This is a genomic window from Janibacter limosus (genome assembly GCF_004295485.1).
Classification (GTDB): Bacteria; Actinomycetota; Actinomycetes; order Actinomycetales; family Dermatophilaceae; genus Janibacter; species Janibacter limosus_A.
In genome coordinates this window covers 1,190,417-1,305,759 of the sequence record NZ_CP036164.1, presented here as the reverse complement: position 1 = coordinate 1,305,759, position 115,343 = coordinate 1,190,417, and the positions used below count along the sequence as shown (strand labels likewise).

The following is a 115,343-nucleotide window of genomic DNA, read 5'->3' as shown; positions in this document are numbered from 1 at the left end:
CGGGTGATCCGCCCGACGAAGAGGACCGACGGTCGGTCCGGGTCGACGCCGTGCCGGCGGACCACGTCGAGGTCCGCCGCCGGCTGCCACAGCCGGGAGTCGATGCCGTTGTGCACGACGTGGACGCGCGCGGGGTCGATCGTCGGGTAGCTGCGCAGGATGTCCGCCCGCATGCCGTGGCTGACGGCGATGACTCCCGCCGCGGCCTCGTAGGCGGTGCGCTCGACCCACGAGCTGAGGGCGTAGCCGCCGCCGAGCTGCTCGGCCTTCCACGGGCGCAGCGGCTCGAGGCTGTGCGCGGACACCACGTGCGGGATCCCGTGCAGGAGCGACGCGGTGTGGCCGGCGAAGTTTGCGTACCAGGTGTGGCTGTGGACCAGGTCCGCTCCCCCGCAGTCGGCCGCCATCGCCAGGTCGACGCCCATCGTCGTGAGCGCAGGGTTGGCCCCGGCCAGGCCGGGCGGGTCCGCATAGCCGGTGGTCCCCCCTTCGTCCCGGGGGTCGCCGAAGCAGCGCACGCGCACGTCGGTGTCACCACGCTCGCGCAGTGCGCGGGTCAGCTCGGCGACGTGGACCCCCGCCCCGCCGTACACCGCGGGTGGGTACTCCTTGCTGAGGATGTCGACGCGCATGGCGTCACCCTATGGCCGGCGTGCTCTTGCGACTAGGTTTGGGCAGGACGAAGGCGCCGGCCCCGGCCGGACGTCAGAGAGCGACGTGAGGGAGCGGATCGTGCGCAGCCAACCCAAGGTCCTGACCATCGTGCTCGCCGGCGGCGAGGGCAAGCGCCTCATGCCGCTCACGGCTGATCGGGCCAAGCCGGCAGTCCCCTTCGGCGGGATCTACCGGCTCGTCGACTTCGCCCTGAGCAATGTCGTCAACTCGGGCTACGCCAAGATCATCGTGCTCACCCAGTACAAGTCGCACAGCCTCGACCGGCACGTCAGCCAGGCCTGGCGGCTGGCCTCGCCCCTGGGCCACTACGTGGCACCCATCCCGGCCCAGCAGCGGCGCGGCAAGAGCTGGTACACGGGCAGCGCGGACGCGATCTACCAGTCCCTCAACGCGATCGTCGACGAGCGGCCCGACATCGTCGTTGTCGTGGGTGCCGACCACGTGTACCGGATGGACTTCTCCGACATGGTCACCCAGCACGTCGAGACACGCGCCGACTGCACCGTCGCGGCCATCCGGCAGCCGATCGGCATGGCCGACCAGTTCGGCGTCATGGAGGTGGCCGACGACGGACGTCGGATCACCGCCTTCCGGGAGAAGCCGACCGACCCGGCGGGCCTGCCGGACGCGCCCCACGAGGTCTACGCGTCGATGGGCAACTACGTCTTCACCGCGGAGGCGCTCATGGACGCGGTCAAGCGCGATGCCGAGCACGAGAGCAAGCACGACATGGGTGGGGACATCGTCCCGGACTTCGTCTCCCGGGGGTCGGCGTACGCCTACGACTTCGCCGACAACACCGTGCCGGGGTCGAGTGACCGCGACCGCGGCTACTGGCGCGACGTCGGGACGCTGGACAGCTACTTCGACGCGCACATGGACCTGACGTCGATCCACCCCATCTTCAACCTCTACAACTACAGCTGGCCGATCAACACCAACCACGGCCCCTACCCGCCGGCGAAGTTCGTCCACGCCGACGGCGAGCGGGCCGGCGGGGCCAACAACTCGATCGTCTCCCCCGGCGTGGTCGTCTCCGGCGGGCACGTGCACAACAGCGTCCTGTCGCCCGGCGTCTTCGTCCACAGCTACAGCGACGTGCTGGACAGCGTCCTGCTCGACGGTGTGGACGTGGGCCGGTACGTACATCTGAACAGGGTCATCGTCGACAAGGGGGTGCACCTGCCAGAGGGGATCCGCCTCGGGCACGACCACGACGAGGACCGGGCTCGCGGCCTGCACGTGACCGAGTCGGGTATCACCGTGGTGGGCAAGGGATACGTCTTCGACCAGACCTAGACTCCTGCCCATGGCACGCACCCCGGGCAGCACCGACCAGGCACCGGCACCCGCTCTCCCGGGCGAGGGACCACTGGTCCTCGTGATGGACGTCGACAGCACGCTCATCCGTGACGAGGTCATCGAGCTCATCGCCGAGCACGCGGGAACCCGTGAGCAGGTCGCGGCCGTCACCGAGGCCGCGATGCGGGGCGAGCTGGACTTCGCGCAGAGCCTGCACGCACGGGTGGCCACCCTCGAGGGACTGCCCGTCGAGGTCCTCGACCGGGTCCGCGCCGCCGTTCGGCTGACGCCCGGCGCCCGCACCCTCGTCACGACCCTCGTCGAGTCCGGCCACACCGTGGGTCTCGTCAGCGGTGGGTTCACCGAGGTCGTCGACGACCTGGCCAGCGAGCTGGGCATCGCCCAGGCTCGGGCCAACCACCTGGAGATCATCGACGGTCACCTCACCGGCAAGGTGCTCGGCGATGTGGTCGACCGTGCTGCCAAGGCGGAGTTCGTCATCCGCCTCGCCGCTGCCTCCGGCATCGAGATGGACCGGACCGTGGCCGTCGGTGACGGGGCGAACGACCTCGACATGATGGCCGCCGCCCAGCTCGGGATCGCCTTCTGCGCCAAGCCCGCCGTGCGCGAGCAGGCCGACGTCTCGATCGACGAGCCGGACCTGCGCCGCGTCCTGGACATCCTCGGCATCGACCCGCTCCCCCAGCCCGACGACGAGGGCGGCCACCCCCTGACCTGACCCGCCGCCCAGAGCCGAGCGGACGGCGAGGAGGGTCGGCGCAGCATCAAGCCGAAGTCGAGAACGACAACCACGCCCGACGAGGACGAAGGACTTCGGCAGCGCGCCGGCCGTCCACACCGGGGGCGGACCCTTCGAGACGGCCGCGGGGCGGCCTCCTCAGGGACCGGAGCGGACGGTGAGGAGGGTCGGCGCAGCATCAAGCCGAAGTCGAGAACGACAACCCCACCCGACGAGGACGAAGGACTTCGGCAGCGCGCCGGCCGTCCTCACCGGGAGCGAGAGCGAGAGCCGACCCTTCGAGACGGCCGCGGCGCGGCCTCCTCAGGGACCTCAGGGAGCGGGAGGGCTCAGATCCCCATCGCGTGCACGCCACCGTCGACGTGCAGGATCTCGCCGGTCGTGGCGGGGAACCAGTCGGACAGGAGCATCGTGCAGGCCTTGGCGGTCGGTACCGGGTCGTTGACGTCCCAGCCGATGGGCGAGCGGGTGTCCCAGGACTCCTCGAACTGCTCGAACCCGGGGATCGACTTGGCCGCGGTGGTGCGGATCGGTCCGGCGGCGACGAGGTTGCAGCGGACTCCCTTCGGGCCGAGGTCACGCGCGAGGTAGCGGTTGGTGGACTCGAAGGCCGCCTTGGCGACCCCCATCCAGTCGTAGACCGGCCAGGCATAGGAGGCGTCGAAGGTCAGTCCGACGATCGAGCCGCCTTCGCTCATCCGCGGGAGCGCGGCGACGCCGAGGGCCTTGAGCGAGTAGGCCGAGACGTGGACGGCGGTGGCGACGTCCTCCCACTTCGCCTCGAGGAAGTTGAAGGCACCCTCGGGGGCGAAGCCGATGGAGTGCAGGACCCCGTCGAGGCGCTCGGCGTGCTCACCGATGCGGTCGGACAGTGCGGCGAGGTCCTCCTCGCTGGTGACGTCGAGCTCGATGACCGGGGCTTCCTGCGGCAGCCGCTTGGCGATGGTCCTGGTGATCTTCATCGTCCGGCCGAAGCTGGTGAGGATCACCTTGGCCCCCTGCTCCTGCGCCAGCTTGGCGACGTGGAAGGCGATCGAGGACTCCATGAGGACGCCCGTGATGAGGAAGGTCTTTCCGGTGAGCATCTGCTGCCTTTCGTTCTGCGGGAGGAAGAAGGGGTGGGTCAGTGGCCCATGCCGAGGCCGCCGTCGACGGGGATGACCGCGCCGGAGATGTAGGCCGCGTCGTCGGAGGCGAGGAAGGAGACGGCCGCAGCCACCTCGGCGGCGCCGCCGTAGCGACGGGCCGGGATGGCGGCCTGGTACTCGGCCTTGGTCTTGTCGGGCAGCTCGGCCGTCATGTCGGTCTCGATGAACCCGGGCGCCACGACATTGGCGGTGATGCCCCGGGCGCCGAGCTCACGCGTCATCGAGCGGGCGAGGCCGACCAGACCGGCCTTGGACGCGGCGTAGTTGGCCTGACCGGGTGACCCGTAGAGACCGACGACGCTCGAGATGAGCACGACCCGACCGAAGCGGGCCTTGACCATCGGGGTCGCCGCACGGCGCACGCACCGGAAGGTGCCGTGCAGGTTGGTGTCGACGACCGAGGCGAACTCGTCGTCGGTCATCCGCATCAGCAGGGTGTCCTTGGTGATGCCCGCGTTGGCGACGAGCACCTCCACGTCGCCACCCAGTCGCTCCTTGGCCTCCACGAAGGCGGCATCGACCGAGTCGCTGTCGGTGATCTCGCAGGCGACGGCGTCGATCCCGTCGACTGGATCGCCCGACCGGGACGTGACCACGACCGTGTGGCCGTCTTCCTTCAGGCGGCGGGCGATGGCCTCGCCGATGCCTCGATTGCCTCCGGTGACGAGCACTCGGCGCGGTGTCATCCTGCTCCTTCGTCGTGGGTCATGTGCGTCAGATCACGTCTGCGCACGACGCTAGAGCACTACCGCTCGGTACGTCGCACCGGGACCGCCCCGTGGAACTCCCGACAGGTGGTGCGGCGTAGGCTGAAGAGGTGCAACACACGTCCGTCCCGTCAGTCACGACCGCCCCGATCTCGCTCCACGACGAGCAGGCCGGACGCATGCGTCAGTACCTGGCGACGATGGCTTTGCGGACGGCCTGCTTCATCGGTGCCTACTTCTTCGAGGGGTGGCTGCGGTGGGTGTGCGTCGCCCTGGCGGTCGTCCTGCCCTACATCGCGGTCGTGCTCGTCAACGCCGTGCGACCCCGGTCCGACGACACGTCGATGACCCCCGTGGACGACCCGCGACGACAGGTGGTCCACCAGTGAGCAGCGACGACCTGGTCTGCAGCCGCAAGGCGTGCCGGCAGCAGGCGACCCGGGCTGTCCTGTGGCGCAACCCGCGCATCCACGACGAGTCCCGCCGCAAGGTGTGGCTGGCGTGCGACGACCACGAGGAGGTCCTGCGCGACCACCTGGCCGTCCGCGGCTTCCCCGTGACGACCTGCGCGGTCGACGAGATCCCTGCTGACGCCGGCTGATGCTGCGTCGTGCCCTCACCCCGAGGTGGCTCGGGTGGTTCGCCGTCGCCCTCGTGGTCTCGATCGCCTTCGTCTGGCTGGGCCAGTGGCAGTGGGGCAGGTACGAGGACAAGGCCGCCCGCGCCGACCGGATCGACAGCCACTACACGGCCACACCGGTCCCGGTCACCGAGGTCCTGTCGGACTCGCCGGCGCCCGTCACCGACGAGTGGACCCGGGTCACCGCCACCGGTGAGTACCTGGCCGACGAGCAGCTGCTCGTGCGCAACCGACCGCTCGACGGGGCCTACGGCTACGAGGTGCTCGTCCCCCTTCGCCTCACGGGTGGGCAGGTCCTGCTCGTCGATCGGGGGTGGGTCGACAACAGCCCGAAGGGAGCCGACGTCGCCCCCGAGGTCCCGCCGGCACCCGAGGGCGAGGTCACGGCCACCGGCTGGGTCCGTCTGGGTGAGAAGAGCCTGGGTCGACGCATGCAGCCGGGCCAGCTCGCGAGCATCAACCTGCAGGAGGCCGCCGCGGAGGTCGACGGCCAGCTGCTCGGCGGTTATCTCTCGCTGCAGTCGGAGGACCCCACGGTCCCCCGGCCGGCCCCGCTCGAGGTCCCCGACACCGGCACCGGGCCGCACATGGCCTACGCCGTCCAGTGGTGGCTGGCCATCCCCGCGTTCTGGATCTTCCTGGTCATGGCGCTGCGGCGCGAGGTGCAGGACGGCTCCGAGCGCTCGCCCCGCCCCAAGAAGGTGCGCATCTGGGACGAGGAGGACGGCTGACCGGCCGCCCGGAGGCCCGGCTGACTGGCCGCCCAGAGGCCCGGCCGAGGCGTCAGCCCGCGACCTCGGCCGTGTCCTGCGAGACCCCGCCGTCGTACTGCGTGGCGTAGAGGGTGGCGTAGAGGCCGGCGGCCGCGAGCAGCTCCTCGTGGGTGCCGCGCTCGACGACCCGGCCGTCGTCCACCACGAGGATTTGGTCGGCGGCGCGGATCGTGGACAGGCGGTGGGCGATGACGATCGCGGTACGGCCCTCGAGCGCGGTGTCGAGCGCACGCTGGACGGCCACCTCCGACTCGCTGTCCAGGTGGGCGGTGGCCTCGTCGAGGATGAGTACGGCGGGTGACTTCAGCAGCAGGCGCGCGATGGCGAAGCGCTGCTTCTCGCCACCGGAGAGCCGGTGACCGCGATCGCCGACCACGGTGTCCAGTCCCGCCGGCAGCGTGTGGACGAGATGGCCGATGCGGGCCGCCTCGAGCGCCTCCCACATCTCGGCCTCGGTCGCGTCCGGGCGTGCGTAGGCCAGGTTGGCGCGCAGGGTGTCGTGGAAGAGGTGCGCCTCCTGGGTCACCATCCCCACGGTCGCTCCGACCGACTCCAGCGTCGCGCTGCGCAGGTCATGGCCGCCGATGCGCACTGCGCCGCTCGTCGGGTCGTAGAAGCGCGTGACGAGCGAGGTGATCGTGCTCTTGCCGGCGCCGCTCGGCCCGACCAGGGCGATGAGCTGCCCGGGCTCGGCCCGCAGGCTGACTCCCTGCAGGACGGGACCGCCCTGGTCGCGGTCGCCGGTGGTCGCACCCTCGAGGGAGCGCAGCGAGATCGAGTCGGCTCCCGGGTAGGTGAAGTGGACGTCGTCCATCTCGACGGACAGCGCCTCACCCGAGGGGAGCGGCCGGGCGTCGGGCGCCTCCTGGATGCTCGAGGGCTTGTCGAGCAGCTCGAAGAGACGGGCGAAGGAGACGAGCGCGGTGAGGATGTCGACGTGGACGTTGGAGATCGCGGTCAGCGGACCGTAGAGCCGGGCCAGCAGCGCCGCGAGGGCCAGCAGCGTGCCGACCGTCAGGGTCCCCTCGACGGCCATGACGCCGCCGAAGCCGTAGACCATCGCGGTGGCGATCGAGGCCAGCAGGGTGAGCATGATGAAGAAGACGGCCCGGTTGACCGCGATCCGCACGCCGATGTCGCGTACCCGGGCGGCGCGCTGGTCGTACAGGGCGACCTCTCGCGCGGGCTGGCCGAAGATCTTGACGAGCAGGGCACCGGCAACGTTGAAGCGCTCGGTCATCTGGTTGCCCAGGTCCGCGTTGAGGTTCATCTGCTCGGCCGACAGCGAAGCCAGGCGTCGGCCCATCCACTTCGCCGGGAGGATGAAGAAGGGCACCAGCACGAGCGCGGCGAGCGTCAGCTGCCACGACAGGGCGAACATCGCACCGAGGATGAGCACGAGCGAGATGACATTGCTGACGACGGAGGACAGCACGGTCGTGAAGGCCTGCTGAGCGCCGATCACGTCGTTGTTGAGCCGGCTGACCAGCGCCCCGGTCTGGGCCCGGGTGAAGAAGGCGATCGGCTGACGTAGCACGTGCGCGAAGACCTCGGTGCGCAGGTGGTGGATCAGCCCCTCACCGATGCGGGCGGAGAGCCATCGCTGCACGAGCGTGGTGCCAGCCTCGACGAGCGCGATGAGCGCGACGAGGAGGGCGATCGTGACGACGACGCGGCGGTCCTGCGGGATGACGCCGTCGTCGATGAGTCGCTGCAGCAGCAGCGGCACGGCGACCACGGTGAGCGAGCCAACAGCGACGAGCACGAGGAACCCGGCGATGATCCGGCTGAAGGGCCGGGCATAGCCCATCACCCGCCGAGCGGTCCCGGGCGGCAGGGGTGCGCGCGTCGTCTCGTCGCTGCTCATCGAGCGCATCAGGCCCCATGCGTTGTTCATCGTCATCCGTGTGTGCTCCTCGTCGGTCCGGTGGCGACAACCCCGCCGGTCCCCTCAGGATTCCCTACGGGTGTGTCAGCCGAGTGCCCGGCGCAGCACGAGCGACGCGACAGCGGCGGTGTCCGCCAGCCCTCCGGCGACGAAGGGGGACCCCGCGGCCTGCGCGAGGGCGGCCACCTTGTCGTGGAGGACGCCCTCCGCGAGGGTCGCCGGGACCACGACCCGGCCGGTCGTGGCGCCGGCGCGTGGCGCGGCGAGGGTCATGGTCAGCCAGCCCGCCCGGGGGTGCGTGTCGAGCAGGGTCCGGATGCTCTGGCCGGCCTGGCCGGAGCTCGAACCCCCGGCGACGAGCAGCACCGGCTGGTCGACGGCGTGCCCCGCGGCCACCAGGCGCTCGTCGACGGCGACGAGCAGCAGCGGGTCTCCCCCGAGCGCGGGAGCGACCCGGACCGGCGCACCTGCCGCGCCGAGGGCTCGCACCGCAGCGGGCACGTCGACACGCGCGTGGAAGGCCGGGGTGACGAGCATCGGCACGACGGTGACCTCGTCGGTCAGGGTCGGGCCGAGATCGTGCGGGCGCGGGTGGTCGTGCTCGATGTAGACGAGGCGGGTCTCCCCCTTCGCCGCGTCGCGCAGCGGTCCGGCCACCCGCTCCCGCAGACGCTCGAGAGTCGCTGCGTGCCTCGGGTCCGGGGACCCGTGGGCAAGCAGCACGGTCGTCACGGCCGCATCTCCTCAAGGTCGTGCGCCCGAGGCCGCATCTCCTCAAGGTCGTGCGCTCGACGGCGCATCTCCTCAAGGTCGTGCATCACGTGTGGAGTCCGCACTCCACCTTGTCCGTGCCCGACCAGCGTCCGGCCCGTGCGTCCTCGCCCTCGGCGACGGGTCGGGTGCAGGGGGCGCACCCGATGGAGGCGTAGCCACTCTGGCGAAGGGGGTTGAGGAAGACCGACTTCTCGGCCGCGTACTGGTCGACATCGTCCTGGGTCCAGCCCGCGATCGGGTTGAGCTTGACCATGCCGCGGCGCTCGTCCCAGCCGACGATGGTGATGTCGGTGCGGGTCGGCGCGTCCTCGCGACGCATGCCGGTCACCCAGGCGTCGTGCTCATCGAGCGCGCGGTTGAGCGGCTCGACCTTGCGCATGGCGCAGCACAGGTTGGGGTCACGGTCGTGCAGCTGCGGACCGTGCTCCGCGTCCTGCTCGGCCACCGTCAGGCGCGGGTAGATCGTCCGGATGGTGATCGGCAGCATCGCGTCGTACGCGTCCCGCGTGCCGAGCGTCTCGGCGAAGTGATAGCCGGTGTCGAGGAAGAAGACGTCGGCACCCTCGAGGGTCGTGCCGACGAGGTGCACGAGCACCTCGTCGCCCATCGAGCTGGCCACGGTGAGCCCGTCGCCGAAGGTCTCCTGCGCCCAGGCCAGCGCGCGACGACCGAGCTCGATCCGCCCTTCGTGCGTGTCCCCGAGCTCGGCCTCGAGCGCGGCGAACTGCTGCTCACCGGCTCGGGCGATCTCCTGCAACCGATCCTGCGAGTGAGCGGCACTCATCGGATGTCGTCCTCGTCGGCCTGTCGCACCCAGCTGGCGAAGGACTCGCCGTCGGCGCGCTGGGCGAGGTAGGTGCGGGCCAGGCGCTCGATGTAGTCGGGCAGGTCGTCGCCGGCAACCTTGAGCGCTCGGGTCTTGCGGGCCAACGCGGTGTCCTCGGCGAGCGAGCCACCGAGCAGCACCTGGAAGACCTCGATGTAGGTGCCGTCCTCCTTCTGCTCCAACATGCCCTTGAGGCCGACGTCGGCGACCTGGCTGCGGGCGCAGGCGTTGGGGCAGCCGTTGAGGTGGATGCTGAAGGGGACGTCCATGTCCGGCAGGCGCTTCTCGAGCTCCTCCACGGTCCAGCGGGCGCGGTTCTTGGTGTCCGTCAGGGCCAGCTTGCAGAACTCCAGACCCGTGCAGGCCAGGACATTGCGACGCCACTCGCTCGGGTGGACCTCGAGGTCGAGCTCCTTGAGGTCGACGGCGAGCTGGTCGGCAGCTGCTCGCGGCACATCGAGGACGAGCACCTTCTGGTGCGGGGTGAATCGGATGCGCTGACTGCCGACGGCCTCTGCCAGCTCGGCCAGGCGGGTGAGCTTGGTGCCGGTCATGCGCCCGGCGATGGGGGCCGCACCGACCCAGACCCGACCGTCCTTCTGCTCGTGGATCCCCACGTGGTCGCGACGAGTGCCGGGAGCGACCGTCGCCTCCGGTCCGTCGGGCAGGCGACGGCCGAGGTAGTCGTTCTCGAGGATCTCGCGGAACTTCTCCGGGCCCCAGTCGGCCATGAGGAACTTCAGCCGGGCCTTGTTGCGCAGACGACGGTAGCCGTGGTCGCGGAAGATGCTCGTCACGCCCTCCCAGATCTCGGGCACCTCGTCGACCGAGACCCACACGCCCAGACGCTGGGCGAAGATCGGCTTGACCGAGAGGCCACCGCCCACCCACACGTCGAAGCCCGGACCGAGCTCGGGGTGGACCACGCCGACGAAGGAGATGTCGTTGATCTCGTGGGCGATGTCGTGTGTCGGGGATCCGGAGATCGCCGTCTTGTACTTGCGCGGCAGGTTGGAGAACTCGGGGTTGCCGATGAACTTGCGCTTGATCTCCTGCAGGGCGGGGGTGCCGTCGACGATCTCGTCCTTCTCGATGCCCGCCACCGGGGAGGCGATCATCGTGCGAGGGCAGTCACCGCAGGCCTCGGTCGTCGACAGACCGACCGACTCGAGCCGGCGCCAGATCTCGGGCACGTCCTCGATCTGCACGTAGTGCAGCTGGATGTTCTGCCGGTCGGAGATGTCAGCGGTGTCCTGGGCGAAGTCCGTGCTGATCCCGGCGATGGTGCGCACCTGCTCGGTGGTCAGCTGGCCGCCGTCGCTGCGGACGCGCATCATGAAGCGCGAGTCGGAGATGTCATCCTCGCCGGTGTGGGTTCCGTCGAGGCCGGGCTTGCGCTGCGTGTACAGACCCATCCAGCGGAAGCGCCCCGTGAGGTCGTCCTCGGCGATGGAGTCGAAGCCCTCGTGGGAGTAGGTGTCGATGATGCGCGCACGAACGTTGAGCGCGTCGTCCTCCTGCTTGAACGCCTCGTTGGGGTTCAGCGGGGTCCGGTCACCATCAGCCCAGGCTCCGTTGGACTTGGTGCGCGTGGGTCGGGTCGTCACAGTCACACGACCCATAGTAGGGACTCACTTATGGAACTCATAACTCACCGTTATGTGTCTCACGTGGTGGAGCGCGGGCCTCAGGCCAGGGTGACCAGGTCCCGGTAGTCCGGGCTGTAGAAGTCCTCGACGCCGTCGGGCAGGAGCAGGATCCGCTCGGGCTGCAGTGCGTCGACGGCGCCCTCGTCGTGGGTCACGAGGACGACGGCACCCTTGAAGGTCGACAGCGCGCCGAGGATCTCCTCGCGGCTGGCGGGGTCGAGGTTGTTGGTCGGCTCGTCGAGGAGCAGGACGTTGGCGCTGGAGACGACGAGCAGCGCGAGGGACAAACGGGTCTTCTCGCCACCGGAGAGCACACCGGCAGGCTTGTTGACGTCGTCGCCGCTGAAGAGGAAGGAGCCGAGCACCTTGCGGACCTCGGTCTCGCCCAGGTCGGGTGCGGCCGACTTCATGTTGGCCAGCACCGACCGGTCGACGTCGAGGTTCTCGTGCTCCTGGGCGTAGTACCCGAGCTTCAGCCCGTGCCCCGGCTCGACCTGCCCGGTGTCCGGTGCGTCGACCCCGGCGAGCATCCGCAGCAGCGTCGTCTTGCCGGCGCCGTTGAGCCCGAGGACGACGACCTTGGTCCCCCGGTCGATGGCCAGGTCGACGTCGGTGAAGATCTCCAGGCTCCCGTAGGAGCGGGACAGGCCAGAGGCACGAAGGGGGGTCCGCCCGCAGGGAGCCGGGTCCGGGAAGCGCAGCTTGGCCACCCGGTCCTGGGTGCGCTCCCCCTCGACTCCGGCGAGCATCCGCTCGGCGCGCTTGATCATCTGCTGCGCCGCAGTGGCCTTGGTGGCCTTGGCGCGCATCTTGTCGGCCTGCTCGAGCAGGACGGTCGCCTTCTTGGTGGCGTTCTGCACCTCACGCTTGCGGCGGCGCTCGTCGGTCTCGCGCTGCTGGAGGTAGTTCTTCCAGCCCATGTTGTAGATGTCCAGCTCGCACCGGTTGGCGTCGAGGTGGAAGACCCGGTTGACGACGACCTCGAGCAGCTCGACGTCGTGGCTGATGATGATCAGCCCGCCCTTGTAGTTCTTCAGGTGCTCGCGCAGCCAGCCGATCGAGTCGGCGTCGAGGTGGTTGGTCGGCTCGTCGAGCAGGAGGGTCTCGTTGCCGGAGAAGAGGATCCGGGCGAGCTCCACCCTTCGTCGTTGGCCACCCGAGAGCGTCTCGAGGCTCTGGTCCAGACGCCCCTCGTCGATCCCGAGGGCCGAGGCGATGCTCGCGGCCTCGGACTCGGCGGCGTACCCGCCGGCCGCGTCGAACTCCTCCTGCAGCCGACCGAAGCGCCCCATCGCCTTCTCCAGGGTCTCCGGGTCCGCGCTGGCCATCTTCTTCTCGGTGGCGCGCAGGTCGGTGACGATGCGGTCCAGACCGCGCGCGGAGAGGATGCGCTGACGGCCGGTGACGGAGAGGTCGCCGGTGCGCGGGTCCTGCGGCAGGTAGCCGATGCCCCCGGTGGAGGTGACCTGCCCCGAGGCGGCCTGCGCCTGACCGGCCAGCACCTTGGTGAGGGTGGTCTTGCCGGCGCCGTTGCGGCCCACGAGTCCGACCCGGTCTCCTGCCGCCATGCGGAAGGACGCGCCATCCAGGAGGATCCGCGAGCCTGCCCGCAGCTCGATGCTGCTTGCTGTGATCACGGGTGGTTCTCCTGCACGTACGAACGGTGGGTCGCCGGTTAGTGTAAGTCGCAGACCCTCGGGTCACCGCATCCGTCCCGGTCCCCCGGACCGAGCCCCATGGAGGAACCACCCATGAGCATCAACGACAACGCCTCGCTCGACACCTCGCGCATGGGCGGCGGCGGTGGCGGTGGCGGCCGAGGGCGGGGCCCTGTGATCGCCGGAGGTGGCGGAATCGTCGGCCTGATCATCGCCGTGATCCTCGTCCTGACCGGCAACGGCGACATGCTCGGCGGTGGTGGTGCGCCGCAGGACACCGGCCAGGGCCAGAGCGACCAGCGCCTGGCGGAGAAGTGCAAGACGGGCGCCGATGCCAAGAACGATCGCGAGTGCCTCATGGTCCTCGGCGAGAACAGCCTCCAGGACTTCTGGAGCGACCAGCCCGACCTGGCCAAGGCCCTCCAGGACGCCAACCAGCAGTTCCGCGGACCCGACAAGGTCGTCGTCTACACGGGGCAGACCCAGTCCCAGTGCGGCACCGCGAGCAACCAGGTCGGTCCCTTCTACTGCCCCGTCGACGAGCAGATCTTCATCGACACCGACTTCTTCGACATCATGGAGCGGCAGCTCGGGGCCCAGGACGGCGTGCTCGCCGAGCTGTACGTCCTCGCGCACGAGTACGGCCACCACATCCAGAATGTCTACGGTGTGCTCGGCGAGGCCCAGAAGGACCCGCAGGGCGCTGACTCCGGTGCCGTACGCGTGGAGCTGATGGCCGACTGCTTCGCCGGCATGTGGATCCAGCACGCCACCGAGACCAAGGACGCCCAGGGCCAGGCGCTGCTCACCGACATCAGCGACGCCGATGTCACCAACGCCATGGGTGCGGCCAAGTCCGTCGGCGACGACGAGATCCAGAAGAAGTCCGGTGGTGGCGTCCAGCCCGAGTCCTGGACCCACGGCTCGGCCAAGGCCCGTCAGGCCTGGCTGCTGCGCGGGATGAACGCCACCTCCGTCAACCAGTGCGACACCTTCGAGGTCAGCGACCCCAACAACATCTGACCCGGTCCCTGAGGAGCTTGCGCAGCAAGCGTCTCGAAGGGCCGTCTCGAAGGGCCGGCGTCGAAGGGCCGCTCCCGGCGATGACGGTCGGCGCGCTGCCGAAGTCCGGTCCCTGAGGAGTTTGCGCAGCAAGCGTCTCGAAGGGTCGTCGTCGTGTGGTCGCGTTGTCGTTCTCGACTTCGGCTTGATGCTGCGCCGACCCTCACCGCCCGTCGCTGGTGTCACGTGCCGGCCATCAACCTCGGTCGCTGGCGTCCTCGAGGGTGATGCGTATGGCGCGCGCCCTCCGGGCGGCTTCCTCGAGGACAGCAAACCTGGGGTCGGGGAGGTCCCACAGGGTCCGGCGCGGCAGGTCGCGCAGGTGGGCGAGGCGGTCGTCGTCGAGCACCTGCTCGGCCATGCGCCGGTCGCCTCCGAGCACCAGGGCGTCCACGCTCCCTGGCTCCAGATGCCGAAGGGCGAGCTCGCTCACCTTGTCGATCACGCCGTCGGCCTGGTTGCCGCGCCGCCGGGCGTAGCGCTGCTGTGACCAACCGCCCTTCTTGGTCCTGCCCTGCACATAGGCGGTGCCGCAGGTGTGGGCGACGAGGTCGCCCCCTTCGTCACGGCCGACCGCGTGACCTCCGCGGCGCACGAGGACCACGCCGATGCGGGCATGGTCGAAGGGCTCCCCCGTGGCCGTCGAGCCATCACCGCCGGTGAGCACGAAGGAGCCCGGCACGTCGGCGCGCGTGGCGCCGTCGTGCCGGGCTGCAAAGCCTTCGACCCACCGCTCGAGGCGGGCCGGGGCCACCTCGACGGTGCGGGACATGCTGGGGTGACTCAGATGTTGAAGCCGAGGGCGCGCAGCTGCTCGCGCCCGTCGTCGGTGATCTTGTCCGGTCCCCACGGCGGCATCCAGACCCAGTTGATCCGCGCGTCCGTGACCAGGTCGGTGAGCGCCTGGTTGACCTGGTCCTCGATGACGTCGGTGAGCGGGCAGGCCGCGGAGGTGAGGGTCATGTCGATGACCGCGTGGTTCTGCGGGTCGACGGTGATGCCGTAGACGAGGCCGAGGTCGACGACGTTGATCCCCAGCTCGGGGTCGACGACGTCGCGCAGCGCCTCCTCGACATCAGCGACATTGCTCGGGGTGGGTGCCTGGGCAGTCATGCGGTCTCTCCTTGGGATGTGGTCGCGATGTCGACGCCGGCCTGGGCCAGCGCGTCGGTGAGGGCCATCCAGCCCAGCAGAGCACACTTCACGCGTGCCGGGTACTGGGCGACGCCGGCCAGGGCGACGCCGTCGCCGATGACCTCTTCGTCTCCAGAGTTCTTGCCGCGGCTGGTGAGCATCTGACGCATCGCCTCGTGCACGACCATCGCGTCGTCGATGCTGTCACCGGTGACCTCCTCCGCGAGGATCGAGGTGCTCGCCATGGAGATCGAGCAGCCCAACGCCTCGTAGGAGATGTCGGTGATCGTCGCGTCGTGCCCGGTGCCGTCGAGGTGGACGCGCAGCGTCACCTCGTCACCACAGGTGGGGTTGACGTGGTGCACCTCGGCCAGGTGGCCCTCACGCAGGCCGTGACCGAACTGACGCTTGGAGTGGTCGAGGATGAGCTCTTGGTAGAGGTCCATCAGGCGGCTCCTGTCTCGACGCCGAAGATCGCCGGCACACGGTCGAGCGCAGCGACGAGCGTGTCGATCTCGGCCGGGGTGTTGTAGACGGCCAGCGAGGCGCGGGTGGTCGCAGCGACACCGAAGGCGCGGTGCAGCGGCCAGGCACAGTGGTGCCCCACGCGGACGGCGACGCCGTGGTCGTCGAGGACCTGGCCCACGTCGTGGGCGTGGACGCCGTCGACGACGAAGGAGACCGCGGCGCCGCGGTGGACGACGTCGGCCGGACCGATGAGCCGCAGCCACGGACGCTGCGCGATCGCCTCGAGCAGCTGGGCCGTGAGGGCCTGCTCGTGCGCGGCGATCCGCTCGACACCGATGTCCTGCATCCAGCGCACGGCGGCACCCAGGCCGATGGCCTGGCTGGTCATCGGCACGCCGGCCTCGAAGCGGGTGGGCGGCGGCGCATAGGTGCTGCCCTCCATCCGCACGATCTCGATCATCGAGCCTCCGGTGAGGAAGGCGGGCATCTGGTCGAGGAGGTCGTAGCGACCCCACAGGACACCGATACCGCTCGGGCCGTACATCTTGTGGCCGGAGAAGGCGAGCAGGTCGACGCCGAGCTCGGTGACGTCCACCGGCAGGTGCGGCACCGACTGGCAGGCGTCGAGGACCGTGATCGCCCCGACGGCCTTGGCCGCAGCCACGATGCGCGGGACGTCGCTGACGGCGCCCAGCACGTTGGACGCGTGGGTGAAGGCCACGACCTTGGTGCGCTCGGTGACCATCTCGTCGAGCTGGTCGAGGTCGAGGCGACCGTCGTCGGTCACGCCGATCCAGCGCAGGGTGGCGCCGGTGCGGCGGCACAGCTCCTGCCACGGGATGAGGTTGGCGTGGTGCTCGGCCTCGGTGATCAGGATCTCGTCACCTTCACCGACGCGAAGGGGGGATCCCACCTCCGCGTTGGAGAAGGCGTAGGCGGCGAGGTTGAGCGCCTCGGTGGCGTTCTTGGTGAAGACCACCTCGCGCTCCTGCGCACCAATGAGCCCGGCGATGGCCGCCCGGGCGCCCTCGTAGGCCTCGGTGGCTTCCTCGGACAGCGCGTGCGCCCCGCGGTGGGGCGCCGAGTTGGCCGTGAGCAGGAAGTCGCGCTCGGCGTCCAGGACGGCGAGCGGCTTCTGCGAGGTCGCACCGGAGTCGAGGTAGACGAGTGGCTTGCCCCCGCGCACGGTGCGCTCGAGGATGGGGAACTGACCGCGGATCGCGGCCAGCTCGCCCTCGGGGATCAGCTGTGGCGTCATGCTCAGGCTCCAGCGGTCGTGGCGGGCTCCCCCGTCGTCAGGAAGCGGTCGTATCCCTCGGCCTCGAGCCGGTCGGCCAGCTCGGCCCCGCCCTGCTCGGCGATCCGCCCGTCGACGAAGACGTGGACCTGGTCGGGGGTGATGTAGCGCAGGATGCGCGTGTAGTGCGTGATCAGCAGGACGCCGGCGTCGGTGCCCGCCTTGGCGCGGTTGACACCCTCGGAGACGATGCGCAGGGCATCGACGTCCAGACCGGAGTCGGTCTCGTCGAGGATGGCGAACTTGGGCTTGAGCAGCTCCATCTGGAGGATCTCGTGGCGCTTCTTCTCGCCACCGGAGAAGCCCTCGTTGACATTGCGCTCGGCGAAGGCGGGGTCCATCCGCAGCTCGTCCATCGCGTTGCGGACGTCCTTGACCCAGTGCCGCAGCTTGGGCGCCTCACCGTCGACGGCCGTCTTGGCCGTCCGCAGGAAGTTGCTCACCGTGACGCCCGGGACCTCGACGGGGTACTGCATCGCGAGGAAGAGGCCGGCGCGAGCCCGCTCGTCGACGGACATGGCGAGCACGTCCTCGCCGTCGAGGGTCACCGTGCCGGAGGTGACGGTGTACTTGGGGTGGCCGGCGATGGAGTAGGCCAGCGTGGACTTGCCCGACCCGTTGGGGCCCATGATCGCGTGCGTCTCACCGGAGTTGATGGTGAGCGTGACGCCCTTGAGGATCTCCTTGGGGCCGTCCTCGGTGGTGACGCTGACGTGCAGGTCGGTGATCTCTAGCGTTGCCATGTTCGTCGTCTTTCCTTCGTGAAGTGTGTGGTCAGTCGGCCAGCGCGACGAGGACGTCACCGTCGGCGCTCACCTGGACGGTGTGCACCCTGACGGGGACGGTCGCCGGGAGGCTGGTGGGCCGGCCGGAGAGCAGGTCGAAGCGGGAGCCGTGCAGCCAGCACTCGATGGTGCAGCCCTCGACCTCGCCCTCGGAGAGCGAGACCTTGCCGTGGGTGCACTCGTCGTCGATCGCGTGGACGGTGCCGTCCTCGGTGCGGACCACGGCGATGACCCGACCGGAGACCTCCGCCTTGGCGGCCTCCCCGGTCGTCAGCTCGTCGAGGTGGCAGACCCGGACGAAGTCCGGCTCGGCGACGGCACTCATGCCGCGCCGCCCTCGAGCTCGACGTCGATCGCCGCCATGATGCGCTCGCTGATCTCCGGGTCACCGACCCGCTGGACGATGCTGTTGAAGAAGCCGCGCACGACGAGGCGACGGGCCTCGTCCTCGGGGATGCCGCGCGACTGCAGGTAGAACAGCTGCTGGTCGTCGAAGCGGCCCGTCGTCGATGCGTGACCGGCGCCGATGATCTCGCCCGTCTCGATCTCGAGGTTGGGGACGGAGTCGGCACGGGCGCCGTCGGTCAGCACGAGGTTGCGGTTGAGCTCGTAGGTCTCGGTGCCCTCGGCCGCCGCGCGGATGAGGACGTCGCCGACCCACACGGTGTGCGCGGTCTCGCCCTGGAGCGCGCCCTTGTACTCGACATTGCTCGTGCAGTGCGGCGCCTCGTGGTCGACGAAGAGCCGGTGCTCGAGGTGCTGCCCGGCGTCGGCGAAGTAGACACCCAGGCCCTCGAAGGAGCCGCCGGGACCGGCGTAGGTCGCGTTGGTGTTGAGTCGCACGATGCCGCCACCGATGGTGATGGCGATGTGCCGCACGCTGGCGTCACGACCCACGACGACGTCGTGCTGGCCGAGGTGGTGGGCGTCGTCGGCCCAGTCCTGCAGCGAGACGATCGTCAGCTGTGAGCTGTCGCCGGAGACCACGGAGAGCAGCTCGGTGTAGTCGCTGGTGCCCGAGTGCTCGACGACGACCGTCGCCTTGGCGAAGGCACCGACGCGCACGACGTGGTGCGACCGCACGGTCTCTCGACTCGCACCGTCGAGCCGGATGCGCACCGGCTCGGTGAGCTCGGCCTCGGCCGGGACGTCGATGACGACCACCGAGTCGCCGCTCGCGGCGACGGCCGCGGCGCGGTCGGCCGGCAGCGGGACGCCCGCGCCCCGGAACTCGTCGGCCGAGACGCTCGTGCGGGTCACGCCCTCGGGCAGCTCGTGCGTGACGCTGAGCGAGGAGCTGTCCCCGGCGTCGCTGAAGAGGTCGGTCAGCTCACCGACCGGGGTGAAGCGCCAGTCCTCCTCGCGCCCGGTGGGCACGTCGAAGTCGGAGACCTGCCAGGAGCGGGTGCGCTCCGCGCGGGACTGGTCGGGGACAAGTGTGTCCGCGGAATGGGTATGGGCCTTGGGGCCCGAGTCAGCCAGCAGGCTCATCAGCCGACGGCTCCTTCCATCTGGAGTTCGATGAGACGGTTGAGCTCGAGGGCGTACTCCATCGGCAGCTCGCGCGCGATGGGCTCGACGAAGCCACGCACGATCGTCGCCATGGCCTCCTCCTCGTTGAGCCCGCGGGACATGAGGTAGAAGAGCTGGTCGGCGGACACCTTGGAGACCGTGGCCTCGTGACCCATCTGCACCTCGTCCTCGCGGACGTCGACGTAGGGGTAGGTGTCGGACCGGCTGATCGTGTCGACGAGCAGTGCGTCGCAGACGACATTGGACTTGCTGTTGGTCGCGCCCTCGAGGACCTGCACGAGGCCCCGGTAGGAGGTGCGACCGCCACCACGTGCCACCGACTTGGAGATGATCGAGCTGGAGGTGTTGGGGGCGGCGTGCACCATCTTGGCGCCCGCGTCCTGGTGCTGGCCCTCGCCGGCGAAGGCGATCGAGAGGGTCTCCCCCTTCGCGTACTCGCCCATGAGGAAGCACGCGGGGTACTTCATCGTCACCTTGGAGCCGATGTTGCCGTCGACCCACTCCATCGTCCCGCCCTCGGCGACCGTGGTGCGCTTGGTGACGAGGTTGTAGACGTTGTTGGACCAGTTCTGGATGGTCGTGTAGCGCACCCGGGCGTTCTTCTTCACGACGATCTCGACGACCGCGCTGTGCAGCGACGCGGTGCTGTAGATGGGCGCGGTGCACCCCTCGACGTAGTGGACCGAGGAGCCCTCGTCGGCGATGATCAGCGTCCGCTCGAACTGGCCCATGTTTTCGGTGTTGATCCGGAAGTAGGCCTGCAGCGGGATGTCGACGTGCACGCCCGGCGGGACGTAGATGAAGGACCCACCCGACCACACGGCGGTGTTGAGCGCGGCGAACTTGTTGTCACCGGCGGGGATGACGGTGCCGAAGTACTCGCGGAAGAGGTCCTCGTGCTCGCGCAGCCCGGTGTCGGTGTCGACGAAGATGACGCCCTGCTGCTCCAGGTCCTCGCGGATCTGGTGGTAGACGACCTCGGACTCGTACTGGGCGGCGACGCCGGCGACGAGGCGCTGCTTCTCCGCCTCCGGGATGCCCAGACGGTCGTAGGTGTTGCGGATGTCCTCCGGGAGCTCCTCCCACGAGGCGGCCTGGTTCTCGGTGGACTTCACAAAGTACTTGATGTTCTGGAAGTCGATCCCGGTGAGGTCGCTCCCCCAGCTCGGCATGGGCTTCTTGCCGAAGAGGCGCAGGGACTTCAGGCGCAGGTCGCGCATCCACTGCGGCTCGCTCTTGCGGTTGCTGATGTCGAGCACGACATCCTCGTTGAGGCCACGCTTGGCCGTCGCGCCCGCGGCGTCGCTGTCGGACCAGCCGTACTCGTACCGGCCGATGTCCTTGAGCCCGGGGTTGAGCTCTTCGATGTTGGTGCTCATCGGGTGGACCTCTCTGTGTGGGGACGCGCCCCCGGGGTGGGGACGAAGGTGGTGCAGACGTGGTCGCCCTGGGCCAGGGTGGCCAGGCGTTGGACGTGGACGCCGAGGAGACGGGAGAAGGCATCGGTCTCCGCCTCGCACAGCTCGGGGAACTCCGCGGCGACGTGCTGGACCGGGCAATGGCCCTGGCACAGCTGCAGACCGACGACGACGTCGTCGCCGACCGTGCGGGCGCTGGCAGCGTAGCCCTCGACACGCAGGGCCTCGACGAGGGCCTCGGTGCGGGCGTGCGGATCGTCGCCCGCCGCCGCGATCTGGCTCTCGCACCGCTCCTCGAGGGAGCGGATGCGTTGGTCGGCGAAGGCGCGCACGGCGTCCTCGCCGCCGGTCTGGCGCAGGAAGCGCATGGCATCAGCAGCCAGCTCGTCGTAGTCGGCGGTCAGGTGCTCGTGACCGGTGTCACCGACGACCCACTCCTTGGCGGGACGGCCCCGGCCACGCTTGCCCGCGTGGGGCGCGCGACTCGTCACGGCACTCGTCTCGGCGAGCTGGTCGAGGTGGCGGCGCACGCCGGTGGCGGTCAGCCCCAGCTGTGCGGCCAGCGCAGCCGCGGTGATCGGCCCCTGCTCGCTGATGACGGCCAGGACGCGGTCACGGGTTCGCGCATCACGACTGACGTCGTCGGGTACCGACGGCGCCTTGTCGACGTGCGAGGAATTAACCACACACCCATGTTACGTAATTACCCCGACAAGGCAACAAAGGGAGCCCTAACCCGGGTCCGTCGATCGTGCTGCCTAGACTCGCCTCTCGTGACACGTGCCGTCGTCGTGGAGGACCTGCGCCGCGTCTTCGGTGACACTCGCGCCGTCGACGGGGCCACATGGGCTGCCGAGACGGGCCAGATCACCTGCGTCCTCGGCCCCAACGGGGCCGGCAAGACGACGACCATCGAGTGCCTCGAGGGCCTCCAACGTCCCGACTCCGGGAGCTGCCGCGTCCTCGGCGTCGACCCGTGGCAGGCCGGCGCCGACCACCGCGCCCGGGTCGGGGTCATGCTCCAGGACGGCGGCCTGCCGCAGAGCGTCTCGGCGGCGCGTCTCCTCGGGCACCTGCAGCGGCTCTACCGGAGCCACCGCATCGACGAGCTGGTCGACCGCCTGGACATCACCCCCTTCGCCCGGACGCCGGTGCGCCGCCTGAGCGGCGGGCAGCGCCAGCGGGTCGCCCTGGCCGCCGCGCTGCTCGGCGACCCCGAGGTCGCCTTCCTCGACGAGCCGACCGCCGGGCTGGACCCGCACGCACGGCTCGCGGTCTGGGACCTGATCCGGGAGCGTCGGGACGAGGGCGTCGCCCTGGTCGTCACCACCCACGGCTTCGACGAGGCCGAGCGCCTGGCCGACCGGATCGTCATCCTCGACCGCGGCACGGTCGTTGCGGACGACACGCCCGCCGCCATCGCTGGCGGGGGCCGGCTCGAGGACGCCTACTTCGCCCTGACCGGAGGAACCCGTGGCTGAGACCACCCTCTCCCCCGCGGAGCCGCAGGGGCGCCGCATCCTCGCCCAGGCGCGCTTCGAGGCAGAGATCCTCGCCCGCAACGGCGAGCAGCTGCTCGTCTCGCTCGTGCTGCCCGCCCTGGCCATGGTCGCCCTGATCGCCTCGCCCTACCCGGACCTGGCGGAGCCCCGCGTGGCCCTCGTCGTCCCGGGCGTGCTCGCCCTGGCCGTCGTCTCGACGGCCTTCACCGGGCAGGCGATCCAGACCGCCTTCGACCGTCGCTACGGCGTGCTGCGGCTCCTCGCGACGACACCCGTCGGCAGCGACGGGCTGCTCGCCGGCAAGGCCGTGGCGGTGGCCGTGGTCGCGCTCGTCCAGCTCGTCGTCCTCGGTGCCCTCGGGGCGGCCCTCGGATGGCGGCCGGACCTGCTCGGCCTGCTTCTGGCACCCGTGTCCGCGGCGCTGGGCGTCTGGGTCTTCGTCTCCCTCGCGCTGCTCCTGGCCGGAGCGCTGCGGGCCGAGGCCGTCCTGGCCCTGGCCAACCTCGTCTGGGTCCTGCTCGCCGGCGTCGGTGGTCTGCTCCTGCCCGGCACGACGATCGGCGGCCTCGACGCGATCGTGCGGTGGCTGCCCTCCGGTGCGTTGGGCGATGCCTTCCGCGACGGGCTGACCGGCTCCGGCGTGCCCCTGCTGCCCTGGGCCGTGCTCGTCGTGTGGGGTGCCGTGCTCAGCCTCGCGGTGGTGCGGACCTTCCGCTGGCGGGACTGACCCCCTTCGCCACCCGTGGTCATCTCCCCTTCGGCTACGACATACCGTAGTGGCGTGTCACAGACCCTCTCCTCGGCAGCCCGCAGGTGGCTGCCCCGCCTGCTCCTGCTCAACCTGATCGCCGAGGTCGGCATCGTCGTCACGGGTGGGCTCGTCCGCCTGACCGGCTCGGGCCTCGGCTGCCCGACCTGGCCGCAATGCGTGCCCGGGTCGTACGTGCCGACCGTGGAGCAGGAGCAGGGCATCCACAAGATCATCGAGTTCGGCAACCGCACGCTCACCGGCGTGGTCGGGTTCCTGGCCCTGCTCGTGCTGTGGGGTCTCTACCGCTGGGCCCGTGAGCGTCCTGAGCTGATCCGGGCCGCGTGGGTCGTGCTGGCCGGCGTCGGCGCCCAGGCGATCGTCGGCGGCATCACGGTGCTCACCGGCCTCAACCCGTGGATCGTGGCCTTCCACTTCCTGTGCTCGATGGCTCTCGTGACGGTCTCCGCCTGGCTGTACTGGCGTCACCAGCAGCCCGGTGGGGCGACCCGCTCGATGCTCCACCCGCTCGTCGGGAGGCTGCAGTGGGTGCTGGCCACGGTCGCCGCGGTGGTCCTCGTGCTCGGCACCATCGTCACCGGCTCCGGACCGCACTCGGGCGACGCCGACACCCCGGCCCGCACCGGCTTCGACCCGCGCACCATCTCGTGGCTGCACGCCGACGCGGTGATGCTCTTCATCGGGATCTGCGTGGCCGTCTGGCTGGGGGCGAAGCTCACCGAGCGCGCCGCCGGCCCGGCCCGCGCCTGGTGGGTCGTCCTGATGGTGACGCTCGCGCAGGGCCTGATCGGCTATGTGCAGTACCTGACCGACCTCCCAGAGGTCCTCGTCCTGGCCCACATGTTCGGCGCCAGTGCCCTCGTCGTCGTCATCGTCCGGGCGATCGTCCTGTCGAGAAGCCCTGAGCCCCTCCCCTCGACCGACTGAGTCCCACCACACAGCCTGATTCGAAGAAGGACCGCGACCCCGAGGTCGCGGTCCTTCTTCGAATGGGCGGCCGGGGCGGGTCGGCGCGAGCGGACGAAGGGGGCGGGACGCTCGCCTACGAGACCAGCGGACGAAGGGGGGAGGTCGGCGCGAGCGGACGAAGGGGTCGGGACGCTCGCCTACGAGACCAACGGACGAAGGGGGCGGGACGGTCGCCCACGAGACCAGCGGACGAAGGGGGGAGGTCGGCGCAGCATCAAGCCGAAGTCGAGAAGGACGAGGTGACCGAACGAGAACGAAGGACTTCGGCAGCGCGCCGACCTGCCCCCTTCGGGAGCGATGGCATCCACGACACCCGACCACGCGGGTTGTGCCGAGCCGAAAGACTCAGGCCAGGCCGGGCAGCGGCAGGTGCAGCAGCGGGTCGATCGCGACACCGAGGAAGAGCAGCGTCACGTAGGTGATCGAGAAGTGGAAGAGCCGCATCGGCTTGAGCACCGACTGCTTGGTCTCGCCGCGCTTGGCGACGGCGAGCAGGCGGTGTGCCTCGGCGACGAAGAGCGCCCCTGAGGCGACGGCCGCCACGAGGTAGATCCAGCCCATGTCTGCGACGGGGACGAGCGCGAGCGAGGTCAGGACCATCACCCACGAGTAGGCGACGATCTGCCGGGCCACGGTGGTCATCTGCTTGACGACGGGCAGCATCGGCACGCCGGCTGCGGCGTAGTCGGCGGAGAAGCCGATGGACAGGGGCCAGTAGTGCGGCGGGGTCCAGAAGAAGATGACGAGGAAGAGGATGATCGCGGGCAGGCCGACCTCGTTGGTCACGGCGGACCAGCCGATGAGGGTGGGCATGCAGCCGGCGATCCCGCCCCAGACGATGTTCTGGGAGGTGCGGCGCTTGAGGATCATCGTGTACATGACCGCGTAGAGCACGATGGCGGCCAGCGAGAGCATCGCCGAGAGCGGGTTGACGAGCAGCCACAGCCAGGCCGTCGACAGGGCGGTGAGCACGAAGGCGAAGATCAGCGCGCCGCGGGCCGAGGCCTCGCCGGTGACGAGCGGGCGGTTCTGCGTGCGACCCATCTGCGCGTCGATGTCACGGTCGTAGACCATGTTGAAGGTGTTGGCCGCCCCGGCGCTCAGGCTGCCACCGACGAGGGTGAGCACGATGAGCGAGAGGGAGGGGATGCCGCGCTGGGCGAGGAACATCACCGGGACCGTCGTCACGAGGAGCAGCTCGATGATCCGAGGCTTCGTGAGGGCAACGTACGCACGCACGGTGCGACGCCACGGGCGGGTCGCCGGCGACAGCTCGCGCGTCGACTCGAGAGTGGTCACGGACTGCCTTTGCCGAAGGGGGTTGGTCGGGCCGCGCCGGGCGCTGGCCTGGGCCTCACTCTACCCGGGCCCCGGAGTCGGTCAGGCCCGCCCCCACGGAGCGTCGCGCACATCACGTGCGCACTAGTGTGGAGGTGAGCACGCACGCCTCCGCAGCAGAAAGGTCCTCCGTGAGCACGGACACCGACACCTCCCCCAAGGCTCCCGCGAAGAAGGCAGCCGATAGTGCTGCCCCCAAGGGCACCACTCGCACCGTGGCCTCCGCGAACCCCGGCGGGAAGGCCGGGACCTCCTCCCGGTCAGCAGACCTGCCGATGCCGATCGCCAAGAAGGTCGGTTGGAAGGACCTGGACGTCCGCGCGGTCGACACGGTCCGTCTGCTCGCCGCGGATGCGGTGCAGGAGTGCGGCAGCGGTCACCCCGGGACGGCGATGAGTCTCGCGCCGGCCGCCTACCTGCTCTACCAGCAGGTCCTGACGCACGACCCGTCCGATCCGACCTGGCTGGGTCGTGACCGCTTCGTGCTGTCGATCGGGCACTCCTCGCTCACCCAGTACATCCAGCTCTTCCTCTCCGGCTACGGCCTCGAGCTGAGCGACCTCAAGGCGCTGCGCACCTGGGGCTCGTTGACCCCTGGCCACCCGGAGGTCCACCACACGCCGGGCGTCGAGATCACCACCGGCCCCCTCGGGTCCGGCATCGCCTCCGCCGTCGGCATGGCGATGGCCCAGCGTCGCCAGCGCGGGCTCTTCGACCCCGAGGCCGCGGCGGGGACCTCCCCCTTCGACCACACGATCTGGTGCTTCGCCTCCGACGGTGACCTGCAGGAGGGCGTCTCCTCGGAGGGCAGCTCGCTGGCCGGTCACCAGGAGCTCGGCAACCTCAACGTCATCTACGACGCCAACCAGATCTCCATCGAGGACGACACCGACATCGCCTTCACCGAGGACGTGGGCGCCCGCTACCGGGCCTACGGCTGGGAGGTCATCGACGTCGACTGGCGCAAGACCGGCGACGGCAACGCCTACGTCGAGGACGTCGACGCGCTCTACGCGGCGACCCAGCAGGCGAAGAAGAACACCAAGGCGCCGACCCTGATCGTCCTGCACACGATCATCGCGTGGCCGGCCCCGACCAAGCAGGACACCGGCGCCTCGCACGGCTCTGCGCTCGGCGCGGACGAGGTCGCGGCGACCAAGGAGCTGCTCGGCTTCGACCCGAAGAAGAACTTCGCGGTCGAGAAGTCCGTGCTCGACCACACCCGCGAGGTCAAGAAGCGCGGCAAGGCGGCCCGCAAGGACTGGGACAAGAAGTTCGCGGCGTGGCGCAAGGCCCACCCGGAGCGGGCCACGATGCTCGACCGGATCGTCGACGGCAAGCTCCCGGCCGGCCTCGACAAGGCGCTCCCGACCTTCGAGGCGTCTGACAAGGGCCTCGCCACGCGGGCTGCGTCGGGCAAGGTCCTCACCGCCCTCGCCGACGTCATGCCCGAGCTGTGGGGCGGCTCCGCCGACCTCGCCGGCTCCAACAACACGACGATGGAGGGCCAGCCCTCCTTCATCCCCAAGGGCAAGCAGACCAGCACGTGGAAGGGCAGCGAGTACGGCCGCACACTCCACTTCGGGATCCGTGAGAACGGCATGGGCATGGCCATGAACGGCATCGCCCTCGAGGGACTGACCCGCGTGTACGGCGGCACCTTCCTCGTCTTCTCCGACTACATGCGTCCCGCGGTCCGCCTGGCGGCGCTGCAGCAGCTGCCCGTCACCTATGTGTGGACCCACGACTCGATCGGTCTCGGCGAGGACGGTCCCACCCACCAGCCGATCGAGCACCTCGCCGCGCTGCGTGCCATGCCCGGGCTCGACGTCGTGCGTCCGGCCGACGCCAACGAGGTGAGTGTCTGCTGGGGCCAGATCCTCAAGAACACCTCGACCGCGGCGCTCGCACTCTCCCGCCAGGGCACCCCGACCATCGACCGGTCCGAGTTCGCTGCGGCGAAGGGAGCGGCCAAGGGCGCCTACGTCCTCGCCGAGTCGTCGACCGACGTCCCCGACGTCATCCTCGTCGCCACCGGCACCGAGGTGGCCATCGCCATGGAGGCGCGCACCACCCTCGAGAAGGTCAAGATCGGCACCCGCGTGGTCTCGATGCCCTGCCGCGAGTGGTTCGACCAGCAGAGCAAGGGGTACAAGGACAAGGTCCTGCCCGCCGGTGTCCGGGCGCGTGTCTCCGTCGAGGCGGCCACCCCCTTCGGCTGGCGCGACATCATCGGCGACGCGGGCGAGAGCGTGGCCATCGACCACTTCGGCGCCTCCGCCGACGCCGCGACCCTCTACGAGAAGTTCGGCATCACGCCCGCCGCCGTCGTCAAGGCTGCCAAGGCGTCCATCAAGAACGCGAAGGGATGATCGACATGGCACAGCTACCCACCGCACCCGCACCCATCGCCGCGCTGCGCGAGGCCGGGGTCTCGGTCTGGCTCGACGACCTCAGCCGTGAGCGTCTGCGCTCGGGCAACCTGCAGGAGCTGATCGACACGAGCGGGATCGTCGGTGTCACGACGAACCCGTCGATCTTCCAGGCCGCCCTGGCCGAGGGTGACGCCTACACCGAGCAGCTGACCCAGCTGGCCAGCGAGGGCAAGGACGTCGACGAGGTCGTCTTCGCCCTGACCACCGACGACGTGCGCGAGGCCTGCGACGTCTTCGCCCCGATCTACGAGGCCACCGACGGCGTCGACGGCCGGGTCTCCATCGAGGTCGACCCGCGCCTGGCGCAGGACGCCGAGCAGACGGCCGTCGTGGCCAAGCAGCTCTCCGAGACCGTCGACCGTCCGCAGGTCTACATCAAGATCCCCGCGACCGAGGCGGGCCTGCCCGCCATCACCGCGACCCTCGCCGAGGGCATCAGCGTCAACGTCACGTTGATCTTCAGCCTCGAGCGCTACCGCGCGGTGATGAACGCCTTCGTCGAGGGCATCGAGCAGGCCCTCGCCGCCGGCAAGGACATCTCCACGATCCACTCGGTCGCGTCCTTCTTCGTCTCCCGCGTCGACAGCGAGGTCGACGCCCGGCTCGACGCGATCGGCACGAGCGACGCCACGGCGCTGCGGGGCAAGGCCGGCGTGGCCAACGCCCGCCTCGCCTACCAGGCCTACGAGGAGGTCTTCGCCACGCCGCGCTGGCAGCGTCTCGAGAGCGAAGGGGGGCGCCGCCAGCGTCCGCTGTGGGCCTCCACCGGCGTCAAGGACCCGGCCTACCCCGACACGCTGTACGTCACCGAGCTGGCCGTCGACAACACCGTCAACACCATGCCGGAGAAGACGCTCGTCGCGACCATCGACCACGGCGAGATCACCGGGGACGCGGTGACCGGCACCTATGCCGAGTCGCAGCAGGTCCTCGACGCCCTGGAGGACCTGGGCATCAGCTACACCGAGGTCACGGCCAAGCTCGAGAAGGAAGGCGTGGAGAAGTTCGAGAAGGCATGGGCCGAGCTGCTGGGCGGGGTCGAGGCCGAGCTGTCGAAGGCGGCCGGCAAGTGACCAGCCTGACGGTCACGGCTGCAGGAGCCGCCGCCGACGCCGTCACCGGGCACGTGCCGTCGCTCGTCACCGACGCCGTCGCGAGCCGGATCTTCGCGCGGGACGCCACCCTGTGGGGTCCCGACGCGCAGGAGGAGGCCGGCAAGCGCCTGTCGTGGGTCGGACTGCCGCGCTCCTCCCGCCACCTCGTCGGCGAGGTCGCGGCCCTGCGCGAGGAGCTGCGTGAGCAGGGGGTCGATCGCGTCGTGCTGTGCGGCATGGGTGGGTCCTCGCTCGCCCCCGAGGTCATCTGCGCCACCGCCGGCGTCCCCCTCGTCGTCCTCGACTCGAGCCACCCCGACCAGGTGCGCGCGGCCGCCGTCGACCTGGGACGCACCGTCGTCGTCGTCTCGAGCAAGTCGGGCTCCACCGTCGAGACCGACAGCCAGCGCAGGATCTTCGAGCAGGCCTTCAGCGACGCGGGGATCGACCCCGCGCAGCGGATCGTCGTGGTCACCGACCCCGGCAGCCCGCTCGAGCAGGACGCCCGGTCCAAGGGCCAGCGGGTCGTCAACGCCGACCCCGACGTGGGCGGTCGCTACTCGGCCCTCACCGCCTTCGGCCTCGTCCCCTCCGGTCTGGCCGGCGTCGACATCGAGGTCCTGCTCGACGACGCCGAGTCGGTCGCCGACCTGCTCGCCGAGGACGACGAGGCCAACCCGGCGCTGCGTCTGGGAGCAGCCATGGGCGGGACCGATCCCCTCCGCGACAAGATCTACCTGGTCGACCACGGGACCACGGCCCGCGGCCTGGGCGACTGGGCGGAGCAGCTCATCGCCGAGTCCACGGGCAAGCAGGGCAAGGGACTGCTGCCCGTCGTCCTGCGCTCCCCCGGTCACAGCGCGCCCCCCGCGGACGCGACGATCGTGCGGCTCGTGCCCGACGACGGCGACGAGTCGGCCCCCGGGGCGGCCTCGACCGTCGATGTCGGAGGTTCCCTCGGTGCGCAGTTCCTCCTGTGGGAGACGGCGACCTCGGTTGCCGGCCGGCTCCTGGGCATCAACCCCTTCGACCAGCCCGACGTCGAGAGCGCCAAGCAGGCCGCTCGTGACCTGATGTCCGGTGACGGCGCGGCCGCGACCAGCACCGACGCCAGCGACGGTGCGGTGACGATCGCCCACCACGGTGGCGACTGGCTGGGTGGCGCGACGACGCTCGACGGCGCCGTCGAGGCACTCCTGGGCCAGCTCGACCCCGAGCACGGCTACGTGGCCGTCATGGCCTACCTCGACCGGGAGGCGGACACCCCCTTCGCCGAGGTGGCGGACGCGCTCGCAGAGCGGGTGCAGCGCCCGGTCACCTTCGGCTGGGGTCCTCGCTTCCTGCACTCGACGGGGCAGTACCACAAGGGTGGTCCGGCGACGGGCGTGTACATCCAGGTCACCGACGTGCCGCAGCAGGACCTGCCGGTCCCCGGGCGCGACTTCACCCTCGGCGAGTTCATCGACGCGCAGTCCGGCGGCGATGCCCGGGTGCTTGCCGACCAGGGCCGACCGGTCCTGGTCCTGCACCTCACCGACCACGACGCCGGGCTCGCCCAGGTCACCGACGCGCTGCGCGGGACCCGCGGATGAGCCCGGCCCGCGTCACCGCCGAGACCAACCCGCTGCGTGACCCGCGCGACAAGCGCCTGCCGCGCATCGCCGGCCCGTGCAGCCTCGTCCTCTTCGGGGTGACGGGCGATCTCGCCCGCAAGAAGCTCATGCCGGCGATCTACGACCTGGCCAACCGCGGCCTGCTGCCGCCGGGCTTCTCCCTCGTCGGCTTCGCCCGGCGGGACTGGGCCGACCAGGACTTCGGCAAGGTCGTCTACGACGCCGTGCGCGAGCACGCGCGCACCCCCTTCCGCGAGGAGGTGTGGCGCAGCCTCTCGGAGGGATTCCGCTTCGTGCCGGGCACCTTCGACGACGACGACGCCTTCGACCTGCTGGCCCAGACCGTCCAGGAGCTCGACGAGCAGCGCGGGACGGGAGGCAACCACGCCTTCTACCTGTCCATCCCCCCGGGGTTCTTCTCCACCGTCTGCCAGCAGCTGCAGAGGTCGGGGCTGGCGACGGCGACGGAGGACTCGTGGCGTCGGGTCGTCATCGAGAAGCCCTTCGGCCACGACCTGGTGAGCGCGCAGGAGCTCAACGCGATCGTCGAGGAGGTCTTCCCCCCGGACGCCATCTTCCGCATCGACCACTACCTCGGCAAGGAGACGGTCCAGAACCTCCTCGCCCTGCGGTTCGCCAACCAGATGTTCGAGCCGGTGTGGAACAGCCACTACGTGGACCACGTGCAGATCACCATGGCCGAGGACATCGGCATCGGTGGCCGCGCGGGCTACTACGACGGCATCGGCGCCGCTCGTGACGTCATCCAGAACCACCTCCTCCAGCTGCTCGCCCTCACCGCGATGGAGGAGCCCACGAGCTTTGCGGCAGGATCCCTGCGCACCGAGAAGGAGAAGGTCCTCGAGGCAGTCCGGGTCCCCGACGACCTCGGCCGCGGCACGGTCCGGGGGCAGTACGCGGCCGGCTGGCAGGGCGGTGACAAGGTCATCGGCTACCTCGACGAGGACGGCGTGGCCGCCGACTCGACGACCGAGACCTACGCGGCCCTGCGCCTGGACATCGAGACCCGTCGCTGGGCGGGTGTCCCCTTCTACCTGCGGACGGGCAAGCGGCTCGGCCGTCGGGTGACGGAGATCGCGGTCGTCTTCAAGAGGGCGCCGCACCTCCCCTTCACCGACACCGAGACCGAGGAGCTGGGGCAGAACGCCGTCGTCATCCGCGTTCAGCCGGACGAAGGGGTGACCATGCGCTTCGGTGCGAAGGTCCCGGGCAACCAGATGGAGGTGCGGGACGTGACGATGGACTTCGGCTACGGGCGCGCCTTCACCGAGTCCAGTCCCGAGGCCTACGAGCGCCTCATCCTCGACGTGCTGCTGGGTGACCCGCCGCTCTTCCCCCGCCACGAGGAGGTCGAGCTGTCCTGGAAGATCCTCGACCCGATCGAGCGCTACTGGAGCAAGCAGAAGGGCCCCGTCGAGCAGTACGGTGCCGGCACGTGGGGTCCGCCCTCGGCCGACGCGATGATGCAGCGTGACGGACGTACCTGGAGGATGCCGTGATCGTCGACCTGCCCAACGCCAGCACCTCCGCCGTCAACCAGCGGCTGATCGAGATCCGTGAGGACGTGGGGGCCATGGCCCTCAGCCGCGTGCTCACCCTCGTGGTCGTCGTCCCCGAGGACGACGCCGAGGCGGCGCTGGCGGTCGCCAACTCGGCGAGCCACCAGCATCCGGCGCGGATCATCTGCGTGATCATCGCCAACCCGCGCGGCAAGGCTCGTCTCGATGCCCAGATCAGGGTCGGGGGCGATGCCGGGGCGTCCGAGGTGGTCGTCCTGCGGCTCTTCGGCGAGCTGACCCGGCACGCGCGCAGCGTCGTGACGCCACTCATGCTGCCCGACTCGCCGGTGGTCGCCTGGTGGCCCACCGAGACGCCCAAGGACCCCGCGGCGGACCCCGTGGGGGCCATGGCACAACGTCGGGTCACCGACTGCGCTGCGGCAGAAGGCATCTCGGCGACACTCAAGCGGCTGGCCCGCACCTACGCACCGGGTGACACCGATCTCGCGTGGAGCCGGATCACGCTGTGGCGTGGGCTGCTCGCGACGACGCTCGACCAGGCGCCCTTCGAGCAGGTCACCGCCGCGACGGTCGTCGGCGGTGAGGACTCCCCCTCGGCCGACCTGCTCGCCGGGTGGCTGCAGCACCGCTTGCGCTGCCCGGTCTCCCTCGTGCGCTCACGCACGGGCTCCGGGCTGGTCAGCGTGCGTCTGGAGCGAGGCTCCGGGCCGATCGACCTCGTGCGACCGCTCTCCGACGACACGGCGACGCTCGATCAGGCCGGCCAGCCACGTCGGGCCATCGCTCTGGCACCGCGCTCCGATGCCGAGTGCCTTGCCGACGAGCTGCGCCGCCTGGACCCCGACGAGGTCTACGAGGACGCCCTCACCCGAGGCCTGCCCAAGGTCACGCGGCGTCGGATGACGATGACCGATGCGGTGGAGGACGGGCTGGTCCCCTCCCCCAGTGATGCCCGGCGCGTGGCCGAGAAGCTCTCGGAGACCTCCAAGAAGGCCCTGCGCAGCGCCATGGTGGAGGCCGCACCCGAGGAGGCCAGCTCCAGCGCCGATGCGGTCAAGTCGGCCGTGCTCGACCGACTCGACTCGGCGGATCCGTCATGAGCGGGGCGGCCCCGCTGGTCCTGCGCCACCCTGACGCAGCGAGCGTGGCCGCCATGACGGCCGGCCGGTTGCTTGCGGCCGTCCAGGATGCCGTCGTCGAGCGGGGCGTCGCCCACGTGGCACTGACCGGTGGCTCGATGGGGTCGGCCCTGGTCGGCGCGCTGGCAGAGCACCGCCAGCGAGGCGTCGTGGACTGGTCCCGCGTCCACGTCTGGTGGGGCGACGAGCGGTACCTGCCGGCCGGCGACGACGACCGCAACGACACCCAGAACGACCGTGCCGGCCTGACCTCCCTCGGCCTGGTGCCGGAGCACGTGCACCGGGTCGCCGGACCCGACACCTCGGCATCCGCGGAGGAGTCGGCCGCTGCCTACGAGCGGGCGCTGCGGGAGCACGGGTCCGGGCTGTGGGACGTCGTCCTGCTCGGCGTGGGCCCTGACGGGCACGTCGCCTCCCTCTTCCCCGGGCACCCAGCGCAGCTGCGCGACGACGCCCTCGTCGTCGCGGTGCACGACTCCCCCAAGCCGCCGCCCGTGCGCGTGTCGATCACGATCGACTGCCTGTCCAACTCGCGTGGGGTCTGGTTCGTCGTGTCCGGTGGGGACAAGGCCGATGCCGTGGCCCGAGGCGTCGCCGGGGCACCGGCCGCCGAGAGCAGCGCGGCACAGGTCCGGGGCCTCGAGCGCACCCTCTGGCTGGTCGACGAGCCCGCCGCCGCCCGCCTGGTCTGACCTGCTGTCGGTGCTGGTCAGGGCACCGTCGCCATCACGTGGGCACGACGAAGGGCGGCCACCTCCCGCGGGAGGTGGCCGCCCTTCGTCGTGCTGTGGTCAGCGAGTCACTGGATCAGGCCGCGGTCACGCAGCTCGCCCAGTCGCTCCTCGAGGATGGCGTCGCCCTCGGTCTCGGAGCGACGCTCCTTGACGTAGGCGAGGTGGGTCTTGTAGACCTCAGCCGTCGGAGCGGCGGGCGGGTTGTCCTTGTCCTGCCCTGCGGGGAGTCCGCAGCGCTGGCAGCGCCACTCCTGCGGGATCTCGACGCTGTCGTCGACGGAGAAGGACGGCGTGACCTCGTGGCCGTTGGCGCACCAGTAGGTCACGAAGACCCGCGGGGCCGCGTCGCCGCGCTCGGCCTCGCCCATGGGTCCGGCCCCGATACGGCTGCCGCGGATCGCGCTGCCACCTGCCATGCGAGCTCCTGGTGTGTGAGTGACGCGTCAGGCGTCGAAGCGGTCGATGAGGCCGATGCCGACGACGGCCGTGAACCAGATCAGGCCCATGACCACGGTGAACCTCGAGAGGTTGCGCTCGGCGACGGAGGAGCTGCCCAAGGACGCGGACATGCCGCCCCCGAACATGTCGGACATGCCACCGCCCTTCCCCTTGTGCATGAGGATGAGCAGGGTGAGGATCAAGCCGGTGATCACGAGGATCACCTGCAGTCCGATGCGGACGGCGTTCACGCGATCAGGTCCTTGTCGGTCGAAGCATTCGGGTGTGGTGCCACTGTGGTGGTGACGCCGGCGTCAGGATACCTCCTGAGCCTGCGTCCACGACTCAGGCGGTGAGGTGCTGTTGGTAGCGGCAGATCGCGGCGAACTCCTCGGGCTGGAGCGACGCCCCGCCGACCAGGGCCCCGTCGACATCGGCGCCGGCCATGATCGAGGCGACGTTGCCGGACTTCACCGAGCCGCCGTACAGGACCCGGACCTTGTCCGCCGTCTCGACCGAGTAGAGCTCTGCCAGCTTCCCGCGGATCGCCGCACAGACCTCCTGCGCGTCCTCGGGCGTCGCGACCTCACCGGTGCCGATGGCCCACACGGGCTCGTAGGCGACGACGACGGTCTGCGCCTGCTCCGGCGTGATGCCCGCCAGGCTTCCCTCGACCTGCGCCAGGACGTGGGCGACGTGCTCGCCGGCCTGTCGCACCTCGAGGCCCTCGCCCACGCAGACGATCGGCACGAGCCCGTGGCGGTAGGCCGCCACGGCCTTGCTCGCGACGAGCTCGTCGCTCTCGCCGTGCCCGTCACGTCGCTCGCTGTGACCGACCACGACATAGGTGCAGCCCAGCTTGGCGAGGAAGGCACCCGAGATGTCACCGGTGTACGCGCCCTCGTCGTGGGGGCTGAGGTCCTGGGCGCCGTAGCGCAGCGCGAGCCGGTCGCCCTCGACGAGGGTCTGGACCGAGCGCAGATCGGTGAAGGGGGGAACCACGACGACCTCGACGCTGGCCATGTCGTGCTTGGCATCGCGCAGCGTCCAGTCGAGCTTTTGCACCAGGTGGGTGCCCTGGCGGTGGTCGAGGTTCATCTTCCAGTTGCCCGCCATGAGCGGGGTGCGTGCCTGGGCCATGTCAGCCCTCCTCACCATCGAAGACGGACAGACCCGGGAGCTCCTTGCCCTCGAGGTACTCGAGGCTGGCACCGCCACCGGTACTGATGTGGCCGAAGTCGCTGTCGGCGAAGCCGAGCTGGCGCACCGCGGCGGCCGAGTCGCCACCACCGACGACGGTGAGGGCTCCTCCCTTCGTCGCCTCGACGAGGGCACGGGCCACGGTCTCGGTCCCGGACGCGTAGGGAGCCATCTCGAAGGCCCCCATCGGTCCGTTCCAGAAGACGGTCCGGCAGTCGGCGAGCTTGTCGGCGAAGTGCTTGGCCGAGTCGGGGCCGATGTCCAGGCCCATCCGGTCGGCCGGGATCGCATCAGCGGCGACGACCTCGTGCTCCGCGTCCGCGGAGAACTCCGTGGCGGCCACGACATCGGTCGGGAGGATGATCTCGACGCCGTCGCGCTCGGCCCGCTCGAGGTACTCCGTCACCGTGGCGAGCTGGTCCTCCTCGAGCAGGCTCTTGCCCACCTCGTGCCCCTGGGCCTTGAGGAAGGTGAAGACCATGCCGCCACCGATGAGCAGCCGGTCGGCGGTGCCGAGGAGGTTGTCGATGACGCCCAGCTTGTCGCTGACCTTGGCGCCGCCGAGGACCACGGCATAGGGACGCTCCGGGTCGCTCGTCAGACGCTGCAGGACGTCCACCTCGGTCTGCACCAGGCCACCCATCGCGGCCGGCAGCCGGGTGGCGATGTCGTAGACGGATGCCTGCGCCCGGTGCACCACCCCGAAGCCGTCGGACACGTAGGCGTCCGCGAGCTGCGCCAGCTGGTCGGCGAAGGCGCCCCGCTCGGCCTCGTCCTTGCTCGTCTCGCCGGGGTTGAAGCGCAGGTTCTCCAGCAGCGCGACCTGCCCGTCCTGCAGCGCCTCGACCGTGGACCGGGCCGACTCCCCGACGGTGTCGTCGGCGAAGGCGACGTCCGTGCCGAGGAGCTCACCGAGACGGGCCGCGACCGGCGCCAGCGAGAACTGCGGGTCGGGTGCTCCCTTGGGCCGCCCGAGGTGCGCGCAGACGACGACGCGCGCCCCCGCCTGCGTCAGCTGCGTGATCGTGGGGAGCGACGCGCGGATCCGACCGTCGTCGGTGATGGTCTGGCCGTCCAGCGGGACGTTGAGGTCGGAGCGGACGAGGACGCGCTTGCCGCGCAGGTCGCCGAGCTCAGCGAGGGTCTTCACGAGGTGGGATGCCTTTCGGGGTGGTGCGTGCAGTGGTTCACAAGGTCGATCCGACGTGGACGACGAGGTCGACGAGGCGGTTGGAGTAGCCCCACTCGTTGTCGTACCAGCCGACCACCTTGACCTGGTTGCCGATGACCTTGGTGAGGCCGGAGTCGAAGATACAGCTCGCGGGGTCGGTCTCGATGTCCTTGGAGACGATCGGGTCCGCCGTGTACACGAGCTTGCCCACGAGCGGTCCCTCGGTGGCCGCGGCCAGCATGATCGCGTTGACCTCCTCGACCGTCGTCTCTCGACCCGCCTCGAAGGTGAGGTCCGTGACCGAGCCGGTCGGCACAGGGACGCGAAGGGCGTAGCCGTCGAGCTTGCCCTCCAGCTCGGGGAGCACCAGGGCCACGGCCTTGGCGGCGCCCGTGGAGGTCGGGACGATGTTGAGCCCGGCGGCCCGGGCCCGCCGCAGGTCCTTGTGCGGCCCGTCCTGGAGGTTCTGGTCCGCGGTGTAGGCGTGGATGGTCGTCATCAGGCCCTTGGTGATCCCGAGCCCGTCGTTGAGGACCTTGGCCATCGGAGCCAGGCAGTTGGTCGTGCACGAGGCGTTGGAGACGATCGTGTGCTTGCCGGCGTCGTACTGGTCGTGGTTGACGCCCATGACGATCGTGATGTCGGCGTTCTTGGCGGGCGCCGAGATGATGACCTTCTTGGCGCCGGCGTCGATGTGGGCGCGGGCCGCGTCGGCGTCGGTGAACAGCCCCGTGGACTCGATGACGACGTCGACGCCCAGGTCGCCCCATGGCAGCTGCGCGGGGTCGCGCTCGGCGAGCGAGGTGATGAGTCGCCCGTCGACGCTGATGCCGCCCTCGACGACCTCGACGGTGCCGTCGAAGCGGCCGAGGATCGAGTCGTACCTGAGCAGGTGGGCCTGGGTGGCGTCGTCGCCCAGATCGTTGAAGGCCACCACCTCCACGTCTGCGCCCGCCGCCGCAACGGCGCGGAAGAAGTTACGACCGATCCGGCCGAATCCGTTGATGCCTACACGAACAGTCACTGTGGGTTGCCTCCTGGGAGATCCAACGATCGCCGCGAGCGCGGCTCCGCTATCCCTTCACCCTATGGCCTGCATCACGCCGGGGGGACGGCGCCCGGTCGACGATCAGCCGTCGAGCATGTCCGAGGTGAGCGTGGACTCGGTCCCGGGGATGCCGTCGTCCTCGGCACGCTTGTCGGCCATGGCGAGCAGGCGCCGGATGCGGCCGGCGACCGCGTCCTTGGTCATGGGCGGGTCGGCTCGCTGGCCGAGCTCCTCGAGCGAGGCCTCCTTGTGCTCCAGCCGGAGCTGCCCGGCCTCGCGCAGGTGGTCGGGGATGTCGTCCCCGAGGATCTCGAGTGCACGCTGCACGCGGGCACCGGCCGCGACCGCGGCACGCGCCGAGCGGCGCAGGTTGGCATCGTCGAAGTTGGCAAGGCGGTTGGCCGTGGCACGCACCTCGCGCCTCATGCGGCGCTCCTCCCAGGCCAGCACGGCCTCGTGGGCGCCCAGGCGCGTGAGCATGGCACCGATCGCGTCACCGTCACGGATGACGACCCGGTCGATCCCCCGCACCTCACGGGCCTTGGAGGGGATGTCCAGACGCCGCGCCGCGCCGACGAGGGCCAGCGCGGCCTCCTGACCCGGGCAGGTGATCTCGAGCGAGGAGCTGCGGCCCGGCTCGGTGAGCGACCCGTGCGCGAGGAAGGCTCCGCGCCACGCGGCCTCGGCGTCGCACTGGGAGCCTCCGACGACCCTCGGGGGCAACCCGCGGACCGGACGCCCGTCGGCATCGATGATCCCGGTCTGGCGGGCCAGGGCCTGCCCGTCCTTGCTGACCCGGACCAGGTACCGGCTGCCCCGACGCAGGCCACCTGCGGCCAGCTGCTCGATCGGGTCGCAGTCGTAGCCGTAGAGCTCCTTGATGTTCTTGCGCAGGCGTCGGGCCGTCTGCGCGCTGTCGAGCTCGACCTCGATGACGATCTGGCGGTTGACGAGGTGCAGACCGTTGGCGAAGCGGAGCAGGCTGGCGACCTCCGCCTTGCGGCAGCAGGTCTTGGTCACCTCGACTCGGCTCAGCTCGTCCTTGACCTTGTCGGTCATCGCCATCGGTGGGTCCCTTCCACGTCGTCTGCTCGTCCCGTCATCGCTGCTGCGTCACCGGCTTCACGAGAGGATGTCACGATAGGCCGCCGCGAGTCGCAGTGCGTCATGCTCCCCCGCCCGGTCCAGCCGTGCGAGCGGGGCCACGGCCAGCTCTGCACCGAGCTGGACGCAGGCGCTCTCGAGCCGGTCGCGCTCCTCGATGGTGGACGGGTCGGCCAGGACGGTGTCGAAGCGCAGCTCCGGCGCCACGGCGTGCAGGGTCTCCAGGTGCCGGGTGGCGGAGAACCCGCGCGTCTCCGCGGTGTGCATCTCCAGGTTGAGCGTCAGCACCTTGCGTGCGCTCGCCCGGGTCAGGGCGTCGCGAAGCTCCGGGACCAGCAGGTGGGTCAGGACCGACGTGTACCAGGACCCGGGCCCCAGGATGATGTGGTCGGCCTCCTCGACCGCCTCGATCGACTCGTGACGGACCGCGGGGTTCTCGGGGACGAGCGAGATCGACTCGACGAGGCCCGTCGTGCCGGCCACCGCCACCTGGCCACGGACCGTCGTGAGCGCCGCAGGGTCCGTCGGGTCCAGACCGCTGACCTCGGCGACGAGATCGAGGGGCTCTGCGGCCATCGGCAGCACCCGCCCCCGGGTGCTGAGCAGCCGACCGACGAGGTCCAGGCCGCTCACCGGGTCCTCGTGCAGCTGCCAGAGGGCGACGATGAGCAGGTTGCCCAGCGCGTGACCGGACATCTCGCCGTCGCCCGTGAAGCGGTGCTGAAGGACGTCGCTCCACGTCTGGCCCCACTCGCTGTCGTCGCACAGCGCGGTCAGTGCCATCCGCAGGTCGCCCGGTGGCAGGACCCCGTAGTCGGTGCGCAGCCGACCCGAGGACCCGCCGTTGTCCGCGACGGTCACGATCGCGGTGACCTGGTCGCAGACGAGGCGAAGGGCGGACAGGCTCGCCGCGAGGCCGTGGCCACCGCCGAGGGCGACGACCTTGGCGGACCTCAGGGCATCCACCATCACTCCTGCCCCAGGTCACGATGGACCACGAAGGTCGTGACCTCGTCCGAGGACAGTCGCGCGGCCACTGCCTCGGCGATGGCGACCGACCGGTGCTTGCCACCGGTGCACCCGACCGCGAGCGTGACGTACCGGCGGTTCTCCCGAAGGTAGCCCGCGATCACCGGGTCCATCAGGGTCTCCACGCCGTCGATGAACTCCTGGGCACCGGGCTGGGAGAGCACGAAGTCAGCGACCTGGGTCTCGCGGCCCGTGTGGGGGCGCAGCTCGGGCACCCAGAAGGGGTTGGGCAGGAAGCGCATGTCGAAGACGAAGTCCGCGTCGAGGGGAACCCCGTACTTGAAGCCGAAGGACAGCACTGCCAGCCGCAGTCGCTCGTCGGACCCCGTCATGAAGAGGGGGCCGACCTTGCGGCTGAGCTGGTGGACGTTGAGGCCCGAGGTGTCGACGACGCTCTCGGCCGTGGCCCGCAGGTCGGCCAGTACCTCGCGCTCGCGCACGATCGCGTCGAGCAGCCGGCCCGTGCCCTGGAGGGGGTGCGGGCGCCGCACGCTCTCGAAGCGCCGCACGAGGGCCTCGTTGGTGGCGTCGAGGAAGATCAGGTGGGTGCGCCAACCCCGCTCCGTGAGCAGCCGGATCGACTCGGCGAGCGTGTCGAAGCCCTGGGCCCGGACGTTGAGGACGATGCCGATGCGCTTGACGGGGCTGTCGCCGACGAGCTTGCCCTCGCGCTCTGCCGAGATGTGCAGGAGGTCCGGCAGCAGGCTGATGGGCAGGTTGTCGATGACGTACCAGCCCTGGTCCTCCATGACCTTGCCGACCGTCGACCGGCCGGCTCCGCTCATGCCGGTCACGACGACGATCTCGGGCCCGGGGTCACCCGGCTCACGCATCACGGTGTCGACTTCACTCACGGCTGCTCTCCTTCGTCGAGGACCTCACCGGTGGTGAGGTTCACGGCGGGTGTCGGGGACTCCCCTGCCAACTCTGCCGCAATCCGCTGCGCCAGTGCAGGTCCGATGCCCACGGTGGTGGCGATCTCCTCCGGGCTGGCGGCGCGGATCCGCTTGACGGAGCCGAAGCGCGCCAGCAGGGCCCCACGCCTGGCCTCGCCGAGACCGGGGATCCCGTCGAGTGCACTGCGCGTCATCGACTTGCTGCGACGCTCGCGGTGGAAGGTGTTGGCGAAGCGGTGCGACTCGTCGCGCAGACGCTGCAGCAGGTAGAGCGCCTCGCTGGTCCTCGGGAGGATCACGGGGTGCTCGTCGCCGGGCACCCAGACCTCCTCGAGTCGTTTGGCCAGTCCGACGATGGCCACGTCGTCGATCCCCAGCTCGTCGAGCACCTGCTGCGCGGCTGCGACCTGCGGGGCCCCACCGTCGACGACCACGAGGTTGGGCGGGTAGGCGAAGCGACGCGTCTCCCCCGTGTCGGGGTCGGTCGCATCGCGTTCGCGGTCCTTCAGGTGTCTCTGGAAGCGACGGGTGAGGACCTCGTGCATCGCCGCCGTGTCGTCGGTGCGCCCGTCGACGTCGCCCCGCACGATGAACCTGCGGTACTCCGCCTTGCGGACCAGCCCGTCCTCGAAGACGACCATCGACCCGACCACGTCGCTGCCCTGGATGTGGCTGATGTCGTACCCCTCGATACGAAGGGGGGCGTCGTCCAGACCGAGGATCTCCTGCAGGTCCTGCAGGGCCTGGCTGCGTGCCGTCAGGTCGCCCGCGCGGGCCACCTTGTGGCGAGCCAAGGACTGCTGGGCGTTGCGGGCGACGGTCTCCATCAAGGACCGCTTGTCACCGCGCTGAGGGACGCGCAGGTCGGCGCTGCTCCCCCGTCGCTGACCCAGCCACGCGGCGACCAGCTCGGCGTCGGGTGGGAGCACCGGGACGAGGACCTCCTTGGGGACGTTCTCGCCGCCTTCGCCACCGTAGACCTGCTGGAGGAGGTGCTCGACGAGGCCCGGCAGGTCCTCGGCGTCCTTCTCGGCGACCCAGCCGCGCTGACCCCGGATACGTCCGCCGCGCACGTGGAAGACCTGGATGGCCACCTCGAGCTCGTCGTCGGCGAGCGCGAAGACGTCGGCGTCCGTGCCGTCCGGCAGGACGACCGCGGACTTCTCGAGGGCCTTGGTCAGCGCGGCGACGTCGTCGCGCAGCCGCGCAGCCTGCTCGAAGTCGAGGTCCGCGGCCGCGGCCTTCATCTGACGCTCCAGGCGCCGCACGAAGCGCGCCGTGTCGCCGGCCAGGAAGTCACAGAGCTCCTGGGCCAGCTCGCGGTGCTCCTGCGCGCTGACCCGACCCACGCAGGGCGCCGAGCACTTGTCGATGTAGCCGAGGAGGCAGGGACGCCCCGACTGCTCGGCGCGCTTGAAGACCCCTGCGCTGCAGGTGCGTACGGGGAAGACCCTCAGGAGCAGGTCCAGGGTCTCGCGGATCGCCCAGGCGTGGGTGTACGGACCGAAGTACCGCGTCCCCTTGCGCTTGGCCCCGCGCAGGACCTGGGCTCGCGGGTACTCCTCGCCCATGGTCACCGCAAGGTAGGGATAGGACTTGTCGTCGCGGTACTTGACGTTGAAGCGCGGGTCGTACTCCTTGATCCAGGAGTACTCGAGCTGCAGTGCCTCGACCTCGGTGGAGACGACCGTCCACTCCACGCTCGCGCCGGTGCGCACCATGCGCGAGGTACGGGGGTGAAGTGCGCCGATGTCCTGGAAGTAGGACGAGAGGCGCGAGCGCAGCGACTTGGCCTTGCCGACGTAGATGACCCGGCCGTGCTCGTCCCGGAATCGATAGACCCCGGGGTCCGTCGGGATCGAGCCCGGAGCGGGTCGGTAGGTTGCCGGGTCTGCCACCCCCCGAGCCTACGAGACGACCACGTCAGCCCCGTCGACGGTTGCGGTCCTCGGCGTGAGGCCCGTGGTCGCCGGCCCGTTGGTCACGGCACCGTCCGCCAGTGCGAACTGACTGCCGTGGCACGGGCAGGCGATCGCCTCGGTCGTCACCCGGTCGACGGCGCAACCCTGATGGGGACAACGCGCGTCGAAGGCCTTGAACTCACCGGGCCGTGGCTGTGTGATGACCACCCCGTCACGGATCACGCCGCCCCCTTCGGGCACGTCGCTCGTGGCGATCCGGGCCCCCGTGGTCTCCTCCTGGGACGAGCAGGCGCCCAGGGCGCCGACCCCGCCCACGCATGCGGCCGTGAGGCAGATGGCTGTACGGCGAGTTGTCGTCACGATGGCCTCCGAGAGGGGTGGTGGCTGGGGGTGCCATCCTCCCACCACCGCCGCCTCGTGGCGGAAGGTCAGAAGTTGGTAACGAGCCGGACACGGTCTCGCCAAGTGAGACCGATCACCTCCTCAGGGGGCTTAGATTCCCCTCCACAGCCTGCGACACCGACGTTGCCGGCCGCGGCCCCACGGCCAGACCCCTAACAGGAGGACACGTGAACAGGCGTTCCGTCATCTCAACCGGTGCGACGCTCCTCGTCGCATCCATGGCCCTGACCGCATGCGGAACCCGCGGCGGCGACAGTGGCGGCTCCAGCGACGGAGCCGGCAGCGGAGACAAGGTCGTCAAGATCGGTGTCATCTCGCCACTCTCCGGTGACCTCTCGGCCCTCGGACTCGGCATCCAGCACTCCGTCGAGCTTGCTGCCAAGCAGGCCAACGACTCCGGGGACCTCGGCGACTGGAAGATCGAGGTCGTCCCCGAGGACGACGAGGGCAAGCCCGAGGTCGGCAAGAATGCCGCCTCCAAGCTCGCCTCCGACAAGGACGTCATCGGTGTCGTCGGCACCCTGAACTCCTCCGTCGCCGGTCCGGTCCAGCCGATCCTCGACAAGGCGAAGATCACCATGGTCTCGCCGGCCAACACCAACCCGACGCTGACCCGCGGCGCCAAGCCCGCCGACGCCCCCGAGCGCGTCTACGACAGCTACTTCCGCACCTGCACCACGGATGCCATCCAGGGCCCCTTCGCCGCCCGCTACCTGTACGAGAAGGCTGGCATCAAGGAGCTCGCGACGGTCCACGACAAGAAGACCTACGGCCAGGGTCTGGTCGACGCCTTCTCCGCGGAGTACAAGAAGCTCGGCGGCAAGATCGTCGCGGCCGAGACGATCAACCCGGACGAGGACAAGTTCTCGGCCGTCGTCTCCTCGCTCAAGGCCAAGAAGCCCAAGGCGGTCTACTACGGCGGCGAGTACCCGCAGGCCGCACCGCTGAGCCAGCAGATGAAGGCCGGCGGCCTGGACGTGCCCCTCATGGGCGGAGACGGAATCTTCTCGCCAGAGTTCATCAAGCTCGCCGGAAAGGACGCCGCCGGCGACCTCGCCACCTCGGTGGGCGCTCCCACGGCAAGCCTCGACGCCGGCAAGAAGTTCCTCGACGACTACGAGGCGGCTGGCTACAGCGACCCGGCCGAGGCCTACGGCGCCTACTCCTACGACGCCGCCACTGCGATCATCGAGGCGATGAAGGTCTCCCTCAAGGACGCCGAGACGGTCGAGGACGCCCGCCAGGGCACCATCGACGCCATGAAGGACGTCTCCTTCGACGGCGTCACCGGCAAGGTCGCCTTCGACGAGTACGGCGACACGACCACCCGCATCCTGACGGTCTACGAGGTCAAGGGCGGCGCCTGGAAGGACGTCAACACCGAGGAGTTCAAGTGATCGACCTGATCTGACCCGCTCGGTCAGATCCGCCATTGGGGTGGGGACGCACCATGCATCCCCACCCCAATGGCGAGCACGACCTCGACGTCAGTCGACACACCTCTCGACACTTCCCTCGACACGTGGTGGCCGCACAACCTGCGGCCACGTCCCAGGAGGACGCGTGGAACTCGTCGCCCAGCAGATCGTCAACGGTCTGACCATCGGCTCCTTGTACGCCCTGATCGCTGTCGGCTACACAGTCGTCTACGGCATCATCCAGCTCATCAACTTCGCGCACGGCGAGATCTTCATGATCGGCGCCTTCGGTGCGCTCTCCACCTCGCTGATCCTCTTCCCGGGGCAGACGGCGTTGTGGACCCTGCCGCTCATCCTGATCGGGGCCATCGCCGCGTCCGTCGCGGTCGCCGTCATCATGGAGCGGATCGCCTACCGCCCCCTCCGCAATGCCCCGCGACTGGCGCCCCTCATCACGGCCATCGGCATCTCGGTCTTCCTGCAGGAGCTCGTCCGGGTCGGCTACAACGACCCGACCCTCTTCATCTCGCAGGCCAACCCCTTCGACTTCCCGTCGGCCAAGCAGAAGGTCGTCTTCCCCCAGGTCGACGGCATCTCCGGCGAGTCCTTCGACGTCGGCGGCATCATCCTGCAGCGCCCCGCCATCTTCACCATCGTGTGCCTGGTCCTCAGTGCCGTCGGCCTCTGGTACTACATCAACCGCACCCGCAGCGGCCGCGCGATGCAGGCCGTCTCGCAGGACCCGGACACGGCTCGGCTGATGGGCATCAACGTCGACCGCATCATCGTGACCGCCTTCGCGATCGGCGCCGCGCTCGCTGCCGTCGCCGGCGTCGCCTACGGGCTCCAGACGACCAACATCAACTTCAAGATGGGCTTCATCTACGGACTGAAGGCCTTCACCGCCGCCGTCCTCGGAGGCATCGGCAACATCCAGGGCGCCGTCGTCGGTGGCCTGGTCCTCGGAGTCCTCGAGTCGATGGCCATCCAGTACATGCCCGGCGGCTCCCCGTGGAAGGACATCTGGGCCTTCTCGATCCTCATCCTCGTTCTCGTCTTCAGGCCCCAAGGAATCATGGGCGCAAAGGTGGTGGACCGCGCATGAGCTCGCTGTCCCGCAATCCCCGTCTCACCGGCCCCCTCGCACTGGCGGGCTCCGTCCTCCTCGTCGTCTCCGGGCTCCTGTCCTGGAGCTACGAGCCGATCCTCGGTGACATCTCGGTCCGGTTCTGGCCGGTCACCCTGCAGGTGTACGCCATCGTCATGGGCGCTCTCGCCCTGCTGCTCGCGCTCGTCGCCGCCGGCCCGCTGGGTCGCTGGTCGGACCACATCGACGCCGCTCGCGGGCTGCGCACGATCGGCGTCACGGCCACGCTCTTCGCCGTCGCGACGCTCGTGGCCATCACGCACGAGACCGGTGGGCTGATCAACGCCAACGAAGGCGTGTGGGTCGCGCTCCTCGGCGCCCTGCTCATCACCGCCGGCGGCTACCTGCGGCCCGAGGCCAAGGTCCTCGACCCGGCCGCGATCGCGCTGCCTGCGTGGCTCGAGATCATCGTCATCGCCGTGCTCGTCGGCGTCGCTCTCTACACGGCCCAGTACGCCCTCAAGCAAGAGGACCCGTGGGTGCTCGTGCTGCTCGTCGGCATGCTGATCGGCGTCACGCTGACGGCGACCCGCTCCAACATGGCGTCGTATATCGGTGGCGTCACGATGCGCCACCACCGGGTCTTCATGCTCGCGACCTTCGTCGTCGTCCTGGCCTTCCCCTTCACCCAGAGCGGGTCCGAGGCCAACCTCAACATCGCCGGCAACGTGCTGATCTTCGCGGCCACGGCCCTGGGGCTCAACATCGTGGTCGGTCTCGCCGGCCTGCTCGACCTGGGCTACATCGCCTTCCTCGGTGCCGGTGCCTACGTCGGCGCGACGATGTCCTACTCGGCCTTCGCGACGATCGGGTGGAAGCCCCCCTTCCTCGTCGTGATGGTCATCGGTGGCCTCGTCTCGAGCGTCCTCGGCCTGATCATCGGATCCCCCACGCTGCGGGTGTCCGGTGACTACCTGGCCATCGTGACGCTCGCCTTCGGTGAGATCTTCCGTCTGGCGATGTTCAACCTCGACGGCCAGTCCGGCCCGATGATCACCCGTGGGTCCAATGGCATCAACGCCATCCCGGACCTGAATTTCTTCGGGTTCAACTTCGGGGACACCCACAACATCCTCGGCATCGACATCCCGCGGGCGGGCAACTACTACTTCGTCCTCATCGCCCTCATCGTCTTCGTCATCGTCGTCTTCACCCACCTCAACAACTCCCGCATCGGGCGCGGTTGGGTGGCGATCCGCGAGGACGAGCGGGCCGCAGAGGCCATGGGCGTCAACGTCTTCGGCCTCAAGATCCTTGCCTTCGCCGGTGGCGCCTCGCTCGCCGGCATGGCGGGCACGGTCAAGGCACACATGGACCAGGCGGTCTCCCCCGACAGCTACATCTTCCTCGAGTCCGCCTTCCTGCTGGCTGCCGTCGTCCTCGGCGGCATGGGCACCGTGGGCGGTGTCCTCGTGGGTGCAGCGATCCTGAAGTTCCTCCCTGAGAAGCTGCGCTTCCTCGATGACTACCGCCTCCTGATGTTCGGGCTCGTGCTCGTCGTCATGATGCGAGTGCGTCCCGAGGGACTCATCGCGAGCAAGCGCCGTCAGCTGGAGTTCCACGACGACGACGAGGACCTGGCCGAGACAGTGGTCATGGACGAGCTGGAGGCAGCCAAATGAGTACCGCTACCGTCACCCCACCCGACGCCGAGGCGAAGGGGGCGCCCAAGCTGATCCTCGACGCCCGCAACGTCACCATGCGCTTCGGTGGCCTCGTCGCCGTCGGCGACGTGTCGATGGAGGTGCGAGAGGGCGAGATCGTCGGCCTCATCGGCCCCAACGGCGCCGGCAAGACGACCTTCTTCAACTGCCTCACGGGGATGTACAAGCCCACCGAGGGGCAGGTCTCGCTCTTCGGCACGACGATCCCGCCGAAGCCCCGTGCAGTGGTCAAGGCAGGGATGGCCCGCACCTTCCAGAACATCCGCCTCTTCGGCAACATGACGGCGCTGGAGAACGTCATGGTCGGACGCTTCTGCCGCACCTCCTCGGGGGCCTTCACCTCGATCATCCGCGGCCCGAAGTTCCGACGGGAGGAGCGGGAGACGACCGAGCGCGCCCACGAGCTGCTCAAGTACGTCGGGCTCGGCGCCAGCGCACACGTCCTCGCACGCAACATGCCGTACGGCGACCAGCGCCGGCTGGAGATCGCGCGCGCCCTCGCGACCGATCCCAAGGTCCTGCTGCTCGACGAGCCCACCGCGGGGATGAACCCCAAGGAGACCGAGCAGGCCATGGAGCTGATCTTCAAGATCCGCGACTCCGGCCTGGCGGTCGTCGTCATCGAGCACGACATGCGGTTCATCTTCACCCTGTGCGACCGCGTCCTGTGCCTCGTGCGTGGGGAGGTCCTCGTGCAGGGCACCCCCGGGGAGGTGCAGTCCGACCCCCGGGTCATCGAGGCCTACATCGGCGCGGCCGACGACGAGGACGAAGAGGTCGAGGCGCTCGAGCTCGAGACCACCTTCAGTGCCGCCACCCACGACGAGGAGGACGGCCGATGAGCTCGATGCTCGAGATCAAGGACCTCGAGGTCTCCTACGGCAAGATCGTCGCGGTCAAGGGCATCTCCTTCTCCGTCGACGAAGGGGAGGTCGTCACCCTCATCGGGACCAACGGTGCCGGCAAGACGACCACCCTGCGCACGATCTCCGGCCTGCTGCGGCCCAGCGGCGGTGAGATCACCTTCCAGGGCAAGCGGATCGACAGCATGCCCGCGCACGAGATCGTCACCATGGGGCTGGCCCACTCCCCCGAGGGTCGGCGCATCTTCCCGAAGATGACCGTGGAGGAAAACCTGCGTCTGGGCGCCTTCGGGCGTCGGGACAAGGAGATCACCAAGGACATCCACGCGGCCTACGAGCTCTTCCCGATCCTGGGTGAGCGCAGCAACCAGCCGGCCGGCACCTTCTCCGGTGGTGAGCAGCAGATGCTCGCCATGGGCCGGGCCATGCTCTCCCGGCCCAAGCTGCTCATGCTCGACGAGCCCTCGATGGGCCTCTCGCCGATCATGATGAAGAAGATCATGTCCACGGTGAAGACCTTGCAGTCCCAGGGCACGACGATCCTGCTCGTCGAGCAGAACGCCCGCGCCGCCCTGCGCCTGGCGACCACGGGCTACGTGCTCGAGGTCGGCAAGATCGTCACCCAGGGCACCGGCCACGAGCTGCTGCACAGCGACGAGGTCCGCAAGGCCTACCTCGGCGAGGACTGAGCTGGGTAGGACTTGGTCTGCGACGCAGTCCGTTTCGAAGGGAGGGGCCCTCAGGGCCTCTCCCTTCGTCGTGCCAAGGGACACGTGCGGCGCGGTGCGGCGATGGGCTGCGGGGCGGCGATGGGTGGGGTGTCGCGCGCCGAAGTCCCTTCGTTGGGCGGCACCTCATCCATCGCCTTCTCCTGTCCGTCAGCCGGCCTTCTTCGCCCGGCGGGCGGCGGCGGTCGCCTTGCTCGAGACGGTGGCCTTCTTGGCTGCGGCCTTCTTGGCCGGGACATTCTTCGCGGCCGAGGCCTTCTTCGTGGTGGTCTTCTTGGCGGCCTTCTTCGCCCCCTTCGTCACGGGGGTCACGTCCTCCTCGACGACCAACTGGCCGACGATGGGCTTGGTGGCAGCCGCGGTGAGGACCGGCTTCAGGAACTGCCCCGTGAAGGAGCGCGGCACGGCCGCCACCTGCTCCGGGGTCCCGCTCGCCACGACCTGACCGCCGCCGGATCCCCCTTCGGGGCCCATGTCGATCACCCAGTCGGCGCACTTGATCACGTCGAGGTTGTGCTCGATGACCAGCACGCTGTTGCCCTTGTCGACCAGGCCCTGCAGGACGATCAGGAGCTTGCGGATGTCCTCGAAGTGCAGCCCGGTCGTGGGCTCGTCGAGGACGTAGATGGTGCGTCCGTTGGACCGCTTCTGCAGCTCGGCGGCGAGCTTGACCCGCTGGGCCTCCCCACCGGAGAGGGTCGTCGCCGGCTGGCCGAGGCGCACATAGCCCAGACCCACCGCGTTGAGCGTCTTCATGTGCCTGGCGATGGCCGGGACCGCCGCGAAGAAGTCCTCGGCCTCCTCGATCGGCATGTCGAGGACCTCGGCGATGTTCTTGCCCTTGAAGTGGACCTCGAGGGTCTCCCGGTTGTAGCGCGCCCCGTGGCAGACCTCGCACGGCACGTAGACGTCGGGCAGGAAGTTCATCTCGATCTTCAGCGTGCCGTCACCCGAGCAGGCGTCGCAGCGACCGCCCTTGACGTTGAAGGAGAAGCGCCCGGGCTGGTAGCCGCGGACCTTGGCCTCGCTCGTCTGGGCGAAGAGCTTGCGCACGTGGTCGAAGACCCCGGTGTAGGTCGCCGGGTTGGACCGCGGGGTCCGGCCGATGGGGCTCTGGTCGACGTGGACGACCTTGTCGAGGTTGTCCAGGCCGGTGACCGTCTTGTGCCGCCCGGGAACCCGGCGGGCGCCGTTGAGCTTGTTGGCCAGGACGTTGTAGAGGATGTCGTTGACGAGCGTCGACTTGCCCGAGCCGGACACACCGGTGATCGCGACGAAGTTGCCCAGGGGGAAGGTCACCTCGATGTCGACGAGGTTGTTCTCCTTGGCGCCCTTGACGGTCAGCTCGCGCCCCGGGTCCTGCGGGCGGCGCGTGGCCGGCAGCGGGATCTCCAGCTCGCCCGACAGGTAGCGGCCGGTGACGGAGCGCTCACTGGTCAGCAGCTCCGCCAGGGGTCCGGAGTGCACGACGTGACCACCGTGCTCACCCGCTCCGGGGCCGATGTCGACGACCCAGTCGGACGCCGCGATCGTGTCCTCGTCGTGCTCGACGACGATCAGGGTGTTGCCCAGGTCCCGCAGTCGGGTCAGCGTCTCGATGAGCCGGTGGTTGTCGCGCTGGTGCAGGCCGATGCTCGGCTCGTCGAGGACGTAGAGGACCCCCACCAGACCGGAGCCGATCTGGGTGGCGAGGCGGATGCGCTGGGCCTCGCCGCCGGAGAGCGTGCCCGCCGCGCGCGACAGCGAGAGGTACTCGAGGCCGACGTCGAGGAGGAAGCCGAGCCGGGCGTTGATCTCCTTGATGACCTGCTCGGCGATCTGCTGCTCACGCTCGCTGAAGTCCACCGTGTCGAGGAACCCGGCCGCCTCGCGGATGGACAGCGCTGACACGTCGGCGATGCTGCGACCGCCCACGAGCACGGCCAGCGACTCCGGCTTCAGCCGGGTGCCCGCGCACGTGGGGCACGGGATCTCGCGCATGTACCCCTCGTACTTCTCACGGCTCCAGTCCGACTCGGTCTCGGTGTGCCGCCGCTTGATGAAGGGGATGACCCCCTCGAAGCCGGTGCTGTAGGACCGCTCGCGCCCGAAGCGGTTGCGGTACTTGACGTGGACCTTGTGGTTGCGGCCCTCGAGCAGGGCCTCGCGGGCCCGGCTCGGCAGGGCCCGCCACGGGGTGTCCATGTCGAAGCCGAGGTCGTCGCCGAGCGCGGCCATCGTCCGCTGGAAGTACTGCGCGGACTGCGTGCCCTGCGCCCACGGTGCGATCGCGCCCTCGCCGAGGGTCAGGTCGTCGTCCGGGACGACGAGGTCGGCATCGACCTCGAGCTCGGTGCCCAGCCCGGTGCACACCGGGCACGCGCCGAAGGGAGAGTTGAAGGAGAAGGAGCGGGGCTCGATCTCGTCGATGTTGAGGGCGTGGTTGTTGGGGCAGGCCATCGTCTCCGAGTAGCGACGCTGCCGCTCGGGGTCGTCCTCCTCACGATCGACGAAGTCGATGACGAGGACGCCACCGGCGAGCCCGAGGGCGGTCTCCACGGAGTCGGTCACGCGCTGCTTCGCCGCCCGGTCCTCGTCCCCCTTCGCCACGAGACGGTCGACGACCACGTCGATGGTGTGCTTGACCTGCTTCTCCAGCGTCGGCGGGTCCGACAGCGACACGACCTCGCCGTCGACGAGGGCCCGGCTGTACCCCTTGGCCCGGAGCTCGGCGAAGAGGTCGACGAACTCACCCTTGCGCGCGCGGACCACGGGGGCCAGGACCTGGAAGCGGGTTCGCTCGGGCAGCTCGAGGAGCCGGTCGACGATCTGCTGCGGGCTCTGCCGGGTGATCGGCTCACCGCACACGGGGCAGTGCGGCCGGCCGACCCGGGCGAAGAGCAGGCGCAGGTAGTCGTGGACCTCGGTGATCGTGCCGACGGTGGAGCGCGGGTTGCGGTTGGTCGACTTCTGGTCGATCGAGACGGCCGGTGACAGCCCCTCGATGAAGTCCACGTCCGGCTTGTCCATCTGGCCGAGGAACTGGCGTGCATAGGCCGACAGCGACTCGACGTAGCGGCGCTGCCCCTCGGCGAAGATCGTGTCGAAGGCGAGGGACGACTTGCCCGAGCCGGAGAGCCCGGTGAAGACCACGAGGGAGTCTCGCGGGATGTCGATGTGGATGTTCTTGAGATTGTGCTCGCGGGCGCCCTGGACGACGATCCGGTCGTGGAGGCGGGAGCCGGAGGCCTTGGCAACAGTCACGCCCTCCACCTTAAGTGCCGCCACCGACAGCCCACCCCACCCTCCGGGCGGGCACGGTCCCCAAGGCCTAGCCTGACGTGATGAGCACTCCCATCGAGGACTATGCCGCCATCGGCGACACCGAGACCGCTGCCCTGGTGTCGAGGGAGGGATCCGTCGACTGGCTCTGCCTGCCCCGCTTCGACTCCTCCTCCTGCTTCACCGCGCTCCTGGGCACCCCGGAGCACGGCCGGTGGTTGATCGGCCCCGTCGGCGAGGCCACCACGACGCGCGCCTACCGCGGTGACTCGTTCGTCCTCGAGACGGTCCACACGACGTCGACCGGCTCGGTCAAGGTCACCGACCTGATGCCCCTCGGCGACGGCCGGGCCGACCTCGTGCGCGTCGTCGAGGGCTTGGAGGGTGAGGTGGAGATGCTGCAGGAGTGGGTCGTGCGCTTCGGCTACGGCCGCATCCGGCCCTGGGTCGCCCACTCGCCCGGCCACGAGGAGGACACCGAGGTCATCACGGCCATCGCCGGCAACGACATGCTGGTCTTCCGCGGGTCCCGCCTCCCCCGCCCCGACGGCCCGCACCACCGGGACCGCTGGACGGTGAGGGCTGGCGAGCACTACAACTTCTCGACGACCTGGGTCGCGTCCTACAAGCCCATCCCCCCGCCGTTGGACATCCACTCCCGGATCGAGTCCACGCACGCGCGCTCGTCGCAGTGGGCCTCCCGCTGCACCTACGAGGGCCCCTACCGTGCCGAGGTGGTGCGCTCGCTGCTCACCCTGCGGCTGCTCACCGACACCCGGCGCGGCGGCATCGTCGCGGCGGCCACCACGAGCCTGCCGGAGGACTTCGGCGGCGGCCGCAACTGGGACTACCGCTACTGCTGGCTGCGCGACGCGTCGCTGACCCTTGAGTCCCTCCTCAAGTCCGGCTACGTCGGCGCCACCAAGCTGTGGCGCGACTGGCTGGTGCGGGCCATCGCCGGCGACCCCGAGGACATGCAGATCATGTACGCGGTCGACGGTGGACGCGAGCTGCCCGAGCGTGAGCTCGACCACCTGCCCGGTTACGCGGACAGCCGCCCGGTGCGCATCGGCAACGGTGCCGTCAACCAGAAGCAGACCGACGTGCTCGGCGAGGTCATGATCGCCCTCGAGGACGCGCGCTCCCAGGGCCTGAAGGAGTCACCCCAGTCGTGGGCCGTCCAGCGCGCCCTCGTGAACAACCTCGCCGAGCACTGGGACCAGGCCGACAACGGGTTGTGGGAGATCCGCGGACCCTTGCGCCACTTCACGCACTCCCGGGTCATGGTGTGGGCGGCCTTCGACCGGGCGATCCGGGGGGTGGAGCTGCACGGGTACGAAGGGGACGTGGAGCGGTGGCGGGACCTGCGCGAGCGGGTGCACGCGGACGTCCTCGACAAGGGCTGGAACGAGGACCGGCAGACCTTCACGCAGCACTACGAGACCGACGAGGTCGACGCCTCCCTGCTGCTGATCCCCATGGTCGGCTTCCTGCCGCCCGACGACCCCCGGGTGCTGAGCACCGTGGCCGCCGTCGAGCGCGATCTCATGCGTGACGGATTCCTCCTGCGCTATCGCACCGAGAGCGGTGTCGACGGCCTCGAGGGCGACGAGCACCCCTTCCTCGCCTGCTCGTGGTGGCTGGTCAGCGCCTATGCCCTCACCGGTCAGCTCGACAAGGGCCATGCCCTCATGAAGCGCCTGTGCGGTCTGCTCAACGACGTGGGCCTCGTCGCCGAGGAGTACGACGTGGGCGGACAACGCCAGGCCGGCAACTTCCCGCAGGCCTTCAGCCACCTCACCCTCATCGGCGCCGCCTACGCCCTCCGTGACGCCGAGGCCGCGGACCAACGCGGCCACGAGCCCGAGACCGACAACACCGCCACCCCGATCCACCCCGTCGAAGGAGACCCCTCATGACCACCACCTACGACCCCGACGTCTCCCCCGGCGGGCCGTGGTCCACCCGTGAGCTCGTGGGGCTGACGATCCGCAAGATGTCCGTGTCCGAGATGCACAACAACGTCTACCTGCTCACCTGCCGCACGAGCGGGGAGCAGCTGCTGATCGACGCGGCCGACGACGCCGCCAGGATCCGCGATCTCGTCACGGCCGGCGGCGCCGGCCTGGACCACCTCGTGACGACCCACCAGCACTGGGACCACGTGCGAGCGCTCGTCGACGTCACCAAGGAACTGGCTCCCGAGACCCACGCAGGTGAGGACGACGCGTCGTCCCTGCCCCAGCTGCCTGACCACCGGCTCCGCCACGGTGACCGGATCACCTTCGGCGACGTGGCGCTCGACGTCGTCCACCTGCGCGGCCACACCCCCGGGTCGGTGGCGCTGGCCTACGACGACCCCGAGGGTCACGTCCACCTCTTCAGCGGCGACAGCCTCTTCCCCGGTGGTGTCGGCAACACCAAGATGCCGGGCCAGAGCTTCGCGGCGCTCTTCGCCGATGTCACCCAGCGGGTCTTCGACGTGTACGACGACGACACCTGGGTCTACCCGGGCCACGGGTCGGACACGACGCTGGGCGCAGAGCGACCACACCTCGACGAGTGGCGCGAGCGCGGCTGGTGACCTGAGCCTTGGCGGCGCCGGGCCGCCTCTTCAGTGCGTCGTCGCGACCTTCACGCCGAACCCGAGCATCGCGGCCCCCATGCCCGCCTCGATCCGGCGACGCACGGCGGGCGCGGACAGCACCGCGCGGGCCCGGTCTGCCAGGACGACCAGGCCGGTGAGCCAGAGCGCGCCGAGCGCGACGAGACTCAACGCGTAGAGCGCGAGCACTGGCACCCCCGCACCGTCGCCGACGAACTGCGGCAGGACCGCGAGGTTGAAGGCAAGCACCTTGGGGTTGGTGATGTTGCACAGGAACCCCTGGGCGAAGACCCGGCCGCGGCCCGCCCGAGGGCGCTCCCCGCTCGCCCCCTCCTCGACCTCCGCAGCGAAGTCCCCCTTCCATGCCGTCCACAGCGCGTGCGCGCCGAGCCAGAGGAGGTAGGCCGCGCCGACCCACTTCACCGTGAGGAAGAGCGGCTCGCTCGCGACGATGATCGCCCCCAGGCCACCGGCCGCGAGCAGTCCCTGGACGGCACCGGCGGCGGTCACTCCGGCCATGGTCACCAGTCCGGCCACGCGACCACGCACGAGCGCGGCACGCAGCGTCAGGGCGGAGTCAGGGCCGGGCGCGATCGTGATGATCAGGACCAGCGCGAGGAAGGACAGATAGGTGGTCACGAGAGCGAAGACTAGGGTGACGCCGTGAGTCGTGTCGATGCCGTCCCAGCGCCGGTCCTGGTCCTCGCGGGGGTGCTGTCGGTGCAGTTCGGCGGAGCCCTGGCCGCGACTCTCGTCCCCGAGATCGGTGCCGCGGGATCGGTGGTCCTGCGGCTGGGCATCGCCACGGTGCTGCTCGTCGCCATCGCCCGTCCGAGGTGGCGCGGCCACAGTCGTCGAGACCTCGGGACGATCCTCTGCTTCGGCCTGGCGATGGGGTTGATGAACTTCGCCTTCTACGGCTCGCTCGGTCACCTGCCCATCGGCGTCGCGGTGACGATCGAGTTCGTCGGACCGCTCACCCTCGCCGCCGTGCTCTCCCGGCGCCCCCGTGACCTGGTTGCCGTCGGCGCTGCCGCGATCGGCGTCCTCCTCATCTCGCGCGCCCTGAGCCTGCCCCTGGACCAGCTCGAGGGGACGGGCATCCTGCTGGCGCTCGCGGCCGGGGCCTGTTGGGCCGCCTACATCATCTTCTCGGGTCGCACGGGCGCAGCCTTCCCTCGGCTCGAGGGCCTGGCCCTGGCCATGGTCGTGGCAACGGTGGTCGTCCTGCCCTTCGGCCTGTGGGATGTCGCGCGGCACGGCACCGCTGCGTGGGACGCGGAGGTCCTGCTCAAGGGCGTGGGCATCGCCGTGCTGTCATCGGTCCTGCCCTACTCGCTCGAGCTGCTGGCACTGCGCCGCCTGGCCCCGGCCGTCTTCGGCATCCTGCTGAGCCTCGAGCCCGCCGTGGCGGCGCTCGCCGGCCTCGTCGTCCTCGGGCAGCGCCTCTCCCCGGTCCAGCTGCTGGGGATGGTCCTCGTGGTCCTCGCCAGCGTCCTCGTGCTGGGTCTGGGGGCGCGCCGGCCCCGTGCGGAGCTGCCGGTCTGACGGCATGACGAAGGGGGCTGGTCACCGCGGTGGTGACCAGCCCCCTTCGCCGGGAGGAACGCCGGCTCAGTGCCGCGAGTCGATACCCGCCTTGGCGTCCTTGTTGGACTTCCAGAGGCTGGCGATCGTGGTGACCCCGAGGATGACGACGATGGCGCCGAGCGAGAAGACGGTGGAGATCTCCGGGACCGCCACCTGCTCGCCGCCGTTGATGAAGGGGAGCGTGTTCTCGTGGAGCGCGTGCAGGATGAGCTTGACGCCGATGAAGGCGAGCAGCACCGACAGGCCCAGGCTCATGTAGACCAGCTTCTTCAGCAGACCGCCGATGAGGAAGTACAGCTGTCGCAGACCCATGAGGGCGAAGAGGTTGGCCGTGAGCACGATGTACGGCTCCTTGGTCAGGCCGTAGATCGCCGGGATCGAGTCGAGGGCGAAGAGCAGGTCGGTCATCCCGAGCGCGACGACCACGATGAAGATCGGGGTCGCGACCCGCTTGCCGTTTTCCTTGGTGAAGAGCTTGGAGGACCATTCGCTCGTGCTCGGCACGGACTTCTGGAACCACTTGACGACGCCGTTGGGCTCCCAGTCCTCCTCCTCGTCGTCGCTGCCGGTCGCCAGCTTGACCGCGGTGTAGATGAGGAAGGCGCCGAAGATGTAGAACACCCAGGCGAACTGGTTGATGGCCGCCGCGCCGACGAAGATGAAGATCGTCCGCAGCACGATGGCGATGATGATGCCCCACAGCAGAGCCGTCTGCTGGAACTTCTGCGGGACGCTGAACTTCGCCATGATGATGATGAAGATGAAGAGGTTGTCGACCGAGAGCGAGTACTCGGTCAACCAGCCGGCGAAGAACTCGGTGCCCCGATCACCGCCTTCGGTCAGCCACAAGGCGATGCCGAAGATGACGGCCGCCGCGACGTAGATGCCGAGGGTGATCGAGACTTCCCTGGTCGTGGGCACGTGCGGCCGTCGGGCCACCATGATCACGTCGAAGGTCAGGACGGCTGCAGCGACGGCGAGCGTCAGCAGCCAGACCCAGGTCGGCACGACCATGGTGCCGCCGCTGATGATCGCGGGCTGGAGGGTGGAGAGGGTGGACAAGAGGAACCTTCCGGACAGGGGAACACGTCCGGAGGTCTCTCCCACCTGGGTCAGGCCACTGCCCCGGGTCGGACGAACCAACCGTGCTGACGAGACAGCGCTGCGGGGATACTCCCCTCCGTTGTCTCGAGTGTCTCACGCCGCGCGACCGGATGCGCCGCATGACAGGACGAAGGTGGTCCGTCAGCGGGTCGCGGCGGTCATCTGCCGCAGCTCCTTCTTCAGGTCACCGATCTCGTCGCGCAACCGGGCTGCCAGCTCGAAGTGCAGGTCGGTCGCCGCCTGGTGCATCTGGTCGGTGAGCTCCTGGATGAGGCGAGCCAGCTCGGTGGCCGGCAGGTCCCGACCGCGCTCGCTGGAGTCCGCGTCAGCCTTGGCGCTGCGGCTCTTGCCCCGGGACTGGCTGCGACCGGACCCGAGCAGCTCGGCCGTGTCGGCGTCCTCTCGCCGCAGCATGTCCGTGATGTCCGCGATCTTCTTGCGCAGCGGCTGGGGGTCCAGTCCGCGCTCGCGGTTGTAGGCGATCTGCTTGACCCGACGACGATGTGTCTCGTCGAGAGCCTGCTGCATGGAGGGGGTGACCTTGTCGGCGTACATGTGCACCTGGCCCGACACATTGCGCGCGGCGCGGCCGATCGTCTGGATGAGCGACCGTGCGCTGCGCAGGAAGCCCTCCTTGTCGGCGTCGAGGATGCTCACGAGGGAGACCTCGGGCAGGTCGAGGCCCTCGCGCAGCAGGTTGATCCCCACGAGCACGTCGTACTCGCCCAGCCGCAGCTCGCGCAGCAGCTCGACCCGGCGCAGGGTGTCGATGTCGGAGTGCAGGTAGCGCACCCGGACCCCCTTGTCGAGGAGGTAGTCGGTGAGGTCCTCGGCCATCTTCTTGGTCAGGGTCGTCACGAGCACCCGCTCGTCGCGATCGGCACGCTGGCGGATCTCGTGCAGCAGGTCGTCGATCTGCCCCTTGGTCGGCTTGAGGACGACCTCGGGGTCGATCAGGCCGGTCGGGCGGATGACCTGCTCGACGTAGCCGTCGGACTTGGCCAGCTCGTAGTCACCCGGGGTCGCCGAGAGGTAGACCGTCTGCCCGGTGCGCTCGAGGAACTCCTCCCACGTCAGCGGGCGGTTGTCCATCGCGCTGGGCAGCCGGAAGCCGTGCTCGACGAGGGTGCGCTTGCGCGAGGCGTCGCCCTCGTACATGGCACCGATCTGCGGCACGGTCTGGTGCGACTCGTCGATGACGAGGAGGAAGTCCTCGGGGAAGTAGTCGAGCAGGCAGTTGGGGGCGGTCCCGGGCAGCCGGCCGTCGATGTGCATCGAGTAGTTTTCGATCCCGGCGCAGCTGCCGACCTGCCGCATCATCTCGATGTCGTAGGTCGTGCGCATGCGCAGCCGCTGGGCCTCGAGCATCTTGCCCTGGCGCTCCATGCCGGCCAGGGTGTCCTCGAGCTCGGCCTCGATGCCGGCGATGGCGCGCTCCATGCGCTCCGGACCGGCGACGTAGTGGGTCGCCGGGAAGATGTGCATCTGCTCCTCCTCGCGCACGACCTCGCCGGTCAGGGGGTTGAGGGTGTGGATGCGCTCGATCTCGTCGCCGAAGAACTCGATCCGCACGGCGAGCTCCTCGTAGACCGGGATGATCTCGACGGTGTCGCCCCGAACCCGGAAGGTGCCACGGGTGAAGGCCAAGTCGTTGCGCGTGTACTGCATCGTGACGAACTTGCGCAGCAGCTCGTCCCGGTCGATCTCGGCCCCGACCTCGAGCGTGACCATCCGGTCGACGTACTCCTGGGGGGTGCCGAGGCCGTAGATGCAGGAGACCGAGGCGACGACGATGACATCGCGTCGGGTCAGCAGGCTGTTGGTGGCGCTGTGCCGCAGCCGCTCGACCTCCTCGTTGACCGAGCTGTCCTTCTCGATGTAGGTGTCCGACTGCGGCACGTAGGCCTCGGGCTGGAAGTAGTCGTAGTAGCTGACGAAGTACTCGACGGCGTTGTTGGGCAGCAGCTCACGGAACTCGTTGGCCAGCTGCGCCGCCAGCGTCTTGTTGGGTGCCATCACCAGGGTGGGGCGCTGGACCTGCTCGATGAGCCAGGCCGTCGTCGCGGACTTGCCGGTACCGGTGGCACCGAGGAGGACGACGTCCTGCTCCCCGGCCCGGACCCGCCGGGTGAGGTCGGCGATCGCCGTGGGCTGGTCCCCCGCGGGCTCGAAGTCCGAGACGACCTCGAAGGGAGCCACCGTACGTTGCAGATCGGTCACCGGGCGCATGACGTCAACCGTATGTCACCCCACCGACAACGCTCAGAAGTCGACCGGGTGCTCGGTCAGACCCTCGCGGGCGTCACCACTGCGGATGACTCTCCAGTGCCCGCCCGGGCCGCGGCGCAGGGTCCACCGCCCCAGCCGCGCGATGGGCGCCAGCGCCATCACCAGGCCGCGCACGGCGTCCTGCGCCTCGTCGTCCTCGGCGGCGTCGTGCGTCCCCGACACGAGGAAGCGCAGGTGGATCTGCGGCTGCCCGCGCACGATCTCGACGGAGCGGTCCTCGACCCGGTGACCGAGGGCGAGCAGCTCCTCGGCCCGGGGCAGCAGGCTCTCGGGCGGGATCCCGGGCGAGACCCCGTGGACGTCGACCGCGACACGGTAGGAGGGCACTCAGGCCCCCTCGACGTCGGGAGACCACCCGGTCTCGCGCGCCCACGCCTCGATCCGCTCGGACACCGCGTCGAACCACGGCTCCTTGGCGTCGGCGTACTCGGCGCGCCGCAGGCCGGCTGCGGCCAGTCGGTGCTTCTCGGCGCGGTAGCCCGTGCGCGCCGACTCGTCGGCGCGCAGCCAGTCGCGAAAGAGCAACGCCCACCGCCAGCCGGGTGAGTCGACCTCACGCACGTGCAGGTGGATGGGCACCGCGGGGTCGCAGCCGAGGTGGTAGCGCTTGGGCCAGTGCTGTCCGTCCTTGGACGCGTCCTGGTCGACGCCCTCGATGCGGGGCCACCCCCCTTGGTCCATGGCGCGCGTGAAGGCAGCGGAGTCCGCCACGGCGAGGTCGGCGACGCCCACCTGCAGGTCGATGATCGGCTTGGCGTACATCGGCACCGCCGTCGAGCCGATGTGGTCGACCGTGACCGCGAGATCACCGAGGCGATGGCGCAGCCGGGCGATCTCTCGCGCGGCCCGGCCGGCCCAGGCAGGGTCCGGGTCGAGCAGGGTCAGCTCCTGCGGGGCCCGCACCGGGCTCGACGTGGCCAGGTTGTCGGCGAAGGGGGTCAGCCGCTCCTGCCAGAGCCGGTCGACCGCCACGACGAGGTCGTCGGGGCTCCCGTTGTTGTCCAGGAGCACGTCGGCGACGGCACGACGCTGCTCGTCGGTGGCCTGGGCCGCGATGCGCGATCGGGCCTCGTCCTGCGGCATCCCCCGCAGCTCCACGAGGCGGCGGACCCGCTCCTCCTCATCGGTGTCGACGACGAGCACGAGGTGGTACTCCCCCGCCATCTGCTTCTCCACGAGCAAGGGCATGTCGTGCACCGCGACGGCCGTCCCGGCCTGCTCCGCCGCCCTGAGGCGCTGCGCCGTCCGACCCCAGATCGCCGGGTGCGTGATCCCTTCAAGATCGGCCAGCGCCTGCGGGTCGCCGAAGACCACGCGGCCGAGCGCTGGCCGGTCGAGGGCGCCGTCGCTGGTGAAGACCCCGTCGCCGAAGCGCTCGCGGATCTGCTCCAGCGCCGGCTCGCCCGGCTCGACCACCTCCCGAGCGATGAGGTCGGCGTCGATGACGACGGCCCCGAGCTCGGTCAGCCGACGCGAGACCGTCGACTTGCCCGACCCGATCCCACCTGTGAGTCCGATGCGCAGCATGGGCCCGATCCTAGGCACCCCGGGGCATGACGAAGGGGGCGCCGCACCGGATCGGTGCGACGCCCCCTTCGACGTGGTGCTGCTCGGGTCAGTTGCCCGTGAGCTTCTCGCGGAGCGCGGCCAGCGCCTCGTCGGAAGCCAGCGTGCCCTCGTTGGTCGGTGCCTGGGCACCGGCGCTCGGGGTGGACGAGCTGCTGCTGCCGCTGCCGCTGTCCGAGCTGTACGAGGTGGCGGCGACGGAGTCGTTGCCACCCTCGGCGGCAGCTGCGTCATCCGCAGCAGCCTTCTCGACCTGGGCCCGGTGGGCCTCCCAGCGCGCGTGGGCGTCGGCGTACTGCTTCTCCCAGGCCTCACGCTGCGTGTCGTAGCCCTCGAGCCACTCGTTGGTCTCGGAGTCGAAGCCCTCGGGGTACTTGTAGTTGCCCTGCTCGTCGTACTCGGCAGCCATGCCGTAGAGCGTGGGGTCGAACTCCGTGAGGTTGGCGCCGTCCTCGTTGGCCTGCTTGAGGCTCAGCGAGATGCGACGACGCTCGAGGTCGATGTCGATGACCTTGACGAAGATCTCCTGGCCGACGTTGACGACCTGCTCCGGCAGCTCCACGTGGCGCTCGGCCAGCTCGGAGATGTGGACCAGGCCCTCGATGCCGTCCTCGACGCGCACGAACGCACCGAAGGGGACCAGCTTGGTGACCTTGCCCGGGACGACCTGACCGATCGCGTGGGTCCGGGCGAAGTGCTGCCACGGGTCCTCCTGCGTCGCCTTGAGCGACAGGGAGACGCGCTCGCGGTCCATGTCGACGTCCAGGACCTCGACCGTGACGTCGTCGCCGACCTCGACGACCTCGGACGGGTGGTCGATGTGCTTCCAGGACAGCTCGGAGACGTGGACGAGACCGTCGACGCCGCCCAGGTCCACGAAGGCACCGAAGTTGACGATCGAGGAGACGACTCCCGTGCGGACCTGCCCCTTCTGGAGCTCCTTGAGGAAGGTCGTGCGGACCTCGGACTGGGTCTGCTCGAGCCAGGCACGGCGCGACAGGACCACGTTGTTGCGGTTCTTGTCGAGCTCGATGATCTTGGCCTCGATCTCCTTGCCGACGTACGGCTGGAGGTCGCGGACGCGACGCATCTCCACGAGGGAGGCGGGGAGGAAGCCACGCAGGCCGATGTCGAGGATGAGTCCACCCTTGACGACCTCGATGACGGTGCCGGTGACGACGCCGTCCTCCTCCTTGATCTTCTCGATGGTGCCCCAGGCGCGCTCGTACTGAGCCCGCTTCTTGGACAGGATGAGTCGGCCTTCCTTGTCCTCCTTCTGGAGGACGAGGGCCTCGACGAGGTCGCCGACGGCGACGATCTCCGAGGGGTCGACATCGTGCTTGATGGACAGCTCACGCGAGGGGATGACGCCCTCGGTCTTGTAGCCGATGTCGAGAAGCACCTCGTCGCGGTCGACCTTGACGATGTGGCCCTCGACGATGTCGCCATCGTTGAAGTCCTTGATCGTGGCGTCGATGGCGGCGAGAAGATCTTCCTCAGAGCCGATGTCGTTGATGGCAACCTGAGGGGCGGCGGTCGTGTCGACCGTGCTGGCAGTCATGTAGTAGGAACTCCGATTGTGGACAGATGATCGTGCGGGACGGGTGCATCGCACCCGGGTGCCCGGGTGGGCACACAAATACGCTCCTCCATCGTAGTGCGTCCGGGCCGAAGGGAGCAAAGCCGGGTCGTCGACTAGCGTCCGTCCCATGGATGAGGGGCAGGTCGACTACACCGAGGCGGTCAGTCGGCGGGCGAGCAGCCAGGCCGAGACGGTCGCGGCAAACCGCGGCTGGTGGGACCAGGAGGCGTCCGCCTACCTGACCGAGCACGGCGAGTTCCTCGGGGACGCCGACCTCGTCTGGGGTCCCGAGGGATGGTCGGAGGACGACCTGCACGTGCTCGGCGACCCGACCGCGCTGCAGGGGCGCACCGTCCTCGAGTTCGGTGGCGGCGGCGCCCAGGGCGGGCGGTGGTGCGCTGCACGTGGTGCCCGCGTCGTCTCGACCGACCTGTCCGCCGGGATGCTGACCACGGCCCGGGCCATCGACGCCCGCACCGAGGGCGTCGCTCCCCTGCTCGCCCAGGCGGATGCGACGCGCCTGCCCTTCGCCGACGCGAGCTTCGACATCGTCTTCTCCGCCTACGGGGCCACCCCCTTCGTCGCCGACTCCGCGGGACTCATGCGGGAGCTCGCCCGGGTGCTGCGCCCCGGGGGCCGGCTCGCCTTCTCGACGACCCACCCGATCCGGTGGGCCTTCCCCGACGTGCCGGGACCCGAGGGCCTGACGGCGACCATGTCCTACTTCGACGAGCGGCCCTATGTCGAGGCCGAGTGGGACCGGGCCAGCTATGTGGAGCACCACCGCACCATGGGCAACCGGATCGCCGAGATCATCGACGCGGGACTCGTCCTGCGGGCTGTGCACGAGTTGGAGTGGCCTCTCGACAACACGGAGGTGTGGGGGGCCTGGTCGCCGCTGCGGGGTCGGCTCCTCCCGGGCACGGCGATCTTCGTGGCCACCCGACCGGGCTGACCCGACCCACCGGGGCAGACCCACGGGGCGCGGTCGCACGGGGCACCAACAAACGGGCCGGGCCGACGTCATGGATGACGTCGGCCCGGCCCGGTGGGGTTGCAGGTGACTCAGCGTCCGAAGACCGGGTCCCCACGCTGGTCGTCGTCGCGGTCCGGCTCCGGGTCGGCCGTGCGGCGCCGACCGATCACGAGCGAGAGCACCAGCCCACCCAGGAGCAGCAGGATGCCGAGGATCGTGAAGATCAGGGGCAGGGTCGACTGGACCATGTGCAGCTGCGCCGACTTGGACTTGTACTCCTCGACATTGCCGGAGACCGTGTCAGGGGTGAAGCGGGAGGTCGTCTCGAGGGCGTTGAGGGTCTTGCCGTCGTAGCGGAACTCCTGCTTCTGGTCCTCGACCCGGTCCAGGACGACTCCGGTGACCGGGTCGACCCAGAAGGTGCGCTTGTTGGAGTAGTAGCGGTCTGCGTCGACGGCGCCGGAGCTCGCGGACCCACCGAAGAGGTTGCCGGGCAGCTCCCGCGTCGCGTACTTGGTCTCGGGGACCTCCTGGGTGAACACGTAGGTGTTCATCCCCTGCAGCTCCTCCTCGCCCGTGTACTTGACCGGGAAGGCCTGGCCGACCGTGCTGTCCCACCAGGTGTAGGTGTCGACCGGCTGGGTGTCGAAGGGGAACTTCACCAGCAGGCCCGAGCGCTTGACGGCCTCGCCGTTCTTGGACTCGCCGCAGCAGTTGATGGCCTCGCCGGTGTGCCGGTCGAAGACGAGCACCTCGGTGCTGCCGTCCATCGGGATGTTGTCGCCGTTGTTGTCGCTGACCTGGCCGCTGTTCCAGATCGCGACGTCCTCGCCGGTCTCCTCGGAGGCCTGCTCGGAGGCCTCGGGGTCACCGATGATGCGCGCCGTCGTCGTCAGCTCACCGTTACCGGGCTTGACGTTGTCGGCGTCGAAGAACTTGGCATCCGGGTCCTGCACGATCTGCGTCGTGTTCTGGTCCGTGGGGACGACCGCCAGACGCGGATAGGCATAGAACTTGAAGAGCAGTCCCATGGTGAGGATGAACGCGCCGACACACATGATGATCGTCGGCAGCAGGTACTTGCGCACGAGAGAACCCTCCTTGGCCCTAAATAACTTACCGGACAGTAGCACCTCGTGAGCGCCACCTCAGTCCGAGAACAGAGTAGGGGACGTGGCCTTCACCACGTCGGACGAACACGAACCCGGCTCAGTGCCCCGAGGGGCCGAGCAGTCGGGTCACCGCATCACCCACCGGACGATCGACCGCGACCCGCTCCGTCCGCATCCCGAGACGCCCGGCCGGCTCGAGGTCGGAGGGCATGTCGCCCACCATGACGCACCTGGCGGGGTCCGCCCAGGACGCCCGGCGCAGGGCCTCGCGGAAGAGTCCGTCGAGCGGCTTGCGGCAGCCGCACTCGCCGTGACCGTGCGGGCAGACCACGACGGCGTCCAGCCGTCCTCCCTCCACCCGCAGGAGCGACTCGAGCCGGGCGTGAACCGCCACGAGCGCGTCGCGGTCCATCAGGCCGCGGGCGATCCCGCGTTGGTTGGTGACGAGCACCGTGCGGCACCCGGCCCGGGTGAGCCGCCCGACCGCCTGCGCCGCGCCCGGCAGCAGCTCGAGGTCCTCGGGGCGCGTGACGTAGTCGTCCGGGACGCGCACGTTGAGCGTGCCGTCACGATCGAGCAGGACGAGGTCGAAGGGGGTGCCCTCCGCCGGCGGGTGCAGGGCCGGCGGCCCGAACCACCACGGGCTCGGGGTCAGGACGGGTCCTGCATGGCCAGGTCGACCGCCTCGCACCAGGCGTGCGCCCACAGCATGTGGACCTCCTGGATCCGCGGGGTCTCGCTGGACGGCACGACCAGCAGGTGGTCGGCCAGATCGCCCTGGCCGGCCCCCTTCGCGCCGGTCATGAGGATGGTGCGCACGCCGCGTCGACGGGCCTCGGCCAGCGCTGCGACGACATTGGGGCTCGTGCCCGAGGTCGACATCGTGAGCAGGACGTCCCCGGGCCGGGCGAAGGCCTGCACGCCGCGCAGGAAGACCTGGTCGAAGCCGTAGTCGTTGCCGATCGCGGTGAGCGACGAGTGCGACTCGGCAAGGCTGATGGCGGGAAGGGGGTGGCGGTCGTGGATGCACTTGCCGAGGAACTCTGCGGCCACGTGGCTGGCGATGGCCGCCGAGCCGCCGTTGCCCGCGACGAGCAGGGTCCCGCCCGCGCGCAGCGCCTCGAGGACCGCCTCGCCGGCCGCCTCGACGGCCGCGCGCGTCGCGGGTGCGGCGACCTGCTCGGCGAGGTCTGCCCAGGCGGCGATCCCGGCATCGAGCTGCCGGGCCACGAGGCCGGACCGCGTCTCGGTGGATGTCATTGCTGGCCCTTCCAGGTCGTGACGCCGTGCTTGGTGAAGGTGAACTCCGAGACCGACAGCCCCAGGCGGATGAGCTCGTCGGCCACGAAGTGGCGCTTCTCGAACTCGCAGATGAAGATCATGTGCCCGCCACCGCCGGCACCCGTCACCTTGCCACCGAAGGCGCCGCACCCGAGGGCGGTCTCCACGGCCTCGGCGATGAGCGGCGTGGTGATGCGCGAGGACATCCTCTGCTTCTGCTGCCACGCCTGCCCCAGCAGGTGGCCGATCTCGTCGACCTTGCCGCGCAGCAGGGCCACGCGCATGGCGTCGGCGAGGTCGCGCTGGGCGCGCAGGCCCGCCACGGCGTCCTCGTTGCCCGTCTCGTAGCGGGTGACCTGGTCCTCGATGATGTGGTCGCTCACGCGGGTGCGGCCCGTGTAGGCGAGCAGCATGTTGTGCTCGAGCTCGTGGACGGTGTCGGGGCGGACCCGCAGCGGGTTGACGACGACCTCGCCGTCCTGCCGGAACTCCATGAAGTTGAACCCGCCGAAGGCGGCCGCGTACTGGTCCTGGTAGCCGCCGGGGATCTGCAGGTCCTCGCGCTCGAGGCGGTAGGCGAGCTCGGCGATCTCGTGCGGACCCAGGTCCAGGCCGCAGTGTCGGGCGACGAGGTCGATGACCGCGACCATGACGGCGCTCGAGCTGCCCAGCCCGGAGCCCGGAGGGGCATTGGTGTGCAGGAAGAGGTCGAACCCGTCGGAGCGGATGGCCCCCTCGAGCGTCATGATCCGGGCGATGGCGGCCTTGGGCAGGTCGAGGGTCCCGTCGAGCACGAGAGGCGTCCCCACGTCGTACCCGATCGAGGTCCCGTAGTCGTGCGACTCGACGGTGATGTGACCGTCGGAGCGCGGCCGGAGGGTCGCGTAGGCGTAGCTGCCGATCGTCGCGCTGAGGACGGCTCCCCCTTCGCGTTGGGGGAAGGGGGCGACATCTGTGCCCCCACCAGCGAAACTGACCCGCAGGGGTGCGCGAGCGCGCAGCACTGGACGCACGGTCATGGAGGTCCTCCCCAGAGTGAAGATCGGCGATTATTACCGAATGGTAGGCGACGACATCAGTACCGCGACGCAACGTCCGGGGCGCATCCTCGGGCTCGACCTGCTCCGTGCGGTGGCGGCATGGCTCGTCCTGCTCTCGCACGTCGCCTTCTGGACCGGGGCGGGGGCGCACGGAACCGTCGGCGGCCTGGCCGTGCGCGGCGAGCTCGGGGTCGCCGTCTTCTTCGCCCTCTCCGCCTTCCTGCTGTCCACTCCCTTCGTCCGTCGGGGGCTGGGCGACCGGGCACCGTGGTCGGCCGGGAGATACCTCGTGCGTCGCGCGGCGCGCATCCTCCCCGCCTACCTGCTGGCCCTCGCAGCGGTCGTCGCGGTGGCTGCCGCCCTGGGGGGTGCGGCCGGCAGCGTGCTGGACCTGCCGACCGTGCTCGTGCACCTCGTGGTGGGCCAGGGCTTCACGGGTCGCACCTTCCAGTCCTTCACCCAGACCTGGAGCCTGACCACCGAGATCACCTTCTACGTCCTGCTGCCCGTCGTCGCGCTCCTCGTGGCACCGCTCGTGCGTGCCGACACGCCCGTCGCCCGGGCGCGCCGGATGCTCGTGCTGTGCGCCGTGGTCGCCGTCGGCGGGCTGTGCGCGCAGGCAGCCTCGGCCCTCGTGCCCGACCCCCAGTGGGCGGGCGTGATCGCGACCAGCGCCGCGGGGCACGCGGCCTGGTTCGCGATCGGCACGGCGGCGACGGTGCTGGTCGAGGCCGAGCGAGCGGGCATCGAGGTGACGCCGCGGCCGGCGCTCGCGGTGCTGCGGACCAGCCCCGGGACCCTTGTGCTGCTGGCGATCGTCGCGTGGGTCATCGCCTCGACACCCATCGCCGGTCCGAGAGGGGTCGAGGCCTCCACACCCGCGCAGGCCCTGGCCGCCGAGGTCCTGTACGGCGTGGTCGCTGCCAGCCTGCTGCTCGCCGGCACCTCTCGCGGCCTCACCGAGAGCCTCACGGCCTCCCCCGTGGCGGGAGCCCTGCGCTGGCTCGGCAACATCTCCTACGCCGTCTTCCTCTGGCACGTCCTCGTCCTGCAGGTGGTCTTCGCGGCCCTGGACCTGCGACTCTTCGCCGCTCCCTTCGCCCCGACCCTGCTCCTCGTGACGATCGTCAGCGTGGGTCTGGGGCACCTGTCGTGGATGCTGGTGGAGCGTCCGGTGCTCGATCGCGCCCACCGCGCCACGGTCGCACCAACGCCGCAACCAGCAGACCGAGGGTGAGCGCCCCGAGCAGCTGCGAGACGAGCGACCCGGTGGACTGACGCTCGGCCACCCCGAGCACGGCCAGCGCGACCCCCGCTCCGGACAGGACCAGGGCGACCCAGAGAGCGCGGCGGCGCACGGGCACCAGCGCCCCGATCACCGACGCCATCATCCCCACGGGACCGGCCACGAGCAGCCCGACGAGGGCGGCGACCAGCACCGCGGTGAGCACGGTCAGCAGGACCGGGGCGCTCCGGTCCGCGTCCTTCGTCGCGGCAGGGGTGCCCGGGATGTCGGCCGGGCCCACGATCGGGGCGACGACCGGGGCGTCCTCGGCACGAGCGTCATCGGTTACGGCGTCCACGTCGCGCGCGGCGTCCGCGTCGCGCGCGGCGTCCGCGTCGCGCGCGGCGTCCCGGCGTCGCAGGACCATCTCGAGCAGGGCCCACAGGAGCAGGACCGCGACCAGGGCCGCCCCGGCCGCGAGCGCGAGCCGGTGCTGCCCGTTGGGCGCGAAGTCCACCACGACCTTCGTCGTGCTGCCGGTCGGGACGACGAAGGCCTGGCGCCACCCGTCCACGGTCACGGGCTCCAGCCGGTGCCCCTGGTCGTCGGTGGCCCGCCACCCGGCGTTGGCGCCCTGGCTCAGGGCCAGCACCGACCGCGTGCCGGGGCCGACCTCGAAGACCCAGCGGCCGACGTGGTCGCGGCGACTGGTCACCGTGCGCTCCGGGGCGACGTCGGTGCGGGTCCACCCCGTCGGGACGAGCGAGACGGTCTGCGGCAGGAGTCCGGGGGCGGCGAGCGCGCTGATCTCGCCGTCTCCGGCCGGGAGGTCGCCGCATGCCGTCGCCGCGACCGGGTCGCCGGCGATGAGGGCGCGGCGCGAGGCGGTGAGGGACAGACCGATCCGCCCGTCGGCCCGACCGACGGCGCCCGCCTCGGTGCACGGCAGGGTGAGCTGCCCCGTCGGGCCGGAGAGTCCGGCGATGCCCACCTCCGGCGCGGCCCACGAGGCCCGACCCGGCGGTCGGGTGAAGGTCAGCGACAGGGACCGGGTGCGCTGCTCGGGGATCTGCAGGGTCGTCCCGCTCGGCAGCACGTAGCGTCCCGAGTCCGTCGCCACGGTCACCGACCCCGACGGCCGGTCGAGGGTGATGGTGCTGACCTGCCGCTCGGCGCCGAGGTCGACGGCGAGGGTGGGTTCGGCGGTGCGCGCGGAGGGGCGCCAGCGCGTCGCGGGGTCACCGTCGATCGCGGCCACCGGCCAGGAGGTGAGTCCGTCGGCGGGTTGGGACCCATCGGGCAGGGTGCTGCCGGCCAGGCTCCAGGGAGCAGCGACGACTGCCTGGCCCGACTCGTCCGCGCGCGCCCGGACGGTCGCGGAGACCTGCGTCTGCGGCAGGGGGCCGACGCTGCGCACGAGGTCCGGCGGGTCCTCACCCATCTCGGGGAGCACCGCGCCCCGGGGGTCCCTCGTGAGGAGCACCGGACCGGGGCCCTCCGGGACGCTGAGGCCCGTCGACATCCGTGGCCCGCCCTCGAGCTCGAGCTCGCGCACCCCCAGCGGCTGCTGGGCGGTGCCAGCAGGGCCGGTGTCGCCGGTGAGCGAGACGGTCAGGCTCCGCCGCTCCCGGCCGTCGAGCGGCACCCGCCAGGTCGTCGACCCCGGCAGGCGGTGTCCGGTGCTCCCAGCGACCTCCGCCCCGACGACGGGGGCGATGTCGCTGCCCCACGCCGCGTGGACGAGCAGCGCGTCCGGCCGGCTGCCGTCGGGCAGGTCCACTGTGACGGTCTGGGTGGGTGATCCGTCGCCGCTCAGCCACGCGGTGCGTGGGTCACCGTCGACCATCGCTGCTGGACCGCTGCCCGCCCCGCGCCAGTCGGCGGCGAAGGGGTCGGCGGCGCTGGAGGTGACGCGCAGCGCGTCCAGGCCCGCGTAGAAGCGGGTCGTCCTGCCCACCGGCTGGCCGCCCGGGGCCAGGTCGCGGGTCCCCACGACTGCCGGTCGCTCGTCGTCAGCCGGCAGGGTCGGGCCGTGGCCGCGTGCCGCAGGGCGGCCGGAGTTCAGTGCCTGCCACCGCAGGGTGTCGGACCGGACGTCGGCGTGCGCGCCGTCGGCCTGCGTGGTCAGGGCGTCGGGGTCCAGCAGCCCGGCCGCGACGAGCGCGAACCACGCCTCGGGGGCGCCCGCCACGTCGACCATCGCGGCGCTGGGGACGAGCGAGACCGGGGTGGCCGGCTCGTCGAGCCGCCACACGCTGATCCGGTCGGACCCCTCCCCGACCGACCGGGCGAGACTCACCCCGGGGCTCGCGGTGAAGGTCGCTGCCACCCGGACGGGGTCCACGGCGCCGACATCGGGGTCGAGGCCTCCCCTGACGACGACCCGGGAGACGCCGAGCCGCCGCAGGCCCTGCGCGAGTGCCGGCTGGCTGCGACCGGTCGCGGTGAGGTCGTCGACGCGGTCGAGGATGCGGGTGGCCCCAGGGTGCCCGAGCGGAGCGGCCGCCCGGACCAGGACCGGTGAGGCGGCGAGGGCCGTCAGCGGCTCGTCGGTGAGCCGGCCCCAGGTGAAGTCAGCGCTGCGCGCCCCCGGCAGGACCAGCGTCGTGCCCCCATCGGTCGCGGCCATCGCGTCGACGTCGGCGGCAATCTCCTGCCAGGCGGTCGGCACCCCGTCGGCGGCCCACGCATCGCCCACCCGCGAGGCCCACAGCGGGGCCAGCGAGCCGACCAGGGCCAGCACCGTCCCGATGACGACGACCTGGCGGGCGAGCGGCCCGGCACCACGCTCGACCCGGGTGGCCCAGTGCGCGATCAACCCGACGCCGATCGCCACGGGCAGCCGGATGAGCAGGTCGGCCTTGTGGACATTGCGGAAGGGGGCGAGAGGCCCGTCGAGCCAGCCCTGGACCGTCGTCGCCAAGGGACCGGAGGCCGACCCGGAGCGGCCCACCGCCATGGCGACCACCCCGACGAGGACGAGAGCGAGCGCCCACCGGGTGAGGTGGCGACCGGTCGTCGACGCGGGGTCCTCGCCGGTGTCGTCATCGCCCGATCGGCGACGGACCAGACCGGCGAGGCCGAGGCCCGCCAGCACCGTCGTCGCGATGATCCCGGTCACCGACTGGGCCAGCAGCCAGCCGCTCTGCCAGGTGGGGTGGTCACCCGCCGTGAGGATGTAGGCGATCCAGTGGTTGGCGCCCCGCAGCACATTGGTGACGGACGCGACCGCGGTCGTCGTCGACGCGAGCTCGATGTGGTCGAGGAAGGGGTAGGAGTACCGGCCGAGGACGAGAAGCGGACCGAGCCACCATGCGGAGCCGAGGGCTGCTCCCCCGCACCACCACAGCAGGGCGCGCCAGCGGCGGCGCCCGCCGGGAGCCAGCAGGATCCAGGCCGCCGCCGGGACCAGGGCCACCAGGGAGACCGTGGCGTTGACGCCGCCGAGGGAGGCGGCCAGCAGGCCGGTCCCCACGGCCATCCGCCGTCGTGCGGCAGGAGGGGCATCGGGGGCCACCCCCTTCGCGGCGAGCAGGACCAGCCACGGGGCGAGCGCCTGCGGCCACACCTCCACCGAGATCTCGGAGAGCACGGTGAGCACCCGCGGGGACAGCGCGAAGACCGCGCCGACGACGAGGGCGGGGACCGTGGGGAGTCCACCCACCCGCCGGGCCAGCCGCTCTGCACCGACGAAGGACACGACGAGGATCAGGGTCCACCAGACGCGCTGGGTCACCCATCCCGGCGCGCCCACGGCATCGCCCGCCCAGAAGAGGGGACCCATCGGCCAGAGGTAGCCGTAGGCCTGGTTCTGCAGCTCGCCGATGCCGGTGTGGTCGTTCCACGCCCACAGGGCCCGGCCCAGGAAGCGGCCCGGCGAGATGACGAGGTCGCTCTTGGTGTCGGGCTCGAGCATGCCCGGGGCCACGAGCCACGGGACCACGGCGACGAGCAGGGCCGCGACGACCCGCTGCAGGCGCGCCCTGGCGGCGTCGACCGCGCCGGGGTCGCTCCCTTCGGTCATCGCCGACGCAGGATGAGCAGGAGGTTCCAGGTGACGACCTCGCGTACGCCGGGCACTCGCAGGATGTGGGCGGCGGCGTCGGGGAGGTAGCGCGGGCGGGCCGCGAGCACGTCGGCGTCCGCCCGGTGCGCCCAGTCCAGCCCCTGCCGCACGCTCACCCGGTGCAGGGTGTCGCCGACCCTGTTCTTGGGCGGGTGCCCGTGCTTGCGCTCGTAGCGTGCGATCGCCCGCTCGCCGCCCAGCCAGTGCCACGGCGAGGTCTCGTGACCACCCCAGGGCGAGAGCCAGTTGGTGTAGGAGAGGAAGACCAGCCCGCCGGGTCGGGTCGCCCGCAGCAGCTCGTCGGCCACGGCCTCGGGGTCGGGGACGTGCTCCCACATGTTGCTCGAGAAGACGATGTCGACACTGCCGTCGGCCACGGGCAGGCGCAGGGCATCGCCCACCACTCCCCCGTCGCGCACGGACGAGACGCTCGCGTCGTGGTCGACGGGCACGTAGTGGGCGCCGGCAGCGCGGAAGGCCCGGGCGAACTCGCTCGGACCCGCCCCGACGTCGAGCACGGTGCGGCCCTCGAGCGGGGCGTGCTCCTGCAGGAGGGCGATCGAGTCGGCAGCCAGCTCGGAGTAGAAGCGGTGCGGGTCGCTCTGCTCGACGAGGAAGGAGCGGAAGAGACGCACCGAGCGGCGCAGACCGCGAGGCGTCGGCTCACTGGAGGTCATCGGCACGACTCCATCATGGACGACGCGCGATCAGCTGGAGGGTCGGGCGGCTGCGTGGCGAGACGAGGCGCTGCCCGACGACGACGGGGACGCTCGCGACCGCGGCCGCGAGGACCGGCCGGGAGCCGAGCACGCCGCGGGGCCGCGGCCCGGGACGCACCGCCCTCGCCAGGCTGGCGGCGTCGACGCTCAGGCTGTCGAGGAGCAGCCGGCGGACCCGGATGTCGACGAATCCGGCCTTCGCGGCCGCCCGGGCCAGAGAGTCCGCGGAGAAGAACCGGACGTGGGTCGGGTCCTCGAGCATCCACCAGGCGGCGCCGTAGCGCTCGACGCCCGTGCTGTCACCCGCCGGCGTGATGAAGCTGGCCCGTCCCCCGGGGCGCAGCAGCTCCCATGACGAGCGCAGCGCCAGGTGCGGGTCGACGACGTGCTCGAGGACGTGGATGCCGTAGACGAGGTCCTGGTCGCCGGGGAGCCGGGAGGCGTGCTCGATCCCCCCGACCCGCAGGTCCCCCCGGGCCCGCACGACCTCGTCGACACCGATGCCGAGCTGGTCGGGGTCGACGCCAGCGACCTCGGCGCCGTCGTCGAGGAAGCGCCGCAGCATCGACCCGGCCCCGTAGCCGACCTCGAAGACCCGGGCCGGCACACCGTCGCGGACCAGCTCGCGATAGGTCAGGTCGAGCCGGATGCGATCCAGCGTGGGCTCCCCGCCGTAGGCCAGGTCACGGTGGTCGGCCGGGCACCGCTCCAGGTCGCGTCGCAGGTGCCCGCAGCGCTCGCACCGCTCCACCACGCACCCACCCCGGATCGCATGGCCGCGCACGTCGCCATCGCACACCTCACAGGTGACGTGGCCACTCTCACCTACCGTTGGGTAACTCACAGCGTTAGCCTATCCGTCGGTGCCGCGACAGCCGCGACGCCGACAAGGAGTGACGATGACGCCGATCACGGCAGCCCCGAAGGAGCGACTTCGGGTCCTCTACCTCTCGTGGCGAGATCGGGAGAACCCCGAGGCCGGAGGGGCGGAGACCTTCACCGAGCGGACCTCCGAGGTGCTGACGCAGGCCGGGCACGAGGTGACGATCTTCACCGCGTCCTTCCCCGGCGCGAGCCCCCGCACCCAGCACGGTGACGTCTCCGTGATCCGCCGCGGCTCGAAGTTCAGCGTCTACCTCCACGGCATGTGGCACGTCCTGCGGCACGGCCGCGGCTACGACGTCATCCTCGACGTGCAGAACGGCGTGCCCTTCTGGGCCCCCCTCGTGGCCAAGGTCCCGGTCATCAACATCGTCCACCACGTCCACCGCGACCAGTGGGGCGCGGTCTTCGGCCCCAGGATCGCCCGGCTGGGGTGGTTCCTCGAGTCCAAGGTCGCACCGCGGGTCTACCGCGACAGCCGGTATGTCACCGTCTCGAAGTCGACGCGCTCCGAGCTCGAGGAGCTCGGGGTCGACCCCCGGCGCGTCGACCTCGTCTACTCCGGCAACGACCGTCCGGCCGACCTCGACGGCTACGCCCGCCTGGAGCGCACCGAGACCCCCACCATGCTCTTCCTGGGCAGGCTCGTCCCGCACAAGCACGTCGAGCAGGCCGTCGACATCCTGGCCTCCCGCGCCGCGACCCATCCGGATCTGGAGCTGCACGTCGTGGGTGGTGGCTACTGGGAGGCGGCGATCGCCGACCACGCTCGCGCCGTCGGTGTCGCCGACCGGGTGCACCTGCACGGGTTCGTCGAGGAGTCCCTCAAGCACGAGCTGCTCGCGCGGGCGTGGCTGGTCGTCATGCCCTCGCACAAGGAAGGCTGGGGGCTGACCATCGTCGAGGCCGGCCTGCACGCCACCCCCGCCGTCGCCTACAGCTTCGCCGGCGGCCCCAGCGAGTCGATCGTCCACGGGCGCACCGGGCTGCTCGCCGACTCCGCCAGTGAGTTCGAGGAGCACGTCATCACCCTCGTGGACGACGCCGCACTGCGTCGCGACCTCGGCCGCACCGCCCGGCTGTACGCGAGCTCCTTCGACTGGGTCCGCGCCGGTCACCGGCTCGAGTCGGTGGTCCGCTCCGTCCTCGGTCTCAGCGACCGCTACCGCGACGACGTCATCGACCTCGACGCGCTCATCGCGTCCCGGACCGTCGACCCGTCGCCGGCCGACGAGCTGGCGTCCGTGGCCTCCTGACGGCCACCTCACGACCAAGCCTCGGCACGGCGAAGGGGGCGTCCGCTCGGATCGAGCGGACGCCCCCCTTCGTGGGGTCGTGGCAGGTCAGCTGTTGTAGTTGATGACCTGGTCGTTGGTCTGCGGCATCGAGGCACTGCTCTGCACCTGGACGATGCCAAAGATCGCCAAGGCGGCCAGGAGCGCGCCGATGACGGTGCCGCCCACGTTGTAGGCGATCTTCTTCGAGGCGTCGTTGTTCACTGGTGGTCCTCCATGGAGCGGATACGAATCGTGCCCACTGTATACCGGGCAGTCACCTGTCGCGACCTGGTCCCGCGTGTCGCCCTCGTCTCATTCGCGAGGGCCCCGGCGCAGGAGCGCCACGACGCACAGGAGCACGGCACCTGCGGTGCCCAGCAGCCCCAGGCCTCGCAGGCGATCCGGTGGCGGCGTGCTGATGCTGCTCGGGCCCAGGTCGTACAGCTCGAGGTCACCGATCGTGGTGGTCGGGGTCCCTGACAGGTCGGGGACGGTGCCGTCCGGAGCGGGCTGGTCCCGCTGCACGAGGACCCAGCGCACACCGAGGGATCGCAGGACACCGACGGTGTCCCCCCCTTCGTCCAGGGAGCGGGTCACCCTCGCGGCTGCCGGGTCCTCGCCCGCCACCGTGCCCTGCCGCAGCGGGAGCCGGTCGTCGGAGAGGACGGGTTGCGGGAGGAGGCGGTTCCACGGGTCGAGGACCACCCGGTCGGCGTTCCACGCGTACCGCCGGTACGTGGACCACGGGAAGACGGCGACCGGGTCGTCGGAGTCCGCGAGCTGCTGGGCCACGGCGCGCACGTCCTGGGGGTAGTCGACGCTGCCCCAGGCGCCGGCGTGGCCCCAGGCCAGTGAAGGGAGCGTGGCCAACGGCCAGGCGACGGCCAGGAGGACCGGCAGCACGGGGGCCCTGCGCTCGACCAACCGGTCCACGACGACCGCGGTGGCCACCGCGAGGAGCAGGACCCACAGCGCGGTGAACTTCTGGGCGTCCCGCAGGAGCCCGCCCCCCGGCACGTGCGTCACGACCGCCTCGAGCACACCGGCTCCACCGGGCAGCGTCGCCAGTGCGGCGACGAGCAGCCCGATCACGCCGGCGGCTGTCGCGGCGCGCTCGCGAGGACCGCGCCACCAGGTCCGACGGCACATGGCGAGCACGAGCACGAGGAGGACCGCGACGAGGGCGGCCAGGGCCACCGGCCAGGTCGTCCTCTCGACGAACCAGGTGCGGTCGTTCCACAGACCACCGCCGAGGACGAGGGAGCCCAGGACGCCGAAGGGGGTGTCCGCCCCGGCCGCGAAGGCGTCTGCCCCGTGGGCATCGGCCGCCTTGGGTGCCGAGCGGAGGAAGGGCCACCACCAGGCCGCGTTGGCCAGGAGCGAGGTCCCGAGGACGACGGCCAGGTCCCGGACCACCGCGCGGACGGGGCCGCCGAGGCAGACGACGGTGACCGTGGCCAGCCCGGTCGCCAAGACGCCAGGCGTCGACCCGCCGAGCGCGGCCGCGGTGAGCGAGACCACGAGCAGGGCCCGGCCACGCCTGTCCCTGATCCGGGTGGCCGCCGACAGGACCCACGGCAGCATGGCGAAGCCGAGCAGGTAGCCCCAGTGACCGATGCCCAGACGCTCCCCGACCCACGGGTTCCAGGACCACAGGACCGCGGCCGCCGCAGCACCCGGGAGGGTCCGCGCGAGGCTCCCCGCCCCCGCGCCGCCGATGACGAAGGCACCGAGGAGCAGGATCTTCTGCACGAGCCATCCCGGCAGCACCAGGTCGAGGAGCGCGACGACGAGGTCGTTGGGCACCGCCCGGGGGACGCTGCCGTCGATCCCGAGCGTGCGCGCCGACAGCGGGAGGTCAGGGACGAAGACGAGGTCGTAGTGGAGGGTGTGGCCGGGGGCCAGCGCGGGCCCCAGCACCAGCACGCCGAGCACCGCGCCGATGGCCGCTCCGACGGCGGCGGGACGCGAGGCCTGCGCGGGGATCGACACGTCAGACCCGGTGCAGGGCTTCGATCTCGGCGAACGCAGACCCCATCGCCGCGCACTGGGTGGTCAGGTCGTGGCGGGTGAGCGCATGCGACCGGTTGGCGACGGCGACCTCGGCCCGCAGTCGCGGGTCACGCAGGAAGTGCAGGAGGGAGTCCGCGAGGGCCTCGGCGTCGTCCTCCACCAGACGGTTGGGGGGCTGGACGGCCTCGTCGTTGGTGCCGCACCGGGTGGTCACGATCGGCAGGCCGCAGGCCAGCGCCTCGAGATAGGCCAGACCGAGCTGCTCGGTCCACTTCCACGTCGGACGCGGCGCCGTGGTGAAGACGGCCGCCGAGCGCATCAGGTCGGCGACACCAGCGGTGTCGAGGGAGCCCATGAGCTCGACGCCCGAGCGCGGGTCCTGTGCCGCAGCCTGCACGAGGTGCTCCAGCGGCCCACGACCGGCTACCTTCAGCCGGGCCTCGGGGATCTCACGGCGCACGATCGCCATCGCCTCGAGCACCCGGTCGATGCCCTTGTTGTCGGCGAGCGGGGAGGCGAAGACCACGATGGGCTCGGCGACCGGCTCGGCTGCCGGGTGGAAGAGCTCGGTGTCCACCCCCGGCTTGACCACGCGGATGAGCTCGTCGTCGAAGCCATTGGCCAGGAGGTGGTCGCGGGCCGCGTCGACCATGCACAGGAGCAGGTCCGCGTCGCGGCAGGAGCTCAACGCCTGCCGGTAGGGCGGGACCTTGTAGAGCGGTTGGTCCGGCAGATTTTCCCAGGTGATGACCGCCTGGAGCGGGCGGCGAACTCCAGCCGAGCGAGCGGCCCGTCGCCAGCGCGAGGCCTGCCCCGTCACCAGCGAGCACAGCTCGAGGGAGGTCACCCAGTCGTACTCCCCCGGGTCCTTGTCGGTGAGCCCCCGCACCCAGGCCAGGGCTCCTGCCTCGACGAAGCGCTTGATCGGTCGGGTGTAGGTGCTCGGGATCCAGTCGATCTGGCCGACGGGCTCCTGCTGGGCCATCGCCCGCACCCGGGTGCCCGGCATCCGGGACATCCAGTACAGCTCGCGTCGGGCCCGCTGGTCCGGGAGGGAGACCCAGAGCATGCGACGCAGGTCCTCGCTCATGGCGTCGTCCGGTCCTTGCGTCCGCGACGCGCTCCCATCGCGTAGCCGCCCGCCTCCATCGCCCGCAGGGCCACCATGCCGATCGCGTGCGCCGGGTCGCCCAGCAACCGCCGGTGGTTGCGCAGGTAGGACCGCAGCACTGCCTTGCCCTGCGCACCCACCGCGCCCTCGTGCTGCTCGGCGAAGGCGGGGATGCTGCGTCCGTAGTAGTAGCGCTTGCTCATCACGTCACGCACGGTGAGGCGACCCTCGTCGTGGTCGATGATGATCGGCGCGAGCTCGATCCCGGCACCGGAGCTGCGCATCTTCATCCTCAGGTCGGCGTCCTCCGGGCCGGACATGTCGGTGTGGAAGGTGCCGTCCCCGAGCAGGTAGTCACGTCGCACGAGGCGGGGGTTGTGCAGCCACGGGTCGTCCAGGTAGCACTCGCGCTCCAGGGCGCGGCACGCGGTCCAGAAGCCCTCGCCGATGGTCCGCTCGGGCAGGGCGATGCCCGTGGCGCCGGTGGCCCGGGCGGTGTCCAGCGCCAGGGCGATCGTGCGGGGAGGGAGGACCATGTCGCTGTCCAGCCAGAGCACCCACTCCGAGCGGGCGGCCTCGATCCCCGTGTTGCGCTGCGCCGAGCGCTCGGGGCCTGCGGTGATCACCCGGTCGGCGAAGCGCTCGGCGACCTGCGGCGTGCCGTCGCTGCTGTGGTTGTCGACGACCAGGAGCTCGACTCCCGGGTGGGTCTGCTCGGCCACCGACCGCAGGCAGGCCTCGATGGTGCGGATGTTGTTGCGGGTGGGGACCACCACGGTGACGGTCGCCCGCTCGGCGTCCCGGTCTGCTCCGGTCACGTGTCCTGCTCCTCGGGTGGGTCATGGCGCATGAAGGTGCCGAGGACGGCGACCACGAGCCCGGCGCCGGCGATGTGGTGGGGCACCAGCGCCGCCTTGACGGCGTCGGCGCTCACGGTGCCCAGCGTGTCGCCGATGGCGCTCTGGACGATGAAGGCCACGGCGGAGACCAGGACCAGACCGGCACCGACGGTGATCAGCAGCCCGGGGCGAGGGCCCGCCCGCCGCACCAGCAGCATCGCGGCCAGGGCGGCGAGCCCCCCGCCGATCCCGGTGAGCGCCGCTGCGCCCACGACGATGGCCGCCTCGAGGGCCAGACGTCGCCGCCCGGCGAGGCCGGTGAGGAGGTCGCCGAGTGCGTGGCTCACGGGTCGGACCGGACGGTGGTCGTCCACGGCAGCCTGCTCCGGGACCGCGTCGTCCTGCTCCGGGACCGCCGTGACCGTCGACCCGGCGGCGGTGGCGCCGTCGGGCGTGGCGTGTGCGGGCTCGGTCGCGGCGGGCTCGGTCTCGTCGGGCTCGGTCTCGTCGGCGGCAGGAGATGCCACCGGCTCCTCCCACTCGCTCTCGCGCTGGGTACGGATCGCGGTGACCCGACGGCGGATGACCGGGACGAAGAAGAGGATCGTGCACAGGAGCAGCCCCAGGACGGAGAGCCCGAGGGCGATGTTGGCGGAGCGCTGCGGGCCGTAGGCGACGGTGACGGTGTGCTCGCCGAGGTCGTCGACGTACCAGCCGGCCGCATAGCCGTTGACGACGACGGGGGGACCCAGGTCGGTCCCGTCCTCCAGGGTGGCCTTCCACCGAGGGTCGTGGCCCTGGCCGATCGACAGGAAGTAGGGCGTGCTGGCGGCGCCGACCGAGACCTTCATCGACGACGAGATCTTGCTGCGGCGCACCTCGACCACGGGTGCGGGCACCCGCTCGGGGCTCGTCGTGCCGACCACGTCGTTCAGGGAGACCCGGTCGAGCTGCAGACCGTCCACCGGGCGCAGCTGGTGCTCGCCCCAGACGACGGACTCCTTGTCGCAGCCCGTCCACGTGGTCGCCGGGTCCCCGGGCCCGGCGATGGCCTCGGGGTTGTCCGGTCGCATCGTGACCGGTTTGCCGTCGAGGGTGGCGACGGTGACGCACCGGTCGGCGCCGGCGTCCCGGGTGATCCTCGCCCCGGTGTCGATGGTCGTGAAGCGGGCCGGTCGGCTGCCCGCCGAGTCGTCGACCTCGTCCAGCGTGATCCGGACCTTGCTTCCGCGCGTGCCGGGCGGCAGGTCGATGCTCGAGGTGCCCTGCCCGATCGGTCCGGATGCGACCTTGGTGCCGTCCACGACCACGGATGCCCGGGTGACCCAGGCGGTGTCGCCCTCGTCGCCGGGGCCGGGTGCCTGCGTCACGGTGACCTCGGACAGGTTGCGCTCCGGCCCGGAGATCTCCCACCACCCGTCCGTGATGTCGCCGCCGGGGACCCAGGCCGAGGCGGACGAGCTGTCAGCGGCCTTGGAGGCGCGCCGCGTCAACGAGTCGAAGTAGGTGCGGTTGGAGCGCGCCCGATAGGTCGTGCCCAGCCCGGCCAGCTCGTCCGCGAGGACCTCTCGGGGGCCGAGGGCGCGCACCTGGGCCTCGGCCCGGTAGGTCCGGTCGTCGGGGACGGTGAAGTCACGGCGCAGCCCCTGCTCGGTGTCGTCGTCGGGGGCGTCGGTGTTCTTGACCCGGCTGAAGAGGATGTCGAGGGGACGGTCGGCGAAGTCCTGCCGCTCCGCAGGGCTGAGCTCCCCATACAGGCGGGTGAGGGTGTCGGGTACCCGCGTGGTCCGCTCGGCGGTGGCGGACACCCCACCGATGGTGACCTCGGAGACGCCCACGAGGCTGAAGCCCTGCCCGCGGATGCCGCCCACTGTGATCTTCACCCGGTCCGAGGTGACTCCGCCGAGGTTGAGCACCGCCGTGCCGTCCTTGGTGACCTCGACGCTCTCGCGGGCGTCACCGGCCTGGACGTCGAGGCGGTCGATCCGCACGTCTCCCAGCGCGGTCGTGTCGATCTCGATCCGCCCGAGCCGCTGCTCCTTCGGCAGCGAGAGGGTGAGCGACTCCCCCTTCGCCCGTCGGAAGTCACCGAAGAGCCACGAGGTCGCGGGGTCACCGTCGACGGCGTTCTCGGCGACGCCGTGCGGGAGGTCGAAGAAGGCTCCTCCCGCCGAGGACGCCGTGGCCCGGATGCCCTCGCGCACGAGGGTGCTCTGGTCCCGTGGGTCGTCGCCGAGCGTGCGCGTGACCTTGGGGGTCTCGTCCGCCGACAGGATCGCGCCCTCGTTGGAGGTCAGCCGGTTGGTGATCGCCGCCCGTCGCTGGTTGGTGTCGGTGACCACCATCCGACCGTCCTCGGACAGCAGGGTGCGCAGCTGGTCGCCCGTCATGCCCTGGGCGTAGCGGATGGCCGGTGAGCCGTCGAGCAGGCCCTCCTGCTGCAGCGCGGGGATCGCCCAGGCGTCACCGGCGACGACGAGGCTGTCGCTGGCGCTCGTCGCGCGCACCATGCCCTGCGAGTTGTGGACCCCGTAGAGCTGCAGCGGGGTCAGCACGGCCTCCTCCTGGGACAGCGGAGGGTTGGCCCGGGTGAACATGTTGCGCCCCGGGGTGCCGAAGTTGCGCAGCCCCTGCAGTCCGGGGTCGTCGGCCAGGGCACGTGCGGTGCTGCCGGGCCGGGCGCCTCCGGTGTCCTCCCACACCACGTCGTGACGCAGCAGGACCTGGTCGGCCCCGAGGTAGCGGGCGAAGGGAGAGATGTCGCGCGTCCCGGCGGTCCCCGACTGCAGCGTGCTGTCCAGCGCGGCCAGGAAGTTGCCGCCGCTCTGCGAGGTGTTGGGGATGGTCTCGGGGATCACCGCGTCGCGGGTGAAGAGCGAGTTGGGCAGGTCGTCGGGCCGGTCCAGGCTCCACCGATAGCTGGAGCGGGTCTGCCCGGGCAGCACCAGGACGCGCTGGTCGGGGTTGCCGCGGTCGATCGCCGTGGCCGCCTCACGCCAGTAGTCGGGGACGTCCAGCGGCGAGACGTAGAGGTTGCCCGTCACCGCGGGAGCGACGAGCGCGAGCACGACCGCGGTCCCCGCGCCGGCCGCGAGCGGTGCCCGGCCGTGCCCGCGCAGCACCCGGGGCAGCACCCGCACGAGGGCGAGCCCGAGGAGCAGGGCGAAGGCCAGCGCGAGACCGGCGCCGATCTTGTTGGTGGTCCGGAAGGCGATCAGCGGCCCGACGTGGTCGAAGAGCCATCGCAGCACGACGGCGAAGGGAGAGCTGCCGTTGCCTCCCGGGTAGAGACCGACCATGACGACCGCCACCATGGCGGCGGCGACGGCCGAGAACCTCGCCAGGCGGGCCGGGACGACCTTGAGCGCGAGGAGCGCAGCCGCCGGCCAGACCATCGTCAGCAGGATGATCACGGAGCTGGTGAAGTACATGGCGTACTGCGGGAGCCACGGGCCGGCGTCGGAGGACCCGTAGTAGGACCACAGGCCCAGCCCGCGCAGGATCTCGACGAAGGAGCTCGTGCGGGCGATGCCGTCGAGCGTCTCGGAACCCTCGGCGATCTGGCTCCCCGTGCCGGAGGCGGCGGCCCCGGGGACGAGCCAGTAGAGCGAGACGAGGACGACGAAGAGGGCGCACCTGGCCAGGGTGACCGCGATCTGCCGCCAGGTGAGGTCGCTGTCGGAGCGCACGTAGAGGGCGAGCGGGATGACCAGCAGGAGCTGGTAGACGGGGACGACCCCGACATTCATGCCGCTCATGCCGAAGAAGACCAGGGCGACCCCGGCGGGCCACGCCCAGCTCGACGGGTCGCGCAATGCCCGGGTCATCGCCACGAGCAACCACGGCAGCAGTGCCATCGGCAGGGCGATGGCCAGCGTGCTGCCGCCGGCCACCGCATAGGGGTTGGCGATGTAGGCGACCCCGGCGAGCAGGCCCGCCCACGCGCTGGCGGACGGGACGAGGGTGCGCAGCAGCCGGTTGGTCCCCCACGCAGCGAGGACCCAGAGGATCAGGTGGTAGACCTTGAAGGCCATCTCCGGGTCCAGCCCGATCGCCCGCAACGCCGCGGTGACGAGCAGCACGGGCACCAGCCCAACGTTGAAGTTGGGCGAGCCGAGATAGGGCGAGGAGGTCCACGCCGCGAGGTACCTGGGCAGCATCTCGCCCGGCGCGAGGTAGACCTCCGGCTTGATGTCGGTCTGGAAGACACCCCAGCTGTTGGCGAAGACGATGACGCCCAGGACGACGACGAGGCCCAGGGTGACGACGCGCCCGGAGACCACACGGGGAAGCCGTAGCCGGCTGCGCACGCTGTCGTCTCCTCTCGTCCGGGTTGAAGGATGACGCGCCTGCAGCACGCCGGACGGTCGATCCTAACCGACGAGGCCGAGCGCACTACCGGGGCGTAACATCTGGCTCACCACATCACATCGTCCTGAACAACGCCGGAGGAGCGCCATGTCCGCGCGCATGCGTCGCGCCCTGCCGATGGCGGGGTTGGGGCTCGGTCTGGCGATGGGTCTGGCCAATGTCATGGGCTATGTCTTCGTCGCCCTGGTCTCCTCGAGCCTCGGGCCGGCCGACTTCGGCGGGTTCTCCGCGCTCAACACCTACGGGGTTCTCCTCGCCATGCCGGCGGGCGCCTTCCAGGTGGTGGTCGCCCGCCGGCAGACGCGGGCCCACATCGACGCGGACCGCCAGGTCACCGGCCTGACGACGTCAGCGGTCGTCGGCATCGTGCTGAGCATCGTGACGATCGCGAGCGCTCCCGTGCTGAGTGGCCTGCTGCGCCTGGACACCCCGTGGTCCGTGGTGTGGATGGCGCTCATGCTCCCCCCGATGACCGCCACCGGGGCCATCCAAGGGGTCCTCCTCGGGCGCGAGGCCTTCGGGCGACTGTCGGTCATCTACCTCGTCACGGCCGGCACCCGGGTGCTCGCAGCCGGGTGCGCCGTCGGGTGGTCCTTCTCCGTGGCCGAGGTCTTCGCCGCCACCTTCGCCGCGTCGGCAGTGACGCTCGTGGTCGCGCTGGCGCTGTCCCGACGAGAGCTGGTCCCCGGGGCCCGGGCTCCTCGGGCCCTCGACGTGCTGAGCGACCTGGTGCGCAGCAATGTCGCGCTGGCCGGACTCATGGCCTTGTCGAGCCTCGACGTCGTCCTGGCCCGGACCGTGCTCTCCGACCACGACAGCGGCTCGTACGCCCTGGCGGCGCTCTTCGGCAAGGTCGTCTTCTGGGGCACCCAGTTCGTCGCTCTCGCCGTCGTGCCCGCCGTGGCCGACGCTGGTGGACTCGGCCAGGTCCGATCGACGCTCCACCGCTCGGCCCTGACGGTCCTGGGGATCGGTTCGGTCGTGGCGCTCGGCTGCGCGGTGCTGCCCGGCCCCCTCGTCGCGCTCTCGGGAGGCAGCGCCTACGTGGACGCCGAGCCGCTGCTCGTCTGGGCGGCCGTGGTCGGGACCCTGTGGGCCGTGGTCCAGGTCTGGCTCTTCGCCGGCATGAGCCGTGGGGACCACGTGATGACCGCCGTCGTCTGGGCTGCGGCCTGCGCCCAGGGCGTACTGGTCCTCGTCTGGTTCAACGGCTCGCCGTACCAGGTCTTCGCGACCGTCGGCGGCGTGGCGGCGGTCGTCGCTCTCGTCGGGTTGCTGCGGGTCCCGCGCGGAGAGGTCACCCCCGGCCCGGACTCCCTCGAGACCACGGAGGCGCTGGGCCTCACCCGCGAGTGATGACACCCGCGGGCGACCCCGGTCCACTCAGTCGATCGAGCTGGCCTTCTTGGACGGGTAGAGCTTCTTGGCGAGCGGGATGAGCTCCGGGAAGCGGTGGATGGCCTTCCAGGCCGCCTTCTGCCCCGGTCCGAGCGAGGAGAGATAGGCCAGGCGGCGCCATCGCACGTCCCACGGCTCGTCGCTGCCGCGCGCCGTGGCCGCGTCACGCCGGAAGCTCAGGGCGTGCAGGCCGTTGGCCCAGCGCGGGTCGCCTTTGGTCTCGGCGTCCCAGCGGCGCTCGACCCGCCACTGCGGGTGCCGCGAGATGAAGTCCTCGTGCGCGCCGCTCACCATGGGGTAGGTGGCGTCGTCGACGAGGATGATCGCCTCGTCGGCCAGCCACGGCTCGATGATCCCCAGCGCCAGGTAGTGCGAGAGACCCGTGTGCTCGCCGTCGTAGAAGTAGACCCCGACGGGACGGTCGACCAGACCCGGCCGGCGCAGGAGCGAGAAGCAGTTGCCCTCGATCAGGCGCACGTCGGCGTGGGCCGCGTGGGTGCGCAGGTTGTCCTCGAGCTCCGCCCGGGCCTCCTGGCCCTGCATCCCGAACTCGAGGTAGTTCTCCACGACGTAGAAGGTCTTGTCGGTGACGCCCTGGACGGCCGCGCACATCGAGCGACCCTTGTAGCTGCCGACCTCGAGGTAGCACTCGTCGGCGGGCATCACCCGCGCAGCGGCGTTGAGAACGGCCAGCTCGTTGGCCGAGGTGTAGCCGTTGACCGTCGCGGCGATGCGCTCGAAGGTCGGGTCGAGCGGCGCGCTGGTGCGAGGGTCCCCGTCGAAGGCCTTGTCGACCTCGGCGAGGAAGTCATCCACCCGCATCAGCGCCAGCCGTCCGATTCCCAGTCGTCGTCCGAGCGGCGCCGTGCCGGCGGGTCTGCGAAGTCGTCGTCGCGGAGCACGGAGCGCCGCTTGCCGGAGGAGCGGCGCGACACGCGGGTCTCCGCCGCGTCGTCACCCTCGTCTGGGTCCGTCTCGACGTCGTCGGCGGCACGAGCACGCGGGCGGTCCTCGTCCTCCCGGGATCGAGGAGCACCGCGAAGGGAGCCCCGCCCGGTGTCGCGCGTGGCGCCCCGGCCACGGTCGTCGGACCGCAGGTCGATGTCGTCGTCACGGCGGGAGCGCGGCGCGTCGTCATCCCACTCGTCGTCCTCGCCGCGCTGACCACGCAGCAGCCAGACCGCGCCCAGACCGAGCAGCGCCACCCCGGACAGCCCCGAGTAGACCGCCTGGTTCTTGCCGACCGACTCGGGCTCCTGGCAGACGTTCTTGGACTCGGCGTTGGGCGAGCTGGGCGAGCCGCACTTGAAGATCCCCTGGGCACCGCCCGACGGGATCATGATCGGGGTGGTGTAGAAGAAGATCGCCGCGAAGATCAACGGGATGCCGAGGATGATGGCCAGCGGGGCGAACTGCCGTGTGGGCGAGGGCGCCACGGGGTGCTCAGTCATGACGCGCATATTACCCGCCAGTCGGGTCATAATGGGTCGCCCCCTTCGGAATCAGGACATGACCTCGCCAGCAGCCACTCACACGTCCCTGCCCTACCGCCCTGCCATCGACGGCCTCCGGGCCTTCGCCGTCATCTCCGTGATCATCTACCACCTGATGCCCCGGTGGCTGCCGGGCGGATGGTTCGGCGTCGACGTCTTCTTCGTGATCTCCGGGTTCCTCATCACCTCGCTCCTGCTCTCCGAGTACCGGCGCACCCGCGGCCACATCGACCTCCTCGGGTTCTGGAGGGCACGAGCACGACGACTGCTGCCGGCGCTCTTCATCGTGCTCGCGGCCGTGCTCCTGTGCGCGACCTTCCTCACCGTCTCGGGCCGCACCCGCAATGTCGCCGGCGACGTCCTGGCGACCTTGGCCTACGTGGCCAACTGGCGCTTCGTCCTCGGTGACGAGGCCTACTTCGGTCAGGTCGCGGCTCCCTCACCGCTGCGTCACGCCTGGTCGCTGGCCGTGGAGGAGCAGTTCTACATCGTCTACCCGATGCTCCTCATCGGGCTCCTCGCCGTGATCCGCCGGCGCGTCAACCTGGCCGCCGTGCTGATGGCCCTCGGCGCGGCGTCCGCCCTGCTCATGGTGGTGCTGCACACCCCGGGACTGGACCCGAGCCGGGTCTACTACGGCACCGACACCCGGGCCCACCAGCTCCTCGTCGGGGCAGCCGTGGCCGCGCTCATCAGTGGCGGGCCCGGGGCCGTCGACCGCGCACGCGTCCGGGTCGCGGACCTGTGGTGCCGACGGCTGGCCCTGCCCGCCCTCCTCGTGATCGTGTCCGCCTTCTGGTGGGCGGGGCGGGCGCAGTCCGCCCTCTTCGAGGGAGGAGCCGTGGTGCTGTCGGTGCTCATCACCGTCGTCCTCGTCGCTGCGACCAGCCCGGCCACCTCGGTGGTCCAACGAGTCCTCTCCTGGGAGCCCCTGCGGCGCATCGGGATGGTGTCCTACGGCCTCTACCTCTGGCACTGGCCGATCATCGTCTTCCTCAACGACCAGGTGCTCCCTTGGCCGACCGCCGCCCGCGTCGCGCTCCAGGTGGCCCTCACCGCACTGCTCTCCTGGCTCTCCTACCGCTTCATCGAGCGCCCGGTCCGTCGCGACGGCATCCGCGCGCTCATCCCCAGGGTTCCCCGGGTGAGCGCCGCCGTCTGCTGGGCCACGGTCCCGCTCCTCGTCGTCGGGGCCATCGCGATGCCGGCCGCGGCCCGGACCGTCTCGACCCAGCTGACCAGCTCGTCCGACGTCGCGGTCCCGCAGGTCCCCTACCGGCCGGGTGGCCAGATGACCTCGGTCACCTTCATCGGCAACTCGGTCCCCGAGAGCCTCATCACCAACTTCCGCTCCGCCAACCACCCCGACCTCGAGATCGACGGCCTGACCAATGTCGGGTGCGACCCGCTCGACGCTCCCCGGTATGCCGACGGCGCGGTCCTGCCCGAGCAGCAGAGATGCGCCGACTGGCGCCGCAGCTGGGCCCCGACCCTGGCCGAGCGCAAGCCCGACGTGGTGCTGTACTTCGTCGCGCAGACGATGGTGACCGACCGGCTGGTCGACGGCCGGGTGGTCACCTTCGGGTCCGACGCCTGGACCCGGCTCGTCGACGACAACCTGGACAAGGCCAAGGCCGCGGCCGGTGACAGCCACTTCGCCGTCCTCAACCTCTCCTGCCACTCGATGCCCACCTTCGGCAGCGAGGAGATCGAGCGGGTCAACGACACCCAGCACGTCCGCGACCTCAACACCACCGTCGCGGACTGGGCCGCCCGCAACGACGTCCCCGTCATCGACCAGTACTCCCTGCTCTGCCCCGACGACCGGGTCAGATCCACGATCAACGGGGTCCCGCTCTACGCCGACGCGATCCACTTCACCGCCGACTCCGGCCCGATCTTCTGGAAGTGGCTCGCGCCACGGCTGCAGCGGGTCGCGACCGGCGAGGACCCCTCCTGACCAGGGTCGATGCCGTCATCCTCGCGGGGGGGCGGGGTCGCAGGATGCTGCCCCTGACGGCCGACTGCCCCAAGCCGCTGCTGCCGGTCGGTCCCTGGACGCTGGTCGAGCACCAGGTCGCCGCGCTGCGCGCGCTGGGCGTCGACCGGGTCGTGCTGTCGACCGGCTACCGGCACGAGGACTTCGACGACCTGGTCCGGCGGGTCCGTGGCACCGGCGTCGAGCTCGTCACCATCGTCGAGGAGACACCGCTCGGCACCGGCGGCGGCCTGCGCGAGGGCCTCGCGGCACTGCCCGACGCCGACCTGGTCGTGGTCCTCAACGGTGACCTGCTGTCCGGGCACGACCTCGCGGCGCAGGTGGCCGCGCTCCGCGCGCGGCCCCGGGAGACCCTCGGGACCGTGCACGTGCGTGACGTCGAGGATGCTCGCGCGTACGGCAGTGTCGTCACCGACGACGACGGGCGGGTCACGGCCTTCGTCGAGAAGTCCGCGGCTCCCCCTTCGCTGACGGTCAACGCGGGGACGTACGTCGTGCGGCCCGAGCTCGCCGAGGTCATCGGGGCTCACGGCGAGGTCTCGCTCGAGCGGGAGGTCTTCCCCGCTCTCGTCGAGCGAGGGGCCCTGCGGGCCCATCGGGAGAGCGCCTACTTCCTGGACGTCGGCTCCCCCGCTGCCCTCGTGACCGCCAACCGCGACCTGCTGCTCGCGCCGTGGCCGGGCGCCGCCCCCTCGCCTCGGGGGCCCGCCCTCGTGCTGCCGGGGGCCAGCGTCCACCCCGACGCGGTCCTCAGCGGGGGGACAGTCGTCCACCCCGGCGCGGTGGTCGCCGCCGGCGCCCGACTCGAGTCAGCAGTCGTCCTCGCCGACGCCCGCATCGACGCGCGCGCCCGGGTCCGGCGGTCGGTCGTCGGTCGCGGCGCGCACGTGGGCCCGGACGCCCGGGTCACCGACGATGCCCTCGGCACGGGAGAGACCCGCACGGTCGTCGCCGACTGACCGGCTCAGTGCGCGGCCTCGTGCCAGCTGCGCCCCCGACCGACCGACACGTCGAGGGGGACGTCCATCTCGACCGCGCTGCCCATCTCGCGACGCACCAGCGACTCGACCTGCTCGTCCTCGCCGGGCGCCACCTCGAGGACGAGCTCGTCGTGCACCTGGAGCAGCACGCGCGAGGCCAGCCCCTCCTGCGCGATGGACCGGTCGACACGGAGCATCGCCAGCTTCATGATGTCGGCGGCCGACCCCTGGATCGGTGCGTTGAGCGCCATCCGCTCGGCCATCTGGCGGCGCTGACGGTTGTCGCTCGTCAGGTCCGGCAGGTACCGGCGCCGGCCCAGCATCGTCTCGGTGTACCCGGTCGCCCGGGCGCGGTCGACGATCTCCTCGAGGTAGTCACGGACCCCGCCGAAGCGCTGGAAGTACTCCTCCATGAGTGCGGTGGCCTCGCCCGTGGAGATGGCCAGCTGCTTGGACAGACCGAAGGCGCTCAAGCCGTAGGCGAGGCCGTAGGACATGGCCTTGACCTTGCTGCGCATCTCCGCCGTGACGCCCTCGGGCTCGACCCCGAAGACGCGGGCCCCGACGAAGCGGTGCAGGTCCTCGCCCGTGCGGAAGGCCTCGATGAGCCCCTCGTCCCCCGACAGGTGGGCCATGACCCGCATCTCGACCTGGCTGTAGTCGGCGGACATCAGCGACTCGTAGCCCGACCCGACGACGAAGACCTCGCGGATGCGACGTCCCTCCTCGGTGCGGATCGGGATGTTCTGCAGGTTGGGGTCGGTCGAGGACAGCCGCCCGGTCGCCGCGATCGTCTGCTGGTAGGTCGTGTGGATGCGCCCGTCGTCGGCCACCGACTTGATCAGGCCCTCGACGGTGACCCGCAGGCGAGTGGCGTCGCGGTGCCGCAGGAGGGCCTCGAGGAAGGGGTGCTCCGTCTTGGCGTGGAGGTCCGCCAGTGCATCGGCGTCGGTCGTGTAGCCGGTCTTGGTCTTGCGGGTCTTGGGTAGCCCGAGGGTGTCGAAGAGGACCGTCTGCAGCTGCTTGGGCGAACCCAGGTTGATCTGCTCGTCGTCGATCGCGGCCCAGGCATCGGCCTGCGCCGCGGCCACCTTGGCGGCGAAGTCCGACTCGAGAGCGGTGAGGGCATCGGAGTCGACGGCGATGCCCGCCGTCTCCATCTGGGCGAGCACACCCACGACGGGAAGCTCCACGGCACGCATCAGCTCGCTGCCGCCGGTCTCCTCGACCTGCTCCTCGAGCACGGGCGCGAGCTCGACGGCTGCCGCCGCCCGGATCATCGAGGTGCGACCCGTCTCGGAGTCATCGGCCGAGAAGTCGAGCATCCCCTGGTCGGACGCATCCTCGCCGCCGGACAGGTCACGGCCGAGGTGGCGCACCGCCAGGTCGCCGAGGTCGTAGGAGCGCTGGTCGGGACGCACGAGGTAGGCGGCGATGGCGGTGTCGACGACCAGGCCGGCCAGCGGCAGCCCTGAGGACGCGAGCGCCAGCATCGGACCCTTGGCGTCGTGCAGCACCTTGGTGCGCTCCGGGTCGACCAGCCAGGCACGCAGCGCGGCCTCGTCCTCGGTCTCGAGCTGCGGCACGTCGACGAATGCGGCCTCACCGTCGACGGTGGCCAGGCCGAGCCCGGTCACCTCGCCTCGGCCCCTACCCCACTCACCGACGACGTCGACGCCCAGGCGAGCGGTGCCGTGCTCGGCGAGCCACGGCGCCACCTCGCCCGCGCGCAGGACGCGACCATCGACCTCGACCCCGCCGGTGACCTCGGACTCGGCGGTGTCGAAGGTGGCGAAGAGACGATCCCGCAGGACCCGGAACTCGAGGCTGTCGAAGAGGGTGTGCACCCGCTCGCGGTCCCACTCCCTTCGCTCCAGGTCCTCGATGCCCACCGGCACCGGCACGTCGCGCAGCAGGCCGTTGAGTCGGCGGTTGCGCAGGACCTGGTCGATGTTGTCGCGCAGCGACTGGCCGGCCTTGCCGCCGATCTGGTCGATGGCGGCCACGATGCCCTGGAGGTCGCCGTGGGCGTTGAGCCACTTGGCCGCGGTCTTGGGGCCCACCCCGGGCACACCCGGGAGGTTGTCGCTCGCCTCCCCGACGAGTGCGGCGAGGTCGCTGTAGAGCTGCGGACCCACCCCGTACTTGTCGGTGACGGCGTCGGGCGTCATGCGGGCCAGGTCCGACACGCCCTTCTTGGGGTAGAGGACGGTCGAGTGCTCGTCGACGAGCTGGAGGGTGTCCCGGTCGCCGGAGCAGATCAGGACGTCCATCCCTGCCTCACGGCCCTGGGCGACGAGGGTCGCGATGACGTCGTCCGCCTCGTAGCCGTCGAGCTCGACGTGGGTGATGTTGAGCGCGTCGAGGACCTCCTGCAGCAGCGGGATCTGCCCGGAGAAGGCGTCGGGCGTGGCGCTGCGGCCGGCCTTGTACTCGGGGTACTCCGCGCTGCGGAAGTTGGCGCGGGAGACGTCGAAGGCGACCGCCACGTGGGTCGGCTCCTCGTCGCGCAGCACGTTGATCAGCATGGCGACGAAGCCGTAGACGCCGTTGGTGTGCTGCCCGGTGCTCGTCGAGAAGTTCTCCGCAGGCAGCGCGAAGAAGGCCCGGTAGGCGAGGGAATGTCCGTCCAGCAGCAGTAGTCGACTCACGCGCGACAGCCTAGGCGCTCGGGCCGACACCCCACGGACGACGGGTGTCCGTCTCGGAGGGCCCCGCGGCCGCGGGGCCGCTACTCTACGGACCTGGCACCTCTGGCTCGCGAGCCAGCGGCGACAGCCCATCCACCCAGGCACTCCCGGAGGACCGACCATGGCGGCGTGCCCGACCGATGCCGTGCCACGCCCGCGCCACCGACCGTGACGGGCCCAGGCGTCACACCGTCGCGCAAGACGAGCCGACGAGTCCGTGACCACGTGATGCACCGCCAGCTGTGGGCGAGCACTCCGGCAGCGTCGTCCCCCACGCAGCACCCCTGGTCGCTCCGTGGCCCAGATCCGCCCGTCGCCCGCAGTCACGTGGGCCCTGGTCTGTGCCGGGCTCGTCTGGGCGCCGGTCCTGCTCGAGCCGCTGCGCCACGACCCGGGCAACCTCGTGCAGCTGGCCAGGGCTGCCCGCTCGGGTGTCGCCACCCAAGGCCTCGAGGGAGCCCTGGCACGCATGGGACTCTTCGCACCGGCGCCCGGAGGGTTCCGCCCCCTCGGTCTGGACCTCGTCTACGAACCGTCGTGGACCATCCAGGTGCTGGGAGGGCTGGTCCTGGGTCTCCTGGCCGGGTCCGCGGTGCGGTGGGGAGCCGCCCGCCGCCGACGCGTCGCAACCGTGCCCGCCCGCGTGGCGCTGCTCGGAGCGGCTCTGCTCCTCGTGACGGTGGCCCGCCTTCCTGTCGACGGGCTCGCCAGCCACTACCTGGCGAGCGTGATCCCCATCGTGGTCTTCGCCTGGGCTGCCATCGCCTGGCGGGCCGCCCTGCACGTGCGGCAGCTGCCGCGGGCATTCGACCGGCCGGTCGTCATGAGGCTCGTCCCGCCTGCCGCCGCTCTCTCGCTGCTGCTGGCCGTACTGGCCCACCCGGTCAGCACCGTCGGATCCGACCTGGGGCGCGGCGCCAGCACGCTCGTGCTCGAGGCGAGCAGCGAGTTCCGTCCCGGATCCTCCGTCACCGTGAGCGGACGCGGTTACCTGGCGAGTCTCTCAACGACCCCGGCCGTCGCGCTGCAGCTCGAACGAGCGGGGTTCACCACCCACTACCTCTACGCGTGGCCGACGTCCGAGGACGCCGAGCGGTTCGCCACGGTCCGGGCGCCGGCGGACACGGTCCGGGTCCACCTCATCGGGAGCGACACACCCGATCGCACTCCCCCGGCGGGGTTCCGCCCGCTCGGCACGGTCGGCCTCTCGGGACGGGACTCGGTCGCCGTCTACGTCCAGGTGCCGTCCCCCTGGTAGGTGTGTGGAGCGGCGACCTGTGCCCGTGGCAGGCTGAGCCGCGTACGAATCAACAGATGTAGGAGTCACGATGACCGACGCCACCCTGCCGGCGCGAAGCCAACCCCCGACCCCTGACCAGCTCAACTCGGTCCGTGGCGCCCTTCCTGAGCGGATGGGTATCGAGGTCCTCGAGGCCGCGGCCGACCGGATCGTCGCGCGCATGCCAGTAGAGGGCAACACCCAGCCCTACGGGATCCTCCACGGAGGGGCGAGCGTCGTACTCGCCGAGACCGTCGGCTCCATCGGCTCGGCGCTGCACGCCCACACCCTCGGCAAGATCGCGGTCGGGCTCGACATCAATGCCACCCACCACCGCGCGGCGCGCACCGGGTGGGTCACCGCGACCGCCGTGCCCGTGACGCTCGGAGGCAGCGTGGCCTGCTACGAGGTGACGATCAGCGACGACGAGGGTCGTCGTGTCTGCACCTCGCGCATCACCTGCATCCTGCGCGACCTGCCGCCCGGCGCCTGAGTGGGACGCGGCTCCCCCCGCCCATCTGCACGCGCCTCCCCACGCGAGGTGATGCACCGCCTCGACCCCCGCGGTTGGAGCACCACCGACCGGCTCGTCGCCCTGGCCGTGCTCGCGGTCCTCATCGCCCCCGTCCTCGCGGCGGTCCAGGCCCTCGCCCACGGCTGGCAACCCAACGGCGACGACGCGACGATCGCCCTGCGCACCGCGGACATCCTCGACGGCCGGTTCCCCGTCACGGGCATGCGCAGCACCTCCGGCGACGGCGTCGACCCCTCGCTCTCGACGCACCACCTCGGACCACTGCAGTTCTACCTGCTGGCCCTCCCGCTCGCCCTCACCGGGGGCTCAGCGGCGGGGCTGGTCCTCGGCGGGGCCCTCATCGCCGCCACCGCGTCGGTCCTGAGCGTCGTGTGGGCACGGCGACTCGGAGGCGCGCTTGCGGTCACCGTCTTCACCTGCGGGGTACTCCTCACCCAGTGGGCCATCGGACCAGAGGCACTCTTCCGCCCCTTCAACCCCTATGCTCCGCTCCTGCCGGTCCACCTCGCCCTGATCCTGCTGTGGGCGCTGGCCCGAGGGGACCGGCGGGCACTTCCTCCCTTCGTCGTCGCGGTCTCGCTCACCGCACAGTCCAACCTCGCCTTCCTGCCGCTGGCCGTCCTGCTCGCGCTCGCCGCGGCGGCCCTCCTCCTGTGGCCGCGGACCACCCGCGGTCGGAGGCGTCGTCGGGTCCGTGCCCACACCGTCAGCCACCGATGGGCACTCGGGCTCGGGGTACTCGTGTGGCTGCCGAGCCTCGTCGAGCTCGTGGTGAACCAGCCCAACAACCTCGGCCAGCTGATCCGGTGGGCCACCTCGGGCACCGGCACACCGATCGGTGTTGTCAACGGCGCCGCTCACCTGAGCCTCATCGCACCGGTGCCCGGAGGATTCCGCCGCTACACCGAGGACCTGCTCGTCGACGGCAGCGGCCTGGCCACCGCGGTCGGCGTGGCGATGCTCGTCCTCCTCGTCGCCATCTCCACCGGCTACAAGGTTCCTCGTGGGCGGGCCAGCAGCGTGTGGCCGGCCAGGGTGGCCCTGGTCGCCAACCTCGGGATGCTCGCCACCGCCTCCCGGCTGCCCGAGTGGCCGCTGGCTCCCTACTGGGTGATCACGTGGCTGCCCGTCGCAGCCTTCACCTGGGCCGCGCTGGCCTGGCGCGGCCTCGCCTACCTCGCGGACGCCACCCCTCACCTGCCGGCCAGGATCGCCCTCCCGCTCGCTGGAGCCCTCGTCGTCGGCTCGATCGTGTCCGTGCCCCTGGCCCACCAGCCCGACTGGACGGAGACGGACGCGATGACCCGGGTCGCCCGACTCGCTGGCGAGGACCTCGGCCCCGGGGAGAACCGGGCCGTCCAGATCAACGGGCTCGGCTTCGTGCCCACGCTCGGCGCGGCCCCCGCCATCGCCTGGCAGGCCCATCGGCAGGGGTGGGAACCCTACTACCTGCGGACCTGGCCCTTCCCCGAGGACGCCGAGCACCTGTGGGGCAGCAGCGCCCCCGGGGGCGCCACCCGCCTCTACATCGTCGACAGCACACAGCCGGAGCTCCACTCCGGCCTGCCGCCCTCGGCCCGGCGGGTGGGCACGGTCGAGATGCGACACAGAGAGGGTGAGCTCGGCGTCTATCGTGACCTCGGCGACTGACGACAAGGAGACCCGTGGACTTCATCGGTGCCGGAACGGTGCTCAACGTGCTCACGGTCATCGCGGGGGCACTGCTCGGCATGGTCATCGGCGGGCGTCTGCCCGAGCACACCCGTGACGTCGTCACGGACTGCCTCGGCCTGGTCACCCTGCTCATGGCCGGTCTGTCCGTCATGGACGTGACCGCGCCTGCTCTGCGGGACGCCGTGGGCTCCGGCGCACCGGTGCTCATCGTCCTGGGCTCGCTCATCCTCGGCAGCGTGGTGGGCTCGCTGCTCGGCATCGAGCGGTGGCTCGGCACCCTTGCAGGTCGCGTGCAGTCGCTCGTCGGCCGGGGCACCGACGACTCCGAGGGGCGCGAGCGCTTCATCGAGGGTTGGTTGACCGCGAGCCTGCTCTTCTGCGTGGGCCCGCTGACGATCCTGGGGTCCCTCGACGACGGCCTGGGACGCGGCATCGACAAGCTTGCGCTGAAGTCCGTCCTCGACGGCTTCGCCGCCCTGGCCTTCGCCTCGACCTTCGGTGTGGGAGTGCTGCTCTCCGCGGTGAGCGTCGCGGTCATCCAGGGGTCGCTGACGGTCCTGGGCGTGGGCCTGGGTGCACTGCTTCCGGACCCGCACATCGCCGCGCTCACGGCCACCGGAGGTCTGATCCTCGTCGGGATCGCGTTGCGGCTGCTGCGGATCCGTCAGATCCCGGTCGGCGACATGCTCCCCGCCCTGATCGTCGCTCCCCTGCTCACCCAGCTCGTCGTCTCGCTGGGCTGAGGCCGACGCGGCAGGCGCTGGGTCAGGCCTTGTCCATCCCGGCGACGACGGCATCGGCCACCTCACGCATCCCCAGACGGCGATCCATCGCGGTCTTCTGGATCCAGCGGAAGGCCTCGGCCTCGGTGATCTTCAGCTTCTTCATCAGCACGCCCTTGGCCTTCTCGACGGCCTTGCGCGTCTCCAGTCGCTCCCCGAGGTCGGCCACCTCGGACTCGAGTGCCTTCAGCTCCGCCCAGCGGGAGGTCGCGACCTCGATCGCCGGCGTGACGTCGGAGACGGTGAAGGGCTTGACGATGTAGGCCATGACGCCCGCGTCGCGCGCCCGCTCGACGAGCTCCTTCTGCGAGAAGGCGGTGAGCATGATCACGGGGCAGATGCGCTTGCTGCCGATCGTCTCGGCGGCCGTGAGGCCGTCCATGACCGGCATCTTGACGTCCATGATGATCAGGTCCGGCAGCAGCGAGTCCGCGAGGGACACGGCCTCCTCACCGTTGCTGGCCTGGCCGACGACGTCGTACCCGGCATCCGTGAGCATCTCGGCCAGGTCAAGACGGATCAGCGCCTCGTCCTCGGCGAGCAGCACCCGCAGGCCCTGCTGGCTGTCGGTCTCCGCCGTCATGGTCGTGTCCTCCGTCGTTGGTGAAGCATCTGGTGCCGAGGGCGGGACTTGAACCCGCACGCCCTTGCGGGCAGAGCATTTTGAGTGCTCCGTGTCTGCCATTCCACCACCCCGGCGGGAGTGCGCCGCAAGCATACCGACCGAAGGGGGGTGCTCCCGACTCAGCCCATCCCACCGGGCAGTGCGCCGACGACGTCGTCGGGGTTGTCGGTGGCACCGTCGCGGTAGGCGACCGTCGTCTTGTTCTTCGCGTCACCGATCCGGTGCACCCGCATGGCGTTGGTCGAGCCGGGAACGCCGGGGGGCGAGCCGGCGACGATGACCACCCGGTCCCCCTCCTCGACCCAGCCCAGCTCGAGGAGCTGCTCGTCGACCATCAGGGCGTACTGGTCGGTGTGCGTCACGGCCGGCGTCAGGAAGGTCTGCATCCCCCACACCAGCGAGAGCTGGGAGCGCGTGTCCTGCACTGGGGAGAAGGCCAGCATCGGCAGGCCGGAGCGGACCTGCGCCAGCCGGCGTGCGGACCCACCGGTCTGGGTGAAGGCGATGAGGTACTTCACCCCGAGTGCCTCCCCCGCTTCAGCAGCTGCCGCGGTGACGACGCCGCCCTGGGTGGTGGGTGGCCCCATGAGGTCACGCATGCGGCTCAGCCCCTCCTCCTCGGTGGTCTCGATGATCTTGGACATCGTCTTGACCACCTCGATGGGGAACTTCCCGACCGCCGTCTCCCCCGAGAGCATCAGCGCGTCGGCGCCGTCGAGCACGGCATTGGCAGCGTCGCTCGCCTCTGCCCGGGTCGGCCTCGAGTTCTCGATCATCGACTCGAGCACCTGGGTGGCGACGATGACCGGTTTGGCCTTCTGCCGGCACATCTCCACGGCCCGCTTCTGCACGATCGGCACCTGCTCGAGCGGCAGCTCGACCCCGAGGTCGCCGCGCGCGACCATGATCCCGTCGAAGGCATCGATGATCTCCTCGAGCGCCTCGACCGCCTGCGGCTTCTCGATCTTGGCGATGACGGGCAGGCGCACCCCGGCCTCGTCCATGATCTCGTGGACCCGGGTGATGTCCCGCGCCGAGCGGACGAAGCTGAGGGCGACGTAGTCGGCACGCAGCCCCAGAGCCCACCGCAGGTCCTGCTCGTCCTTGTCCGACAAGGCCGGTGCGCTCACGGCCGCGCCGGGCAGGTTGATCCCCTTGTTGTTGGACAGCGGGCCGCCGTAGACGACGACGCACCGCACGTCGGTCGCGTCGACGTCGTGCACGGCCAGGGTGATCTTGCCGTCGTCGACGAGGATCGTGTCCCCCGCGCTCACGTCGCCGGCGAGGCCGGTGTAGGTCGTCCCGACGACCTGCTGGTCGCCGGGGACATCCCGGGTGGTGATGGTGAAGTGGTCACCCGCGGAGAGCACGATCGGACCGTCGGCGAAGCGCCCGGTGCGGATCTTGGGTCCCTGCAGGTCGACGAGGACGCCCACGGCGTGGCCGGTCGCGTCGCTCGCCTCCCGGACGCTGCGGTAGTTGGCCTCGTGGACCGAGTACTCGCCGTGGGAGAGGTTGAGCCGGGCGACGTCCATGCCAGCCGCGACGAGCTCGCGGATGCGCTCCGGTGTCGAGGTGGAGGGGCCGAGGGTGGCAACGATCTTGGCGCGACGCATGCGTCCAGCCTATGACCATGACGAAGGGGGTGGTACCACCGCTCGGTGGTCCCACCCCCTTCGTCCTCGTCGTCCGTGGCGCTCTCAGGCGATCAGCGGTCGATCGGTCGGGTTGATCGGGCGCGGCAGCTGCGAGGAACCCATGAGGTAGCTGTCGACCCCGTGCGCGGCTGCCCGTCCCTCGGCGATCGCCCAGACGATGAGCGACTGCCCACGACCCGCGTCGCCGGCGACGAAGACCCCGGGGACCCCGGTCTGGTAGTCGCTGCCGCGCACGACGTTGGACCGCTCGTCGGTCTCGACGCCCAGCTGGGCGACGACCCCGGCCGGCTCGGGGCCGAGGAAGCCCATCGCCAGCAGCACGAGCTGGGCCGGCAGGACCCGCTCGGTGCCCTCGACCGGCTCGAAGCCGCTCTCGCCGCGGGCCACCTCGGTCAGACGCAGACCGGAGACCTTGCCGTCCTCGTCCCCGATGATCTCGGTGGTGGACACCGCGTAGACCCGGTCCCCGCCCTCCTCGTGCGCGGAGGCGACGCGGAAGAGCATCGGGTAGGTCGGCCAGGGCTGGCTCTCCGGACGGTCCGGCGTCGGCTGGGGCATGATCTCGAGACTCGTGATCGACTTCGCGCCCTGACGGATCGAGGTGCCCAGGCAGTCTGCCCCGGTGTCGCCACCGCCGATGATGATGACGTCCTTGCCCTCGGCGGTGACCTGTCCCTCGACCTCCTCGCCGAGCGCGACCCGGTTGGCCGGCGGCAGGAAGTCCATCGCCTGCAGCACACCATCGAGCTCACGGCCCGGGACCGGGAGGTCACGCGGGACGGTCGAGCCGACGGCCAGGACGACCGCGTCGTACCGGTCACGCAGCTGTTGGCCGGTGATCTCGGTGCCGATGTCGACGCCGGAGCGGAATCGGGTGCCTTCGGCCTTCATCTGCTGGATGCGGCGGTCGACGATCCGCTTCTCCATCTTGAACTCCGGGATCCCGTAGCGCAGCAGGCCGCCGGGCTTGTCCGCGCGCTCGTAGACGGCCACGGTGTGACCGGCCCGCGTGAGCTGCTGGGCGGCGGCCAGTCCGGCTGGTCCGGAGCCCACGACGGCGACGGTCTTGCCGGTGAGGCGGTCGGGGATCTGCGGCGGGACGTCGCCGCGGCCGAAGGCCTCCTCGATGGTCGTGACCTCGATCTGCTTGATCGTCACGGCCGGCTGGTTGATGCCGAGCACGCACGCGGTCTCGCAGGGGGCCGGGCAGAGGCGGCCGGTGAACTCGGGGAAGTTGTTCGTGGCGTGCAACCGCTCGATCGCGTCGTGCCAGTCGCCGCGCCAGGCGAGGTCGTTCCACTCCGGGATCAGGTTGCCCAGCGGGCAGCCGGAGTGGCAGAAGGGGATGCCGCAGTCCATGCAGCGGCCGGCCTGGCGCTGCAGCTGTCCTGCCTGCTGCTCCTCGTAGACCTCCTTCCAGTCCTTGATGCGCACGTCGACGGGTCGACGCGCGGGCAGCTCGCGCTCGCGAGTGGTGAGAAAGCCGGTCGGGTCAGCCACGGGAAGCCTCCATGATCCGGTCCCAGACCTGCGTGCCGTCGAGGTCGAGGCCCTCGGCCTCGGCGTCGGCCCGCACGTCGAGGACGCGCTGGTAGTCGCGGGGAAGGACGAGCGAGAAGCGGTCGTAGGCCGCCTCGCCCTCGTCGAGCAGCCGCTGGGCGACGGCGGAGCCGGTGTGCTCGAGGTGCTGGGTGAGCAGCTCGCGCACGACCTCGCGGTCGCCGGTGCGAAGGGGGGTGATGTCGACGAGCTCGGGGTTGACCAGGGACTCGTCGAGGTCGAGGACGAAGGCGTTGCCACCGGACATCCCGGCGGCGAAGTTGCGCCCGGTGGGGCCGAGGACGAGGACCGTGCCACCGGTCATGTACTCGCACCCGTGGTCGCCGACGCCCTCGACGACCGCGGCGGCGCCGGAGTTGCGCACGCAGAAGCGCTCACCGACGACCCCGCGGAGGAAGAGCTGGCCCGACGTCGCGCCGTAGCCGATGACATTGCCGGCGATGACATTGTCCTCGGCGACGTAGCGCGCGCCCTCGGGCGGACGCACGATGACCCGGCCTCCGGAGAGGCCCTTGCCGACGTAGTCGTTGGCATCACCGACCATCGTCAGGGTGATGCCCCGTGGCAGGAATGCCCCCAGGCTCTGACCGGCCGACCCGGTGAAGGTCAGCTCGATGGTGCCGTCCGGCAGTCCCTCGGGGTGACGCTTGGTCACCTCGTGCCCGAGCATCGTGCCCAGGGTGCGGTTGACGTTGCGGACCGGGAACTCGCCGCTGACCGCGCTGCCGTCCTCCAGCGCGGGGGCCGCGAGCTCGATCAGCTGGTGGTCGAGCGCAGCGTCGAGCCCGTGCTCCTGGGCCTTGGTGTGACGCACGCCGGAGCCGTCCAGGGAGGCGACCTTGGCGAAGATCGGACCCAGGTCGAGGCCAGCGGCCTTCCAGTGGTCGACGGCCTTGCGGGTGTCGAGCAGGTCGACCCGCCCGATGGCCTCCTCGAGGGTGCGGAAGCCCAGCTCGGCGAGCAGCTCGCGCACCTCCTCGGCGATGTACTCGAAGAAGGTCTCGACGAACTCGGGCTGGCCCGAGTAGCGCGCCCGCAGCTCGGGGTTCTGCGTCGCGATGCCCACGGGGCAGGTGTCGAGGTGGCAGACCCGCATGAGGATGCAGCCGCTGACGACGAGTGGTGCGGTGGCGAAGCCGAACTCCTCGGCCCCGAGCAGCGCACCGATGATCACGTCTCGGCCGGTCTTGATCTGGCCGTCCACCTGCACGACGATCCGGTCGCGCAGACCGTTGAGGACCAAGGTCTGCTGGGTCGATGCCAGACCGAGCTCCCACGGACCACCCGCGTGCTTGAGCGACGTGAGCGGCGAGGCGCCGGTCCCGCCGTCGTGGCCGGAGATGAGCACGACGTCGGCGTGAGCCTTGCTCACACCCGCCGCGACCGTGCCGACGCCGACCTCGCTGACGAGCTTGACGTGCACCCGCGCCTGCGGGTTGGCGTTCTTGAGGTCGTGGATCAGCTGGGCGAGGTCCTCGATCGAGTAGATGTCGTGGTGGGGCGGTGGGCTGATCAGGCCCACGCCCGGCGTGGAGTGCCGGGTGCGCGCCACCCACGGGTACACCTTGGGACCGGGCAGCTGCCCCCCTTCGCCGGGCTTGGCACCCTGCGCCATCTTGATCTGGATGTCGTCGCTGTGGGTGAGGTAGGCCGAGGTGACGCCGAAGCGGCCCGAGGCGACCTGCTTGATCGAGCTGCGCCGCTCCGGGTCCATGAGGCGGTCGAGGTCCTCGCCACCCTCACCGGTGTTGGAGCGCGCCCCGAGACGGTTCATCGCCACCGCGAGGGTCTCGTGCGCCTCCTGGCTGATCGAGCCGTAGCTCATGGCGCCGGTGGAGAAGCGCTTGATGATCGCGCCGATCGGCTCGACCTCGTCGATGGGGATCGACGCACGCTCCTCCCCGTCGGCCAGGGCGAAGAGCCCGCGGAGGGTCATCAGACGCTCCGACTGCTCGTTGACCCGGGCCGTGTACTGCTTGAAGATGTCGTACCGGCGCGCCCGCGTGGAGTGCTGGAGCCGGAAGACCGTCTCGGGGTCGAAGAGGTGCGGCTCGCCCTCGCGACGCCACTTGTACTCGCCACCGACCTCGAGCTTGCGGTGCGGCGGGCGCATCCCCTCGGGCGGGTAGGCCGTGGCGTGACGGGCCGTCGCCTCGGCGGCGATGACGTCGAGACCGACCCCACCGAGCTGGCTCACCGTGCCGGTGAAGTACTCGTCGACGAGCTCCTGGCTCAGGCCGAGCGCCTCGAAGACCTGGGCGCCACGGTAGGAGGCGACGGTCGAGATGCCCATCTTGGACATCACCTTCAGCACGCCCTTGCCGAGGGCCTTGATCAGGTTGCGCACCGCGGTCTCCTCGTCGACCGTGGTGATGACCTCACGTCGGACCATGTCCTCGACGGACTCCATCGCGAGGTACGGGTTGACCGCCGCCGCGCCGTAGCCGATGAGCAGCGCGATGTGGTGGACCTCCCGGACGTCGCCGGCCTCGACGATCAGGCCCACCTGGGTGCGGGTCTTCTCGCGGATGAGGTGGTGGTGAACGGCCGAGGTCAGCAGCAGCGACGGGATCGGCGCCAGGTCCCGACCGGAGTCGCGGTCGGACAGGACGATGTAGCGCGCTCCGTTGGCGATCGCCTCGGAGACCTCGGAGCAGATCCGGGTGAGCTCTGCGCGCAGTCCCTCCTCGCCGGCCAGGACGTCGAAGAGACCGCGCACGACGTGGCTGGCGCGTCCCGCGTGGTCGCGGTCGGCGTCGATGTGGACGATCTTGGCCAGCTCGTCGTTGTCGATGACCGGGAAGGGCAGCACGACCTGGCGGGCGTGCTGCGGGTCGGCCGAGAGGATGTTGCCCTCCGGTCCGATGGCGGTGCCCAGGGCGGTGACGAGCTCCTCGCGGATGGAGTCGAGCGGCGGGTTGGTCACCTGGGCGAAGACCTGGGTGAAGTAGTCGAAGACCAGCCGCGGCTTCTGCGACAGGACGGCCACCGGGGTGTCGGTGCCCATCGACCCGAGGGCCTCCAGGCCCGTGCTCGCCATCGGCGTCAGCAGGATCTTCAGCTCCTCCTGCGTGTAGCCGAAGGTCTGCTGACGTCGGGCGACGGAGGCCGGGGTGTGCAGGATGTGCTCGCGCGGCGGGAGGTCACCGAGCATGATGCGACCGTCGTCGAGCCACTCTCCGTAGGGGTGCTCCCCCGCCAGCTGGCCCTTGATCTCGTCGTCCTCCACGATCCGACCTTCTGCGGTGTCGACGAGGAACATCCGGCCCGGCATGAGCCGGCCCTTCTGGACCACGTGCTCCGGCTGGAGGTCCAGGACCCCCGACTCGGAGGCGAGCACGACGAGACCGTCATCGGTGACCCAGTAACGGCCCGGCCGCAGGCCGTTGCGGTCCAGGACCGCGCCGACGTAGCGGCCGTCGGTGAAGGTGACGCAGGCCGGCCCGTCCCACGGCTCCATGAACATCGAGTGGAACTCGTAGAAGTCCTTCAGCTCCTGCGGCATGGTCGCGTGGTTCTCCCACGCCTCCGGGATCATCATCAGCACCGAGTGAGGAAGGGAGCGACCGCCCAGGTGCAGCAGCTCCAGGACCTCGTCGAAGGACGCGGAGTCCGAGGCCTCCGGCGTGCAGATCGGCATGATCCGCTGCAGGTCGCCCGGGATGATGTCGCTGGAGAGCAGCGACTCCCGCGCCCGCATCCAGTTGCGGTTGCCCTTGACCGTGTTGATCTCCCCGTTGTGGGCGATGAAGCGGAAGGGGTGGCTGAGCGGCCAGCTCGGGAAGGTGTTGGTGGAGAAGCGCGAGTGGACCAGGGCCAGCTCGCTCTCGAAGCGCTCGTCGGACAGGTCCGGGTAGAAGGGCTCGAGCTGCGCGGTGGTGAGCATCCCCTTGTAGACGATGGTGCGGGCGGACAGCGAGGCGAGGTACACCCCGGTCTCCCGCTCCGCGCGCTTGCGGGTGACGAAGGCCAGCCGCTCCAGCGTCAGGCCGGAGACCTCGCCGCCGGGTGCGGCGACGAAGAGCTGCCAGAAGTCGGGCATGCAGTCGCGGGCCATCTGGCCGACGATGTCGCGCTGGACAGGGACCTGCCGCCAGCCGAGGACCTGCAGGCCCTCCTCCCTGGCGATCGCCTCGATGCGCTGGGTCATGGTCTCGCGCTCGGCGGCGTCGGTCGGCACGTAGGCGGTGCCGACTGCGTAGTGGCCGGCCTCGGGCAAGGCGAAGTCGACGACCTCACGGAAGAAGCGGTCGGGAACCTGCGACAGGATGCCCGCGCCGTCACCGACGAGCGGGTCGGCGCCGGTGGCCCCACGGTGCTCGAGGTTGGTCAGGGCCAGGAGTGCGTGCTCGACGATGTCGTGCCCCGCGTGCCCCCGCATGGTGGCGACCATGGCCACGCCGCAGGCGTCCTTCTCCGCGTCCCGCCGGTACAGACCGGTGTCAGGGGGAAGTGCCGACCAGCGCTCATAGGGGGAGAAGGACTTTGGGGTCACGTCGGTCACCGTCCTCGGTGTGTGGGTTCGAGAAGAGGCCCGGCGTTCGTGTGGCGAACGACGGGCGCTTCGTCAGGGATGGGCGCGGACGTCGGCGGCCGCGGTGGGCTGAGTGTACAGCGATTGTGTCTTACCTAGTGAGAGTTCATGTCTCACTAGATGAGATTCTCGCCTCATCGGGCTCCTCGGCCCTGCGACCGAGGAGGATGTAGAGAACCACACCGAGGACGAAGACGAGGATGCTCGTCCAGATGTTGACGCGCAGACCGAGGATCGTGTTGGCCGCATCCGTGCGGATCATCTCGATGAAGAGCCGCCCGACGGGGTAGCCACCGATGTAGAGGGCCATCACCTGCCCGGGTGCGAAGCGGACCCGCCGGTCGAGCACGAGCAGGAGCACGGCGAGCCCGAGAAGGAAGAGGGACTCGTAGAGGAAGGTCGGGTGGAAGGTCCCGAGCACCACGGGTTCGCCGGCGCCGTCGACCACGGCCCGGCCCGTGCTGCTGTCCCACCGGTGGATCTCCAGACCCCAGGGCAGGTCGGTGCGGGGGCCGTAGATCTCGTTGTTGAACCAGTTGCCCCAGCGGCCGATGGCCTGGGCGACGAGGATGCCCGGCACGGCGGCGTCGGCGAAGGTGAGGAATCGCACTCCCTCCTTGCGGCAGCCGATCCAGGCACCCACGGCGCCCAGGGCGACGGCTCCCCAGATGCCAAGGCCCCCTTGCCAGATCTTCAGCGCGTCGACGGGGTTTCCTCCGTCGCCGAAGTACGGCTGGGGCGTGGTGATGACGTGGTAGAGCCGACCACCGATGATCCCGAAGGGCACCGCCCACATGGCGATGTCCAGGACGACGCCCGGCTCTCCCCCGCGGTCCTGGAGGCGTCGATCTCCCATCCAGACGGCCACGAAGATCCCGGCGAGGATGCACAGGGCATAGGCGTGGATCGTCAGGGGACCGAGCTCGATGACCCCGACGCTCGGCGAAGGGAGGGCTGCCGGGATCACTGCGTCTGCACCAGGTCCGCGGGGACCGTGCCGGAGGTGAGGACCGTGGTCAGCGTGGCCGTGTCGGCCTTGCGGGCGCTCGGGTCGATGAGAGCGCCCCAGCTGCCGTCCGTGATGGTGGCATCATCGACGCTCTTGACGTAGTTGACGTCTGTGCCCTTGTCGGTGCGCTCCTGCCAGGCCTTGCGGTCGTTCGTGGTCATGCTGACTCCTCGTGGGCAGGGAAGAGGGCCCGGTCGAGCCCCAGGTCGCGGGCGATCTCCGGGCCGTACTTGGTCTGGCTGGCCATGAGCAGCGTGCCGGACCCAGCGCGACACCCCGAAGGCTACGACGCCGAGGACCAGGCTGGTGACGAGGCCGATGTGGTCTCGCAGACGGCCAGCGGTCACGCGCGTCCCCGGACGCCCTCGGCCAGCTCTGCAGTCAGCTCGCGCAGGGCCGCGAGGCCCTCGTCGCGTCCGCGGTCGAGCAGGGTGCTCACCAGGGCGGAGCCGACGATCACGCCGTCGGCGAAGGAGGCGACCTCGGCCGCCTGCGCGCCGTTGCTCACGCCCAGACCCACGCACAGCGGCAGGTCGGTCGCCTCGCGGACCCGGGCGACGAGCTCGGGAGCGCGGCTGCCGACGCTGCCGCGGGTCCCGGTGACGCCCATGGTGGAGGCGGTGTAGACGAATCCGCTGCAGGCGTGGGTGACGACGGAGATGCGCTCGGTGGTCGAGCTCGGGGCGACGAGGAAGATTCGGTCGAGGCCGTGGCGCTCACTGGCCTCGTGCCACTCGCCGGCCTCCTCGGGGACGAGGTCCGGCGTGATCATGCCGGCGCCGCCCGAGGCGGCGAGGTCGGCCGCGTAGCGGTCGACACCGCGACGCAGCACGAGGTTCCAGTAGGACATGACGACGGGCACCGCACCGGCGTCCTTGACCGCGGCGGTCGCGCGGAAGACGTCGTCGACGTGGACCCCCTTCGCCAGGGCCTCGGTCGCGGCCCGCTGGATGACGGGGCCGTCCATGACGGGGTCGCTGTAGGGCATCCCGACCTCGACGATGTCGGCGCCTGCCTCGGCGAGCGCGGTCATCGCGGCGAGCGAGCCCTCGACATCGGGGTAACCGACGGGCAGGTAGCCGATGAGAGCGGCCCGGCCCTCGGCCTTGCACCGGGCGAAGACCTCCTCGAGCGCGCTCATGCGTCTGTGTCCTTGTCGACGAGGCCGAACCACTCGGCGGCGGTGTGCATGTCCTTGTCCCCACGCCCGGAGAGGTTGACGAGGAGCAGCGCGTCGGGACCGAGCTCCTTGCCCACGTCGAGCGTCGCGGCGAGCGCGTGCGCCGACTCCAGTGCCGGGATGATGCCCTCGGTGCGGCACAGCAGCTGGAAGGCGTGCATCACCTGCTCGTCCGTGGCGTACCGGTACTCGGCCCGCCCGCTGTCGCGCAGGTAGGAGTGCTCCGGTCCGACGCTCGGGTAGTCCAGGCCGGCCGAGATGGAGTGCGTCTCCAGCGTCTGGCCCTCGGCGTCCTGCATGAGGTAGCTCATCGCGCCGTGCAGCACCCCGGGCTCGGCTGTGGCGAAGCGGGCCGCGTGCCGGCCGGTGTCGATCCCGTCGCCGCCGGCCTCGACCCCGATCAGGCGCACCGCCTCGTCGGTGACGAAGCGGTGGAAGATCCCCATGGCGTTGGACCCGCCGCCGACGCAGGCGATGACCGCGTCGGGCAGGCGGCCGGTCAGCTCCAGGACCTGGCCGCGGGCCTCCTCGCCGATGATCTTGTGGAAGTCGCGGACCATCTCGGGGAAGGGGTGTGGTCCGGTGACCGTCCCGAGGACGTAGTGCGTGTGGTCGACATTGGTCACCCAGTCGCGCATGGCCTCGTTGATGGCGTCCTTGAGCGTCGCGCTGCCGTGCTCGACGGCCACGACGGTGGCACCGAGGATCTTCATCCGCGCGACGTTGAGGGCCTGGCGCTCGGTGTCGACCTTGCCCATGTAGATCGTGCACTCCAGGCCCATCAGGGCAGCTGCCGTGGCCGTGGCCACGCCGTGCTGCCCGGCGCCGGTCTCGGCGATGACCCGCCGCTTGCCCATGCGCTTGGTGAGCAGCGTCTGGGCCAGGACGTTGTTGATCTTGTGACTGCCCGTGTGGTTGAGGTCCTCGCGCTTGAGGATGATCCGGGCGCCGCCGGCGTGCTCGGCGAAGCGCGGGACCTCGGTGATGATGCTTGGGCGACCGGTGTAGGTGCGGTGGAGCGTGGCCAGCTCGTCGATGAACTCGGGGTCGACCAGGGCCTTCTGCCGGGCCTCGTCGAGCTCCTCGAGGGCCGGGATCAGGGCCTCGGGGACGTAGCGACCGCCGAAGGCGCCGAAGCGGCCGGGGACGTGCACCTCGGCCGGGGCGGGCTCGGCCTGCTGGGACCGTGACTGCTCGGTGCTCATGTCGTCCTCACTCATGCGCTGGTTGCCGCCTCGATCATCGACCGGACGCCCTCGGCGGGGTCGCCACCGACGACCAGGGCCTCGCCGACGAGGATCGCATCGGCGCCGGCCCTGGCGAAGAGCGCGGCCTCCGTCGGGCCGGTGACGCCGGACTCGGCGACCCGCACGCACGAGGCGGGGACCAGCGGAGCCAGCCGGGCGAAGGTGTCGGTGTCGACGGCCAGGGTCTTGAGGTTGCGGTTGTTGACCCCGATGACCGTGGCGCCGAGGTCGACGGCGCGAGCGGCCTCGGCCTCGTCGTGGACCTCGACGAGGCAGGTCATCCCGAGCGAGCCGGCCAGCGCCATGAGGTCGGCCAGGCGGCGGTCGTCGAGTGCAGCGACGATGAGCAGGATGATGTCCGCGCCGTGGGCCCGAGCCTCCCAGACCTGGTACTCGCTGACCATGAAGTCCTTGCGCAGGACCGGCAGGTCGACCGCGGCCCGGACGGCGTCGAGGTCGTCGAGGCTGCCGCCGAAGCGACGCTGCTCCGTGAGGACGGAGACGGCGCTCGCTCCTCCGGCCTCGTAGGCGCTGGCGAGCGCGGCAGGGTCGGCGATGTCGGCGAGGGCGCCCTTGCTCGGGCTCGAGCGCTTGACCTCGGCAATGACGGAGAGCCCGGGCCGGCGCAGCAGCGCCTCCGCGTCCCGCGGGGCGGGCATCCCGTCGCACTGCCGCTGGAGGCGCTCGAGCGAGGTGGTGGCCTCGCGTCCGGCGAGGTCCTGACGGACCCCTTCGATGATCTGGTCGAGGACGCTGGGCATGCCGACAGGCTAGTCGACGCTCGGGTCGTCCCCGAGAGTGACCCGGTCCCAGTCGGAGTCGACCCGCTCACCACGCTGCCCGCTGACCGAGCCGGCGTCAGGATCGGTGATCGGGCGCTCGTACTTGCGACCGAGACCTCCCCACCGCCGTCCGCCCACGAGGCCGCCCACGAGGGCGAGCAGCAGGATGAGCGCGGCGATGATCGCGATCCACGGCCAGACCGTCGCGGTCCCCGTGGCCTCGAGCGTCGCCGTCCCTCCGGAGTCGGTTGCGGCGGCCGCGCCGAGCACGTTCGGCGCGTCGACGATGGCACGGACCGACAAGGACGCGACTCCGGCGGCGACGAGCCCCAGGACCGTCAGGGAGATCCAGCGCCCCACCCGGCCCGAGGTGGTCGCAGCGATGGCTGCAGCCATCGCCACGAGCGCGAGCCCGGCCAGTCCCGGGGCGGCCTCGGTCCCGAGGGCAGAGTCGCGCACCGGCCCGGCCACTCCGTCGACGGTGCCGGTGATCCACTCGGCGCGGCCGGCGGCGAGCAGGACGATGCCGCCGGCGATGGCCAGCAGCACGACGACGACCTTGCGACCCAGGACCTTCATCGGCCGACCCCGACCGGACGGACGGCTCTCGCGGACGCGACGGCGGCCAGTGCGCTGCCAGCCTTGTGCACGGTCTCCTCCTGCTCGAGGCTCGGCACGGAGTCGGCGACGATGCCGGCACCGGCCTGCACGTGCGCGACGCCGTCCTTGACGAGCGCCGTGCGGATGGCGATGGCCATGTCCATGTCCCCGTGGAAGTCGAGGTAGCCGACGACTCCCCCGTAGATGCCCCGGCGACTGCGCTCGTACTGCTCGATGAGCTGCAGGGCGCGTGGCTTGGGTGCTCCCGAGAGGGTGCCCGCCGGGAAGGTGGCCACGAGGACGTCGAAGGCGTCGACCCCCTTCGCCATCTCGCCGACGACGGTCGACTCGAGGTGGATGACGTGGCTGTAGCGACGCAGGTTCATGAACTCGACGCAGTCGACCGTCCCGGCCGCGCAGACCCGCTGGAGGTCGTTGCGCCCGAGGTCGACGAGCATGACGTGCTCGGAGCGCTCCTTGGGGTCACCGATGAGCTCCTCCTCGAGCTGGAGGTCGTGCTCGGGGGACTTGCCGCGTGGGCGGGTGCCGGCGATCGGGTGGGTGATGGCCCTCCGACCGGTGACCTTGACGAGGGCCTCGGGCGAGGAGCCGACGACCTCGTAGACCGAGCCGTCGGGGTGGGGCAGCCGCACGAAGTACATGTACGGGCTGGGGTTGCTGCGCCGCAGGGCCCGGTAGACCTCCAGCGCGTCGACCGGGCACGGCGTGGAGAAGCGTTGCGACAGCACGACCTGGAAGACCTCGCCCGCGCGGATGTCCTCCTTGGCCTGCTCGACGATCTCCTCGAAGCGCTCGACGGTGACATCGCTGGTCACCTGGGTCCGTGCGGCCGCCACCAGATCGGGGTCGACGGTGGCCACGGTGCTGGGCGCGGGCGCGGCGAGGCGCTCGGTCATCGCGTCGAGGCGCTCCACGGCCTCCTGCCAGGCCTCCTCGACCCGCTCGTCGGTGTCGTCGTAGTTGATGACATTGGCGACGAGCAGGAGTGACCCGTCGCTGTGGTCGAGGACCGCGACGTCGGTGGCCAGGACCATGCCCAGCTCCGGCACACCGAGGACGTCGGGCAGCTCGGACGGCACCTTCTCCCACCGGCGGACGGCGTCGTAGGAGATGGCGCCGACCATCCCCCCGGTCAGCGGCGGCAACCCGTCGATGGGGTCGGTCGACAGGGCCCGGATGGTGGCGCGAAGGGCGGCGGTCGGGTCGCCGTCGGTGGGTACCCCGACCGGTGGCTCGCCGATCCAGTGGGCCCGTCCGTCGCGCTCGGTGAGCGTCGCCCGGCTCTGGGCGCCGATGATCGACCACCGCGACCAGACGCCGCCGTGCTCGGCGGACTCCAGCAGGAAGGTGCCCGGCGCGTCGCCGGCGAGCTTGCGGTAGACCCCGACGGGGGTCTCGCCGTCGGCCACGAGGCGGCGCACGACGGGCACCACGCGCCGGTCGCGGGCGAGCACCTGGAAGGTGTCGAGGTCCGGCCAGGTGCGGCCGGGCGTCAGGTCCGGCACAGACGCCTGTGGCTGGCTCATCGCGACTCCCCCACGACGGCCCCGAGGTCCCCGGCGTCGAAGCAGGTGCGGTCCCCCGTGTGGCAGGCAGCGCCGACTTGGTCCACCCGCACGAGGAGGGCGTCACCGTCGCAGTCGATCGCGACCGAGCGCACGTGCTGGACGTGCCCGGAGGTGTCCCCCTTGCGCCAGTACTCCTGACGGCTGCGGGACCAGAAGGTCACCCGCCCAGTGGTGAGGGTGCGGCGCAGGGCCTCGTCGTCCATCCAGCCGAGCATGAGCACCTCACCGGTGTCGTGCTGCTGGACGATGGCGGCGACGAGGCCCGCGGCGTCACGGGTGAGCCGGGCGGCGAGCTGCTCGGACAGGGGCGATGACGAAGGGGTGGACACCCTTCGCATTCTGGCACTTCAACCTCCGACGGCCACGAACCGCCCGCGAGACCGCGCGGCCAGCACCCTTTGCCTCCCTCCGGGGTTACGCTGCACAGTCAGTCCGCAACTTCTCTCCTCCCGGAGGCCCGATGATCCGTCACGCCCGCGCCGAGCGCGCCGCCCTGTGCGACACCCTCCTGCAGGTGGGTCCTGACGCCTCCACGCTGTGCGGGGACTGGACCACCGGTGATCTCCTGGCGCATCTCATCGTGCGCGAGGGGCGTCCGGACCGGGCCGCTGGGATCCTCGCGCCGCCGCTGGCGGGTCGGACCGAGGCCGCGATGGCCGCGTTGCTGCGGGACAACGACTTCGAGACGTTGGTGCAGCGACTGCGCAACGGCCCACCCCGCTGGCACCCGATGAGCGTGCCCCTGGTCGACGAGCAGGCCAACCTCGTGGAGATGTTCGTCCACCACGAGGACGTCCTGCGGGCGGCCTTCGGTGCACCGCGGCGGTCGCTGGACCCCGCGCTGGTCTCGGCGTTGGGCGACCGGCTGGCCGTCATGGCCAAGATGCTCTTCCGCCGGACCACCGGGGCAGACCTCGAGATCGTCACGGCCAAGCGGCGCACGCGGATCGGCTCGGGCAAGGGCCCGGTCGTGGAGATCCACGGTCGGCCGGGCGAGATCATCCTCTTCGGATTCGGGCGCCAGGCCGTGGCCGAGGTCGAGCTCATCGGACCACCCGAGACCGTCGAGATCGTGCGCACCACCCGCTACGGCGTCTGACCGGCCGGCGAGCCGCACCGGCGCCACAAATCCGCATCTCCTTAAGGTCATGCGCACTCTTCAGCACCCGGATCCGCATCTCCTTAAGGTCATGCGCACTCTTCAGCACCCGGATCCGCATCTCCTTAAGGGGCTCTTCACAGATGAGGGTGTAACTGGGTTTGTGGCCCCGGGCGGCGTGGCGGTGGCGGGGTAGGCGTCGAGGCCTTCACATGATGGAAGTTCTCACACAACCCATCAGGAAGACCTCGACATGTCTGACGCTACCTTCACTGCCCCGGATCTGACCACGTTCGCCCGCTTGGACCAGCTCGGACTGGAGGTCACTGGCCAGTGCCTCGAGGCCGGGCAGGCGGTGCTGGCCTGCCGGGTGGTCGAGCCGGATGACTGGTGCCACCGCTGTGGCTGTCAGGGCCGGCCACGCGGCAGCGTGGTGCGCTCCTTGGCGCATGCCCCCTTCGGTCAGCGCCCCACGACCCTTCGGGTGCGGGTGCGCCGCTACACGTGCACCGACTGTGGTCATGTGTGGCGTCAGGACACCTCCCGGGCGGCTGAGCCTCGAGCCAAGCTCTCTCGTGGGGGGCTGGCGTGGGCGTTGAGCGCGATCGTGTGCCAGCACCTGTCGATGTCCCGGGTCGCCGAGGGCTTGGGCGTGGCGTGGAACACCGCCAACGACGCGGTCCTGGCCGAAGGGCGACGGGTGCTGATCGATGACCCGGCCCGCTTCGAGGGGGTGAAGGTCCTGGGTGTCGATGAGCATGTGTGGCGCCACACCCACCGCGGGGACAAGTACGTCACCGTGATCATCGACCTGACCCCTACTCGTCAGGACGGCGGCACGGCCCGGTTGCTGGACATGGTCGAAGGGCGTTCCGGGGAGGTCTTCGCTGCGTGGCTGGCCCAACGGCCCCAAGCCTGGCGTGAGGGCATCGAGGTCGTCGCGATGGACGGGTTCACAGGATTCAAGGCTGCCGCCACGAAAATGGTCCCCACCGCGGTCACGGTCATGGACCCCTTCCACGTCGTCGCCCAGGCCGGTGAGGCGATGAACCGGTGCCGACAGCGGGTGCAACGAGAGACGTGTGGGCGCCGCAGCCGCAAGGGCGACCCGTTGTACCGCGTGCGCAGGGCACTGTTCGTCGGCGACCAGTTGCGCACCCAGCGCCAGAGCGAACGCATCACGCCCGTGCTGGCCGATCCCGCCCACGCCCAGCTCGCGCAGGCCTGGCGCGCCTACCAAGAGATGATCAACGCCTACCGCGACGAGAAGCCTGCTCGAGGACGCCAGAGGATGGCCGATCTGATCGATCACCTCAACTCCCAGCCCCCCGAACAGATCGAACTACGCAAGCTCGGCAAGACCCTGCACCACCGCGCTGAGGACGTCCTGGCCTACTTCGACCACCCCGGCTCATCCAACGGACCCACCGAAGCCATCAACGGACGCCTGGAACACCTACGCGGCCTGGCCCTGGGCTTTCGCAACCTGACCCACTACATCGCCAGATCCCTCCTAGAATCCGGCGGCTTCAGACCCCAACTACACCCTCAGTTGTGAAGAGCCCCTTAAGGTCGTGCGCACTCTTCAGCACCCGGATCCGCATCTCCTTAAGGGGCTCTTCACAGATGAGGGTGTAACTGGGTTTGTGGCCCCGGGCGGCGTGGCGGTGGCGGGGTAGGCGTCGAGGCCTTCACATGATGGAAGTTCTCACACAACCCATCAGGAAGACCTCGACATGTCTGACGCTACCTTCACTGCCCCGGATCTGACCACGTTCGCCCGCTTGGACCAGCTCGGACTGGAGGTCACTGGCCAGTGCCTCGAGGCCGGGCAGGCGGTGCTGGCCTGCCGGGTGGTCGAGCCGGATGACTGGTGCCACCGCTGTGGCTGTCAGGGCCGGCCACGCGGCAGCGTGGTGCGCTCCTTGGCGCATGCCCCCTTCGGTCAGCGCCCCACGACCCTTCGGGTGCGGGTGCGCCGCTACACGTGCACCGACTGTGGTCATGTGTGGCGTCAGGACACCTCCCGGGCGGCTGAGCCTCGAGCCAAGCTCTCTCGTGGGGGGCTGGCGTGGGCGTTGAGCGCGATCGTGTGCCAGCACCTGTCGATGTCCCGGGTCGCCGAGGGCTTGGGCGTGGCGTGGAACACCGCCAACGACGCGGTCCTGGCCGAAGGGCGACGGGTGCTGATCGATGACCCGGCCCGCTTCGAGGGGGTGAAGGTCCTGGGTGTCGATGAGCATGTGTGGCGCCACACCCACCGCGGGGACAAGTACGTCACCGTGATCATCGACCTGACCCCTACTCGTCAGGACGGCGGCACGGCCCGGTTGCTGGACATGGTCGAAGGGCGTTCCGGGGAGGTCTTCGCTGCGTGGCTGGCCCAACGGCCCCAAGCCTGGCGTGAGGGCATCGAGGTCGTCGCGATGGACGGGTTCACAGGATTCAAGGCTGCCGCCACGAAAATGGTCCCCACCGCGGTCACGGTCATGGACCCCTTCCACGTCGTCGCCCAGGCCGGTGAGGCGATGAACCGGTGCCGACAGCGGGTGCAACGAGAGACGTGTGGGCGCCGCAGCCGCAAGGGCGACCCGTTGTACCGCGTGCGCAGGGCACTGTTCGTCGGCGACCAGTTGCGCACCCAGCGCCAGAGCGAACGCATCACGCCCGTGCTGGCCGATCCCGCCCACGCCCAGCTCGCGCAGGCCTGGCGCGCCTACCAAGAGATGATCAACGCCTACCGCGACGAGAAGCCTGCTCGAGGACGCCAGAGGATGGCCGATCTGATCGATCACCTCAACTCCCAGCCCCCCGAACAGATCGAACTACGCAAGCTCGGCAAGACCCTGCACCACCGCGCTGAGGACGTCCTGGCCTACTTCGACCACCCCGGCTCATCCAACGGACCCACCGAAGCCATCAACGGACGCCTGGAACACCTACGCGGCCTGGCCCTGGGCTTTCGCAACCTGACCCACTACATCGCCAGATCCCTCCTAGAATCCGGCGGCTTCAGACCCCAACTACACCCTCAGTTGTGAAGAGCCCCTTAAGGTCGTG

Annotated in this window: 98 protein-coding genes and 1 tRNA gene (1 of these 99 cut by a window edge); 36 read left to right on the top strand and 63 right to left on the bottom strand. The window is 70.6% G+C overall.

Annotated elements, in window-relative coordinates; genetic code table 11:
* Nucleotides 1-632: the 5' portion of a glycogen synthase gene (glgA, locus tag EXU32_RS06240; protein WP_130629120.1), read on the bottom strand. It extends 565 nt beyond the left edge of the window; the window shows 632 of its 1,197 coding nt (coding positions 1-632); its start codon is at nt 630-632; its stop codon lies off the left edge, out of view.
* Nucleotides 633-792: 160 nt separating this feature from the next.
* Between glgA and EXU32_RS06235 the strand changes: the two genes are divergently transcribed.
* Together EXU32_RS06235 and serB are read left to right on the top strand one after the other, a co-directional pair.
* Nucleotides 793-1,974 carry a glucose-1-phosphate adenylyltransferase gene (locus EXU32_RS06235; RefSeq protein WP_242612963.1) on the top strand — a complete coding sequence of 394 codons (1,182 nt, stop codon included), beginning with the start codon at nt 793-795 and terminating at the stop codon, nt 1,972-1,974.
* Between the two features lie 10 nt (nt 1,975-1,984).
* The gene (serB, locus tag EXU32_RS06230; protein WP_130629119.1) at nt 1,985-2,716 is read left to right on the top strand and encodes a phosphoserine phosphatase SerB; all 732 of its coding nucleotides are present in this window, start codon (nt 1,985-1,987) and stop codon (nt 2,714-2,716) included.
* 350 nt (nt 2,717-3,066) lie between these two features.
* On the opposite strand, the gene fabI is transcribed toward serB, so the two are convergent.
* Nucleotides 3,067-3,822: an enoyl-ACP reductase FabI gene (fabI, locus tag EXU32_RS06225; protein WP_130629118.1), complete on the bottom strand. Its 756-nt coding sequence runs from the start codon at nt 3,820-3,822 to the stop codon at nt 3,067-3,069.
* 38 nt (nt 3,823-3,860) lie between these two features.
* The gene (fabG, locus tag EXU32_RS06220; protein WP_130629117.1) at nt 3,861-4,571 is read right to left on the bottom strand and encodes a 3-oxoacyl-ACP reductase FabG; all 711 of its coding nucleotides are present in this window, start codon (nt 4,569-4,571) and stop codon (nt 3,861-3,863) included.
* Nucleotides 4,572-4,702: 131 nt separating this feature from the next.
* Between fabG and EXU32_RS06215 the strand changes: the two genes are divergently transcribed.
* Genes EXU32_RS06215 through EXU32_RS06205 form a run of 3 tightly spaced genes read left to right on the top strand, consistent with a single transcriptional unit; the run spans nt 4,703 to nt 5,963 of the window.
* Entirely contained in the window at nt 4,703-4,981 is a 279-nt protein-coding gene (locus EXU32_RS06215; protein WP_242612903.1) for a DUF3099 domain-containing protein, read from the top strand.
* On the top strand, nt 4,978-5,193 hold the full coding sequence (locus EXU32_RS06210; RefSeq protein WP_130629116.1) for a hypothetical protein: 216 nt from the start codon (nt 4,978-4,980) through the stop codon (nt 5,191-5,193). Before EXU32_RS06215 ends, EXU32_RS06210 begins: the two co-directional genes overlap by 4 nt.
* On the top strand, nt 5,193-5,963 hold the full coding sequence (locus EXU32_RS06205; protein ID WP_130629115.1) for an SURF1 family cytochrome oxidase biogenesis protein: 771 nt from the start codon (nt 5,193-5,195) through the stop codon (nt 5,961-5,963). The genes EXU32_RS06210 and EXU32_RS06205 overlap by 1 nt, the downstream gene beginning before the upstream one ends.
* Nucleotides 5,964-6,015: 52 nt before the next feature.
* Here the strand turns inward: EXU32_RS06205 and EXU32_RS06200 are convergent, their stop codons facing one another.
* The 5 genes from EXU32_RS06200 to EXU32_RS06180 form a co-directional block, all read right to left on the bottom strand.
* Nucleotides 6,016-7,908, bottom strand: a complete 1,893-nt coding sequence (locus EXU32_RS06200) for an ABC transporter ATP-binding protein (RefSeq protein WP_130629114.1) — start codon at nt 7,906-7,908, stop codon at nt 6,016-6,018.
* Between the two features lie 69 nt (nt 7,909-7,977).
* A complete protein-coding gene (locus tag EXU32_RS06195; protein WP_130629113.1) occupies nt 7,978-8,625 on the bottom strand; it encodes a sirohydrochlorin chelatase in 648 nt (215 codons plus the stop codon).
* Nucleotides 8,626-8,710: 85 nt separating this feature from the next.
* Nucleotides 8,711-9,451, bottom strand: a complete 741-nt coding sequence (locus EXU32_RS06190) for a phosphoadenylyl-sulfate reductase (RefSeq protein WP_130629112.1) — start codon at nt 9,449-9,451, stop codon at nt 8,711-8,713.
* Nucleotides 9,448-11,115: a nitrite/sulfite reductase gene (locus EXU32_RS06185; RefSeq protein WP_130629111.1), complete on the bottom strand. Its 1,668-nt coding sequence runs from the start codon at nt 11,113-11,115 to the stop codon at nt 9,448-9,450. Before EXU32_RS06185 ends, EXU32_RS06190 begins: the two co-directional genes overlap by 4 nt.
* 65 nt (nt 11,116-11,180) lie before the next feature.
* Nucleotides 11,181-12,779: an ABC-F family ATP-binding cassette domain-containing protein gene (locus tag EXU32_RS06180; RefSeq protein ID WP_130629110.1), complete on the bottom strand. Its 1,599-nt coding sequence runs from the start codon at nt 12,777-12,779 to the stop codon at nt 11,181-11,183.
* Between the two features lie 114 nt (nt 12,780-12,893).
* On the opposite strand from EXU32_RS06180, the gene ypfJ reads away from it, so the two are divergent.
* A complete protein-coding gene (gene ypfJ, locus EXU32_RS06175; protein ID WP_130629109.1) occupies nt 12,894-13,823 on the top strand; it encodes a KPN_02809 family neutral zinc metallopeptidase in 930 nt (309 codons plus the stop codon).
* Nucleotides 13,824-14,058: 235 nt separating this feature from the next.
* Here ypfJ and EXU32_RS06170 read toward each other — a convergent pair whose 3' ends face one another.
* From EXU32_RS06170 to EXU32_RS06130, 9 genes are read right to left on the bottom strand one after another with little or no spacing between them, the layout of a single operon-like run.
* Nucleotides 14,059-14,634: an acVLRF1 family peptidyl-tRNA hydrolase gene (locus EXU32_RS06170; RefSeq protein ID WP_130629108.1), complete on the bottom strand. Its 576-nt coding sequence runs from the start codon at nt 14,632-14,634 to the stop codon at nt 14,059-14,061.
* Nucleotides 14,635-14,645: 11 nt separating this feature from the next.
* The gene (locus tag EXU32_RS06165) at nt 14,646-14,975 is read right to left on the bottom strand and encodes a metal-sulfur cluster assembly factor (protein ID WP_130629107.1); all 330 of its coding nucleotides are present in this window, start codon (nt 14,973-14,975) and stop codon (nt 14,646-14,648) included.
* Nucleotides 14,972-15,442: a Fe-S cluster assembly sulfur transfer protein SufU gene (gene sufU / locus EXU32_RS06160; RefSeq protein WP_130629106.1), complete on the bottom strand. Its 471-nt coding sequence runs from the start codon at nt 15,440-15,442 to the stop codon at nt 14,972-14,974. Before sufU ends, EXU32_RS06165 begins: the two co-directional genes overlap by 4 nt.
* Nucleotides 15,442-16,722, bottom strand: coding sequence for a cysteine desulfurase (locus tag EXU32_RS06155; protein WP_130629105.1), 1,281 nt, complete (start codon nt 16,720-16,722; stop codon nt 15,442-15,444). Before EXU32_RS06155 ends, sufU begins: the two co-directional genes overlap by 1 nt.
* Nucleotides 16,723-16,724: 2 nt before the next feature.
* On the bottom strand, nt 16,725-17,504 hold the full coding sequence (gene sufC / locus EXU32_RS06150; protein WP_130629104.1) for a Fe-S cluster assembly ATPase SufC: 780 nt from the start codon (nt 17,502-17,504) through the stop codon (nt 16,725-16,727).
* A gap of 31 nt (nt 17,505-17,535) precedes the next feature.
* Nucleotides 17,536-17,871, bottom strand: a complete 336-nt coding sequence (locus EXU32_RS06145; RefSeq protein WP_130629103.1) for a non-heme iron oxygenase ferredoxin subunit — start codon at nt 17,869-17,871, stop codon at nt 17,536-17,538.
* On the bottom strand, nt 17,868-19,037 hold the full coding sequence (gene sufD, locus EXU32_RS06140; protein ID WP_130629102.1) for a Fe-S cluster assembly protein SufD: 1,170 nt from the start codon (nt 19,035-19,037) through the stop codon (nt 17,868-17,870). Before sufD ends, EXU32_RS06145 begins: the two co-directional genes overlap by 4 nt.
* Complete coding sequence (gene sufB, locus EXU32_RS06135) at nt 19,037-20,458, bottom strand: Fe-S cluster assembly protein SufB (protein WP_130629101.1); 1,422 nt, start codon at nt 20,456-20,458, stop codon at nt 19,037-19,039. The genes sufD and sufB overlap by 1 nt, the downstream gene beginning before the upstream one ends.
* Nucleotides 20,455-21,183, bottom strand: coding sequence for a helix-turn-helix transcriptional regulator (locus tag EXU32_RS06130; protein ID WP_130629100.1), 729 nt, complete (start codon nt 21,181-21,183; stop codon nt 20,455-20,457). The genes sufB and EXU32_RS06130 overlap by 4 nt, the downstream gene beginning before the upstream one ends.
* Nucleotides 21,184-21,270: 87 nt before the next feature.
* On the opposite strand from EXU32_RS06130, the gene EXU32_RS06125 reads away from it, so the two are divergent.
* Genes EXU32_RS06125 through EXU32_RS06115 form a run of 3 tightly spaced genes read left to right on the top strand, consistent with a single transcriptional unit; the run spans nt 21,271 to nt 23,695 of the window.
* The gene (locus tag EXU32_RS06125) at nt 21,271-21,978 is read left to right on the top strand and encodes an ABC transporter ATP-binding protein (protein ID WP_130629099.1); all 708 of its coding nucleotides are present in this window, start codon (nt 21,271-21,273) and stop codon (nt 21,976-21,978) included.
* A complete protein-coding gene (locus tag EXU32_RS06120) occupies nt 21,971-22,726 on the top strand; it encodes an ABC transporter permease (RefSeq protein WP_130629098.1) in 756 nt (251 codons plus the stop codon). Before EXU32_RS06125 ends, EXU32_RS06120 begins: the two co-directional genes overlap by 8 nt.
* Nucleotides 22,727-22,780: 54 nt before the next feature.
* On the top strand, nt 22,781-23,695 hold the full coding sequence (locus tag EXU32_RS06115) for a COX15/CtaA family protein (RefSeq protein WP_130629097.1): 915 nt from the start codon (nt 22,781-22,783) through the stop codon (nt 23,693-23,695).
* A 387-nt stretch (nt 23,696-24,082) separates the two neighbouring features.
* Here EXU32_RS06115 and EXU32_RS06110 read toward each other — a convergent pair whose 3' ends face one another.
* The gene (locus EXU32_RS06110; protein WP_130629096.1) at nt 24,083-25,036 is read right to left on the bottom strand and encodes a heme o synthase; all 954 of its coding nucleotides are present in this window, start codon (nt 25,034-25,036) and stop codon (nt 24,083-24,085) included.
* Nucleotides 25,037-25,350: 314 nt separating this feature from the next.
* Between EXU32_RS06110 and tkt the strand changes: the two genes are divergently transcribed.
* Genes tkt through pgl form a run of 6 tightly spaced genes read left to right on the top strand, consistent with a single transcriptional unit; the run spans nt 25,351 to nt 33,589 of the window.
* Nucleotides 25,351-27,447: a transketolase gene (gene tkt, locus EXU32_RS06105; protein WP_130631076.1), complete on the top strand. Its 2,097-nt coding sequence runs from the start codon at nt 25,351-25,353 to the stop codon at nt 27,445-27,447.
* Nucleotides 27,444-28,583 carry a transaldolase gene (tal, locus tag EXU32_RS06100; protein ID WP_130629095.1) on the top strand — a complete coding sequence of 380 codons (1,140 nt, stop codon included), beginning with the start codon at nt 27,444-27,446 and terminating at the stop codon, nt 28,581-28,583. The genes tkt and tal overlap by 4 nt, the downstream gene beginning before the upstream one ends.
* Nucleotides 28,580-30,196: a glucose-6-phosphate isomerase gene (locus tag EXU32_RS06095; protein ID WP_130629094.1), complete on the top strand. Its 1,617-nt coding sequence runs from the start codon at nt 28,580-28,582 to the stop codon at nt 30,194-30,196. Before tal ends, EXU32_RS06095 begins: the two co-directional genes overlap by 4 nt.
* Nucleotides 30,193-31,737: a glucose-6-phosphate dehydrogenase gene (zwf, locus tag EXU32_RS06090; protein ID WP_130629093.1), complete on the top strand. Its 1,545-nt coding sequence runs from the start codon at nt 30,193-30,195 to the stop codon at nt 31,735-31,737. Before EXU32_RS06095 ends, zwf begins: the two co-directional genes overlap by 4 nt.
* Nucleotides 31,734-32,858, top strand: coding sequence for a glucose-6-phosphate dehydrogenase assembly protein OpcA (locus tag EXU32_RS06085; RefSeq protein WP_130629092.1), 1,125 nt, complete (start codon nt 31,734-31,736; stop codon nt 32,856-32,858). Before zwf ends, EXU32_RS06085 begins: the two co-directional genes overlap by 4 nt.
* Complete coding sequence (pgl, locus tag EXU32_RS06080) at nt 32,855-33,589, top strand: 6-phosphogluconolactonase (RefSeq protein WP_130629091.1); 735 nt, start codon at nt 32,855-32,857, stop codon at nt 33,587-33,589. Before EXU32_RS06085 ends, pgl begins: the two co-directional genes overlap by 4 nt.
* Before the next feature lie 107 nt (nt 33,590-33,696).
* Here pgl and EXU32_RS06075 read toward each other — a convergent pair whose 3' ends face one another.
* The 10 genes from EXU32_RS06075 to EXU32_RS06030 all read right to left on the bottom strand — a co-directional run bounded on the left by EXU32_RS06075 (nt 33,697) and on the right by EXU32_RS06030 (nt 42,799).
* Nucleotides 33,697-34,047: an RNA polymerase-binding protein RbpA gene (locus EXU32_RS06075; RefSeq protein ID WP_130629090.1), complete on the bottom strand. Its 351-nt coding sequence runs from the start codon at nt 34,045-34,047 to the stop codon at nt 33,697-33,699.
* A 27-nt stretch (nt 34,048-34,074) separates the two neighbouring features.
* Complete coding sequence (secG, locus tag EXU32_RS06070; RefSeq protein WP_130629089.1) at nt 34,075-34,320, bottom strand: preprotein translocase subunit SecG; 246 nt, start codon at nt 34,318-34,320, stop codon at nt 34,075-34,077.
* A 94-nt stretch (nt 34,321-34,414) separates the two neighbouring features.
* Nucleotides 34,415-35,209: a triose-phosphate isomerase gene (tpiA, locus tag EXU32_RS06065; protein WP_130629088.1), complete on the bottom strand. Its 795-nt coding sequence runs from the start codon at nt 35,207-35,209 to the stop codon at nt 34,415-34,417.
* Between the two features lies 1 nt (nt 35,210).
* Complete coding sequence (locus EXU32_RS06060; RefSeq protein ID WP_130629087.1) at nt 35,211-36,419, bottom strand: phosphoglycerate kinase; 1,209 nt, start codon at nt 36,417-36,419, stop codon at nt 35,211-35,213.
* 37 nt (nt 36,420-36,456) lie between these two features.
* Nucleotides 36,457-37,464: a type I glyceraldehyde-3-phosphate dehydrogenase gene (gap, locus tag EXU32_RS06055; protein WP_130629086.1), complete on the bottom strand. Its 1,008-nt coding sequence runs from the start codon at nt 37,462-37,464 to the stop codon at nt 36,457-36,459.
* Between the two features lie 105 nt (nt 37,465-37,569).
* Nucleotides 37,570-38,553 (bottom strand): DNA-binding protein WhiA, encoded by a 984-nt coding sequence (whiA, locus tag EXU32_RS06050; RefSeq protein WP_130629085.1) that lies wholly within the window; start codon nt 38,551-38,553, stop codon nt 37,570-37,572.
* 57 nt (nt 38,554-38,610) lie between these two features.
* Nucleotides 38,611-39,561, bottom strand: coding sequence for a gluconeogenesis factor YvcK family protein (locus tag EXU32_RS06045; protein WP_130629084.1), 951 nt, complete (start codon nt 39,559-39,561; stop codon nt 38,611-38,613).
* Entirely contained in the window at nt 39,561-40,454 is an 894-nt protein-coding gene (gene rapZ / locus EXU32_RS06040) for an RNase adapter RapZ (protein ID WP_130631075.1), read from the bottom strand. Before rapZ ends, EXU32_RS06045 begins: the two co-directional genes overlap by 1 nt.
* A 17-nt stretch (nt 40,455-40,471) precedes the next feature.
* Nucleotides 40,472-42,415, bottom strand: a complete 1,944-nt coding sequence (uvrC, locus tag EXU32_RS06035; protein WP_130629083.1) for an excinuclease ABC subunit UvrC — start codon at nt 42,413-42,415, stop codon at nt 40,472-40,474.
* 9 nt (nt 42,416-42,424) lie between these two features.
* Nucleotides 42,425-42,799, bottom strand: coding sequence for a Rieske (2Fe-2S) protein (locus tag EXU32_RS06030; protein WP_130629082.1), 375 nt, complete (start codon nt 42,797-42,799; stop codon nt 42,425-42,427).
* A 209-nt stretch (nt 42,800-43,008) separates the two neighbouring features.
* Between EXU32_RS06030 and EXU32_RS06025 the strand changes: the two genes are divergently transcribed.
* The 5 genes from EXU32_RS06025 (at nt 43,009) to EXU32_RS06005 (ending at nt 48,622) form a co-directional block, all read left to right on the top strand.
* Nucleotides 43,009-44,238, top strand: a complete 1,230-nt coding sequence (locus EXU32_RS06025; protein ID WP_242612902.1) for a branched-chain amino acid ABC transporter substrate-binding protein — start codon at nt 43,009-43,011, stop codon at nt 44,236-44,238.
* Between the two features lie 166 nt (nt 44,239-44,404).
* Nucleotides 44,405-45,364 (top strand): branched-chain amino acid ABC transporter permease, encoded by a 960-nt coding sequence (locus tag EXU32_RS06020; protein WP_130629081.1) that lies wholly within the window; start codon nt 44,405-44,407, stop codon nt 45,362-45,364.
* Nucleotides 45,361-47,028 carry a branched-chain amino acid ABC transporter permease gene (locus EXU32_RS06015; protein WP_130629080.1) on the top strand — a complete coding sequence of 556 codons (1,668 nt, stop codon included), beginning with the start codon at nt 45,361-45,363 and terminating at the stop codon, nt 47,026-47,028. Before EXU32_RS06020 ends, EXU32_RS06015 begins: the two co-directional genes overlap by 4 nt.
* Entirely contained in the window at nt 47,025-47,912 is an 888-nt protein-coding gene (locus EXU32_RS06010; protein ID WP_130629079.1) for an ABC transporter ATP-binding protein, read from the top strand. The genes EXU32_RS06015 and EXU32_RS06010 overlap by 4 nt, the downstream gene beginning before the upstream one ends.
* A gap of 5 nt (nt 47,913-47,917) precedes the next feature.
* Nucleotides 47,918-48,622 carry an ABC transporter ATP-binding protein gene (locus EXU32_RS06005; protein WP_242612962.1) on the top strand — a complete coding sequence of 235 codons (705 nt, stop codon included), beginning with the start codon at nt 47,918-47,920 and terminating at the stop codon, nt 48,620-48,622.
* Between the two features lie 189 nt (nt 48,623-48,811).
* Here the strand turns inward: EXU32_RS06005 and uvrA are convergent, their stop codons facing one another.
* Complete coding sequence (uvrA, locus tag EXU32_RS06000; protein WP_130629077.1) at nt 48,812-51,904, bottom strand: excinuclease ABC subunit UvrA; 3,093 nt, start codon at nt 51,902-51,904, stop codon at nt 48,812-48,814.
* 80 nt (nt 51,905-51,984) lie between these two features.
* On the opposite strand from uvrA, the gene EXU32_RS05995 reads away from it, so the two are divergent.
* Complete coding sequence (locus EXU32_RS05995; protein WP_242612901.1) at nt 51,985-53,841, top strand: glycoside hydrolase family 15 protein; 1,857 nt, start codon at nt 51,985-51,987, stop codon at nt 53,839-53,841.
* Nucleotides 53,838-54,506: an MBL fold metallo-hydrolase gene (locus EXU32_RS05990; protein WP_130629076.1), complete on the top strand. Its 669-nt coding sequence runs from the start codon at nt 53,838-53,840 to the stop codon at nt 54,504-54,506. The genes EXU32_RS05995 and EXU32_RS05990 overlap by 4 nt, the downstream gene beginning before the upstream one ends.
* Before the next feature lie 30 nt (nt 54,507-54,536).
* Here the strand turns inward: EXU32_RS05990 and EXU32_RS05985 are convergent, their stop codons facing one another.
* Nucleotides 54,537-55,166 carry a LysE family translocator gene (locus tag EXU32_RS05985; protein ID WP_130629075.1) on the bottom strand — a complete coding sequence of 210 codons (630 nt, stop codon included), beginning with the start codon at nt 55,164-55,166 and terminating at the stop codon, nt 54,537-54,539.
* 24 nt (nt 55,167-55,190) lie between these two features.
* On the opposite strand from EXU32_RS05985, the gene EXU32_RS05980 reads away from it, so the two are divergent.
* Complete coding sequence (locus EXU32_RS05980) at nt 55,191-56,075, top strand: EamA family transporter (protein WP_130629074.1); 885 nt, start codon at nt 55,191-55,193, stop codon at nt 56,073-56,075.
* A 66-nt stretch (nt 56,076-56,141) separates the two neighbouring features.
* Here the strand turns inward: EXU32_RS05980 and EXU32_RS05975 are convergent, their stop codons facing one another.
* The 5 genes from EXU32_RS05975 to rpsA form a co-directional block, all read right to left on the bottom strand.
* Nucleotides 56,142-57,131: a TerC family protein gene (locus EXU32_RS05975; RefSeq protein WP_130631073.1), complete on the bottom strand. Its 990-nt coding sequence runs from the start codon at nt 57,129-57,131 to the stop codon at nt 56,142-56,144.
* Between the two features lie 231 nt (nt 57,132-57,362).
* Nucleotides 57,363-59,450: an excinuclease ABC subunit UvrB gene (gene uvrB, locus EXU32_RS05970; RefSeq protein ID WP_130629073.1), complete on the bottom strand. Its 2,088-nt coding sequence runs from the start codon at nt 59,448-59,450 to the stop codon at nt 57,363-57,365.
* Nucleotides 59,451-59,483: 33 nt separating this feature from the next.
* Nucleotides 59,484-59,837, bottom strand: coding sequence for a hypothetical protein (locus EXU32_RS05965; RefSeq protein WP_130629072.1), 354 nt, complete (start codon nt 59,835-59,837; stop codon nt 59,484-59,486).
* A complete protein-coding gene (gene coaE, locus EXU32_RS05960) occupies nt 59,838-61,037 on the bottom strand; it encodes a dephospho-CoA kinase (protein ID WP_130629071.1) in 1,200 nt (399 codons plus the stop codon).
* A gap of 88 nt (nt 61,038-61,125) precedes the next feature.
* Nucleotides 61,126-62,637 (bottom strand): 30S ribosomal protein S1, encoded by a 1,512-nt coding sequence (gene rpsA, locus EXU32_RS05955; RefSeq protein WP_130629070.1) that lies wholly within the window; start codon nt 62,635-62,637, stop codon nt 61,126-61,128.
* A gap of 148 nt (nt 62,638-62,785) precedes the next feature.
* On the opposite strand from rpsA, the gene EXU32_RS05950 reads away from it, so the two are divergent.
* A complete protein-coding gene (locus EXU32_RS05950; protein ID WP_130629069.1) occupies nt 62,786-63,613 on the top strand; it encodes a class I SAM-dependent methyltransferase in 828 nt (275 codons plus the stop codon).
* 110 nt (nt 63,614-63,723) lie between these two features.
* Here EXU32_RS05950 and EXU32_RS05945 read toward each other — a convergent pair whose 3' ends face one another.
* The 4 genes from EXU32_RS05945 to EXU32_RS05930 all read right to left on the bottom strand — a co-directional run bounded on the left by EXU32_RS05945 (nt 63,724) and on the right by EXU32_RS05930 (nt 67,046).
* Nucleotides 63,724-64,722 carry a DUF3068 domain-containing protein gene (locus tag EXU32_RS05945; RefSeq protein WP_130629068.1) on the bottom strand — a complete coding sequence of 333 codons (999 nt, stop codon included), beginning with the start codon at nt 64,720-64,722 and terminating at the stop codon, nt 63,724-63,726.
* A 121-nt stretch (nt 64,723-64,843) separates the two neighbouring features.
* Nucleotides 64,844-65,452, bottom strand: a complete 609-nt coding sequence (locus EXU32_RS05940) for a D-glycero-alpha-D-manno-heptose-1,7-bisphosphate 7-phosphatase (protein WP_130629067.1) — start codon at nt 65,450-65,452, stop codon at nt 64,844-64,846.
* On the bottom strand, nt 65,398-66,006 hold the full coding sequence (locus tag EXU32_RS05935) for a D-sedoheptulose-7-phosphate isomerase (protein ID WP_130629066.1): 609 nt from the start codon (nt 66,004-66,006) through the stop codon (nt 65,398-65,400). Before EXU32_RS05935 ends, EXU32_RS05940 begins: the two co-directional genes overlap by 55 nt.
* On the bottom strand, nt 66,003-67,046 hold the full coding sequence (locus tag EXU32_RS05930; RefSeq protein WP_130629065.1) for a GHMP kinase: 1,044 nt from the start codon (nt 67,044-67,046) through the stop codon (nt 66,003-66,005). The genes EXU32_RS05935 and EXU32_RS05930 overlap by 4 nt, the downstream gene beginning before the upstream one ends.
* A 40-nt stretch (nt 67,047-67,086) precedes the next feature.
* Between EXU32_RS05930 and EXU32_RS05925 the strand changes: the two genes are divergently transcribed.
* Nucleotides 67,087-68,304, top strand: a complete 1,218-nt coding sequence (locus tag EXU32_RS05925) for an acyltransferase family protein (protein ID WP_165399592.1) — start codon at nt 67,087-67,089, stop codon at nt 68,302-68,304.
* Here the strand turns inward: EXU32_RS05925 and EXU32_RS05920 are convergent.
* Genes EXU32_RS05920 through EXU32_RS05910 form a run of 3 tightly spaced genes read right to left on the bottom strand, consistent with a single transcriptional unit; the run spans nt 68,195 to nt 73,831 of the window.
* Nucleotides 68,195-72,316, bottom strand: coding sequence for an alpha-(1->3)-arabinofuranosyltransferase domain-containing protein (locus EXU32_RS05920; protein ID WP_130629063.1), 4,122 nt, complete (start codon nt 72,314-72,316; stop codon nt 68,195-68,197). The two genes, EXU32_RS05925 and EXU32_RS05920, sit on opposite strands and share 110 nt — an antisense overlap.
* Complete coding sequence (locus tag EXU32_RS05915; protein WP_130629062.1) at nt 72,313-73,035, bottom strand: class I SAM-dependent methyltransferase; 723 nt, start codon at nt 73,033-73,035, stop codon at nt 72,313-72,315. Before EXU32_RS05915 ends, EXU32_RS05920 begins: the two co-directional genes overlap by 4 nt.
* A gap of 13 nt (nt 73,036-73,048) precedes the next feature.
* Nucleotides 73,049-73,831 (bottom strand): class I SAM-dependent methyltransferase, encoded by a 783-nt coding sequence (locus tag EXU32_RS05910; RefSeq protein ID WP_242612900.1) that lies wholly within the window; start codon nt 73,829-73,831, stop codon nt 73,049-73,051.
* A 145-nt stretch (nt 73,832-73,976) separates the two neighbouring features.
* Here EXU32_RS05910 and EXU32_RS05905 point away from each other — a divergent pair, with 145 nt between their 5' ends.
* Nucleotides 73,977-75,215: a glycosyltransferase family 4 protein gene (locus EXU32_RS05905; RefSeq protein WP_130629061.1), complete on the top strand. Its 1,239-nt coding sequence runs from the start codon at nt 73,977-73,979 to the stop codon at nt 75,213-75,215.
* 87 nt (nt 75,216-75,302) lie between these two features.
* Here the strand turns inward: EXU32_RS05905 and EXU32_RS05900 are convergent, their stop codons facing one another.
* From EXU32_RS05900 to EXU32_RS05880, 5 genes are all read right to left on the bottom strand, one after another.
* The gene (locus EXU32_RS05900) at nt 75,303-75,458 is read right to left on the bottom strand and encodes a DUF2613 family protein (protein ID WP_130629060.1); all 156 of its coding nucleotides are present in this window, start codon (nt 75,456-75,458) and stop codon (nt 75,303-75,305) included.
* A 90-nt stretch (nt 75,459-75,548) separates the two neighbouring features.
* Nucleotides 75,549-77,228: a hypothetical protein gene (locus EXU32_RS05895; protein ID WP_130629059.1), complete on the bottom strand. Its 1,680-nt coding sequence runs from the start codon at nt 77,226-77,228 to the stop codon at nt 75,549-75,551.
* Between the two features lies 1 nt (nt 77,229).
* Nucleotides 77,230-78,339 carry a glycosyltransferase family 4 protein gene (locus EXU32_RS05890; protein WP_130629058.1) on the bottom strand — a complete coding sequence of 370 codons (1,110 nt, stop codon included), beginning with the start codon at nt 78,337-78,339 and terminating at the stop codon, nt 77,230-77,232.
* Nucleotides 78,336-79,178: a glycosyltransferase family 2 protein gene (locus EXU32_RS05885; protein WP_130629057.1), complete on the bottom strand. Its 843-nt coding sequence runs from the start codon at nt 79,176-79,178 to the stop codon at nt 78,336-78,338. Before EXU32_RS05885 ends, EXU32_RS05890 begins: the two co-directional genes overlap by 4 nt.
* On the bottom strand, nt 79,175-83,509 hold the full coding sequence (locus EXU32_RS05880) for an alpha-(1->3)-arabinofuranosyltransferase domain-containing protein (RefSeq protein ID WP_165399591.1): 4,335 nt from the start codon (nt 83,507-83,509) through the stop codon (nt 79,175-79,177). The genes EXU32_RS05885 and EXU32_RS05880 overlap by 4 nt, the downstream gene beginning before the upstream one ends.
* Nucleotides 83,510-83,657: 148 nt before the next feature.
* On the opposite strand from EXU32_RS05880, the gene EXU32_RS05875 reads away from it, so the two are divergent.
* A complete protein-coding gene (locus tag EXU32_RS05875) occupies nt 83,658-84,926 on the top strand; it encodes an oligosaccharide flippase family protein (RefSeq protein ID WP_130629055.1) in 1,269 nt (422 codons plus the stop codon).
* 27 nt (nt 84,927-84,953) lie between these two features.
* On the opposite strand, the gene EXU32_RS05870 is transcribed toward EXU32_RS05875, so the two are convergent.
* Together EXU32_RS05870 and EXU32_RS05865 are read right to left on the bottom strand one after the other, a co-directional pair.
* Nucleotides 84,954-85,790, bottom strand: a complete 837-nt coding sequence (locus EXU32_RS05870; protein WP_130629054.1) for a class I SAM-dependent methyltransferase — start codon at nt 85,788-85,790, stop codon at nt 84,954-84,956.
* A complete protein-coding gene (locus EXU32_RS05865) occupies nt 85,790-86,419 on the bottom strand; it encodes a hypothetical protein (RefSeq protein WP_130629053.1) in 630 nt (209 codons plus the stop codon). The genes EXU32_RS05870 and EXU32_RS05865 overlap by 1 nt, the downstream gene beginning before the upstream one ends.
* A 58-nt stretch (nt 86,420-86,477) precedes the next feature.
* Between EXU32_RS05865 and EXU32_RS05860 the strand changes: the two genes are divergently transcribed.
* Together EXU32_RS05860 and EXU32_RS05855 are read left to right on the top strand one after the other, a co-directional pair.
* Nucleotides 86,478-88,421, top strand: coding sequence for an acyltransferase family protein (locus EXU32_RS05860; RefSeq protein ID WP_165399590.1), 1,944 nt, complete (start codon nt 86,478-86,480; stop codon nt 88,419-88,421).
* Nucleotides 88,422-88,465: 44 nt separating this feature from the next.
* Nucleotides 88,466-89,419 (top strand): sugar phosphate nucleotidyltransferase, encoded by a 954-nt coding sequence (locus EXU32_RS05855; RefSeq protein ID WP_130629051.1) that lies wholly within the window; start codon nt 88,466-88,468, stop codon nt 89,417-89,419.
* Between the two features lie 5 nt (nt 89,420-89,424).
* Here EXU32_RS05855 and polA read toward each other — a convergent pair whose 3' ends face one another.
* Nucleotides 89,425-92,091, bottom strand: coding sequence for a DNA polymerase I (gene polA, locus EXU32_RS05850; protein ID WP_130629050.1), 2,667 nt, complete (start codon nt 92,089-92,091; stop codon nt 89,425-89,427).
* Between the two features lie 334 nt (nt 92,092-92,425).
* Between polA and EXU32_RS05845 the strand changes: the two genes are divergently transcribed.
* The 4 genes from EXU32_RS05845 to EXU32_RS05830 all read left to right on the top strand — a co-directional run bounded on the left by EXU32_RS05845 (nt 92,426) and on the right by EXU32_RS05830 (nt 96,361).
* Nucleotides 92,426-93,388, top strand: coding sequence for a hypothetical protein (locus EXU32_RS05845; RefSeq protein WP_130629049.1), 963 nt, complete (start codon nt 92,426-92,428; stop codon nt 93,386-93,388).
* A 70-nt stretch (nt 93,389-93,458) separates the two neighbouring features.
* Nucleotides 93,459-93,902, top strand: coding sequence for a PaaI family thioesterase (locus tag EXU32_RS05840; protein WP_130629048.1), 444 nt, complete (start codon nt 93,459-93,461; stop codon nt 93,900-93,902).
* A gap of 51 nt (nt 93,903-93,953) precedes the next feature.
* The gene (locus tag EXU32_RS05835; protein ID WP_130629047.1) at nt 93,954-95,594 is read left to right on the top strand and encodes a hypothetical protein; all 1,641 of its coding nucleotides are present in this window, start codon (nt 93,954-93,956) and stop codon (nt 95,592-95,594) included.
* A gap of 14 nt (nt 95,595-95,608) precedes the next feature.
* Nucleotides 95,609-96,361 (top strand): DUF554 domain-containing protein, encoded by a 753-nt coding sequence (locus EXU32_RS05830; RefSeq protein WP_130629046.1) that lies wholly within the window; start codon nt 95,609-95,611, stop codon nt 96,359-96,361.
* Between the two features lie 22 nt (nt 96,362-96,383).
* Here EXU32_RS05830 and EXU32_RS05825 read toward each other — a convergent pair whose 3' ends face one another.
* From EXU32_RS05825 to hisI, 13 genes are all read right to left on the bottom strand, one after another.
* A complete protein-coding gene (locus EXU32_RS05825) occupies nt 96,384-96,983 on the bottom strand; it encodes an ANTAR domain-containing response regulator (RefSeq protein ID WP_130629045.1) in 600 nt (199 codons plus the stop codon).
* Nucleotides 96,984-97,013: 30 nt separating this feature from the next.
* Nucleotides 97,014-97,099 (bottom strand) — tRNA-Leu (locus tag EXU32_RS05820).
* A gap of 45 nt (nt 97,100-97,144) precedes the next feature.
* Nucleotides 97,145-98,641, bottom strand: a complete 1,497-nt coding sequence (gene pyk, locus EXU32_RS05815; RefSeq protein ID WP_130629044.1) for a pyruvate kinase — start codon at nt 98,639-98,641, stop codon at nt 97,145-97,147.
* A gap of 84 nt (nt 98,642-98,725) precedes the next feature.
* A complete protein-coding gene (locus tag EXU32_RS05810; RefSeq protein WP_130629043.1) occupies nt 98,726-100,183 on the bottom strand; it encodes a glutamate synthase subunit beta in 1,458 nt (485 codons plus the stop codon).
* The gene (gene gltB / locus EXU32_RS05805; protein WP_130629042.1) at nt 100,176-104,747 is read right to left on the bottom strand and encodes a glutamate synthase large subunit; all 4,572 of its coding nucleotides are present in this window, start codon (nt 104,745-104,747) and stop codon (nt 100,176-100,178) included. Before gltB ends, EXU32_RS05810 begins: the two co-directional genes overlap by 8 nt.
* 136 nt (nt 104,748-104,883) lie before the next feature.
* Nucleotides 104,884-105,744 carry a prolipoprotein diacylglyceryl transferase gene (lgt, locus tag EXU32_RS05800; RefSeq protein ID WP_130629041.1) on the bottom strand — a complete coding sequence of 287 codons (861 nt, stop codon included), beginning with the start codon at nt 105,742-105,744 and terminating at the stop codon, nt 104,884-104,886.
* Nucleotides 105,741-105,947 carry a hypothetical protein gene (locus EXU32_RS05795; RefSeq protein ID WP_130629040.1) on the bottom strand — a complete coding sequence of 69 codons (207 nt, stop codon included), beginning with the start codon at nt 105,945-105,947 and terminating at the stop codon, nt 105,741-105,743. The genes lgt and EXU32_RS05795 overlap by 4 nt, the downstream gene beginning before the upstream one ends.
* 182 nt (nt 105,948-106,129) lie before the next feature.
* Complete coding sequence (gene trpA / locus EXU32_RS05790) at nt 106,130-106,927, bottom strand: tryptophan synthase subunit alpha (protein WP_130629039.1); 798 nt, start codon at nt 106,925-106,927, stop codon at nt 106,130-106,132.
* Nucleotides 106,924-108,171 (bottom strand): tryptophan synthase subunit beta, encoded by a 1,248-nt coding sequence (gene trpB / locus EXU32_RS05785; protein WP_130629038.1) that lies wholly within the window; start codon nt 108,169-108,171, stop codon nt 106,924-106,926. The genes trpA and trpB overlap by 4 nt, the downstream gene beginning before the upstream one ends.
* 11 nt (nt 108,172-108,182) lie before the next feature.
* The gene (trpC, locus tag EXU32_RS05780) at nt 108,183-108,974 is read right to left on the bottom strand and encodes an indole-3-glycerol phosphate synthase TrpC (protein ID WP_130629037.1); all 792 of its coding nucleotides are present in this window, start codon (nt 108,972-108,974) and stop codon (nt 108,183-108,185) included.
* 9 nt (nt 108,975-108,983) lie between these two features.
* Nucleotides 108,984-109,574: a Trp biosynthesis-associated membrane protein gene (locus EXU32_RS05775; protein WP_130629036.1), complete on the bottom strand. Its 591-nt coding sequence runs from the start codon at nt 109,572-109,574 to the stop codon at nt 108,984-108,986.
* Nucleotides 109,571-111,142, bottom strand: a complete 1,572-nt coding sequence (locus EXU32_RS05770; RefSeq protein ID WP_130629035.1) for an anthranilate synthase component I — start codon at nt 111,140-111,142, stop codon at nt 109,571-109,573. The genes EXU32_RS05775 and EXU32_RS05770 overlap by 4 nt, the downstream gene beginning before the upstream one ends.
* Nucleotides 111,139-111,522, bottom strand: coding sequence for a phosphoribosyl-AMP cyclohydrolase (gene hisI, locus EXU32_RS05765; RefSeq protein WP_130629034.1), 384 nt, complete (start codon nt 111,520-111,522; stop codon nt 111,139-111,141). The genes EXU32_RS05770 and hisI overlap by 4 nt, the downstream gene beginning before the upstream one ends.
* Before the next feature lie 122 nt (nt 111,523-111,644).
* On the opposite strand from hisI, the gene EXU32_RS05760 reads away from it, so the two are divergent.
* The 3 genes from EXU32_RS05760 (at nt 111,645) to EXU32_RS05750 (ending at nt 115,324) form a co-directional block, all read left to right on the top strand.
* Nucleotides 111,645-112,283 carry a TIGR03085 family metal-binding protein gene (locus tag EXU32_RS05760; RefSeq protein ID WP_165399588.1) on the top strand — a complete coding sequence of 213 codons (639 nt, stop codon included), beginning with the start codon at nt 111,645-111,647 and terminating at the stop codon, nt 112,281-112,283.
* A gap of 253 nt (nt 112,284-112,536) precedes the next feature.
* Complete coding sequence (locus EXU32_RS05755; RefSeq protein WP_130628169.1) at nt 112,537-113,841, top strand: ISL3 family transposase; 1,305 nt, start codon at nt 112,537-112,539, stop codon at nt 113,839-113,841.
* A gap of 178 nt (nt 113,842-114,019) precedes the next feature.
* Nucleotides 114,020-115,324, top strand: a complete 1,305-nt coding sequence (locus tag EXU32_RS05750; RefSeq protein WP_130628169.1) for an ISL3 family transposase — start codon at nt 114,020-114,022, stop codon at nt 115,322-115,324.
* Nucleotides 115,325-115,343: the final 19 nt, after the last annotated feature.

Bases quoted from the DNA above. Each gene is read 5' to 3' on its own strand.
- EXU32_RS05925 (WP_165399592.1), top strand. From the start codon at position 67,087: ATGGTAGGCGACGACATCAGTACCGCGACGCAACGTCCGGGGCGCATC.
- pgl (WP_130629091.1), top strand. From the start codon at position 32,855: ATGAGCGGGGCGGCCCCGCTGGTCCTGCGCCACCCTGACGCAGCGAGC.
- sufU (WP_130629106.1), bottom strand. From the start codon at position 15,442: ATGGACCTCTACCAAGAGCTCATCCTCGACCACTCCAAGCGTCAGTTC.
- EXU32_RS06045 (WP_130629084.1), bottom strand. From the start codon at position 39,561: ATGGTGGATGCCCTGAGGTCCGCCAAGGTCGTCGCCCTCGGCGGTGGC.
- EXU32_RS06155 (WP_130629105.1), bottom strand. From the start codon at position 16,722: ATGACGCCACAGCTGATCCCCGAGGGCGAGCTGGCCGCGATCCGCGGT.
- EXU32_RS05975 (WP_130631073.1), bottom strand. From the start codon at position 57,131: ATGGTCGTGCCGACCTGGGTCTGGCTGCTGACGCTCGCCGTCGCTGCA.
- EXU32_RS06170 (WP_130629108.1), bottom strand. From the start codon at position 14,634: ATGTCCCGCACCGTCGAGGTGGCCCCGGCCCGCCTCGAGCGGTGGGTC.
- fabG (WP_130629117.1), bottom strand. From the start codon at position 4,571: ATGACACCGCGCCGAGTGCTCGTCACCGGAGGCAATCGAGGCATCGGC.
- uvrB (WP_130629073.1), bottom strand. From the start codon at position 59,450: ATGCGCCCGGTGACCGATCTGCAACGTACGGTGGCTCCCTTCGAGGTC.
- EXU32_RS05755 (WP_130628169.1), top strand. From the start codon at position 112,537: ATGTCTGACGCTACCTTCACTGCCCCGGATCTGACCACGTTCGCCCGC.
- EXU32_RS06235 (WP_242612963.1), top strand. From the start codon at position 793: ATGCCGCTCACGGCTGATCGGGCCAAGCCGGCAGTCCCCTTCGGCGGG.
- EXU32_RS05775 (WP_130629036.1), bottom strand. From the start codon at position 109,574: ATGAAGGTCCTGGGTCGCAAGGTCGTCGTCGTGCTGCTGGCCATCGCC.
- tpiA (WP_130629088.1), bottom strand. From the start codon at position 35,209: ATGGCCCAGGCACGCACCCCGCTCATGGCGGGCAACTGGAAGATGAAC.
- EXU32_RS05855 (WP_130629051.1), top strand. From the start codon at position 88,466: ATGCTGCCCCTGACGGCCGACTGCCCCAAGCCGCTGCTGCCGGTCGGT.
- EXU32_RS05995 (WP_242612901.1), top strand. From the start codon at position 51,985: ATGAGCACTCCCATCGAGGACTATGCCGCCATCGGCGACACCGAGACC.
- EXU32_RS05870 (WP_130629054.1), bottom strand. From the start codon at position 85,790: ATGCGGGTGGATGACTTCCTCGCCGAGGTCGACAAGGCCTTCGACGGG.
- trpA (WP_130629039.1), bottom strand. From the start codon at position 106,927: ATGAGCGCGCTCGAGGAGGTCTTCGCCCGGTGCAAGGCCGAGGGCCGG.
- EXU32_RS05860 (WP_165399590.1), top strand. From the start codon at position 86,478: ATGACCTCGCCAGCAGCCACTCACACGTCCCTGCCCTACCGCCCTGCC.
- coaE (WP_130629071.1), bottom strand. From the start codon at position 61,037: ATGCTGCGCATCGGACTCACAGGTGGGATCGGGTCGGGCAAGTCGACG.
- EXU32_RS05905 (WP_130629061.1), top strand. From the start codon at position 73,977: ATGACGCCGATCACGGCAGCCCCGAAGGAGCGACTTCGGGTCCTCTAC.
- EXU32_RS06185 (WP_130629111.1), bottom strand. From the start codon at position 11,115: ATGGGTCGTGTGACTGTGACGACCCGACCCACGCGCACCAAGTCCAAC.
- EXU32_RS05825 (WP_130629045.1), bottom strand. From the start codon at position 96,983: ATGACGGCGGAGACCGACAGCCAGCAGGGCCTGCGGGTGCTGCTCGCC.
- EXU32_RS05795 (WP_130629040.1), bottom strand. From the start codon at position 105,947: ATGACCACGAACGACCGCAAGGCCTGGCAGGAGCGCACCGACAAGGGC.
- EXU32_RS06190 (WP_130629112.1), bottom strand. From the start codon at position 9,451: ATGAGTGCCGCTCACTCGCAGGATCGGTTGCAGGAGATCGCCCGAGCC.
- pyk (WP_130629044.1), bottom strand. From the start codon at position 98,641: ATGCGTCGCGCCAAGATCGTTGCCACCCTCGGCCCCTCCACCTCGACA.
- rapZ (WP_130631075.1), bottom strand. From the start codon at position 40,454: ATGCGTGAGCCGGGTGACCCCGGGCCCGAGATCGTCGTCGTGACCGGC.
- sufC (WP_130629104.1), bottom strand. From the start codon at position 17,504: ATGGCAACGCTAGAGATCACCGACCTGCACGTCAGCGTCACCACCGAG.
- tal (WP_130629095.1), top strand. From the start codon at position 27,444: ATGATCGACATGGCACAGCTACCCACCGCACCCGCACCCATCGCCGCG.
- serB (WP_130629119.1), top strand. From the start codon at position 1,985: ATGGCACGCACCCCGGGCAGCACCGACCAGGCACCGGCACCCGCTCTC.
- EXU32_RS06005 (WP_242612962.1), top strand. From the start codon at position 47,918: ATGCTCGAGATCAAGGACCTCGAGGTCTCCTACGGCAAGATCGTCGCG.
- EXU32_RS05920 (WP_130629063.1), bottom strand. From the start codon at position 72,316: ATGACCGAAGGGAGCGACCCCGGCGCGGTCGACGCCGCCAGGGCGCGC.
- EXU32_RS05890 (WP_130629058.1), bottom strand. From the start codon at position 78,339: ATGAGCGAGGACCTGCGTCGCATGCTCTGGGTCTCCCTCCCGGACCAG.
- EXU32_RS05750 (WP_130628169.1), top strand. From the start codon at position 114,020: ATGTCTGACGCTACCTTCACTGCCCCGGATCTGACCACGTTCGCCCGC.
- EXU32_RS06165 (WP_130629107.1), bottom strand. From the start codon at position 14,975: ATGACTGCCCAGGCACCCACCCCGAGCAATGTCGCTGATGTCGAGGAG.
- EXU32_RS06205 (WP_130629115.1), top strand. From the start codon at position 5,193: ATGCTGCGTCGTGCCCTCACCCCGAGGTGGCTCGGGTGGTTCGCCGTC.
- ypfJ (WP_130629109.1), top strand. From the start codon at position 12,894: ATGAGCATCAACGACAACGCCTCGCTCGACACCTCGCGCATGGGCGGC.
- EXU32_RS05760 (WP_165399588.1), top strand. From the start codon at position 111,645: ATGATCCGTCACGCCCGCGCCGAGCGCGCCGCCCTGTGCGACACCCTC.
- whiA (WP_130629085.1), bottom strand. From the start codon at position 38,553: ATGGCGATGACCGACAAGGTCAAGGACGAGCTGAGCCGAGTCGAGGTG.
- EXU32_RS05950 (WP_130629069.1), top strand. From the start codon at position 62,786: ATGGATGAGGGGCAGGTCGACTACACCGAGGCGGTCAGTCGGCGGGCG.
- EXU32_RS05915 (WP_130629062.1), bottom strand. From the start codon at position 73,035: ATGACCTCCAGTGAGCCGACGCCTCGCGGTCTGCGCCGCTCGGTGCGT.
- EXU32_RS05935 (WP_130629066.1), bottom strand. From the start codon at position 66,006: ATGACATCCACCGAGACGCGGTCCGGCCTCGTGGCCCGGCAGCTCGAT.
- EXU32_RS05930 (WP_130629065.1), bottom strand. From the start codon at position 67,046: ATGACCGTGCGTCCAGTGCTGCGCGCTCGCGCACCCCTGCGGGTCAGT.
- EXU32_RS06200 (WP_130629114.1), bottom strand. From the start codon at position 7,908: ATGACGATGAACAACGCATGGGGCCTGATGCGCTCGATGAGCAGCGAC.
- rpsA (WP_130629070.1), bottom strand. From the start codon at position 62,637: ATGACTGCCAGCACGGTCGACACGACCGCCGCCCCTCAGGTTGCCATC.
- EXU32_RS05770 (WP_130629035.1), bottom strand. From the start codon at position 111,142: ATGAGCCAGCCACAGGCGTCTGTGCCGGACCTGACGCCCGGCCGCACC.
- EXU32_RS05875 (WP_130629055.1), top strand. From the start codon at position 83,658: ATGTCCGCGCGCATGCGTCGCGCCCTGCCGATGGCGGGGTTGGGGCTC.
- trpB (WP_130629038.1), bottom strand. From the start codon at position 108,171: ATGAGCACCGAGCAGTCACGGTCCCAGCAGGCCGAGCCCGCCCCGGCC.
- hisI (WP_130629034.1), bottom strand. From the start codon at position 111,522: ATGCGAAGGGTGTCCACCCCTTCGTCATCGCCCCTGTCCGAGCAGCTC.
- sufB (WP_130629101.1), bottom strand. From the start codon at position 20,458: ATGAGCACCAACATCGAAGAGCTCAACCCCGGGCTCAAGGACATCGGC.
- fabI (WP_130629118.1), bottom strand. From the start codon at position 3,822: ATGCTCACCGGAAAGACCTTCCTCATCACGGGCGTCCTCATGGAGTCC.
- EXU32_RS06145 (WP_130629103.1), bottom strand. From the start codon at position 17,871: ATGAGTGCCGTCGCCGAGCCGGACTTCGTCCGGGTCTGCCACCTCGAC.
- trpC (WP_130629037.1), bottom strand. From the start codon at position 108,974: ATGCCCAGCGTCCTCGACCAGATCATCGAAGGGGTCCGTCAGGACCTC.
- EXU32_RS06010 (WP_130629079.1), top strand. From the start codon at position 47,025: ATGAGTACCGCTACCGTCACCCCACCCGACGCCGAGGCGAAGGGGGCG.
- zwf (WP_130629093.1), top strand. From the start codon at position 30,193: ATGAGCCCGGCCCGCGTCACCGCCGAGACCAACCCGCTGCGTGACCCG.
- EXU32_RS06075 (WP_130629090.1), bottom strand. From the start codon at position 34,047: ATGGCAGGTGGCAGCGCGATCCGCGGCAGCCGTATCGGGGCCGGACCC.
- sufD (WP_130629102.1), bottom strand. From the start codon at position 19,037: ATGAGCCTGCTGGCTGACTCGGGCCCCAAGGCCCATACCCATTCCGCG.
- EXU32_RS06015 (WP_130629080.1), top strand. From the start codon at position 45,361: ATGAGCTCGCTGTCCCGCAATCCCCGTCTCACCGGCCCCCTCGCACTG.
- tkt (WP_130631076.1), top strand. From the start codon at position 25,351: ATGCCGATCGCCAAGAAGGTCGGTTGGAAGGACCTGGACGTCCGCGCG.
- EXU32_RS05865 (WP_130629053.1), bottom strand. From the start codon at position 86,419: ATGACTGAGCACCCCGTGGCGCCCTCGCCCACACGGCAGTTCGCCCCG.
- EXU32_RS05840 (WP_130629048.1), top strand. From the start codon at position 93,459: ATGACCGACGCCACCCTGCCGGCGCGAAGCCAACCCCCGACCCCTGAC.
- EXU32_RS05835 (WP_130629047.1), top strand. From the start codon at position 93,954: ATGCACCGCCTCGACCCCCGCGGTTGGAGCACCACCGACCGGCTCGTC.
- EXU32_RS05990 (WP_130629076.1), top strand. From the start codon at position 53,838: ATGACCACCACCTACGACCCCGACGTCTCCCCCGGCGGGCCGTGGTCC.